The sequence below is a fragment of the Bacillus cereus group sp. BfR-BA-01310 genome, assembly GCF_022664325.1.
GTDB classification, from domain to species: Bacteria; Bacillota; Bacilli; order Bacillales; family Bacillaceae_G; genus Bacillus_A; species Bacillus_A paramycoides.
The window spans coordinates 1-115,343 of the sequence record NZ_JAKUHD010000007.1 but is presented as its reverse complement, the minus strand read 5'-3'; the positions used below and the strand labels follow the sequence as shown (position 1 = coordinate 115,343).

Genomic DNA, 115,343 nt, shown 5'->3' with positions numbered 1-115,343 from the left:
ATGGCTACAAACGTTTGTAATGATTAACGTTGCATTAAAAACAATACAAAAAATACGACAAGATATTTTTGAGAAAATCCAAACACTTTCGCTACGATTCTTTGATATTCGTTCTCAAGGTGATTTAATGAGTCGAGTGACAAACGATATTGATAATTTAAATCAAGCTTTGACACAAAGTGTTGTACAGATTATTTCATCAGCGTTAACATTTATAGGTGTAACGATTGCGATGTTTTCATTAGATTGGATTTTAGCAATTGTAACTTTAATTACAGTGCCAATTATGTTTTTCGTTACAAAAAAACTAGTTGCATATAGTGGTAAAAACTTTGCGAAGCGTCAAAAAGATTTAGGTGAATTAAACGGATTTATCGAGGAAGCTATTACAGGTGCAGACGTTACAACATTGTACGGAAAAGAAAAAGAAACAGTACAGAATTTTAATAAGATAAATGAACAGCTAAGAATTTCAGCTACAAAATCTGATACGTTTTCAGCTTTTATTTTTCCAAGCATGAACTTTATTAATAACTTAGGAATGGGGCTTGTAATTGGTGCTGGATCCGTTATGGTTTTAAATGGTATGACAACAGTAGGTGTTATTGCGGCTTTTATTAACTATTCTCGTCAATTTTCAAGACCTCTTAGTCAATTTGCAACTTTAATGAATACGATTCAAGCTGCAGTTGCTGGAGGAGAACGCGTCTTTGAAATTATGGATGAAGTACCAGAAATTCAAAATAAAAAAGATGCATTAGTTGTACAAAAATTGCAAGGAAATGTAGTGCTTGAGAAAGTTTCATTTGGGTATGCGGAAAATAAAACGATTTTAAAAGATGTGAGTCTTGAGGCAAAACCTGGTGAGACAATCGCTTTAGTTGGTCCAACTGGATCAGGAAAAACAACAATTATTAATTTGTTAACTCGCTTTTATGATATTCAAAAAGGACAAATTAACATTGATGGAAAAGATATAAAGAATTATGATATTAATTCTTTGCGAAGTAAAATAGGGGTTGTTTTACAAGATACGTATTTATTTGCAGGAACAATAATGGATAACATTCGTTATGGACGTTTAAATGCAAGTGATGAAGAAGTAATTGCAGCAGCTAAAGCAGCTTCAGCTCATTCTTTTATTAAGCATTTGCCAAGTCAATATGAAACAGAAATTGCTTCAGAAGGATCGAATTTAAGTCAAGGACAAAAACAACTCCTTGCAATTGCGAGAGCGATTTTAGCCGATGCAGATATATTAATTCTCGATGAAGCAACATCTAATATTGATACGAGAACAGAATTGCAAATTCAAGCAGGATTAAATAATTTAATGAGAGGGAGAACAAGTTTTGTAATCGCTCATCGACTTAAAACCATTGAAAAAGCAGATCAAATACTCGTTATTAAAGATGGTAGTATTTTTGAAAGAGGGAATCATGAATCTCTAATGGAAGATAGAGGATTTTACTTCGATTTGTATACGAGTCAGTTTAAAATTTAAGCAAATATTGATGTAATGCGGTTTCTCGTAAAAGAGAAACCGCATTTTTAATTATATAGGTATGGATTTCTAATCTTTTGGTAGTATTAATTGTTAGGAAAACATAAATCGGAAAATACAGTTTGGTATTCTGGATTAATCGAAGATCAGTAGTTAAGGTTGCATAGTATTTATAGTTTTTTTCTAATTTTTCAAGTGTTGTCAAATAAATATTCTTCATTATAAAAATGAGAAATCAAAGTAGTCTTAATGAAACCCTCCTCCTTATATAAAACTCTTCTTATTTAGTATGATATGGTGGGGATTTTGTTGCTAGAAGGCGCCCACCTTACGACTTCAAAAGTAAAAAGGATAGGTGAGAGGATCTACAGTTAAAAATTAGCGTAGCTATGGACCTAGTTGATAATAATTGAAATAGCACTAAAAACTAATAAAATTGCCATAATGATGTTAAATAGTTGGTTATGTTTTAATAAAAGTTTTTGGAATAGCGAACCGAATAGGCACCAACTAAACGTACTCATTAAACCGACTACACCTAAAAATAATGAAAAAAGAAGGTAACTAGAATATGAATTGTAGTAAGGGAGAATAAAAGTTGATACTACAGTCAGTCCGAATAAAATTCCTTTTGGGTTAACGAATTGAAGTGCAATTCCTACTAAAAATAAACTTTTATAACTTTTTTTCTTTGTATCTATGTTGTTTTTACTAGTGAGTATTTTAAAAGCTAAATACAGCATATAAGCTACACCTAAAAATTTTAAAGGGAATTCAATTATTGGCAAAATGTTTATAAGTACGATATTAAAGAAACTACATAAAGAAGTGATGATGAAAAAACCGAAAGCCACTCCTAAACAAAATTTAATGCTTCTTTTTAACCCATGTTGGTTGGCGTATGTCATAGCTAAAAAATTGTTAGGGCCTGGTGTGAAGCTGCTAATAAAGACGAATATTAAAAAAGAAAATATAGACATTTCAAAACCTCCCTGTAATTTGTATGTTATAATGACCGAAAAGAACAATATAACGTGTGCTTTTTATTATACATAACGGACGTTATATTGTATATGATATAGGGGTGTTTTTTTATGGAGGAAATTCAACTTATCCTTGCAAAAAATTTAAAAGCAATTCGAGAGAAAGAAAAGCTGAGTTTAGAAAAAGTTTCACAATTAAGTGGTGTAAGTAAAACGATGATCGGACAAATTGAAAGGGGAGAATCTAGTCCGACACTTACAACGATTTGGAAAATTGCTAATGGACTGAAAGTGTCTTTTACTTCTTTAATCAATAATCCACAGCCAGATACGAAAGTTATTTTACGAAATGATGTTCAAGTATTATCTGAAGGCAATGGGAGATATAAAGTTTATCCATCATTTCCTTTCCAAGATGATAGACATTTTGAAATCTATACTGTTGAAATTGACACTGAAGGAAAGTTAAGTTCTGAAGCGCATAAAGAAGGAACTGAAGAATTTATTACGGTGTTTGATGGTGAATTGACAATTGAAGTAAATGATTTCCAATATAAATTAAATAGTGGAGATTCAATTAGGTTTAAAGCGGATAGACAACATAGTTATTATAATTCAGGAGACATTCTAACGCGGTTGAGTATGACAATATATTATCCAGTTTCATAAAATGGTATTTACATAAAAATTATAATGAGATTCGTAAGTATAAAACCATCTATATAAGGTGGTTTTTATTTTGTGACAAATTATAAAAAAAGACACTCGTTTGAGTGTCAACACAGTATTGCTCTCGCGTATAGGATTGGAGAATGTTTCTCGAATACAAATTGAGAGATGATTAGTAAAAGAGAAACTGTCTTCACATTTAATGTAACATCGGTAAGGGATGGAGTAAATTGATAATGTTTATACGGAATATTTAGTATAGATAGTTTCTACTATTGTTATAAGGGAATCTTTTGTTGGTAGGGGAAAGTATATTATTAATTTTTTTAATAATTAATGCGGATAATGAAATTGAGAAATTATTGGATATAGAAGAAAAATTAAAATTTGGATTTTTACTATACATTTGAATTTATTTATCATTATTATAGGCTGTGTTAAAAAAGATTGTTGATAACGGCAAACACACTCCCAATTGGTTATACTATATTTATATAAACCAATTGGGAGTGTGTTTGTAATCATGAAAGCCTTTCGTAATTTACTAAATCACATCAATAAAATTGACTCTCGTCAGCAAGAACAATTATTTTGGACATTGAGAAATAAACTCTTTCCAATTATTCAATCAGGTTCTGTTGTGAACGACATGAGAGAAACTCGTTTTGCTGAGGGGTTCGTTTGTCCGCATTGCACAAGCCAATTTGTTGTCCGATTTGGTAAATACAAAGGTCGGCAACGTTATCGTTGTAAGGCTTGCCGTAAAACATTTAATGACTTAACCAATACTCATATGCATGGCACTCGTTATCCGAAATTTTGGGCAGAGTTCATTAAATTGATGTTTGAAGGTCTATCTCTTCGTAAATGCGAACAAATATTAGGAATCAAATGGGTTACACTCTTTTATTGGCGACACAAAATATTAAATGCACTAAAAGAAATCGAGATTGAAGGATTCGAAGGTATCGTCGAAGTGGACGAGACCTATTTCTTATACTCTGAAAAGGGAAAGAGGGGTATCGTTGGTCGTAAAGCTCGTAAACGTGGCGGTGTATCAAAATATCGTGGCATCAGTCGTGAACAAGTTTGTGTATTGGTAGCTCGTGACCGCAACAAACAAACGGTGTCGAAAGTAACTTGTATGGGACGAATTGTGAAATCAAAAGTAGAAGAAACAATTGGTCATTTATTAGATGTGGGTACTATTCTTTGTACAGATGCTTGGAGAGCATACATGACGTACGCAAAAGAAAAAGGCATGGAACATTATCGTATTAATACATCAAAAACGGGTCATGTCATTAAAGGAATTTATCACATCCAAAATGTGAATGGCTATCATGCTCGCTTAAGTCAATGGATGAATCGTTTTAAAGGGGTCGCAACAAAATATTTTGATCATTATTTGGCATGGTTTCAATTCCTTGAAATGAAGGGGTTTGATGCTACCACATCGAATATAAAAGAGGTCTTCGTACGCACAAGTCTTTGCGAACATCATTTGAAAAATGAAGATATTCGTCAATTAAATTTAACCATCTAAAAAACCGAAGTTAAAGGAACGAAGGTGAGTAATGTATGTATGGAGTTATTGCAAAATTTGATGAAAAGACAGAACAAATTATTAAAGATATATGGAGAGAATTACGAGAAAAATCAATATCGTTTTATGCAGATGAAGTAGTGAACAGAGTACCACATATTACATTAGCAAGTTACAATGAAATAGACAAAAATGAATTTATTGAACAGATCGATAAATTTTATGATGATAAGGTAGGTTTTGAAATAACCTTTAATTCGATCGGGTCATTTTTAAATTCAGGAACGCTCTTTTTATCACCCACCATTAATAGACAATTGTTAGAATTTCACTCTAATCATCACAAAAATTTTATAAAGTACAATGACAATCCTAATTCATTATACTTACCTGACAAATGGCTACCACATTGTACCTTAGCAAATAGATTGACTCCAGAAAAATTATCAGAAGCATTTACATATTGTTTAAAAAGGAATGATACTATAAAAGGTATGATTGAAGAAATTGCAATCTTAGAAATAGTTTGCAAAAATAATGTTCCCATAATTTTCTCGAAACGATTAAATAACAATTAAATGTATCAATTTATTAATGAGTTTGGATAAAAAATAACGAATGTCTAATTAGACATTCGTTATTTTTTATCTTTTATCAACATTTTACTTTAACAGAGCCTTATTATAAAAAAGATGAATCCTGTTCCCTACAGAATTCATCTTTTGAAAAATTATACTATTTATCAGGAAAGTCTTTCATTTAAGGGATGCGATAAAGTCGGTTTATATAAGCTATATACTATTTGTTTTTATTACAATTACACCCTTTTTTCTTTACATAGCCTTGTTGAGCTAAATCTTTTTGCGATTGGGAATTGGAAGATTGAGAATTCGAAGTTTGAGAGGATGCTGAAGAGCTATTAGTTTTATTATGAGAGTAGTTTTTTCGATAGTTATTATTACTCATAGCACTTTCACCTCCAATATAATATATAAATATTATATGTATGTACTCTATTAATTGTTACGTTAAAGAATAAGAAAAGAAGATATACAATAAAAATCTCCTAGGTATTTTCCGAGGAGATACATGGTATTTTTTTGAAAATGTATAAATTAATATCCCCAGTAAAGAGGGAAATAATATGAATCTTGGTAATATAAATTTTGTTGTTGAGTAGGGGGGGTGATTGGTTTATCATACCTCGGTTTTGATTACAGTTTGCGGGAGGTCCAATTACTGTAGTGGATTGAATAGGCGATATTGCTTGTTTCCATTGCTGTTCATCGAGACAATAAGTATGAGCCATCATATTAGCTGGGGTTAATCTTAAAATATCAGATCCAAAAATAACTTCAGGGGTAGGGGCATCAAAAATAGCTAATAAATGTGTGTTATCAGTTGTTGCGATCTCATAATGCCACCAAGCTTGCGGGACATTTGCAACTTGCCCTGGTTTTATAGGTAAGTTTAAAATTTGATTCGTAAACGGATTAATTAACGAAACGACAGCGGACCCTGAAATACAATACACGAGTTCAGCTGCATTTTGATGAATGTGTGGTTGTACAACATTACCTGTACTTAAATATCTAACAAAGAAGTGTTTTCTAATGTATTTAACTGTTTAATGCTAAGTACGTTTATATAATTTTGAGCATCTTTTTTAAAAAAATTACTTTTACTTAAATCATGAGTGAAATTGGTTGATGGGGAAGTGTAGTCGACATTAGAAGTCAATTGTATTACCTGCCTTTCTATTTGAAAGTCATTGTACAAAATTAGGATATGAGTCTAGTTTTTGGAGTGTGCATTTGTAGTTATCACAATGAATTTTCAATAATTTATCAACAAATGAAATCAAACATTAAATTAATTTGCAATAAAAAATCAATACATTTGCAAAAAATAAAAATAATGTTAACATAGTTCATTTTATATTCACATAATATGGTTTTAATTGCTTTATCTAAAAAGAATTTCTCTCGTGCAAAATAGTGTCCCGATACGTAAGTTATCCTATTAAATACGGTATTAGACAAAAAGATTTTCTATATGAACTAAAGGGAATAAGGGCGTATAAGAAAATATTGAAAAAGGATGTGAAGAGTGGTTTTATGATTGAGGATGAACCTAGATGAGTTGAAATGCTGTTAAAAGCCAAGCTTCAAGAGAAATATATATCAATTGTGAAATGAGGTTGATTATAATGGCATGGATGATGATACTAGCACTTACGATATCTTCAAGCATTGATAATTTTGGTGTAGGTATTTCATATGGAATACGTGGTATTCGAATAAATGCCTTCTCAAACTTTATTATTTCCGTCATTTGCTTTCTTTTTAGTGCAGCAGGAATTTATTTTGGTGTCTGGCTATCTAAAGTATTGCCAGGAATATTTCCGGTGATCGTTGGTTCATTACTTTTAGTGATTATTGGTATTCGTATTATGTTACTCGCCATGCCACGAAAAAATAAAGAAGTGGCATCTATAAGAGAAGTAGAGGGAGAAACTTCAAATAAAGATGGGGTCTCCGGAAGTCTGAAAACAATTATGAAAGATCCAACGAAGGCAGATATTGATAAGTCTGGAAGTATTGGGTTTGTTGAATCTCTTTTCCTTGGTGTCGCTCTTTCAGCAAATGCTCTTACAAATGGATTAGGTGCTGGTTTATTAGGATTATCACCTATTGCAATTTGTTTAGCTGCATCAATAGCTAGCTTTATAACTGTGTGGGCAGGCGTAGTACTAGGAGAAAAAGTAGCAAATGTAAGAATTGGAAAGTTCACGATTGGACAGTTTGGGACGCTTATTAGTGGTGTTTTATTAGTTATTATTGCTTTTACTGCATTTTTAGATTAGTAGGATAAAAAACTAGCAATTTTACTATAACGGTTTCGGATTTGAAGTGCAAAATTAAAAACAGCCATAAAAAAAGCAACGCTTCCTTTATTAGAGGGCATTGCTTTTTTCTTTACGATAATTTCTGTTCAATCATTAATTGAGCTTTAGCTGTATGAACATAATTTAGCCAGTCTATTGATACGTTTTGTTTTGTATTGAAATAGCTTTCAACTACATCTAAATGAGATAATTCCGTATTAATTGAAACGGGATTACCGTTTAATTTAGTACTGTACATATAATGTGCTTTTTCAGGAAAAGCAGCAAATGTAAAATCAATAATTGTAGAACCTTTAGGCAAATAAATGGGCCTTAAGTTAGTGGTATAAGTAGTAATAGTATTTTCAAACAGCTCATATGAGACTAGGTCATGAAAGATGAAAGGATCTTTCGTTAATAAATGGTTATTAAAAATTGTATCATCAAGTATGCTATATGAAATCTTTTTGATATCATTATCGAAATTATTTAATAAATAAAAAACGCCACTATTATTTATCCTCTTTGCCAATCGTGTTTGAATAATAATTACTTGTTCAACATCATTAATAGTAATTTTAGTTTTTAAGTTAGAGTTGAAATGGTTATTTTCAAGCGCTATATTATCTTCGAAAGATTTTATATTAGGCTTATATAATTGATGAATCATTCCAAGGATTGTATAGCAATCAAGCACACTTGAAGTTGTGATATATATTTGAGAAACTTTCGATATGTCTTGTGCCTCTTGAAGTTGCGAGTAAGCAGAATAAATGGGGGTGAAATTATAATGTAATTCAAATGAAAGGTTAGTATCATAAAAGTTATTAATACCTCTATTTAATTCGATTATATTTTGTTGAATTTGTTTTACGTAGCCATTTAAAAAGTTTCGCATGTTTTCATATCGCTCTTTATGGAGATGTTTGAAAGCTAGATTTTCCAATTCATGCTGGATATCGTATAAACCTAATCGCTTTGCAAGTGGTGCAAATAATGTTATTGTTTCATTTGCATAAGCTACTTGTTTCGCTGGTTTTTTTATACCCAAAGTTTTTATGTTATGAAGACGATCTATAACTTTAATAATGCTAACACGTATGTCTTGTTGAGAAGCTAGTAATAACTTTTTAAAATTAGTTGCTTCGTATAATGCTTTCTCTGGATTTTGTTGTTTATTTACTTTGGTTAACCCATCTACAATATATCGAATGGTCGTACCAAAATGCGACTCCACTTCTTCTAAAGAATGATCGGTGTCTTCTACGACATCATGTAATAACGCAGCAATCAAAGTTGTAGCATCAGCTTTATAATGTAATAAAATTTCTGTAATAGCAAAAGGGTGAATAATATATGATTCTCCTGTTTGACGGTATTGTCCATCATGTGCTTGCTTGGCAAATTGTATAGCTTTTTTCATTAGCCTTAATTCTTCAGGTTGTAGATAATTTGCCTTTTGTAATAAAACCTCATTCATATAAATCCATCCCTTAAAGTTATTTCTAATAATAATTCTATATAATATGATAAAGACCTTTGAAAATGGCAATGAAATTATAAAATAATGTAATTCTTTAAAAGTAAAAGAAGATACTTTGTTTACTATTAAGTTATTTCAAAAACAATATAACCGGATTATAAATAAAGTGGATAATATAAAAATGCATTTTTATGTCACATCCTTCCATCATCGTTCGTCTTGTAAGTAGAACGAGAAGGAGGGATTTTTTATGAATAAATTTGATATAGCAATTGTTGGCGGGGGGCTTGCTGGGTTAACGGCATCTATATATTTAGCGAAAAAAGGAAGAAAAGTTGTTGTATTAGAAAAATCTAGCCGTTTTGGTGGCAGAGCGATGACAATAAATAAAAATGGCATCTATATGAATCTTGGAGCACATGCTTTATACCGAGGAGGAGAAGCGTTCTTAACATTTAACGAGCTTGGTATGAATCTTTCGGGAGGAATACCGTCCACGAAAGCACACGGAATATGGAAAGATGAGGTATATACAATCCCAACTGATTTCCGTACCATTTTATCAACGCCATTACTTTCATGGTCAGCTAAAATACAATTTTCTCGTCTTATGATTCATTTAGGGAAATTGGATATAAGTGTGATTCCAAAAATGAGTCTTTCTGTATGGGCAGAAAAAGAAATACAGGATCCTATGGTACGAAATATATTTTATGCGTTATGTCGAACAACGACATACACATTTGCTCCTACCATCCAATTAGCATCGTCTGTATTAAAACAAATACAACGTTCGATGAAAGAAGGAGTTTTTTATGTAGATGGTGGTTGGGAGACAATTATAACAAAATTAAAAGATATAGCTATAAATGCTGGTGTTAAATTTCAGGAAAGTAAGCATGTTTTGGAAATAGAACATTGTGAAGATATACAAAAAATACGCTGTTTAGACGATGATATATTCGAAACTGATGCTGTTATCGTGACGATTCCAGTGAAAGAAGCTTGTAAAATAATAAAAGGTGCAGAAAAAACTAGTTTGCACGTATGGAGTGAACAATCGTTACAAGTGACAGCAGCTGCATTAGATTTGGGTTTGAAACGATTACCTAGTCCTACACATCAATTTGCATTAGGGTTAGATCAACCTGTATTTTTTACGAACCAATCGAGATCAGCTAAGTTAAGTGAAGATGGATCGATAGTTGTAAGCTTGATTAAGTATCATAATCCTATGGAAGAGATAAATAGTATTAATAATGATAAAGAACAGTTAGAAAAAACGATGGAGCTATTACATCCTAATTGGAAACGAGAAGTTGTTGTTAAGCAATATTTACCTAAAATAACTGTTGTTCATGATTTTCCGCATATTGGCCGAGGAGAAAATCCGGGGCCTGCAATTCCTGAAATGCCAGGCGTATACGTAGCAGGAGATTGGGCTGGGCACAATGAAGTATTAGCTGATGCAGCAGTAGCAAGCGGGAAACGAGCGGCATTACACATTTTAAAGCAATTAGAAAGAGAGGCTATTCAGCATGGAAACGGAGCAATTATATGAAGCGCATAAACCTTTATTATTTTCTTTAGCTTATCGAATACTGGGGAGTGTTATGGACGCTGAAGATATAGTCCATGACGTATTCATTTCATTAAATAACATGGATGATAGTCAGTCTGTTGAAAATATAAAAGCTTATTTATGTAAAATGGTAACTAATCGTTCAATTGATAAATTACGTTCCGCGGCACATAAGCGGAACGTATATATTGGAATGTGGTTACCTGAGCCGCTTGTGGAAGAAAATGATAACCCGTTTGAGTCATTCGTAATGAAGGAATCTCTTTCTACAGCATATCTTTTACTTTTACAACAGTTATCTGAAGTAGAAAGGGTTGTATTCATATTAAGAGAAGTTTTTGGTTATGATTATGAAGAAATAGCCTTAATAGTTGGTAAGAGTAGTGTGAATTGCCGGAAGGTATTTCAGCGTGCACGAAAGAGTATTTTGGATAAACCGAAGCATCAGAAATTAAGTACGAAACTAATGGCCACTTATGTTGAAAAATTTGTAGCATCATTACAACGAGGAGATGCACAAGGGATGTTAGAAGTTTTAAAAACAGATGCGATATTCAAAGCAGATGGTGGCGGGAAAGTTACTACTGCTATAAATCCGATTTATTCTGCAGATAGAATTATACGTTTGTTCTTTGGAATTGCAAAAAGGTTACCAGGTGAGTATGCTGTTGATTTCAAAATGGTAAATGGTGCACCGGGTGTCATTGTAAAAATAAATAATAAGGTGACTTATGTGCTTTCATTTGCATTTCATGATGGGAAAATTTCAAACATTTATATGATGGTTAATCCAGAAAAACTTATGCATTTAAATAAAAATAAATAAAGACGTACTTCATTTGAAGCGCGTCTTTATTCATTCACTGCATTATTTGTGAGAAAAATGACTCCAGCCTCAAAACTTGGTGAAAGTAAAAAGGCTAGGTAGACAAAGCTTTACTTTATTTCTCTAACATTTCAAGAGGTACATCTTTTTCGCCAGCTACCTCAAATTTAATTTCCCCGTCTTCTTCATAAATGCGTTTAATAATCGGTATAGTTATCATTAGTTTTTTATGCTGTTTACGTCTTCTAGCAGCATCTAAGTTAATCACGTTCATGTGTAAGCATCCTTTCTCACAGAAATATATAAACAAAAGAAAATGCGTCCGAAAAGGGCGCTTAGTTGAATTAGAAATACCGATTCATTTAAATGGGGCATAGATTATTTTATAATTGCAATTTGATTGTAAAATAATGTAACGAAATAATTACACGTAGAAATTAACTTTACCAAAAAACGAAACAATATGCTATAAAAAATTTAATTATTTGTCATATAACAGGAAAAAGGTTTACATTTCGCATATAATGAAAAGTAGACGTGCATCATGAACTTTTTCATCATATTGCTTGGAAAGGCGATGGAGAAAATGAATACTCTAGATTCATTATTATTGCAACTTGAACAATATGGAGAAGAGCATGATCGACATAAAGAAAAACGAGAAGAAAAATTACGAAATATTTCTCGCGAAATGGGACAGTTTTTATCAGTTTTAGTAAAGGGGTGCAATGCAAAAAACATTTTAGAAATTGGAACTTCAAATGGTTATTCTACATTGTGGCTAGCAAATGCGGTAGATGAAACAAATGGAAATGTTACAACTGTAGAACTTTCTTCAGAACGGGTTGGAGAGGCACTTGAAAATTTTGAAAAGGCAAATCTTACACAGCGAATCGATATTCATAATCAAGAGGCTGGGGCATTTTTAGATTCTCAAGTAGATCGTTCATTTGATTTTATTTTCCTAGATTCAGAGCGCACGCAATACATGTGGTGGTGGGAACATATAAAACGTATGTTAGAACCAAAAGGTTTTCTTGTTATTGATAATGCAACTTCTCATGCGGAGGAACTAGCAGAATTTATAAAGATGATTGAAGAAGATGATACGTTTGAAACGGTGTTATTAGCTTTTCAAAAGGGAGCATTTGTGGCGCGAAAGAATAATTAGAAGTGAGTTTAATATTATTATCACATTGAAAGATAACATATGTCAAAAAATAGAGTACTGTATGATTTTAAGGAAGTTGATAAATGGAATTAATAAAGGTAATCCATGAAGAATCGGCCTTTAGCATGTTGCTCTCTAGGTCTTAAGTCTGAGGAAAATAATGTTGAGAACAGGTATACTTATACTAAGAAACAGGGAATGACTGCATAAGCAGGTATTTCTTGAAAAATCGATTTCAAACAAGAAAAATGTATATGAAATACGATATATTAGACGAAATATAGTGCACATAAATTCGCACATATAAATAAAGGAGCGATTTTGTTGACTGAACTCGAGAAAAAGGAACCTGTATCGATTGTAAAAGATAATAATGTAGAAGTAGTGGTTGATACAGTAATAAAAGATGCAGAACTTGAAGAATTGAATAAAGAAGCGGATCTTTATGTACAAAAGTTAAATAGCGAGCAAAATACAGATTTATCAAAAGTATTGTCCCAGCTTGGAGACTTGGGAGATAAAGAGCAACAAGCGGCAGGACAAACGCTATCGGCATTAAAACGTCCTGTAACAGCGATGATGAATGGAAAGAATGAAGAAATTCCAAATACATTGTTAGAATTGCGAAAAGTGGTATCTGAACTTGATCCGAACTCATTAAAGGCAACTGGTATGAAGAAACTTATGTTTAAAGTGTTCAAGAAAAATCCACTTGAAAATTACGTGCATAAATATCAATCTATAGATAAGCAAATCGAGGAGATTATTAGATCACTTCTAATTGGCCGTGATAACTTGCAAGAGGATACTGTTGGTCTTGAAATGTTAAAAGAACAATCACATGATAAAATTCACGCTCTTGATAAACAAGTATACTTAGGTAGAAAACTTGCTGGAATGCTTGAGGCTGAGAAACAAAATCCAGAGCGTCAAAGGGATATTCCATTAATAAACGATGCATTAGAAAAGATACTTGTACGTACACGTAATATGCAACAAGCAAAAAGTGTGTTATTACAATCTATCGCATCTGTAGATATTATTAAGAAAAATAATGAAAAGTTAACAGAGGCAATTCGTAATGCGATTACGATGACACAAAATGTAGTAACGGTTTCAGCTGCAATACAGCTTGCATTAACAAATCAACGTAAAACAATCGATGCAGTTAATGCGACAAATGAAGCGATCGAATCAATGGTACTAAGCAATTCTCGAGCATTGAAACAAAATACAGAAGAAACAACAAAACTTCTGGAAAATCCTGCTATTAGCATGGATAAATTACGTGAATCATTCCAAAATGTATTCGCTGCTATTGAAGCATCTGAGAAATCGTCAGAACGTATTATCGAGTCTAGTAAGAAGTTTGTAATTGAACTTGACACATTTAATGATGAGATGAAGCAGAAACTCATACAACATCCAAAGAAATAACAGATCATTAGAGGAGGTGAAAAAATGAGTTTCATTCAAGGAGTATTATTACTATTAGGTTCATTACTATTAATAGCATTTTCTGTCGTTGTTTTAGTTGTATACTTCGGACGTAAACTTTATTTTTCATGGACGAAACCATATAAGAGAGCGCAAGATTCTATTGAGAAGTTATCGAATAAATCAACACCGTTTTTACAAGAATTTACGCAGCACCCACTCTTTTATCGCTGGGTTCGGACTGAAGGAACGAAAGAACAAAATACTTTAAATACACTTTTCTGTACATCGGGCCAACGTACGAGAGAGCAAGTATTCTCAATGTTACCGAAAGAGAAACAGAAAAAAGTACATGTGATGGCAAAAACAACGAAAAAGCTTACAAATGAAGATATCGATATCGCAACGATGAAAGTGAAAAATTTCTTGAGACAAGAAACACAGCAAACTGTTAAACCGACAGACCTATCGTTTTATAAATTGTATTTTTATGATCGATACCCTGATGCATTAAATACAATTCAAGCGTACAAACGATCGATTAATCCTTCATTACAAAGAACGGTTGATGACATTACAATTTCAGTATTGAATGCACTTCCATACTATCAAGAACAACGTATGTTTGAACAACAACATAAACTTGAAACGTTTTTAATGAAAGACTTAACAGCGATGTTATCATTAGTGGTACAACTACCACCATCACAACGTCCTGAAAAAGAAGAAGAATTAAAAATTTACTTGCAAAATTTCCAAAAAGAAATGGAAGCAGTAGAACGTGATATTCGCGACTCCATTGATCATGATTTGAATGTGAAAATGAGAGCAGCGACTGAGAAATTTAAGAATAAATAGAAGAGACCGCCCTAAAAGCTAAGTAATTCGGCTTTAAGGCGGTTTTTTTAATAAGGGATTTATAATCATTATACCCTTTCGTATCCACTCACGTGTATTAACGTATATATCATAATAGCTTCTTTGTCCAGCGGTTGTGTTAGCGTTGTTGGGATCATCAACAATATTTCTCCATACACTAGATGGACTTATGTGAAACTGTATATATGATCTTTTTGTTTAATAGCCATATTTAATCCTTTTACAAGCGCATTTACATTTAAATGCTGCCTTTTTTATTCTATTACCTAAAATACTATAACATGGTGAAATAGGAGAGCTACAATTGAGAAAGTTTCATATTGAAACTTCAAATTAATAGAAATAGTATTTTTGCTGAAATTTTCTTTCAATATAACTAAACTGTATATATCCTTCATATGCTTGTTAGTAACGTGAAACTTCCTTTCACTGATTGTTACACAATTTTTGAACAAGATGGAAATGAAATTACAAGTATAGGAGGATATTAAAATGAAAGTGTTATTTGTGTGTTCTGGAGGAATGTCCAGCGCAATTGTTGTAAACGCTTTAAAAAAAGAAGCGGAGAAAAAAGGTGTCGATATGGAAGTGCATGCGATTGGAACAAATGAGATTGTGGAAGAAGTCAAGAATGGCTGGGATGTTGTAATGGTTGCTCCTCAAGTACGCCACCGCTTTGATTCCGTAAAAAAGCTTGCAGAACTGGTATCTGTTCCGTGTGGTATTATTCCGCCCCAAGCATATACCCCACTAGGTGGACCGACGTTATTAAAAGCTGTAAATGAATTAATTCGTTAGGAGGTAGTGTTATGAATAAGTTTGTCTCGTTTCTTGAGAATAACTTATCTGGACCAATGGCAAGGCTGTCCGAGCAAAGGCATTTACAGGCAATTCGTGATGGGGTAATTTCGGCATTACCATTTATTATCGTAGGGAGCTTCTTTTTAATTGTAGCATTTCCGCCACTTCCGAAAGATAGTTTCATTTCGCTTTGGGCAGCGAAACATCAGGCGAGCATTTTAATACCATATCGTCTAACTATGTTTATTATGTCATTATATATAGCATTTGGTATAGGATACAATTTAGCGAAAAGTTATAAGTTAGATGCTTTATCAGGAGCACAGCTTGCAGTATGTTCACTTCTTTTAACATTAACGCCTGAATTAATCGATAAAAAAGGATTTATGCTTCCGATGACAAATCTCGGAGGACACGGATTATTCGTTACGATGATCGTATCAATTTTATCCGTTGAGATTTTAAGGTTTTGTAAGAAGAGAAATGTAATGATTAAAATGCCAGAACAAGTACCGCCGTCTGTATCACGTTCTTTTGAAGCACTTATACCTGCTGCGTTCGTTATTATTATTATGAGTCTAGTTACTGTCGTTTTTAGTATTGATTTACATCATGTTGTTGATAAATTAGCGGCACCGTTAGTAAAAGCTGGTGATAGTTACTTCGGTGTGATCATTCCAGTATTTTTAATTACATTTTTTTGGTCGTTCGGTATACATGGTGTGTCGGTTGTTGGCACTGTTGCCCGTCCATTATGGGAAGTATACTTAGGAAAAAATGGTGAAGCAGTTGCTAGCGGGGCAGATCAGTTGCCATTCATTGCACCAGAACCATTATATCAATGGTTTATATGGATTGGTGGTTCTGGTGCAACGTTAGGGCTTGTATTAGCTATGATTGTATTTGGTCGATCAAAATATTCGAAAGCATTATCAAGAACTTGTATTGTACCTGGTATTTTTAATATTAATGAACCTGTTATTTTCGGATTGCCGATTGTACTAAATCCCATTTTAATTATCCCATTTATCATTACACCACTAGTAACAGCAACTGTTGCATACTCAGCAACTGCGATGGGACTTGTTACACCGACACATATAATGCCTCCGTGGACATTGCCCGCTCCAATTGGTGCGTATTTAGCAACAGGTGGGGATTGGCGAGCGATTGTACTCGTATTTATAAACATAACAATTTCATTTCTTATTTATCTTCCATTCTTTAAAATGTATGACAAAAACATGCTTGAAATTGAGAAGAATGGTGATGAAGAATCTGTGAATGCATAACGCATATACAGTAAATTATTAGTGATAGACAATTTGTCTATCACTTCTTTCATATAGAATTGAGAGAAGGTGAAAAGGAATGTATATAAAATTTAGTTATAAAGGAGTATTTTTACTACTATTTGGGGTGATTTGTTCGAATTTAATTTTTGTACCTTTATTAAGAATGCTAAATCTATCACAAATGCATAGTATATGGTTGATTACAAGCATTGCGACAAGTGTTTTGCTTACGATAGTTGTTTCTTTCATTGATGGAACATTTGTATCGAAAGCTCAGTTTTTTTTTAGATTTATATTGTTTTCAGTAGGATGTACGTTGTTTACTTATATGATTGTTTTTTAGCAAACGAAACGTATCATCGTAATTCGAGTAATGTGCCGAGCGCAACAGGTGCTAAGGAATCTGTTGTTTTAGGGAATATAACATTCCCTCCAATAAGAAGAGGAAAATGAGGCGAGAAAATGAGGTACATGATTGGAGTAGACGGTGGGGGAACGAAGACCGAATCAATTGCTTTTGATCGAGACGGAAACGAGTTTGCAAGAGGTACGGGTGGGTTTGGAAATATATTAATAGATTTTGAAGAAGCACTTTTGCATATTATGGAAGCGATTGATCAATGCCAGAAAAATGTAGTGAATGGACACTGCGTTTGTATTTGCTTAGGATTAGCGGGTATAAGTGGAGTAAATGCAAATGAATTAACATTACGATTAATAAAGAAGTATGGAATAAAAGTTGAAGTTTTTAATGACGCAATGATTGCACATGCAGCTGGCTTAAAAGGTAAGGATGGAATTTTAACTATAGGTGGTACAGGTGCAATTTGTATAGGAAAGAAAGGCGAAGTGTACGAATATAGCGGTGGATGGGGACATATTTTAGGAGATGAGGGAAGTGGATATTGGATTGGATTACAAGCTTTAAAGAAAATGGCATTACAATTTGATCAAGGAGTTAGACTTTGTTCATTAAGCTTAAACATTCAAAATCAGTTTCAACTTTTAACACCATCTCATATAAAAAGTCTAGTATATACTTCTTCAAAAGATAAGGTTGCAGCAATCACACCATTAATTATTGAGGAAGCGAGAAATGGGAATGATAACGCACATGAAATTATGATGCAAGCTGGTAAGGAATTAGCGAGAATTACGGTAGATGTTTATAAAAAGATGCAATTTGATTTACCTGCTTCAATTGCAGTAAGTGGCAGCATATTACGTTTAGTTCCTGAAGTATATGCTACATTTAAGAAGTGCTGTGAGGAAAGTATTGGAGAAGTTACATTTGTATCTCAATCAGAAATGGCAGCGAAAGGAACATACTATTTATTGAAGGATAAATATTTTGCGTTGTAAATGGTTAAATGAGAATTTTTGTATGATTTGTAAAAATGTGATGTTAAAATATATAAAGGGATGTAGAGTAAGAAAAGTACAATATACGTAGCAATTGAATACTTTATATGTATTCCCATAAAGAAAGTGAATGATTACATGATTAATAGCATGCAGTTTTTGTATGTAGTGGCTTCTTATTTATTTGGAAACATATTGACCGCTTATATATTAACAAAATGGAGACATAACGTTGATATTCGTGAAGAAGGAAGTGGAAATCCGGGCGCAAGAAATATGGGGCGAGTATATGGAAAGTGGTATTTCGTCACTACATTTTTAGGTGATGCAATCAAAGGTGCAATAGTAGTTTATATTGCAAAATATCTTTTTGAAGATTCTACATTCATAATGTTAACATTATTGGCCGTTATAATCGGACATATTTACCCAATTTTGTTTAAAGGCAAGGGTGGAAAAGGCATTTCAACATTTATTGGAGGATTAATCGCATTTGATTATTTGATAGCGCTTACCCTCTTGGGTATTTTTATTATATTTTATTTAATATTCAAAGGATTTACGAAGCCGGGGTTAATTACAATCGCTTGTTTACCACTTTGCATGATTTTTTATTCTTACTCTATTGTTACGACTATTTTAAGTGCACTTATTATTGTACTTATTTTATATGTAAATCGAGAATAAAGTGAACCTTTAATAAGTGGGGGAATCTCCACTTATGATTTTTATGATTTAGATAGTGAGGGATAAATAGAGATAAAGGAGATAGGACATGGGGTTAATTTATAAGGTTGCTGATCAAGCTTGGGAATTTGAAAGTATACATAAATTGAATTATAAAACATTTGTAGAAGAGATTCCGCAACATGAAGAAACAAAAGAACGTTTTCGTATAGATCGATTTCATGAAGAAAATACATATTTAATTTGTTTAGATGGGAATAAGTTAGTAGGTATGGTCGCGGTGCGGGGAAAACGACCATTTTCGTTAGATTATAAAATTTCAAATTTAGATTTTTATTTGCAAGAGCATGGAGAAAAAGTATATGAAATTCGTTTACTCTCAGTAGAACGTGAATATCGAAATGGAAGAGCGCTGTTAGGCTTAATTCGCTTTTTACATCGTTATTTGCTTCTAAATGGATATGAATTAGCACTCATTTCAGCAACAACACGTGAACTTGCATTATATAAGCAAATGGGATTCAAACCTTTCCATACATTAGTTGGAACAGAAGAAGCAGCTTTCCAGCCAATGTATGTTACACCTGCTATGTTTGAAGAGTCGAGTACTGGAAGTATTATGAAGAAAGAATATACGTATTTACCTGGCCCAGTAGACATTGAAGAGAATGTTCAGAAGGCATTTTCTACTAAGCCTATTTCCCATCGTTCTAAGTCGTTTCAAGTAACGATGGAAAATGTAAAAAAACGATTACTTCAAATGACGAAAGTAAAACGTGTACAACTCATGTTAGGAACGGGGACGTTAGCGAATGATGCCATTGCTTTACAGTTACGTTCTTTAAAAGGCAAAGGGATAGTTTTAGCGAATGGGGAGTTTGGTAATAGATTAATTGGCCAGGCAAAACGTGTACATTTAAATTTTGATACGTATAAAAAAGAAATGGGAGAGCCGTTTATTTATACCGAATTAGAAAAAATAATGATAACTGGAAATTATGAATGGCTTTGGTTTGTTCACCATGAAACATCAACTGGAATGTTAAATAATTTAGAAGAACTAAATACTCTTTGTAAAAAGTATCAAATGAAACTATGTGTAGATTGTATAAGCTCAATTGGGGCAATACCAATAGATTTGAAAGATGTATATTTTGCAAGTGGTGTAAGCGGAAAAGCGATTAAATCATTTACAGGATTATCTTTCGTTTTTCATAATCACATTATAGAGAAAAATGAAGCAATACCCGCGTATATGGACATTGGTATGTATGAAATAAATGATAGCATTCCATACTCCCATTCATGGAATTTAATTTATGCATTGCAAGAAGCATTGAAGAGATTTGAAGATGAAAAGACATTTGTAAAAATAAAAGAGACGTATGCTTATATTGAACAAGCTATTACTACTATGGGTTTAAAGCTTGTTTCACCTAAAGAACATGCCGCGTCAATTATTCTTACTGTTCAATTAAACGAAGGGCAGTCTTCTAAAGCAGTAGGCGATGCATTAGCATTACAAGGATATATTATCCATTATGAATCAGCATATTTACAAAATAATAACTGGATTCAAATAGCATGCCTTAATCACTATAAAGAACGTGATATGAAGAGGATGTTGAATTGTTTGCAGATGTGCGTATTAAAGTAGGGCGTGCATATATAATGAATGTTTCATAACATAGTTGGTTGCGTATAAAGGAGTTATTACTTAATAAAACGTAGGAGACTAGGATTAGATTATAAACAATTAGAAGGGGTGTTAGTATGATAACTAGAAAACTACCATTACATATAGAGGATATTAAAAAGGCTCAAAAAATTTTGGATAGAAATGCTCGTAAAACACCATTAGTTAAATCATTTTATTTGACTAGTAAAACGGGTGGAGAAATTCACTTGAAATTAGAGAATATGCAATTAACGGGTTCTTTTAAATTCCGAGGTGCATTTAATAAAATGTCGCAGCTTACAGATCAAGAAAAAGAGAGAGGAGTTATTGCATGTTCGGCAGGTAATCATGCACAAGGGATTGCTTTATCTGCTCATTTACTTGGTATTAAGAGTAAAATTGTGATGCCAGTTTCTGCACCTCAAGCGAAAGTTGAGGCTACTCGAGGATATGGATCAGAAGTTGTTTTATATGGTGAAACTTTTGATGATGCAAAGGCAAAATGTGAGGAAATTATAAGAGAAACGGGAGAAACATACTTACATCCATATGACGATGTAGAGGTAATGGCTGGTCAAGGTACAATTGGTTTAGATATCCTTGATGATATGTGGGATGTTGATACTGTAATAGTTCCTATTGGCGGAGGAGGGATTATTTCTGGTATTGCAGTTGCATTAAAATCTTTTAATCCATCAATTAATATTATTGGTGTACAAGCGGAAAATGTGCATGGAATGAAAGCTTCTTATGATGTTGGAGAAATTGTGGAACATTACGATGCACCTACTATAGCAGATGGTTGTGCAGTTAAAATACCAGGGGATTTAACATTTGAAGTTGTAAAAGAATTAGTAAATGATATTGTAACAGTATCAGAAGAAGAGTTGGAAGTAGCAATGAAAGATTTATTACAACGCGGAAAAGCTGTCGTAGAAGGGGCTGGTGCTTTAGCTACCGCCGCTCTGCTTGCAGGTAAAGTTGATCAATATATTAAAGGGAAAAAAGTAGTAGCGGTTATATCTGGTGGGAATGTAGACTTACAGCGCATATCGAGTGTATGTGAGCACTTTTTTGTAGCTAATGAAGTAAAATGATATTTTAAATAAATTAGCAATATGAAAGAAGAGCTAAGAGAAAACATCTTAGCTCCTTTTTATTATGCCTGTACTGAAGTAAATAATGACTCCATTTTTAGTTTACTCTTTTCTCTAATTTCAGCATCCGCATGACGCATAACATATTTATGAGCTACAGCAATTGCTAAAACATCATCTAATAAGCCAATGCCAATAATAGCAGCTATATCTGGAATGAAATCGATTGTTAATACGTAATAGGATAAAGCGGCTAATATTATGAGTTTGGCTTTAGTAGGTAACTCCTTCTTTTTCATTGTGTAGAATAAAATAATACTTTCATATACGCTTGATTTACCGAGGTTTGCCGAGCTTTTTTTGAACTTTTTCCACAGCGTCTGTTTCTCCATATAAACACTCCTTTTACAAAAACATAGATTTTTAAAAGGATTGACAAAGAAGTGAGGGAATAATCAATTTTATTGTTTTTCTTACTGTATATTTCCATAAGAATAGGAAATTACCTGTTCAAAAAAATATAATGTTTGTTATGCAACGACTCACAGTATTGCGTTACATAGTTTGTATAGTAAAATATATGTGGATGATTCAGTTATTATTAAACATTTAATAAGCTGTATGGGGGAAGGGAAATGAAAATAATAGAACTGCCAATTGAATTTGAATTTAACGGAAAAAAACAATGTATTTATCCGAGCTTAATTATATTAAACAATGAATTAACTTTAGTAGATACAGGTTATAGAAACTTTTTACCTTTAATTGAAAAGGCAATAGTAAAGCATGGGTATGAGATGAAAAACTTGAAAAATATAATAATTACTCACTATGATGATGATCATATAGGCTCTTTACACGACTTTAAAGTGAAATATCCTCAAATTAATGTTATTTCTAGTGAAATTGAATCTAACTATATTAGTGGTAATATAAAATCCGAGCGATTGGTTCAAGCTGAAGAAATGCTAGAACGTATGCCAAATGAAGAAAAAGAATTTGGTGAATGGTTTATACAGCAGTTGAAAAATGTAAGACATATTTCTGTTGATAAAAAGGTATATGATGGTCAAATGATTTTGAATAATGAATGTCAAATAGTGGCGACGCCAGGACATACTTCGGGGCATATTTCATTATATTTCCCAAATTTGGACTGTGTAATTACGGGAGACGCAGCTGTTCAAGATAATCGAGAATTAGTAATTGCGAATCCGAACTTTTGTTTAGATATAGAAAAAGCGGAACAGTCTTTAAAGAAGATTAAAGATCTTAAAGCGGAAAGTTATTATTGCTATCACGGAGGGAAACTTACCATATTAAATTAGTGTTCACTTTTATCACCTTGTAACTATATTTCCGGACATTTGTAATATATATGTATGGGAACTTATATGTTTAAAAAAAGTTATAGGGGGGAGAATATGAGCTCTTTCTTTGATGTGATAGCAGATATAGTTTTATTTTATCCTATAAATGACATGAAATTAAAACATCATATTGCGAAGTTAAGCGAATTTGAGTGGTTTCGAAATCTACATGAAGATACGAAGTATACAAGTTTAATTTGGAGTAATAGAAAGATTAAGAAGTACATTTTATCTACTGCTCACATGGAAGAATTAATTAAATCCGAGCAAAAACAAAAGGAATTTGCCTATCTTGTACACGATGAAAATAAAAAAAGAAGATAAGAATTTTTTTATTTTTCATATTTGGCGAAACAAATGGTACAATGAAAGCTAATGTGAAAAATAAGGAAAAGAAGTGGTCTATTTGAAAAACTTTTTAGAATTAGGAATTAGTGAAACTTTTAATCATACATTACGTGAAAATGGAATTGCGGAAGCAACACCGATTCAGGAGAAAGCGATTCCGGTTATACTGTCTGGTAAAGATATTATTGGTCAAGCAAAAACTGGAACAGGTAAAACACTTGCGTTCGTTTTACCGATTTTAGAAAAAATCGATCCAGAGTCTAGTGATGTTCAGGCTTTAATTGTTGCACCAACAAGAGAACTAGCACTGCAAATTACAGCTGAAATTAAAAAAATGCTTGTTCAAAGAGAAGATATTAATGTATTAGCGATTTATGGCGGACAAGATGTAGCGCAACAATTGAGAAAATTAAAAGGTAATACACATATTGTTGTTGCGACACCAGGACGATTATTAGATCATATACGACGTGAAACAATTGATTTAAGTAATCTTTCAATGATTGTACTAGATGAAGCGGATCAAATGCTTTATTTCGGTTTCTTATATGATATTGAAGATATTTTAGATGAGACACCTGACAGTAAACAAACGATGCTATTCTCAGCAACGATGCCAAAAGATATTAAAAAATTGGCGAAACGTTATATGGAAGAGCCGCAAATGATTCAAGTGCAAAGTGAAGAAGTAACGGTAAATACAATAGAGCAGCGTGTCATTGAAACGACAGACCGCGCAAAGCAAGATGCACTTCGTTTTGTTATGGATCGTGATCAGCCATTTTTAGCAGTTATTTTCTGTCGTACAAAGGTTAGAGCAAGTAAGCTTTATGATGATTTAAAGGGATTTGGTTATAATTGTGCTGAACTTCATGGTGATATACCTCAAGGGAAACGTGAAAGAGTCATGAAGAGTTTCCGCGAAGCTAAAATTCAGTACTTAATTGCGACTGATGTAGCAGCTCGTGGACTGGATGTAGATGGTGTGACTCACGTATTTAACTATGATATTCCTGAAGATGTAGAAAGTTATATTCACCGTATTGGCCGAACAGGACGTGCTGGTGGTTCAGGTCTTGCAATTACGTTTGTTGCAGCGAAAGATGAAAGATTTTTAGAAGAGATTGAAAAAGTACTAGGTGCACCGTTGCAAAGACAAGTAATTGAACAACCGAAGATAAAACATGTAGATGAAAATGGAAAGCCGATACAAAAGCCGGCTCAAAAACCGAAGAAAACAGGTCAATATCGTCAAAGAGATAGCCGTGAAGGTTCAAGAAATAGCTCAAGAAATGATACAAGAAATAGTTCGAGAAATGATAACAACCGATCGTTTAATAAGCCAAGCAATAAGAAAAGTAGTACAAAGCAAGGTCAGCAAAGACGTGGCCGTTAAATATTTATAATTTTAAAAGAGTCGCAAAAAATTGCGGCTCTTTTTTGTTTTTTTATAACGAAGTCGATATAAGTACAAGGGTGATTTTAATGAGCAAATTTAAAAATTTCATTCACCGTATTAAAAATAAATTTTAAAATTCATAAAGGAAATATAAAGTAGGGTGTCGTATATGTGCTGTAAGAGGAAACTTTTTACCAACTAAGCATATAATTCAATTAGACCGACAGTCGGTCAATTAAGAAGGAGAACATGAATGAGAATTGTAAAGGAGTATGAAGAGCGTAGAAATGAGATTTTAGAAACAGCTGAAAAATTATTCGTTACAAAAGGCTATACGAAAACAACAGTAAATGACATTTTAAAAGAAATCGGTATAGCGAAAGGAACATTCTATCACTATTTTAAGTCGAAAGAAGAAGTGATGGATGAAATCATAATGAGGATTATTAAAGCGGATGTTGCTAAAGCGAAAGCAATCGTCTCTAATCCCAATATTCCAGTTTTAGATAAGTTATTTCGAATTTTAATGGAACAATCACCAAAATCAGGGGATATAAAAGAGAAAATGATTGAACAATTTCATCAACCAAATAATGCGGAAATGCATCAAAAAAGTTTGGTGCAATCAATTATATACTTATCTCCCGTGTTAACAGAGGTTTTAAAGCAAGGAATCGAAGAGGGGATATTTTCTACCCCATATCCTCAAGAAACGATTGAATTATTAATTTCCTCAGCGCAAGTCATATTTGATGATGGATTATTTCAGTGGAAGCCTGAAGAAATGATGAGGAGAGCTATAGCTTATATTAAAATGATGGAAGCATCTGTTGGAGCGAAGGAAGGATCTTTTGATTATATGTTGGAGGTTTTAATCAAACAGAAATAGTAATTTTCTGTTTGATTACTATAGACCGACAGTCGGTCTAAATTGAATGAAAGGTGTGGGTATGATGTCAATTAGCACAAAATCTTCTATGAAAGATTTTCATTTAATGGTTACCGGGCAAATTATAACAATTTTAGGGTCGATGCTCTTGCGCTTTGCTTTGTCTTTATATGTGCTAGATATTACAGGGCGTGCAGATATATTTGCGGGATTATATGCAATAACGAGTATTCCATTTTTGTTGGCACCTCTCGGCGGGGCAATTGCAGATCGCTTTAATCGTCGTAATTTAATGGTTATCTTTGATTTTATAAACGCTGCGATTGTATTAGGTTTTATTGCTTTATTATTTAATGGCACTGTATCTATTATGTGGATTGGAATTGTTATGTTTCTATTAGCGGTTGTTAGTGCGATGTACGCCCCAGTTGTAATGGCAAGTATTCCGCAATTAGTACCAGAAAAAAAGCTAGAGCAATCGAACGGTATCGTAAATGGTGTGCAAGCATTATCAAATATTGTTGCACCCGTATTAGGAGGAGTATTATATGGCATAATTGGTTTGAAAGTGCTTGTCTTAATAAGTGGCCTTGCATTTTTTCTATCAGCAATATTAGAAATGTTTATTAAAATACCATTTATAAAAAGAATACAAGAAGATCATATCGTACCGACAATTGTAAAAGATATGAAAGAGGGATTTCTTTACGTTTTAAAGCAACCTTTTATTTTGAAGGCTATGTTACTTGCAGCTCTACTAAACTTAATTTTGACACCATTATTTGTTATTGGGGGACCGATTATATTACGAGTAACTATGCAAAGTAGTGATACGATGTACGGAATTGGGATGGGATTAATCGATTTTGCTACAATTTTAGGTGCATTGTCAATCGGTTTCTTTGCTAAAAAGCTGCAGATGAAAACACTGTATTATTGGATGTTCGTTATTGCTTTATTAGTTCTACCAATGGCGTTATCAGTTACACCATTTATCCTTAGTATGGGACATTATCCACCATTTATCCTCTTTATACTTTGTTCTATTTTTATCGCAATGATTATGACAATCGTCTCCATTTATGTAATTACCGTTGTACAAAAGAAAACACCGAATGAAAATTTAGGGAAAGTAATGGCAATCATAACAGCAGTGTCTCAATGTATGGCACCAATTGGGCAAATTGTATATGGTTTTATGTTTGAAGGGTTTAGTTTGAAAATTTATTTACCTATATTATGTATTAGTTTCATATTGATAATATTAGCTTTTGTAACTAAGAAAATATTACGGAATGAGGGGAACTAGTTTGATATGATTAGGCGAATGTTAAAAAGGGATTTCTCTCAAAATAAAATGATTTTTGTTATTTTATTTACGTTTATAATACTATCGTCTCTTTTAATGGCTAGTGCTTCAAGTATGGTTGTAAACCTGTTCAGTTCAATGGATCAGTTATTTAAACAATCAAATGCACCTCACTTCGTACAAATGCACGCTGGAGAAATAAATCAAAAATCAATTGATTCTTTTGTTGCGAAAACACCATTTGTAAAAGAACAGCAAACGGCTGAAACAATCCTAGTGAATGGATCTAATGTTTTCATAAAAAGTAAAGAGCATGCAGAACAAAATAGTGTAATGGATATAAGTTTCGTTAAACAAAACACTTCTTTTGATTTTCTATTAGATTTAAATAACAAAGTAATAGATGTTTCAAAAGGTGAAATTGGTGTGCCGATTTATTATATGCAAAAGTATGATTTGCATATTGGAGATAGAATATGGATTGTAAAAAATAATATTGAACTGGAATTTACAATTTCAACATTTGTTCGTGATGCTCAAATGAACCCATCAATTGTTAGTTCGAAACGATTCGTAATAAGTGATGAAGACTTAGAAAGAGTAAAAAGAAATGTTGGAGAAAGTGAATATCTTATTGAATTTCAGCTAACAGATTTAAATAAAATAAACGAATTTGAAAATATATACCAGTCATCGAACTTACCTCAAAAAGGACCCTCTATTACTTATTCTCTCTTTAAAACTCTCAATTCGTTAACTGATGGAATAATAGCAGCAGTACTTATGTTAATAAGTGCATTATTAATGCTAATCGCAATTTTATGTATTAGATTTACGATTATTATGTCTATGGAAGAAGATTATCGTGAAATAGGTGTTATGAAAGCGATCGGGATTCAAAATAAAGATATTCAAAAACTGTATGTAACTAAATATGTTGTTATTTCAGCTAGCGGCTGCATATGTGGATATATTCTTTCATTATTTGCTACAAAAGTCTTTACCACTAATATCGTACTTTATATGGGTGCGACAGATAAAGGTATTTTACATTATATCGTGCCCATGATGGCTACATTATTAATGTTAGTAGCTGTTATACTGTTCTGCCGACTTATTTTGCGGAATTTCAGGAGGATTACAGCGATGGATGCTTTAAGAATTAGAGATAGGATAGGAATAACAAAGTATAGTAAATCTTTTTCGCTCTATCAAACTAACATTTCAAATGTAAATATATTTCTTGGTATACAAGATGTAGTGAAGCGATTTAAGTTATATCGAGTATTAAGTGTTGTTTTAATAATAGCGGTGTTTATGATTATTGTTCCAGTTAACTTTTTGTATACAATTAAGTCACCGCAGTTTGTGAATTATATGGGGACAGGAAAAAGTGATATACGAATAGATTTACAGCAATCAGAAGATATAGAGAAACGATTTAAAGACGTATTATCGTATATACGAAACGATGATGATGTGAAAAAATACGCAGCATTTGTGACGAGTGCATTTAAATTGGTGAACGATGAGGGGGCATATGAAAATATAAATGTAGAAGTTGGAGATTTTACTAAATTTCCACTAGAGTATGTTGAAGGTATGGAACCAAAAAATGAAAATGAGATTGCTCTTTCTTATATGAACGCAAATGAATTAAAAAAGAATGTAGGTGATGAGTTAGTTCTAATGGTAGAAGGAAAAGAAAAAGAGCTAACTGTAAGTGGGATATATCAAGATGTGACGAATGGTGGAAAAACAGCTAAGGCGAACTTACCATATAACAAGGAAAATATATTATGGTTTATTGTAAATATAGATATAAAGCCTACAGTGAATATGCAAGATAAAATGAAAGAATATAAACAAAATTTTAATTCCGCGAAAATAACAGATACGGATGAATATTTGTCTCAAACTTTAGGAGAGACAATAAAACAATTACAACTTGTGACTCAAGTTGCAATTATGATTGCTATAACGATATCTATTTTAATTACTGCAATGTTTTTTAAAATGTTATTGGCAAAAGACTCCTCACAAATTTTAATTATGAGAAGTATCGGGTTTTCTTACAAAGATATTCGTATGCAATATGTAACTCGTTCTATTGCCATTGTATTAATTGGTATCGTAACAGGAACATTTATAGCTGCTACGTTTGGAGAAATGCTAGTAAGTTTGTTAGGTTCCTTTATGGAAGCTGCTCACATAAAGTTTGTAGTCAATCCGGTCGTTTCTTATGTAATATGTCCAGCTATTCTGTTTATAGCAGTATCCGCAACAACACTTTTCAGTAGTTTTACTGTGAAACAAACAAATGATTTAAAAGTAAATGGAGAATAGGAGGTGTGTAAATTGAAAAAAATTTAGAAGTAAAACAATTAAATAAAATATATTCAATAGATGGAAATAGATTTTGCCACGTGCTTAAAAATATAGATTTAGAGATTAATGAAGGAGAGTTTGTATCGGTCATGGGACCTTCTGGTTCTGGAAAATCGACGTTACTTTATAATATTAGTGGTATGGATCGGATGACTTCAGGAAGTGTGAAAGTTGCTAGTAAAGATATATCATTTATGAATGGGGAATCGTTAGCAAAATTACGGCTCAGCGAAATGGGATTTATTTTTCAGCAGAGCAATCTTCTTAGAAATTTGAATCTTTTTGATAATATAGTTTTGCCTGCGTATTTAGCAAAAGTTGAGAGTAGGAAAATAATAAATAAACGTGCACTTGAGTTGATGAAGAAAACGGGAATTAGTCAAATTGCAACTAATAATATAACTGAAGCATCAGGAGGACAATTACAAAGGGTATCTATTTGTAGAGCGCTCATAAATAAACCTAATATTATTTTTGCTGACGAACCAACGGGTGCTTTGAATTTAAAAGCGACAGAAGAGGTAATGAATATTTTAGCAAATATAAATCGTACGAGAACTACAATTATGCTAGTTACTCATGATGTAAAGGTAGCAGCTAAAACAGAAAGAGTTCTTTTTATGGTGGACGGAGAAATTGTTAGCGAAATAAGAATGGGTAAGTATAGGAACAATGATTTGAAAGAGCGAGAAGAGAAGCTGTTAAAATGGTTGACAGAAATGGGATTTTAATAATCTTTTAGTATGAATTTAAAAGAATATGTATCATTAGCTCCTATTGTAATTAGGAGTTTTTTCTTTGTCTAAATGTCTAAAATTAGATATAATAATTTTCTGAATATTTAAAAGGAGTGGTTTTAATGAAAAATGAAACGTTACGCACACAAGAAGATATTTTAAAAATGTTGGATTCATTATTAAGACCTGCAGAACCGTTTTGGAATGAATTTTATGCGAATAGAGAAAAGGATGTTCCGTTTTTTGAGAATGTTCCAGATGAGAACCTAGTTTCGTATATACAAAAAGAATGGGTTTCCAAGGGGAAAGTGTTGGAGCTTGGATGTGGTCCAGGAAGAAATGCGATTTATTTAGCGACTGAGGGATTTGATGTAACAGCGGTGGATTTGTCTAAAGAAGGCATTAGTTAGGCGAAAGAGAGGGCATTAGAAAAAGGAATAGAAATTCACTTTATTTGTGATTCAATTTTTAATTTAGATGCTCAAAATGAATTTGATTTTGTATACGATTCGGGTTGTTTGCATCACATTCCGCCGCATAGAAGAATGAATTATGTGGATTTAATTAAGAACTCATTAAAATCGGGTGGTTATTTCGGATTAACATGTTTTGCAACAGGTGATTTAGATGAGCGAAATGGATCAGAAATAACTGATTGGGACGTATATAGAGGTTGGAGTTTACAAGGTGGACTTACATATTCAGAAGAAAAATTAAGAGAGATATTTAAAGAATTTGAAGTAATTGAAATACGAAAGATGAAACAAATTGAACAGCCGAATGAACTGTTTGGAGAATCATTTCTTTGGACAGCATTATTTAAAAAGAAATAAAAAGATAATTGACAAACTCATCGTTTTTATAGACAATACACTTATAAGAATATATGTTCGGTTTTGTTATCCGATGTATGTTTTGCATAAATACATAACAAGGGGATGTCTCTAAATGAGTAACACAAATCAAAAAATCACTACATTTTTAATGTTTGAGGGCAATGCTGAGGACGCGATGAATTTTTACACGTCGCTATTCGATCAATCAGAAATTGTAAGTATCTCTCGTTACGATGCAAATGGACCTGGTAAAGAGGGAACTGTAATTCATGCAACTTTTACGTTAAATGGACAAGAGTTCATGTGTATTGATAGTTTTGTAAAGCATGATTTTACATTCACTCCAGCTATGTCTCTTTATGTAACTTGTGAAACGGAAGAAGAAATTGAAACGGTTTTTAATAAGTTAGCACAAGATGGAGCAATTCTTATGCCTTTAGGTTCCTATCCATTTAGTAAAAAGTTTGGCTGGTTAAATGATAAATATGGTGTGTCTTGGCAGTTAACTCTTTCTGAATAAAATAGAAAAAGTGTAGCTTATTTATTTAATAGGTTCAGTTAAGAGGTTGAAAATTAAAATAACATTAAAAAAGGCGTTCCAACTGTCAACAGGTATGGAACGCTTTTTTGTTGGTATATCAATCTTTTTTTGAAATTGGCAATTAAATATCGCTAATGTGTTTCTAAAGGTCAATGACTGTTGCACAAATGCCTTTATGTAGCAAGACTGTCCATTAGGGAAAAGTTACATTTATGAAAACTTTACCCCAAGGTATGCCTATTAAACCTTGACCAACCTTCGGATATATTACAATTTTTGCATGACCTATAAAACCAAGAATGGTCAAAAATTGACTCCCGAACAACGGATTGGTTGACTGATAAGAAGTTTTCCGTGAAAGAGATCGTTTATTTTAAATGAATTGAATAGTTGTTGAATTTTGTGTCTATTTAGAATTTTTTTATAGTTACTTTCATTTATCTGTTAAAATAAATATAGACAACTATATATTTACTATCTGGTAGGTTAATAGAAAAAGGGAATGTATAAACAGTTAATAATCTTACACTTAAATTGCAACTAGATCGTTAGGAGGAATAATCATAATAGATACTACACAACAAAATAGTAACGCATGGGATAAGAAGGTTGAAGAAGGCTCTAGATACACTCAGCCTGTAAGTAGCGAGGTTATTGAAAGAAGTAAATCAGGTGAATGGGAAATCACGGTCACCACGGAAAAATCAGTTCCTAGAGATTGGTTTCCAAAGTCATTAGAGGGATTAAAGATACTTTGTTTAGCATCAAGGTGGAGGGCAACAAGCACCAGTTCTGGCTGCTGCTGGAGCAGATGTAACAGTTACTGATATATCTAAGAAGCAATTGGAGCAAGGTGAAAAGGTAGCAAAACGGGATGGTTTGACTTTAAAAACAGTACAAGGAGATATGTCAGACCTTAGTGATTTTGAAGATGAATATTTTGATATTGTCGTAAATCCTGTTTCTAATTTGTTAGTAAAAGATGTTCATCTTGTATGGAATGAAGTTTCAAGGGTTTTAAAGAATAAAGGTATTCTTATTTCTGGATTTACAAACCCTTTACTATGGATTTTTGATGACAACAAAGAACGAAAAGGTATTCTCGATGTTAAACATTCAATACCTTCATCAACATTGGATTATTTACCAGAGGGTGAGGTTCAAGATTACATCAATTCAAATCAAACAATAGAATACGCACATACTCTAGAAGACCAAATCCAAGGTCAAATTGAAGCTGGCTTTGTTATAACGGGCCTTTATGAGGATGATTTTGGTGGAACAAGGATATTAGATAAGCATATTAAAACTTTTATTGCTACAAAAGCTATAAAGTTAAAGGTTGATTAAGAATTTTGGCTTGTTACACGGGGCTTTAGCCAAAGAAGGGTCTTAAAAACAGTAAAAGTTCAATATATGTCAAAAAGGATGGCACTTGCCATCCTTTTTCGTGAGTATTTTGAGTGTCAAAACAAGTTGTATCCCTCTTAACTGAAGCCGTAATATAAATAGGCCACGCTTTTTTATATTAAGAATTTTGCTTGCCGAATCTTTTTCCAAGTTTAGCTAACAGCTCAGGTTGATCCCCTTGGCTCATTACAACTTCAATAAAGATAAGTCGATCCATATTAAAAGTTATTTTAGATAAGACTTCTACCAACTCTGTTTCATTTTTTACTTTAAATGTGAGACTTTTTTCTTCTGATCCGAATACGTTTGGAAATTTATCATAATCCCACATTTGTATATCATTATACGGTTGATTTGGGCCGTGAATCGCACGTTCAACAGTATATCCATTATTATTGATTAAAAATATAATTGGTTTTAAATTGTGATGTAGTATAGTAGATAGCTCTTGAACAGTTAACTGAAAAGAGCCATCACCAATAATTAAAATGTTCCGTCGTGATAAATCAGCGAGCTGTGTTCCAAGTAGAGCAGGTAATGTATAACCGATGGATCCCCATAATGGTTGCCCTACGTATGTAGTGTTGTTTGGTAAAGGGATAGAGGCGCTACCAAAGAAAGGTGTTCCTTGTTCTGCAATTAAGACATCGTTTTCTTTTAAAAAATGATACATTTGTTGCCAAAAACGTTTTTGCGTAACCATTTGTACTTTTGGATTGAAATCTTCAGTTATAGATGACGATTCTGAGATAAATGGCTTAATTTCAAGATTTTCTTCATTACGATGCTCGATTGAATCGCTTAAATGTTGTAAAACATCTTGCATAAGAACAGGCCCGTATTTTTTATCTATAATTTTCACAGTATAGGGATGTATTTCAATAACTTGCTCTTTCGTAAAACCCTGTGTAAATCCGCCAGTAATAGTATCAGTCAATTTCACACCGATACTAATGATACAGTCAGATTCATCAATTCTGTTTCGTAAGTAGGCTGAGCTAACATCACCACTATAAATCCCTATAAATTGAGGGTGTTTTTCAGGGAATATACCTTTTCCCATACTTAACGTTGCGATAGGAAACCCCGTTTTTTCTACGAAATGCTGTAAATCTTCTTCAGCATGAAATCGGGTCACTTCAAAATCTGCTAAAATAACAGGTTTTTTTGCACTATTTATTTTTGAAGTGGCATGTAGAAGCATTTTATCCAATGCTTCTTTATTACTTAAAATGGGTTTGTTTAAAATTGGTTCCGTAGGTTTATTAATTGGCTTATTATATACATCAATCGGTAAATTAATATGAACTGGACGTTTTTCATTCCAACATGCACGAAGTACACGGTCAATTTCCTCAGCGGCATGTTCAGGGGTTAAATTTGTTTGTGCTACTGTGATCTCACGATACATATTTGAAAAGTGATCGAACTTTCCATCACCTAAAGTATGATGCACGAGTTCTCCATTTTCCATTACCTTTGTTGTTGGCGTACCAGTTATTTTTATAACAGGAACGTTTTCTGCATATGAACCAGCAATGCCGTTAATTGCGCTTAATTCTCCAACACCAAAAGTGGTAATAAGAGCAGCTATGCCTTTTATACGAGAATATCCATCTGCTGCATATGCAGCATTTAATTCATTGCAATTTCCAATCCATTCTAAATTTTTATGTGCAATCACATCATCTAAAAAGGCAAGATTATAATCACCAGGAACACCAAATATATGCTCAATTCCTAATTCGTGTAGTCGATCTAATAAATATGTACTTACAGTGTATTGCATTTTCATGTGAATCATCTCCTAGTTATTTTAGGTTATTGTAATTAACTATTAAACACACTCAAAAAGGTTAAGTGCCTTGATTAAAATATTCATTACTGAATTGTGGTATAATTTACATGTAGGGGGAAAGTAGATGACACAACATAAAGAAGAACAGATGAATGAAGCATTAGCATTATTTTACTTTGCATATAAAACTTTCACAGAAAAACCAGATGAAATTATAAAAGAATACGGTATACAGCGTGTACATCATAGAATACTGTTTTTTATTGCTCGTTTTCCAGGGATTAGTGTAAATGAGCTGCTATCGCTGTTAGAAATAAGTAAACAAGCTCTTCACGGACCATTACGCCAACTGTTAGAAAAGGGACTGATTGAGAGTAATGAAGCTACACATGATCGTCGTGTGAAACAGCTATCTTTAACAGAAAATGGTGCAGATTTAGAGAGAAAGCTGAGCGATGTTCAAAGACAGCAAATGGGAGCTATTTTTTCAAAGTTCGGCGGAGCTTGTGAAGACAATTGGCATCAAGTTATGAATGAAATGGCGAATAGTCGTTCAGGTTTTGATGCATGGATGTCGAAAAGGGAAATACCAGGCGATCAAAAATAACGAGAAAAAATATCTGTTTTTATAGTGTGAAAAAGAACAAATTTTATCCATGCATTTGGCAAATATGGATAAATCATAGTATGTATGGATAAAAAAATTACATTGCCAAAAACTTTATATGTGTACGTATTGGAACATTAAAAATTCATATTTCCGAGAGGGGAATTATAATGATAAAACTTGTACTTATTCGTCACGGACAAAGTTTATGGAATTTAGAAAATCGATTTACAGGATGGACAGATGTAGATTTATCAGAGAATGGGTTAAGTGAAGCAAGAGAAGCAGGGGCAATATTAAAGGAAAACGGATATACTTTCGATGTTGCTTATACATCTGTGTTAAAACGAGCAATCCGGACTTTATGGATTGTTCTGCATGAAATGGATCTTACTTGGGTGCCTATACATAAATCATGGAAATTAAACGAAAGGCATTATGGAGCACTACAAGGATTAAATAAAGAAGAAACTGCAAAGAAATATGGAGAAGAACAAGTTCATATATGGAGAAGAAGTGTTGATGTGAGACCACCTGCTCTTACTGAAGATGATCCTCGATATGAGGCGGATGACCCAAGATATAAAACACTCAAAAAAGGTGAATTTCCATTAACTGAATGTTTAGAGGATACGGAAAAAAGAGTACTTGATTATTGGCATTCAGAAATTGCGCCGTCATTAAAAAATGGTGAAAAAGTAATTATTTCATCACACGGTAATACAATTCGTTCGCTAGTAAAATACTTAGATAATCTTTCAAGTAATGGAGTAGTATCATTAAATATTCCGACTAGCATTCCGCTCGTTTATGAACTAAACGAAAATTTACGTCCGATTCGTCATTATTACTTAAGTATGGACGGAGAAGTACCTGAAGGGGAAATTCCGAAACATATTTCTTTTTAACATGAAAATTTGAAACGCATGCTTGTCTACATATACAATGTAGATTCATGATAAAAGACGTGGCCTCTTTCTAATGTATATGCGATGTAGCTAATTTTAGAAGGTTGTCCACGTCTTTTGTCATAAAGAGAGCTGCTTGCGCATGTAATGATATCGTGAGTAGTTTTTGAATGGAGGGTGATGTGATTGACGATCTCTAACATTCGAATCGGCTTATTTATTCTAGCAATCGTCTTTGTCGTTCTTATTTTCTTTTATTGGAAAAATGAAGAATTGTATGAGGAGAAGAAACAACGAATTCGAAAAACTTGGTATGGATTATTCATAACATCAGTCACAGTTTATTTCATGATAAAAGGAATCGATTTAACCCTCTGGAAAAACTTATTAATGTTCACCGCGATGGTAATTTTCGTTGATATTGCATTCATTTTGACACCTAACATTTCAGAAATATGGGGTGCGAAATTTAGCGATATCGGAAAGACGGTCCAATCAATTAAACGGTCATTAATTGCTTCAAAAGCGAGGGGAGAAATATACACGACAATTATTCAAAATGTAAATCCAGCAGTATTCGGTACAATGGAATGGCATACGGAAGAGGCATATACAAAAAGTCTAAACGAATTTTTAGATTCATATGGGGAAAAAGTTGGAGCGAAAATTGTTGTATTTGAAGCAGCGAATGAATTAAATACGAATTTCCGTGGTATTCGCTCTCAATTTAGTATTACAATACCTTTAGAATATATAGAGCAATTGAATGAACAAAAAGCAGTTCAAGTAGAGAACGTTGGGATTATACCAGCAAAAATAGTTAGTGATGTTTTCATTGTTATTGATGGGAAGAAGAATAATCTACAAGATCGAGATTTTGAAAATGTATATAATTTAACAATACATCATAGTTATTTTAGTAAATAAGGACAGAATCGTTTTCTGTCCTTTTCTTCTATACATAAATTCCGAACAAAATCCGACAAAGTTGAATAAAATGGGACAATCATTCCTACACTAGCACGTAGAGGTGATTGTAGTGATAAAAGATTATGACAATGATTTTTTTAAAGAAGAAAATGAAGATACAACAGATTTTTCTTTAATAAAAGGAGATACTTTACAACAAGTAGAAGAGTTAGAAGAAGAATTAAAAAGAAAATCATAAGTGTACACTCTGTCTGCATTTGCTATATAATATAAATACAAGGTTGTATCTTTTTATAAAGGGGGAGAAGAGATGGCAGAATTAAATGTACAAAAATCTTCGTTTTTTAAAGAAAAAAAAGAAGAAGCTAATACAGATTTCTCTCTTGTGAAAGGTGCATTAACGGAAAATATAAATCGGTTAGAAAAGCTTATGAATAATAATAGTTCGAAATATATACAAGTGAAAAAAATAAAAGAAAATGCATAGAGCATTTTCTTTTATTTTTTATTCCGTTATTTGTGGATTAGTTTCAATTTAGTTAACATTAAACTTTCCTTTTACTTTTTTAGGTAAATCTGCTTCCTGAATTTCCTCATAGGATTTCACTTCAATAGATGATATTTCATTCTTATCTTTATCCTCTTGATCTACATAAAGGCGTAAAAACGCGTTTTCATTTAATTTATGGTCGTTTTCTTTTTTTGTACTTCTAAATGTAATTTGTTTTTTCACTCCGTCTTCATCATATGCGGGCAACGTGTAGTTCCGTAAGCTTCTACCTTCTACTTTTTCGATAGCGCCTTCGCCTTTTATCTGCACGTAATATACATCTTTACCAATTCTATTCAGTGATGCTCTCTCACAGCCGATAGTAAAACTAGTAAATAATAAACATAGTGTAAGAATAGCTGAAAACTTTTTCATTTTCTTTATCTCCTTCAATTTGTTTCTTTGAAAAGTATACGACTATTTTCTTATTAGAAAAATTGATTTTGATTACAACACCCTTACAATGTTGTAAGAGTATAAGGTATAGAATGAAGAAGGATTAAATTGAACCGTTCATAACAAATTTTAAAACGTTTAAAGAAAGGTAAAATAATGAATCATGGTATAATAATAAAGGACTTACATAATATTTTTTTATTTTGAGAGGAGCTTGAAAAATGTATTCTACTTTAGAACAATTAACAAAGCACCCTGTATTTTATCATTTTGCAGAAATTTCAAAGATTCCTAGAGGGTCAGGTAATGAAAAGGAAATTAGTGATTATTTAGTGAGTTTTGCGAAAGAGCGTAACTTAGAAGTGATTCAAGATGAAGCATTAAATGTCATTATTAAAAAAGAAGCAACTGCTGGCTATGAAAATGTTCCAGCTATTATCATTCAGGGGCATTCTGATATGGTATGCGAAAAAAACCAGGCAACAGTTCATGATTTTGAGAAAGATCCGATTGAACTAAGAATTATTGGAGATATGTTATATGCAAACGAAACAACTTTAGGTGCTGATAACGGTATCGCAGTTGCATATGCATTAGCTTTATTAGATTCAACAGAAATTCCGCATCCAGCTTTAGAAGTTGTCATTACAACGGAAGAAGAAACGACAATGGGTGGAGCTTTCGCTGTTGATCCAAATCATTTTGACGGAAAGATTTTTATTAATATCGATTCTGAAGAAGACCATAAATTACTTGTAAGTAGCGCAGGTGGTGCGAAAGCGGTTGAAACAATTTCGGTAATTTGGGATGAGGCACCAATGGATATGGACGCATACCGTCTATATGTCGGAGGACTTAAGGGCGGACATTCTGGTATGGAAATTGATAAACAACGCGGAAATGCGAACAAAGTACTAGGACGAGTTTTACGTGATTTATCAACTAACATTCAATTTAATATAAGTGAGGTTCACGGCGGTCTAAAAACAAACGCAATTCCGCGTGAAAGTGTAGCTACAATTGTATTACGTCCAGAAGATGTAGAGAAAGTAGAAGAAAAGCTAGAATCATGGACACGAGTGTTACAAGAAGAAATGCGTGCTGTTGATCCAGATGTTCATGTTACACTTACAAAATTGGATGAGAAAATAGAAAAAGTATTTGCTAAAGAAACACAAAAGCAGCTTATTTCATCATTATTCTTAATTCCAAATGGTATTCAAAGTATGAGCATGGATATTAAAGGTCTTGTAGAAAGTTCAACAAATTTAGGAGTAATTGAAACATTGCAAGATGAAATTAAATTACGAAACGAAGTAAGAAGTTCTGTAAGTAGTTTAAAACAACATATTGCAGATGAAATTAAATATATTGCCGAATTAGTTGGTGCAAGATTTGAAAAAGAGTCAGAGTATCCAGAATGGCCATACAATCCAAACTCGCAGATTCGCAATTTATTTGAAAAAGTGCATAAAGAGAAATACAACAAAGATGCTGAAATCTTCGCTGTACATGCAGGAATTGAATGTAGTGTATTCGTTCAAAAAATGCCTGAATTAGATGCGATTTCATTTGGACCGGATATTTTCAATGTCCATACTCCAGATGAACATATTAGTATTTCTTCTGTTGTGAATAACTGGGGATTCTTCGTTGATGTAATGAAGGGGACGAAAGAGTTAGCTAAGTAATAAACGATGAAATGAAAAGCAGACTATAAAAAATGAACTAATTCCATAACGTTAGACTGCGTATTTCATTCGCCATCCTTTAGGGCATGAGTTCGGTATTCAACCGACTCATGCCTTTTAATTTTGACTTAACCCGATTGTGATAATAATGGATACATTTTTCAAACTCTTGTTTAAAGTGTTCTATACTCTCAAACGCTGTTAAATAAACAATAATTAGATTGAATAATACCAAAGAAATATTCAAGCTTTCTCTATCTGTATTTAACCTAGAATACAAAATTCTTTCATTTTTATTACCGGCTATATTTGAAAAAATAGTATGTTTTTTATCTCAAATTAATTATATCTATAAATTTAAGAAAAATTCTGTTATAAGATGCATCAGTGCAAGTTATTAAATTCTTTATCGGATTTATGTCAGTTACAGTCATATATCTAGTAAGCAAATGACCATCTCTATAATAAGTAATCAATATCTTCTCTTCAGAAAGAAATGAACATAATAACTTGTTTTCAATAATTTCTTGTTCGTCTTGGGTTAATGTAGGGCGCTCCACTTTTGTTTGTTTTTTAACAATCTTACCAATACCGATGAATTTCTTCGGTACCGAAGCGAATGGAGTCCGCTTAACCATTTCTTTTCCTTTTGGCATATTTGTATCGTTCATGCTATATATCTCCCTAATTGCTATTAATAACTGTATCATTATATCAAATTTTGGAGATGTTGGGATTGTTTATGTAATTATAAAATAAACATTTTATATTTCGCCATTTATTTTGCAACCTTTTCGAATAAACGACTGTCTTTATTTGAAAATAAAGGTGCATCTATAAACCCATAATGATAAACTAAAATACCTAATTCCACTCTAGAATTAATATGCCATTTCTCTTTAATATGATTAATAATCGTTGAAATTCTTCTAGGGCTAACATATATTTTACTGGAAATTTCTGCATCCGTTAATCCTTGTGCTACATAAATAGCCACTTCTAACTCTCTTTCGGTTAACATTTTGTTCATAAAATAAGCTCCTCCGAAATGATTAAAATAAAAATCAAAAGAAACTATTATTTGAAATAAAGCTAAAAATCATATTCAATACCCTTTATTCCTTTTAAGTGTAATAATTTCTCTCATTGCGATACAAGTTTGTAAAAGAAACTATAAATCAATATAATTAGTAATTGCAACTATACTAATTTTACATTACATTAAAAGTTAGAAAATATTCTTATACTCATAAATTGTTAAATTTGAGGGGGAGAAATGGAATTCTACAATCTCGGTAGTGTTATTAAAGAACTTAGAAAGAAAAGAAATATATCACAATCTGAATTATGTCATGGAATATGTTCACAAAGTCAAATTAGTAAGATAGAAAAAGGTATTATTTATCCATCTAGCATATTGTTGTATCAATTATCTGAAAGACTTGGTATTGATCCGAATTATATATTTGCGCTAACTCAAAACAAAAAATTAAAATATGTAGAAAATGTAAAATGTGTAATAAGAGATTGCATAAAGCAAAAACAATATAAAGAACTTTATGAAATAGTGAAAAAAGAGAAAAACGAAAATAATTTCCAGTCAAAAGAAGATAAACAATTTCTAATATGGCATGAAGCAATTGCTATATTTAGGGTGAATAGATCAACAAAAACTGCTTTAAATCTTTTAAATAATGCATTACAACTAACTTTAACCAATGCTGATTTTTTATCAGAAAGAGAAATAGATATTATGCAGACATTGTCTATATTTCATGGGGAAAACAAAGAATACGAAAAAAGTATTAATATATCAAGAAAATGTTTAACTAATTTTAATAAGTTAGATTTTCCTAGAGATAAAGAAATTAAATTAAAAATCATTTTTAATTTAGCAAAAACTTTAGGCCAGACAAATCAACATGAAGAAGCAATAAAATACAGTGATATTGGTATCAAATTAGCTATTAATCTAAATACTTTCTACCTATTAGGTGAATTATACTATGGAAAAGCTTGGAATTTATTGCGACTTAAACAACCTAATGAAGAAGATGTTGCTAATAACATGAAAAAAGCATTATTTATATTTGAACTAACAGAAAAAGAACATTATATAAAAATGATTAGAGAAAAATATATTGAAAAACAAGAATAAAAAAGAGACAACTTTGATATGAACTATCCTTTATTGTAATTTATTTTTCGAAAAAATTGCTGTAATACGAACTATTCCGTATTGAGGTTTACTGTTAAACTAATTGCTGTAATAGTAGATAAAAATAAAGGGTGGCATTTTATGAAATCAAGAGGGATTACTCGTAAAGCAGATAGCATGGGGCGTATTGTTATTCCAATGGAAATAAGACGGAGTTTAGGAATTGTAGAAAAAGATGCTCTAGAAATGTTTGTGGAAGAGGATCAGATTATTTTGCGGAAATATCAATCTTCACAAGCTTGTGCAATCACAGGTGATATTTCAGACAGGAATATATCGTTAGCGAATGGGAAGATTGTTGTAAGTCCAGAGGGAACAGAACTGTTAATAAAGAAGTTACAGCAATATCTTTTAAAATAAAAGATAAGTAAGAACTTTAAAATAAAATATACTTGTAAAGAAAGTCCTCTATCATTCAGGGGACTTTTTTTATTATAAACACACGTTGTTTAATTGTTACAAATAGAGGGAACCAACCAAAAAATTTAAAATAAGAAAAGTCACCTTAAATAAGATACGAGGTTATTAAATCGAGAAAGAAATTAGTTTTAAAGCTTTAAAATAAAAGGAAAATGTTGAACAGTTTATTATTTTATACATAAATATTAATTTAAGGATTATGAAATTTTGTATAGGTACTCATAAATCTCCTAATCAATTGATTAGGGGATTTATGTAAAGCTTAATCGTTTTAATGCTCATATTTCGGTATAATACTATTTAGTTTGAGTACATAATTTTACAATTTGACTTATGTAATTTATCACGTTAAGATGCTTTTATTATAAAAGAAAGGCTTGAAGTTAATGATTCGTCGTTTGAGAAAGCTAAAAAATGTCGCTGTCGTATTAAGCTTCTAAGTGAATTGCAAAAATCTATAATACTTAGAAGCGAGGAATATAGTTATGAAGCATCCATTATTTAATCATTGGTCTGAAACAAAGTATTTAAAAGATATAGTAACAAATCCACTTATTGAAGTAGGAGAGTACTCCTGTTATTCAGGATATTATGGACATCAAAATTTTGAAGATGGTTGTGTAAGATATTTATGGGGCGATGCTAAGTCCCAAGCACTTTTCAATCCAATTGAACAGATGGGTTGGCATCTTGATAAACTCATAATTGGAAATTATGTTTGTATTGCAAGTGGAGTTATCATTTTAATGGGTGGGAATCATAATCATCACTCAGAATGGATTACAGTTTATCCATTCGCTGAGCAAATAGAACAATCATATGAACCAAAGGGCGACACAGTCATTAAAAGCGATGCTTGGATTGGAATGAATGCTATAATAATGCCTGGCGTTACAATCGGTGAAGGTGCAATCGTTGCAGCAGGATCTGTCGTATGTAAAGATGTTCCGCCGTATACAATAGTTGGTGGAAATCCTGCTAAGGAAATAAAGAAACGGTTCACTGATACAGAAATGAATATGCTAATGGAAATGCGTTGGTTTGATTGGGATAGAGAATTGATTGAGAATGCAATTCCTCTTTTATCTAGTCCGACCATTGAACCATTATTTGCTTTTTATAAAAATGAAGTGAAAAATAAATAAATCAGTTAGAAAAACTACATTCAATATAGGATGTAGTTTTTTTATTACAAAAAACTAATAGTCTAGAGAATGAAAGTGCATGTATTGATTCTTTCAAAGATGATTGTTTTTAAGGACACGAATAAGTGGATTTGATTTTTTAGTAATAATAAAAAAATCAGATCCACTTTTGAAATTATAACCAACATCTAATTTTACACTCTTGTTTTTCTAGGTCTAACATGTGTCTAAACGTACAATTTCCCGATGGGGACAGGTATATGACTGGTATTCTTTGCATTGGCAAATCGAAATTTTATTTAAAACGTGGAAGCCATTCTTTCAAATTTGGGTCCCCCATGCCCTTAAAGTTAAGAAAAGCAAATACCTCCAAAACGGAAATTTTGTGCATTTTGCTCTTTTTTATTATTTTGGGGTAACTAGTTCTTTTAGCTTGATGGGCAAGGGGGCACCATATCCAAAAAGAAATGTGTACGCTTAGACACAAATAAACATGTTTTCTGTACGTTAAGTATGCAACTTTTTGTTGGGAAAATACGCTTAATATCCAAGAAGTAAGGCCTACGCTTACGTTTTAACAAACCACTCTTACTAGTTTTCAAAAAATAAATTCCTCTCAAAAAAAGATTTTATATAAGCTTCGTTTGCTAAGGGTGAGGCGGGATCCCTGGTTGAAATCTATTCTTTTTTTAGGGAATAGAGACGATGTTTATTACTTAAAAAAGTTAAAGTAAGTTCATTCATCAATTATTTAGAGTAGACCTTATTAAGGTTCTATATACTTTTTAAAAATAGATGTGATTTTTTAAATAGGAAATTTCTTATATAGAAATTTCCTATATCTTTATAAAAACTTTAATTTATCTTTCTTTTAATTTAAATAATCTACTTTAAACTCAAGGAGAATTATGAAAAAAGGGCTGACAAAGAATTTATTAAAAAGATTAAGCAATGCGAACAAATCATTGCATAAACATAGATTCTTTTAGGCGTATTAAATTTACGGAGGTAATAAAATGAAACAGAAAGTATTCGTACTATATGGAGGTAAATCTGCTGAACATGAGGTCTCATTAGAATCAGCTTTAAATGTATTAAACGAATTAAATAAAAATAAATATGATGTATTTGCTGTATATATTACGCCAGAAGGAAATTGGAGCAAACCAAGGCTAACATGTAATGGGGAAATATTGAAATCTCAATTAATCGTAGATACAAAGGACAACTTGGGACAATCAATGTGCGAATTTTTACAGGAAATAGACGAAAATAGCATTGTGTTCCCAGTGTTACACGGTACCTATGGAGAAGATGGGAAGTTGCAAGGAATGTTAGAAATTTTAAACATCGCATATGTTGGAAACGATGTATTAACATCTGCTGTTGGAATGGACAAAGTTTGGTCTAAAAAAGTATTTGCTCAACATTTGATTCCACAAACACCTTACGTATATTTCAATACAGAACAATATAATCACAATAAAAAAAATTGTATAAAGGATGTTGTTACGCAGGTTGGATTGCCATGCTATGTAAAGCCTTCAAACATGGGTTCTAGTATAGGGATTAGCTATTGTAAAACTGAAGAAGAATTAGTACAAGCTATTGAAGTAGCCTTTTTATATGACAATAAAATTCTTATTGAAAAAGAAATAGTAGGTAAAGAAGTAATTGTTGGTGTAATAGGAAATGAGAAGCCACATTGCTCTTTAGCAGGAGAATGGAAAAGAGAACAAACTTTCTTTAATTTTGAGGATAAGTATGAAGATGAGCATTTAACACCACAAATTCCAGCACTTATTCCGGATACAACATATGTAGAATTGTGTAAATATGCAAAAGAAGCCTATACAGCTTTAGAAGGTTCAGGACTGATGAGAATAGATTTCTTTGTTACGGAGAGTAATACTATTTATTTAAATGAAGTTAATACACTTCCGGGATTTACAAAACATAGCATGTTCCCTCTGTTATTTGATAAAACTGATGGCATGAAATATTCCGAGTTGTTAGACCACTTAATTCAATTGGGTTTATTAAAACACAGTAATAAAAATAATATTCAATTTAGGAGAGCAGAATTATGATTACAAGAACCATATCAGAAGTTACTAATATGATCAAAGAAAGTTATTTCACGGGTAAAAATGTTGTAATTAAAGGAGTTTCAATTGATTCGCGGAATCTGGTAGAAGGTTCTTTATTTATCCCAATTATTGGTCCAAATAGTAACGGGCATCATTTTATTCAAGGAGCTATTAAAAACGGAGCTGCAGCAACATTATGGAAAAAGGGGGAACCTAATTATCCTACTAATATTCCTGTCCTTTTTGTAGATGATACAACAGTAGCGCTACAGCAATTAGCAGCTTCTTATCGTCAACAGCTAAAAGCTACTTTTATTGGTATAACGGGTAGTAATGGAAAAACATCTACAAAAGATATTCTGCATAGCATTTTATCTACTAGTTATAAAACCCAGAAAACTCAAGGGAATTACAATAATGAAATTGGTGTTCCATTAACCTTGCTGAAGTTAAAAGAAGATGTAGAAATGGCGGTAATTGAGATGGGGATGGGGCGTATAGGCGATATTACATTTCTAAGTAAAATGGTCCAACCAAATATCGGTATTATCACGAATATTGGTCATGCACATCTAAGTAATCTTGGATCACTAAAGAACATTGCATCAGAAAAAATGGAAATGATGATTGGACTAGATCCAGAAGGCATACTTTTTTTCAATGGTGATCATTCTTTACTAGTTGATGAGGCGAAAAATTATCCGCATAAAAAATGTACTTTTGGGGTAGGCGAGATCAATGACATCTATCTAACTTCATGTAGGACATTCTCATCTTCCATAGCATTTACAGCTTCACATAGTAGTGCACAGTATCGTTTACCTCTTATAGGAGAACATCAAGCAGTTAATAGTTTAGTAGCCATTAGTGTAGCGAAATATCTTAATATGCTGGATAAATGGATTCAACAGGGGTTAGATAATGTAATTTTATCTTCACAACGTAATGAAGTAATTCAAATTGGTAACATAACAATTATTAATGATACGTATAAATCCAATCCAGAAAGTGTAAGAGTAGCTATAGATACCCTTGCTTCATTAGATGTTGGCTCTAGAAAACTTTTTGTAATGGGTGATATGTTAGATATGGGAAGTCAAGACAGAATGCTACATGAACAAGTTGGTGAGTATGTAAAAAGAGCGAAGCTAGATACAATTTTTGGATATGGTGAATTAACATTTCACACGATTGTTAGGGTACAAAAGGAATTTCTACCAAACAAAGCCATACATTTTAAAGAAGAAACAGAATTAATTGAGGGTATTATTGAGTATACAAAAGAACCATGTACTATTTTATTTAAAGCTTCTAGAAATTTACGATTTGAAAAATTAATTGAACTGTTAGAGCAGCGGGTGACCCTATGAAGCCTCAATTACAAATAGATATAAATAAAGTAAAGAAAAATGTATCAGAATTGGTAAAAAAAGCACACCAGTATAATATCTCTATCGTAGGTATTACGAAAGGCGTTTGCGGTAATGAAGATTTTGCTAAAGCACTAATGGAAGCTGGAGTCGATTGGTTAGCTGATTCTCGAATTGAAAATTTGAAAAAGATTAGTCACTTGCCAATTGAAAAAATGCTATTAAGATCACCAAAATATAGTGAAATTGATGAGGTTATACAGTATGCTCATTGCAGTTTAAACTCTGAGCTGAAAATAATAGAAAAGCTTTCAGAAGTAGCAGAACAACAGAACAAAAAACACGATGTTATCCTCATGATTGATGTCGGTGACCTTAGAGAAGGGATATGGTATGAAGATGAAAAAAAGATTCATGATACCATATCAAAAGTTTTACAAATGAAAGGGATTAATCTAACTGGAATTGGGACGAATTTAACTTGTTTTGGTGGAATTATTCCGACAGAAGAAAATTATAGCTTCATAGCGGATCTAGCACAAAAAATTCGTGATAAATACAATATACCATTACCAATTGTATCAGGTGGAAATTCTAGTAGTTTACAAATGCTAAATGATGGAATGGTCCCAAAAGGTATTAATAATTTACGAATTAACCAATCTGTATTTTTAGGGAGAGAAATAGCGTACGGCCAAAAGTTAGATAATTGGGAAACAGATGTCATCCAACTTCGCGCAGAAATTATCGAACTTCAAACTAAGCCATCATTACCTCGAGGAGAACGAGCTTATATGAATGCATTTGGAAAGCCTATTTCTATAAGTGATAAAGGTCTACGTAAAAGAGCAATTGTTGCTATGGGAAAGCAAGATATAGATATCAATGGTTTAAAAGCTATTGATGAAAATATTACTGTTGAGGGTGGAAGTAGTGATCATTGCATTATAGATGTTACAAATAGCTTACAAAACTTTGTTGTTGGCGATTGGGTGGATTTTAAAATAATTACGTATAGTGGTGTTTTATCAGGAATGGCTTCTAACTATATAGAAAAGGTCTGCATAAATGAAACAGTATGTTGCCATTGATATAACACGAGTTATTGCAGCAATTTTAGTAATTACTGTTCACACAGATCCACTTTTCCACTATTCACAGGACGGTAATTATTTTTTAGTTTCAGTATTAGCGCGTATAGCTGTTCCATTTTTCTTTGTAACATCTGGATTTTTCTTTGCCTCAAAGGTCCGTATAAACTATTCATTTAAAGAAGATTTACCACAAGTAATACCAGTGATAAGTAGGCTCATAAAGCTTTATGTTATATGGACACTGATATACTTCCCATTGCAAATGTACATTTGGGTTAAAGGTGGCGAGTCATGGAGGTATTGGTTAGTATATTTACAAAAAGCATTCTTTGAAGGTAGTTACTATACACTTTGGTATCTATCTGCCCTAATTTTTGCAATGGCTTTTTCATTTGTATTGTTTAAATTATGTAAACCTAAGATAGTGTTAGGAATTACTCTTATGCTTTTTATTTGTGGTACTTTTCTGCAATCCTATTTCGATATATTCCGATCAAGAGAGCTGCTTTCTTGGTACTACACTCTATTTTTAACAACAAGAAATGGCTTGCTGTTTGGTAGCTTTTTTGTAAGCTTAGGAATGTATATTTCTTACTTTAAAAAGACCCGTTCGCAAAAATATAATATAGGATTTTTATTTCTATCATTTGTGTTACTGACATTTGAAGCATTTAATGTGCAACATTTAGCCTTTACGAAAGGAAATGGCATGTGGTTTATGCTAGTACCAACTGTTTATTTTCTATTTATGACATTATTGAATGTGAATTTAGAAAATCATTCGAGTTACCACATTTTACGACCATTGAGTTTTCTCATGTATGTGTCACACGGATTATTTTTAATCCTTTTCTCAAAATTGTATCGTATAGATTCTTTGTTGTATTTTATAGTCATATTATTGGAAACATGCATTTTTTCAGTAGTATTATTGTTTGTTAGTAAAAAAATACCGTGTTTTAAAAAATTATATTAAATAAAAATTTCTTGTTATACAACGAAAGGATATATGAAAACAGCATGCGATAGAACGAGCAGAATTTCCTTATTCACCCAACTTCAAATCTGTTCTAATTATGAAAGGAATCTACTAGAAAGGTAGGTTCCTTTTTAATAGATAAGTGATTAGAATTCTATTGCAAATCTAGTTTAAATGAATTTCATGATGAAAAACCATTCATTATTCTATCAAGGGGTCTCACTACATGCCCGTCAAGCTAATACATGGGTATTCTAAATCAATTTGTACAGTTGAATTTTAATAAAATTTCTTGTGCCATTTGTTATATAAAAGACATTAATTCAATCATATTCTAATAAAATTATCATTCTCTGTGAACCTATACCTTTTCTTTTATCAATCTTTATAAAATCTTTATTTTATCTTTCTTTCCTATTAAATATTTTATTTTAAATTAATTATATAAAGAAATGGAGGCTAGAAAATGAAATTTTTTAAAAAATTTAAGTACCTTTTTATTGCGCTTATCCCTATGTATATAGTTATTCTTTATTTTCAATCGAATAAAAGAAAGCTAGGTATTCGAGAAAAAAGTGCGCTTTTAATGGATGTATCATATGGAGAAAACTCTCCCTTACAACAGTAAATGCGCCAAAAGTGATAAAAGCGGACGTTATATAGAAAAGAACTTCGAATATTTACAATACAAACCGCTACTTAATATGATAACAATGGCATTTTTTCATTGCCACCTTTGTAAATTTTAATTTATATATATTGCATATAAAACTAATGGAGAGAGAAATAATGAAACTATTAAAAAATAATAAAAAGAGAATATTTAAGGCCGTACTATCATTAGGAATTCTTTTAACAACAGCATTTTTAGTGTACTTTACAATAGGTAAATTCAATTCTCCTTCTGCAAAAGCGGGAGTTAAAGAAAATAGTAAACGAGCTATAGAACAAGCAAAAGAAAAAATAGAGCATACAAAAAAGAAAAAATCTGATGGAAAGCCCGAAGGGAAAGTAGTGTATTTAACATTCGATGATGGGCCGAGTACATTGACTGGTCAATTTTTAGATGTATTAAAAGAGCAAGAAGTCAAAGCAACATTTTTTATGATAGGAAAAAACCTACAAAATACGGGATTCCAAGAAAATGTTAAACGAGCAATAAAAGAAGGTCATTATATCGGTGGACATAGTATGACACATGATAGTAAGAAGTTATACACTAATGGACAATTTGTACCAGAGATGAAAGAAGCATTAGCGCTTATCCGTAATATTACAGGAACAAATCCTACGCTGGTTCGCCCTCCATATGGTTCAGCACCTGGATTGAAAGGCCAACAGGTTCGGGACCAAATTGCAGAAGCTGGTATTAAAGTTTGGGATTGGACAATTGATTCTCATGATTGGGAGCTAAAAGATAATCCTAACCAAATTGTAGAAAATATTAAAAAGGGAACAACAGATGACATGGAGGTCATTCTTATGCATGAAAAGCCACAAACATTACAAGCACTTCCAGAAATCATCAAATTTTATAAAGAAAAAGGATATGAGTTTGGTGTTTATCAGGATGCTGACCATTTTCACCTGAATTTCCAAAAAGACGCACGCTTGTAAGCTAAAAATAATATAAAAAACCTTATACTAAAAAGATTCTCTTTTTCTTTGATGAAGGTGATTACAAAAAATTCAAAAGAAATAATAATGTAGAACCGGCTGAAGGGATATCAGTAATTAATGAAAAAGAGGATCATCAAATGATTAACGATTATGAGTTAATATCCCCAAAAAATATGAATATTAGTGACAATATTTGATACGAACAAGCGAGGTGATCTGGATGAGAAGAACATTAATAAAAATTGGAGTATTTATTTTGGTTTTAACAGTAGGGATATACATTTTTAAATACGCATATGAACAACATACCAATCTAGCTAAAGTAAGAACCACTATTAAACAAATATCAATGGAATATGGTATACCATCATGGATTCCCCTATCTATTGCATTTCATGAAAGTAAGTTTGATCCAAATGTAGTCGGAGATCAGGACACATCATTTGGACTATTTCAACTCCATCGAGGTGGATTAGCACCTGAAGATTTAACGGACGAAGAGTTAAAAAATGCAGAAACCAATACACGAATTGCGATATCTAATATGACAAATGCATATAACCGTGGTTTACAGCAAAAATTAAAAGGACTAGAGCTATTAAAACATGTTGCTAATACCTCAGGTTGGCCTGGGAATAAGGGTGTTCAATGGACAGAGAAACAGACAGACTATAACAAGGGATTAGAAAACAGTTTTAAAATGTTTTCTAAACGAATACACGATTTTATAGATTGAACAACCCCCACTTAACACTCGTACGAGATGTTTGAAGTGGGGGATTCCTGCGAACACGGATGTGTCCACCAAGTTATCTTAGCAGGCACTGCCCGTAGTTCCTACGGTGAGAACTGAAGTGTCTTATACATTGACTCACCACGCTCCCTACTTTTGCTTGGTTTTCTCAACCTCGGCAAGCGTGGGATGATAGAAGGATAAAATTTTTCAGTAGAAGTAACTTTAACATGATTTAGGATTATAAACTTTTAACAATTTATATTAAACAAAACTGTAGGAAGGGTGTAATTGTATGAAGACGAAAATTTTAATTGTTGATGATGAAGCTGATATTGTACAGTTAATCGATTTATACCTCCGAAATGAAGGGTATACGATTCATACGGCTTCTAATGGTATAGAAGCATTAGATATCATGAAACACGAACAAATTGATTTAATGATACTAGATATTATGATGCCACATATCGATGGCATAGAAGTATGTAAACAAATAAGAAAATTTAGTGATGTTCCTATTCTTATGTTAAGTGCAAAAGCTGAAGATATGGATAAAATAATAGGATTAATGACAGGGGCTGATGACTATATGATCAAGCCTTTTAATCCTTTAGAATTAGTTGCTCGAGTAAAAGCTTTATTAAGAAGATCTTTTTTGAAAAATACTTCCAATCAAAATGTTAAAAAAAATATTATACAAATTCGATCACTTGTAATTAATAAGGAAAATCATATTGTTACAATTGGAAATACTATCATAAAATTAACGCCTATTGAATTTGAAATTTTATATGTATTAGCATCTACGCCTGGAAAAGTCTATAGTTCCGAAGAGATTTTTGAGCGGGTTTGGAAAAATGTAGCGTGTGATTCAAATAAAACCGTTATGGTTCATATTAGTAATATCAGAGAGAAATTAGAAAATGTTTTAGAAGGGGAAAGGATAATACAAAATGTATGGGGAGTGGGATATAAAATTGAAAAATAGTTCTTTACAAATTCTTAAATCCATTCCTATATGGAAAATATGTATATATGTTTCTCTTGCAATATGTCTATCCTATGGAACCCTTTATATTATAAATGTGATTTATTGGGGCTTAGATGCTACGTCAAGTACGTTTCATACGGTGCGTAGAGAAATTTCACAGGCTTATGGACCTAGGCATTTAGAACAGCTGTATGCTAATCTTTACTATCTCTTAAATTTTGTATTTATTCTATTTTATATTTCACTATGTTATGTGTATGAAAAGAGAAAATATTTCAAAAAATATTTCAATCAAATTTTAAATGAAATCAAGCATATTGGAAACATCAATTTTGAACATGAAATTATCATTATACCTGATACTCCACTAGGGGAATTGGCAAAAGAAATTAATAACATAGTAAAGCAATTAAAAACATCTATTGAAGAAGAACGTTTAATAGAGCAGACAAAAAAAGATTTGATTACAAATGTTTCACATGATTTACGGACACCGTTGACCTCAATTGTTGGATATTTAGCTTATATTCAGCAAGATAAATATAGGGATGAAATAGAATTACGTTATTATATAGAGATTGTATATGATAAGGTTTTAAGATTAACTACTCTAATAAATGATCTATTCGAATATACACGTTTTCAAAATAAAGGGACACACTTAGAAAAAACTAAAATCGATATCACTGAAATGCTTGAACAATTAGTAGTGCAATTTCGGTTTGAAATAAAGCAGGCCAACATGAATGTTCGGCTATCTATATTATCAAAAAAATTAAGTGTGCTTGCAGATGGTGACAAATTAGTAAGGGTGTTTGAAAATCTAATTACAAATGCAATTAGATATGGAAGCGATGGGAAATATATAGATATTGTAGCACGTGAAGAGAATAAATTAGTTGTGATAGATATTATAAATTACGGTAGTTCTATACCAACTACAGAATTACCTTATATATTTGAACGTTTTTATCGAGTTGAAAAATCTCGGTCTCTTCAGACAGGTGGTTCTGGGCTGGGTTTAGCAATCGTCAAAAGTATTGTGGAATTGCATGATGGAACAATTGAAGTACACAGTGATATAGAAAAAACAACTTTCACAGTAAAGTTACATGTATTTTCAGAGGAAACTTCTTTATAAGAAGCTTCCTCTTTCTTTATTAAATCTTTATTTTTTCTTTTCTTCCAATTAAATATTTTATTCTAAACTAATTTTACACAAGAAAAAAGGAGATTAGAAAATGAAGATTTTAAAGAAACAGATTTATATTCCTATACTATGTATCTCAGCAATTATATTCCTCTATTTTTTTCAAACACATAATAATGAGCTGAATATTCAAGCAAAGGCTGCGATTCTAATGGATGCCGAATCAGGAAAAATTATCTATAAAAAAAATGAGGATATACCTTTTGCACCAGCGAGTATGTCGAAAATGATGACAGAGTATATCGTATTAGAGCAAATCGAAATTGGCAGCTTAAAATGGGATGATTCTGTTACGATTAGCTCAAATGCTGTGAATAGCGAGGGTGTAAAAATTAATGTAAAAGATGGAGATCGTTTAACTGTTAGAGAACTATTTCATGCGATGGTAATATCATCAGCAAATAATGCTGCAATTGCATTAGCTGAACATATTTCTAAGAGTGAAAAGGATTTTACACTGCTTATGAATGAAAAAGCAAAGCAATTACAATTATCAGATCAGACGCGCTTTGTTAATGCAACCGGCCTTGCTAATGAAAAAAATGAAGAATCCCAAATGACTGCATTAGATGCAGCAAAATTAGCACAACATTTGATAAAAAACTATCCGAATATATTAGAAATAGCCAAACTTACATCATTTAACTTATGTGGAACCACTGTAAATACAACCAATAAAATGCTCTATCCATCTAATAGAAGATTATATTTTCAAGGAGCGGATGGATTAAAAACTGGATTTACAGATGCAGCAGGATACTGTTTTACAGGAACAGCAAAACAAGATGGTAAAAGGATGATTTCTGTTGTAATGGGGACTAGTAATGGTTCTCAGCGTTTTATAGAAACCAAGAAACTATTCTCATATGGATTTGATAAACTTTATATACCTTTTCTTTAATAGGGTACCACCATATGCGGTGCACACTGGTTTGATTTTTTTTGTAAATGTGGAACAAATGTATTACTTAGATTGTCTATTAAGTGTAATTCTAAAAAATATGAAAGTACGGATTATATCGAAAAATACAAAGATATTAAAAATAGGGATGTGAGTGGAAATACTGAGTGTTAGTCTTACAAGTGTAAAACTTTTTACAGGTGAAAACCATTGCAGGTAAACGCAAAAAAGCTGAGAAAACTAACCTTGCAAATCATGCGATTCATCGAGAATTCGCTCAATTCAAGAAAAAGTTTGACGCTAGACTGGGTGCCTATACTATTGATACCGATACCGTACAAATCGGTAAGTGACTGTCCGATTTAATGAGCACTTTCACCTATATGGTTTTGGCTGCAGGAGTAGTACTAAAGTAAAATTCAATTGACAAACTTGATGAATCTATAACCTTCACGAAATATGACTTAGTTGAATATTCACTAACCATAAAAAGTACGTGGATATCGGTATGACTCTTGAAGAATTTGCAGGGACCGCTATTCGTTAAGGTGATAAAACTGCAGGAGACTAACTGATTCGTGTTAGCTCCTAAAAGATTGAGATGAGATGGTCTATTTAAAAACGATCCTAATGTCTTATATGTATATAGGATTTGATAACACTGTCTATTTTTTGGCGAATTATGTTAGAATAACGGTTTTTTGAGTACAAAGATATTGGAGGTAACAGAAGTGAAAGGTATGTTTTGCAAGAGATTCATTGCAATAGTAACAGTGCTTACACTATTTTGTAGCATGTTTGTTACATATGGAAGTGTATCAGCAGAAAAAGGATCTGCTTTAAATATTGAAGCAGGTGCAGCAATATTAGTAGAAGCAGATTCCGGGAAAATTTTGTATCAAAAAAATGCGGATGAACTATTAGCGATTGCTAGTATGACAAAAATGATGAGTGAGTACTTAGTTAGTGAAGCTATAGCTAAAGGGAAACTTAAGTGGGATCAGAAAATTAAAGTTTCTGAATACGCACACGAAATTTCACAAGATCGCTCATTATCAAATGTGCCTCTAGAAAACGGTGGTTATTATACGGTAAGAGAGCTATACGAGGCAATGGCAATTTGCTCTGCCAATGGTGCAACAATTGCTTTAGCTGAAGCAATTGCTGGAAAAGAAGTCGATTTTGTAAAAATGATGAACGATAAGTCGAAAGAGTTTGGATTGAAAAATTATAAATTTGTAAACTCTACAGGCTTAACAAACAATGATTTAAAAGGACAGCATCCTGAAGGGACAACTCCAGACGAGAAAAATAAAATGTCTGCAAGAGATTGTGCGATTTTAGCACAACGTCTTATTCAAGATTTCCCGAAAATATTAGATACAGCAAAAATCTCGAAAAAAACATTCCAAAAGGGCGGCAAGTATCCAATTGATATGGCGAACTCGAACTGGATGTTAAAAGGGTTAATTAAGCAATATGAAGGTGTAGATGGCTTGAAAACAGGAACAACTCCAGAAGCTGGGGATTGTTTCACTGGCACAGTAGAAAGAAACGGTATGCGTCTAATCTCTGTAGTGATTAAAGCAAACTCTCATACAGCACGTTTTGATGCAACAAAGAAATTATATGATTATGGATTTGCGAATTTTGAAGTGAAGAAGGCCTATGAAAAAGATTCAGCAGTAAAAGGGCATGAAACAGTGCGGGTAGAAAATGCAAAAGATAAAGATGTAGCAGTTCAAACGAAGCAAGCTGTTGCACTTCCAATGCCAAAGGGCAGCAAAGACGTTTATAAAAAAGAATTTAAAGTATTGAATAAAGAACAAGAAGCGCCTATTAAAAAAGGTGTAACAATTAGTCAAATGATTATATCGCCTATAGATAATAACGATCCTGGGTTCTTATCAGGTAAATCATTACAAGTAGACCTTGTAGCAAAATCTGATGTAGGACAAGCTAATTGGTTTACACGTTTTATGCGTGAAATCGGTTCTTTCTTTAGCGGCGAATAGCGCGGCTGATATAGTTAAAGGTTAGTTTTAAGAGCTCCCGAGAATTCTTTCTTACTATCTATATCCATAGGATAAAACTAAATATTTGCTTGAAACAAAAGGTTTCAAAGTATTATAGATTCTTATGTGTATGGTTTGGAATTGAAGATTGCATTAATTCTCAAATTTGGTTAACGTGTGTTTTTTCCATTTTGCGTTCTGTACCCCAGATAGCATTCCAGAAGAAGATTTACCCCATTCTTTTAGTATGTTTTATACAGATGGTAAAACAAGAAAAGAGAAATAAGCCGGTATAGGATTTGAATTATTTATTACTTAAAATATTGTTGAGCAGCATAATGGGGGGATTTCTGCTGAAAGTAATGTGATAAGAACAATATTTGAAGTAAGGTTACCAAAAGAAGAGAGTTCAAAAATTTAATGAAATTTTAAAGTTTACCCTACTTTTTATTTTAATAGTTCCTTCTATCCTATACGTATATATGTACAATTCTCCCACTACACTAGTATAGTGGCCTTTATTAACAGCAAAATCTACAATTTACAAGGAGAACATTTTATGAGTAAGAGAATAAAAGAATTAGATTCTATACGAGGGTTAGCGGCACTTACAGTGGTATTTGGACATTTTTGTTTAATGCTACCATCGTTGCCTAATTCTATTAAATTTTCCCCGCTTAGGTTTTTATGGGCGGGTGGAGAAGCTGTAATCGTTTTTTATGTACTAAGTGGTTTTGTGTTATCTATGGCACTTTATCATTCAAAAACAAATTATTGGGGATATTTAATTAAGCGATTTGTACGAATTTATATCCCTTATTATTTTTGGATAGTCATTACCTTTGCTTTATTTATTTTGTTTTCGTCGTATGAAGTGGCAGGACTACGGGATTGGTTCTATGATAGGTGGCAAGGGTCTATAACAAAAATAGATATTATAAACCACATTGTGCTTCTTAATAACTTTTTTACGGAAAATTATAATCCAGTTATTTGGTCATTGGCTCAAGAAATGCGTATATCTATTGTGTTTCCTTTGTTATTCCTTCTTTTTTATAAAATGAATTGGAAGAAAACGATACTATTTGCTTTGAGCTTTTCTTTAATTAGTGTTTTCCTTAATATGTTGCATATTGGGAAAGCAGAGGGATTTTATAATGGTTATGCCGATACACTGCATTTCACATCTATGTTTATGGTTGGAATGTTACTTTTTAAGTATCAGGAAAAACTTATTTACTTATATCAAAATATGAAAAAATTTAAAAAAGGATTTCTTATTGCATTAGGGATTATTCTATATTTATATTCCATTTTAATTTATGGTTTTTCACGTAATGATACTACTTTCTTATTAAAAGATTGGGGTGTCGTAATTGGTGTTAGCATATTTATTATCATGGCCATGAGTAACCTAAAAGTAAAAGCATTTTTAAATAAGAGTGTATTTGTATACTTAGGGGAAATTTCATACAGTATCTATTTGTGTCATTTTCCAATCATGATGGTACTATTTAAACTTTTGTATACAAAGATACCTATCTTCTTCCTTCTTACTTTATGTATGACAATGACAATACTTTTTTCTATAGTATCGTATCATTTAATTGAAAAGAAATGTATCAATTGGGCAAAACAAAGAACAACAAAGTTTCAAAAAAAGTATAATGCTTAGAGGAATCTTATTTCTTTAGTAAATATACGAATATTACCGGTTCCTAAGTATATTAGGAATCGGTCAATTTTGGATTCTATATGAACATAATGAAATTGACCGAATTATTAATTTTATACTTAACTCCAAAAATCCTCTTACTAAAGAGAATCTTCGTAACGTTTATCCAAACATAGCCGAAAATACAATTAGTAAAACGCTAGTTTCCTTGCAGCCGCGTGGTCATATAAAGTTAGTTTCAAGAGGAAGAAATGCTCAATGTATGCAGGTTAAATTCTGTATTAATAATTATTAGGGGTAACAACACATGGCTATCTATATCTAGAATGTTATATAAAACTATTGAATATTTTATTCGTAAAAACAGAGGTGTAAAATGAACTTTATTTCCGAACTACTTGTTACCGTTGCAATTCCTACGATACAACTCACATTCTTGTTACTACTCATATTTGTTTTTAGCTACTTTGTAGTATACAAAAAGGTATGTAAAGGTGGGGGGGAATTTACCGTACAACAAGTTATATTATTCATATTAATAATAGGATATTATTCTCTTGCATTATCAGCTACTTCATTTGGTCGTCCAGTTGATATAACTTTTGCAAGAACAATTGACTTTGATGTACTTAGTATTTATAAAAAAGCATGGAATACCTTTTCATTTTCTTCTTTTTTCCATATCATTGTAAATATAGGGATGCTTTTTCCGTTAGGAATTTTATTGCCTTTATTTAGTAATGTTTTTCAAAAAACAAAATGGATGTTAATCGGTTCAATTATAGCAAGTTTATTGATTGAAATCCTTGAATTTACAATGCAACGTGGAAGTATGGAACTAGCCGATTTACTTCATAATACTTTAGGAATGATGCTAGGATATTCTATGTTAAATATAGTTCTTATATTGTTGAAGAAAAAAGAAACGGATGCACAAATAATCAAATATGTATTCCTTCCTATTACAGTAAGTTTCGTTGCACTTGGAATAATTATTTCGTATCAAATGAAGGAATTTGGGAATACGCCTATTGATCCCATTACAAAAACAGATATGTCTGATGTCACTATAAAAACATCAATAGAGTTAAAAGACGAGGGTAAAAAAATGCCTGTTTACAAAGAGCAAATTACAAAAATGCCTGATGACAATGAGTTAGTTACAAAAAAATTACATATTCGAGATGTCGAAATTCTGTCTCCCAAAGAAGCATTTCAAAAACTAAAACAAGGAGACTTTGATCCTATAATATCTTTCAAAGCAGGTGATACATTAGTTATTACAGATTATAATATAGGTTATTACGCTGATACAAAAGGCTTTTCTCAACCTATATATGTTTTTCAAGTACGCTTAAATGATAATGACAAAGATAGTTGGTCTCAACCTATTTCCGCGAGAAAATAACGTGAATTTTCTTATATTACGCTGTGGGCTATTGTATAGTGTAGATATGAATAATAAAAAAGGGGGACTAGATATGTGGAAGCGATTTGTAGCGATTGGTGATAGTTTTACAGAGGGGATAGGGGATGAAGTTGAGGGAATAGCATTAAAAAGCTGGGTAGATCATTTTGTTCAACTGTGTGTAAACGATTTAAAGTATGCTAATTTTGCAAAACGTGGGTTAGTAACTAAAGAAATTCGCTCGCAGCAATTGGGAAAGGCATTAACTTTTAATCCAGATTTGGTTAGTCTAATTGCAGGTGCAAACGATGTTTTAAAAGGACGTTGGAATCATCATGCATATAAGAACGATATGGAATTTATGATAGATACATTGAGTAAAACAGGTGCTGATATTATTATAGCAAACCTTCCAGATTTTACAGTTAGGCTTCCTTTTTCTTCTGAAAAAAAACAAGTATTAAGAGAACAATTATTAGAGGCAAATGAAGTAATACTTTCACTGAGTAGAGAGTATGAGATTCATCATGTTGACTTTTGGAATCATCATTTAGTTAATGACAATACGCTTTGGTCTACGGATTTAATTCATCCAAACTCAAAAGGATATGTAAAAGTTGCTGAATTGATTTTGAGTAGTTTGCCAGTACATGACTCTTCTAAATAAGCTGTAGAATGAACTACCCCCCTGTCGCATACAGCGCAGGGGGTTTTGATGCGAAAAAGAAGGATATAGAGTGCCTATAAATTATACTTTAAGTAATTCTTTTTATTGTTTATATTTTTGTTATTTTATGTTGCAGGATCCTTAGTATTAGGATTCTTTTTTTGTATCAAATATCCACAAAAAAAAGATGAGAGCAGCGAACCCGAACTAAAGGGTATTTTAAATGAAATTGTTAAAACAACACTAATAATGATAACGTTCGCTAAATATATTCGCTTCTTTTGTTTGTAAGAATCTTAAAATCTTCCCCTTCGAATGCAACTTAACCATAAATTTAATTTTTTTGTAAATGTGGAACAATTTCATTACTTACACTGTCTATTAAGCGTTAAAACATTTTTTATTTAATAAATTAAGAAAGGAATAATCATTTATAACTAAGGGAGAAGATTGAATTGAAAAAAATATGGATGCTGCTTTTCTTTTGTTTCGGAATTATGTTGGTAGGATGTAATAAAAACGAACCGCCAAAACAAGCATTTGAAGAATATATCAATTTATGGAATGATAAAAAATTTACAAATATGTATGATCGTTTATCAGAACATGCAAAAAAAACGATTTCTAACAAGGATTTCACAGAGAAATATCAAAAAATCTATGAGGGTATTGGAGTTAAGAATTTAAAAATTAAAATGAAGGGAGAGAATGCTAAAGATAAAGAACTTTTTCTTTTTGAAGTTAATATGGATACGGATGGAGGAACGGTTTCATTCATCCATGAAGCAAAACTCGTGAAAGAAAAGGAATCTTGGAAAATAGATTGGACACCAGACTTCATTTTCCCAGGTATGAAAAAAGATTACAAAGTACGTATGCAAACAGAGCAAGGAAAACGCGGAGAAATATATGATCGAAATGGGAAAGGGCTTGCAACGAATGGTAAAGCGTCTGAGGTTGGAATTATTCCAGAGAAACTAGGTGAAACGGCAGCGCAAACGAAAGAAACAGTAGCACAATTACTTGATATGTCTACAGAAGAGGTCGATCAGAAGCTCGCAGCGAAATGGATAAAACCAGACTCCTTTGTACCAATTGGTATTTTAAAAGAGGGAACCAGACAGAATGATTATATTGAATTAGAAGGAGTTTCATCTCGCCCAGTAAATATTCGTACGTATCCATTAGGAGAAGCAGCGGCACACTTAACTGGATATATAGGAAAGGTGAATGCAGAGGAGTTAAAATCGCTTCAAAAAAAAGGTTATCAAGCAGATGATTTAGTAGGTAAGACAGGTTTAGAGAAAGTATTAGAGAATAAATTGCGTGGTGAAAAGGGTGGACGCGTATTTATGGAAGATGAGAATGGGAAAGAGATTAAAAACGTAGCAAAAAAAGAAGCAAAAGAAGGGGAAAATGTTACGTTAACAATTGATGCTGCAATTCAAGAAAAAATCTTTAATGAAATGAAAAATGAAGCAGGATCTAGTGCAGCGGTCAATCCTAAAACGGGTGAAACAATCGCACTTGTAAGTAGCCCTGCTTATAATCCAAATATAATAGTTAGAGGAGCATCAAAAGCCCAACGTGAAGCATGGAATAACGACTCGAAACTGCCAATGATGAATCGCTTCACACAAGCATTTGTACCAGGTTCCGTATTTAAAACGATTACAGGTGCAATTGGTTTGGAAACGAAAACAATAAATCCTAAGGAAGAATTTAAAATCCAAGGATTAAAGTGGACAAAAGATTCATCGTGGGGAAATTATTATGTAACACGTGTGAAGGATGCTAGTCCAATTGATTTTGATAAGGCAATGAAGTACTCTGATAATATTTATTTTGCTCAACAAGCTTTGAAAATGGGAAAAGATAAGTATGTAAGTGAATTTAAGAAGTACGGATTTCATGAAAAATTACCAATCGAATACGAATTTCCTATTTCAATAATTGCAAAAGATGGGATAAAAAATGATATTCAACTAGCAGACACGGGATATGGACAAGGACAAGTATTAATGACACCACTTCATTTAGCATTAACATATGCCCCGATTGTGAATGAAGGGAATATTCCGTCGCCTCATCTTTTAAAAGAAGCAAAAGTAGCGGGGAATTGGAAAGAAAATGTGGTTTCTAAAAAGAATCAAGAGATATTAAAGAGTGCATTAATAAAAGTCATTAATGACCCTGATGGCGCGGGGAGAATTGCTAAGGTTGATGGTGTAACTCTTGCTGGCAAAACGGGTACAGCAGAACTGAAAGAGTCGAAAGAAGCAGACGGAAAGGAACTTGGATGGTTTGCAGCTTTTGATGCAGATGCGCCAGACATGATTGTTACCATGATGATCGAAGATGTAAAAGGAAGAGGAGGGAGCAATGTTCCAGGCGAAAAAGTAAAACATGTTTTTCAGAAATAATACTTAATTAGAAGGTGAAATTTACTTCTTTAGTAAATATACAAACCTTACCGATTCAAGATTTATAAAGCAATTATAAAGTTATTGAATTTTGTTATGAAATATATATAAGCCTTGCACATTTTATTGTAGCGTTGGTTTAGATTTATGATTTTAATAATCGTATTTAATTACGTGTTTTTTACACAATTAAATACGATTATTTTTTATTTGAAAATTATAAAACAAAAAGTTTAAAATGTTAAATTAAATAATTGAAATTTAAAAAATAAGAGCTATTATGTTTAACTTTATTTTCAGAAACATTACAAAGCTGTTAGTTTGAAGTAAGGTTATTCAATATAAGTAAGAGGAAAATTTTTTTATACTAAAAGATAAAAGTATATTTTATATTCTTACAGATAATAAACATATACTTTAACTAGTCCCACTTAACGACCTTGCGGCGTGTTTGAAGAGGGCGATTCCTGCGGACACCGATGTAACCGTGGATTGATTGAACGTTGAAGCTTTTACAATTTCAACGATTTTTCTGCAACCAGCCTCATATCTTCAGTTTTCAAAGAGCAATTTGTACAAGTATATCGTAGCAAACATTTTGGCTACGCCAACCGGCATTCATCTCCCACCTATGTGCTGGTGCTATCATACCTTCACCCAAATTGAGGAGGGAGTCTTCTATCGGAAATAGATAAATAAAAGGAGCTTATTATATGTATAAAATTATGATTGTAGAAGACGACCAAAAAATTTCTAAATTACTTCAATCCCATATTAACAAGTACGGATATGAAGGGAATATTACAGAGGATTTTGAAAATGTTTTAGATAACTTTGTGAAAATTCAACCTGATTTAGTTTTATTAGATGTAAATTTGCCTAGTTTTGATGGTTTTTACTGGTGCCGACAAATTAGAACGCTCTCAACTTGTCCCATTATATTTATATCAGCGCGTAATGGAGAGATGGAGCAAGTTATGGCACTTGAACATGGTGCCGACGATTATATCACTAAACCGTTTCATTATGAAGTTGTAATGGCAAAAATCCGAAGTCATCTTCGAAGAATTTACGGAGAATATGCACCTAAAGCTGAAGAAAGAGTTGTTCAGCAATCTGGTTTAATACTTTATCCAGAAAAAATGGAATTAAAGCTAAATGATAGCATGTGTATTCTATCTAAAAAAGAAACTGTTTTACTAGAAACTCTCTTACGACAATCTCCTAGTATTGTTAGCCGAGAGAAAATCTTAGAAAAACTTTGGGATGACTATACGTATGTGGATGATAATACTTTAAGTGTAAATGTTACACGTGTCCGAAAAAAATTAGAAGAAATCGGAATAAAAAATGCATTAGAAACAGTTCGTGGTGCTGGATATCGTTTGAAAATAACTTGGAAGAATGATGAGGTATAATAATGAATTTATTTTTACGTGAACATATCCCTTTCATCTGTTTCTCAATTATTCAGCTATTTGTCGTTTTAACTGTTTATTGGCTGGATGGATATAATCACTTATCTACTGCATTATATAGTGTGTTTTTAGGAGGATGCTTTTTAATTGGGTATTTAGTTTATCGCTATTATAGCCATCGTAGATTTTATAAAAAATTATCCACTCCTTCAGAAACATTAGAGGAATCCTTAGAAGAACTGGATTCTACTCCATTATCAGTTGCACTTCAGCGAGTATTGAAAACACAATATAGTCAATATCATCAACAGTTAAAGACTTGGGAGTATAAACAAAAAGAACACCTTACATTTATTAATCAATGGGTGCATCAGATGAAAACGCCTTTATCAGTTATTGAACTGATCACACAAGAAGAGAATGGGGAGGTTTTTGAAAGTATTGTAGAAGAAGTAGATCAAATGCAGTATGGATTAGAAATGGTCTTATATATGGCGCGATTACAAACGTTTGAACAAGATTTTTATGTGGAAAGAGTTTTGTTACAGGAAATCGTTCAAGAAGTAATCCGTGAAAATAAACGACTGTTTATCCGTAGCTATGTATATCCAGAAGTAAAAGTAAAACAAACTATTATGGTAGAAACCGATAGAAAGTGGCTTCGGTTTGTTATTCATCAAGTTATATCCAATGCCATTAAGTATTCAGCAGGAAGTAGAAAAAACGTTACTATTACTACATTAGAAAAAGAGCGCTCTGTAATCCTTGAAATACAAGATCATGGTGTGGGAATTCCAAAAGAAGACCTTCCGAGAGTGTTCCGCCCATTTTATACGGGAATAAACGGTCGGAAATTTAAGGAATCTACTGGGATGGGATTATATCTTGTGAAAAATATTATAAAAAGATTGGAACATAATATTGAAATAAATTCGGAAGTAGGAAAAGGAACAACAATCCGTATCATTTTCCCTTATGCAAATCGTTAGAAAGTCATTTGTTTTGACTTTTCAGAAACCTTACAGACCTGTTAGATACATGAAAGGTTAATCGATATGAGAAGAAGGGAACCTTAGATAAACTTAGGTTATCAAAAGATAATAAGGAGCAAAATGATATGGAAATATTAAAAGTTTGTGAACTGAGTAAAATCTATACAGGAAAGGTATCTTATGAAGCACTCTCCGACATTAATTTGAGTGTAAAAAAAGGGGAGTTTGTAGGAATAATGGGACCATCAGGAAGTGGGAAAACTACTTTGTTGAACATGGTTTCTACTATTGATTCTCCCACATCAGGAGAAATATTGATTAATGGAGAAAATCCATATCAATTATCTCAAAATGAACTGGCATTATTTCGAAGACGTGCATTAGGTTTTGTGTTTCAAGCATTCAATCTTCTTACAACATTAACTGTAAAAGAAAATATTGTTCTTCCTCTGACGTTAGATGGCACAAATGTTGAGGATATGAATCAGCGTGTAGAAGGTATTGCAGAAAAATTAGGCATTCAAGATATATTAAATAAAAGAACATATGAAATATCGGGCGGACAAGCACAAAGAACAGCCATTGCACGTGCTCTGATTCATAAACCAAAATTACTACTTGCAGATGAGCCGACGGGAAACTTAGATTCAAAAGCGGCTAATGATGTAATGGAATTATTAAAACGATTAAATAAAGAACAAGATGCAACAATGATGCTTGTTACGCACGATCCAGTAGCTGCAAGTTATTGTGATCGCGTTGTATTTATTAAAGACGGAAAATTGTATAACGAAATTTATAACGGAGAAAACCAACAAATGTTTTATCAAAAAATTATAGATGTACTTGCATTACTAGGAGGTCGTAAGCATGACTTTTCAAAGATTCGCTTTTAATAATATTATTCGAAATAAGCGGACTTATGCTGCGCACTTTCTAAGTAGCTCATTTTCAGTTATGGTTTTTTTCACATATTCACTCTTACTTTTTCATGCTGATTTACAAGGAGAACTAGTCTCTACGAGTAAAACAATGAGTCTTTTAGGAACAATGGGGATGCGAATATCCCAATATCTCATTTTTGTATTTTCATTCTTCTTTCTTTTATATTCGGTAAGTTCTTTTTTAAAAACCAGAAAAAAAGAATTTGGAATTTTAATCATGCATGGTATGTCACCGTCGCAGTTAAATAAATTAATTTTTTTAGAAAATATGTTAATTGGAATCGCATCTATTACATTTGGTATCTTAATTGGTTTGATATTTGCAAAGCTCAATTTATTAGCAAGTGAAAATATATTAGCGATTGATAAGGGGCTTCCTTTTTACGTTCCTATAAAAGCTGTCTTTATGACAACTGGCGCATTTTTGATTCTGTTCCTAGTCATTTCGTTGTTTACTTCTAAGATGGTAAAAGGAAACAAGTTGATTGAACTGATGCAATCAGAAGAAAAGCCAAAACCAGAGCCAAAGGCCTCAAAAGGATTAGCATTCCTTTCCGTAATCTTCATTGGATTAGGGTATGGATGTGTATTCTATTTCGTACTAGAAAGAAACTTCATTATGCCTTACTTACTTGGAGGGGTAGTCCTTGTAGTGATAGGGACGTATTTTCTATTTTCTCAGTTGAGCGTGTATGTAATACGCGCCTTAAAGAAAAAAGACAAAGTGTTTTTTAATAAAACAAACCTTCTTACTATATCTGAATTGGCCTATCGTATGAAGGATAATGCAACTATGTTCTTTATGCTAGCGACCGTTTCCGCTGTGGCCTTCACAGGGATTGGTACATGCCTAGCAATGGGAAATAAGGGATTAACTGAAATGACCAACCCATTTGCATTTACCTATACCTCGTTAGGAGAGAATCCACAAGAAGAAGAGCACATTTTAGAAATAAAAAAACAACTCACTCGCTCAAATTTCTCTTATCAGGTAGGGGTTACGAATCCTAAATTTACGGAAAATAATTTAGTGCTAATCAAAGTATCAGAGTATAATAAGTTTGCAAAAATTTTCGGGTATGAAATGGAAAAGATTGATAATGATCAAGAAGCGATCATAGTACCATCAATCGTTTCGCAAAAAGAAAAGTATGCAAGAGGAAAAGATATTCCTGAGAAAATAGATGTAGTACAGGGAAATATGGAGATGTCCCTTCGGGTCAAAAAGGCAGTCCCTTATATAGTTCTCCCAAATACAATTGGAGCTATTATTGTTGTTTCGGATTCTTTGTACGAAAAAATCCCTAACAGAAAGACGGAAGATGATTCTTACGTAATGAAAAGTCAATATGGATTTGTGGTGGAAAATTGGGAAAAATCAAGAGCGGTTACCAAAAAATTAGAAGCAACAATGGGTAATAATAATTTGGTGGAAGCACATCATTATTTTGAAGCATTGTATTCTGAATGGATTTCTTCGAAACAAAAGAATGGTATTTTACTTATCGTCAGTGTATTAGTAGGTATCGTATTCTTTACGTTTGCAGCCAGCCTATTATATTTCCGACTATATGCAGATTTAGAAAGGGAACAACAACAATATGAAATGATTGCGAAGGTCGGTCTAAGTAGAAGAGAGCTAAAGAAAATCGTAACGCGTCAGCTTATGTTAATGTTCTTCTTGCCTTTAATTATAGCGATTATTCATAGTGGTGTCGCTTTTATAGCCTTGCAACAGCTAATTGACTTCTCTGTTTTAAAGATATCCATTTTAATTATACTAGCCTTTATATCCATTCAAAGTGTGTACTTTTTCACTGTCCGTTGGCGTTATTTACAACGGTTATATAAAAAAATCATATAGCGTATTGATAAAACAAGCAAAGAGGAGAAAAAGAAATGAAAAAAGTAATGAAAGTGTGTATGGCAGGAATTGTATCTATTTCTATGTTAGGAGCTTGTTCTTTTGGAAAGAAAGAAGAACCAAGGAATGCCGCTTTATTGATTGGGGAAGAGCAATCATTAAAAGAAATAGTAAATCAACATAAAAGTGAAATTAAGACCAACGCTTTATATAAAGTGAAAAAAGCAGAAAGTGGTGGCAGACAAGTATTAATGATGGATCAAAAAACTGCGGAGAAAATGGTTGAGATAGGTGTGTTGAGAGAATCAGATAATGATAATGAAGTATGGAGTTCAGACCCAATTAAGTCAGTACCTTCAGTTCCAAAAGGTAAAGCTGTATTACTAGCTAGTAAGAAAAATAAAAAAATTAAGGAATTAACAATTAATGAAAAGAAAATAGATGTGCAGTATGCTAGCGATACTTGGTTTGGTCACTATCGTAATTCAAATTATGAGGAACTGATTGTAATTGTAGACAAAGCTACATTCAATCAAATTCCTGTAAATGAAACATCAATGGAGATTCTTCATTTTAATAAATCGTATGGTGAAGATAGACCATACAACGAAGATGATGTTAAGGCTGTACAAGCAGAAACGGAATGGAAAAAACTCACTAAAACTATGGGGAGTCAAGTAGATGTATTAGATCCAGTCTCTATTATAAAAAAATAATGAAAACATATTTAATACAGAAAAACCAGGGTGATTTTAAGAATTTATCCTGGTTTTTTTCATTATATCTCCCATCTTTACATTTTTTAAGAAAGAGTTTTCTATCGAAAAAAGATAATTAATGGAACAAATGAAACTTGCATCATGTCTATATATTGAAACCATAATAAAAGTGAGGGCAGTTTTATGTTTATTCAAATAAGTTTGAGGTGTGGAAATGGAGCAGAAGTTTATTGAAAAATGTAATCATGATGAGCTTGACTATGTTATAAAAGACTATTGGCAAGATGTATGGAATTATTCCTTTATTATTACGAAAGATCCACACTTATCAGATGACATCACGCAAGATGTATTTATAAAGGTTTTTAAACATTGGCATTCATTTCGAAAAGAATCATCTATAAAAACGTGGATATTAAAAATTACAAGAAATACTGCAATAAACTATTTGAAATCCTCCTATTTTAAAAGGATATCTTTAATAGGATTTTTTAGTGACGATAAGCAATCTTTGTCGGCGGAACAAGAATTTTTTAAGCAAGAGGAAATGAATGATGTGTGGGAGGTTGTATTAAAACTACCTAAAAAACACCGTGAAATACTAATATTGGACGCAAGATATGAATTATCTTATGAAGAAATGGCTGAAACATTAGGAGTGTCAATTGGAACTGTAAAATCTAGATTAAGCCGAGCGAGAAGTAAGGTTTCAAAATTAATAGGGGAGGGTAGAAGTGATGAACAGTAAAAAAAATCCTGACTGGTATAGCAAATTAAAAAATGGACCAATGGAGGATCGTAAAGATGAAGAAGAATTTATTTATAAAATAAAGCAATCGATATACCAAAATAGTGAAGTAGATTCTGTAACACACAAGAGACCATTTCGTAAAAAAGCATTACCTATTGTAGTTGTTTTGGCTTGTACAATGTTATTTTTTATTATTCAACAACCTTGGCTTAATGATAATAAATCACCGGTACAAAGTAGTACTCAAATTAAGCCTAAAACAAAAGATGAGTCTGCTCAGGATCCATCATTAAAACAATTTATGAATGATATATATCGAAGTGTAAATTTAAAAAATGAAAATGACCTGTATAGAGCGTTAAATGATGAAGTTCTATTTAAAGGGAAGATTTATAAGAAGGATGAATTGAAGTTTGATGAGGATATTTTTCATGAGTTGCAAGTCGCTCTTACAATGGGGGGAGAATTTGTAAATGATACAAAGAAAGTGTACAAAGTGCCAAGTGGATTGACAGAAAGTAATCAATCAAAGCAAGAACATTTTATATATGCAACTGTTACTGGAAATAAAACAAAAATTTTAGCTGAACCAAAACGAGAATCACAAGTTTTATATGAAGTATCTAATGAAATGGTAAAAGCTTGGATTCCAGGAAAAGTGCAGAATGATGGATATATAAAAATATCGACAATTAACGGTCATACTGGATATGTACAAAAAGAATATGTTTTAACTGATATTAAATATTCTTTCATGTTCGAGAAGAGCGATGAAGGTAAATGGAAAATAACGAATATAGATTCTATATGGTAAAAGAGGAAGGTTCACTTTAATGAACCTTCCTCTTTATCTTTATCCTCTTTTTGAAGAGAATTCCAGGACTTTAAGATTTCTGATGTAACGAGAGCTGCACTATTTTTTTCTGTCTTACCACCTGGAATAACGACAGAAATTGCGATTTGAGGATCTTTTGCAGGAGCATATGCAATGAAAAGAGAATGATTAATCACTCTTTCTTGTTCATTTGGAGAACCTGTTATGCCTGTTTTACCTGCGACGTCAAAGGGCAGCCTTTTAATTTCCTCTATATTTTGACTCATCCCACTTTGCACGACACTCCAAAATTTCATCGGATATCGATTAGAACTTTCTAAGATTGGTTTAAACTTTTTTGAATCATTACCGTCATGATCAATAATAGCACTTACGATTTGAGGTTTATATTTATCACCTTTACTTGCTAAAGTTGCTGCATATTGAGCAAGTTGAAGAGGGGTGTGTATTTCATTTCCTCCCCAAGAGGCATTTAATAAAGCAGAGATTCCATTTTCAAACTTACTAGATGGATGAAGTTGATATTGTCCGTCTTCTTCAAAGGGTAAATCAATCCCAGTTTTAGAACGAAGGCCGAATTGCATTAAATAATTTGTCCATATATTTGCCACCTTTTTTATATTCCCATTATTTTGGTTGAATAAGGGTAGAGCTACTTTTGCTGTCATAAATGTATTAGATGAATTAATGATAGCCTGACTCGGTGTAATCTCACCTGTTGGCGTTCCAGGTGCATTCGTAATGTTATTTTGATTATCATACTGAAAGCTACCTTTATCTAAATAAGTATCTTCAGGTTGAAAAAGCTTTTCGTTTAATCCAATTAAAATAGTAAGTGGCTTTATAGTAGAGGCCATATTTACATAAGATTCACCATACTTTAATTTTTGAATTGCTTTATTTTGCGAAAGTGATTTGATGTTTTCTTTTTTAGATGATACATGTGTATGTAATGTATTTGGATCAAAAACTGCCGAGTTGGCCATAGTTAAAATTGCGCCAGTTTTTACATCGGTTACTACAACATAGCCAGCATTAGCATCAGGTATTTTCTTAATTTGAGATCTTAATGCTTCTTCTGTTTTTTGCTGCAACTTAGAGTCTAAAGCCAGCTGGACATCTTTTCCTTTTTGTACTTTTTGAATGTTCCATAAGAACTTTTTATTATTCATTTTAAAAATCAGAGTTTTTCCTGGTTTTCCTTTTAAATCATTTTCATATTGAAGCTCAACGCCACTTTTCCCAACAGGTCCATACTTAGAATTAAGGTCATTTTCTACATACCCAATTACCTGTGAACCAATTTCGTGTTTGGGATAATATCGAATCAATTCATCATTGATTATTACATTATTGGGTTTGTTCTTGTTTATGAATGCAAGTTCATTCTCATTTATGTCAGAGTATAACGGTATATCATTCATAGTCTGCTTTTTACAAGATTGTTGTAATTGCGATTTTATGTCCTCTGCAGAAATGTCATGTTGAAACTCGCTTGAAAATTGATTGAAAAAAGCTAATGTATTTGCTGTATCTTGATTCGATAGCTTTTCATCATTAGAAGTGCAATATAGAGATTTAACTTTCTTATTTGTAGCTAGTATTACACCATTTTGATCAAGAATTTTTCCTCTTTCAGCTGAAGAAGTAGCGATAGTAATTGAAATGAAATTGATTTTTAATAAAATTATTAAAATCAAACCTACAATAGAAAGAACCGCTAAAGATCTCCATCTTTTTATTTTTGTATGTAACATAAAACCCTCCCTTTTTTAGCTTATTTCATCTTATAGTTAATTATTTTTTTTGTAAATGTGGAACAACTTTATTATTTAGGTTGTCTATTAAGTATTACAGCATGAAGAAAGGAACAATCAGTATGAAAAGTTACTAGCAAGTCTATGTGTAAGTTTAACATGAGTCATTATACAGTTTAGCATTTCTAATGCAAGCGACAAAAAAATAGAGAGAAAAACAGGAAAGGAGATTTATCAATTACGCGGCTAAACGAAAAGGAATTGACGCTTACAAGGATTTAGAAAAAAAGATAAGACACTATTTATAACTGAATGGTGGTTTCTAATATATAGGGAACGTATTTAGTATATTTATTTACTAAGTATTAGTGAAGAGTTCCGGAAGAATTATATGGAGGATTTATGAAAAAACAAAAAGAAAAGAAGCAGAAGACATATATATCTATTCGATTAAATATAATGTTCCTTTGCATATTTGTACTCTTCTCAGCTATTATTATGCAGCTAGGAAAAGTACAAATCGTTGAGGGAGAGGCTTATAAGAACCAAGTGGAAAACAGTCAAAATGAAACAACTAGTATACCAGTTCCACGTGGACAAATTCTAGATCGAGAAGGGAAAACAGTCGTTAATAATAAATCTCTTCGCACAATTACGTATACAAGGGTGAAGGGGATTACGAGTGAAGATATTTTAAAAACAGCAAAAGACTTGGCGAAAGTACTTGAAATGCCCGAACAAGATATAAATAAATTAACCGATATCGATAAAAAAGATTTCTGGATGCAGTTGAATACGAAACGTGCGGAGACAAAGATTACTAAAAAAGATATAGAAAAGTTTAAAGAAAAGGGAATAGAGGGAAAAGAGTTAGATAAAAAAATTGAAGACTTAAGACGAAGTCGCGTTACAGAAGTAGAATTGGCAGAATTAACAGCACAAGATTTAAAGGTGTTAGCTATTAAAAGTAAAATGAGTTCGGGTTATCAACTGACACCACAAATTATTAAAAAAGATGTAACAGATGAAGAGTATGCGCGGATAAGTGAAAGGCTTGCGGAGTTCCCGGGAGTAGATGCAACGGTTGATTGGGAACGTAATTATGTAAATGGTAATTTATTTCGTTCTGTGTTAGGTAATATTACAAGCAGTGAAGAAGGATTACCGAAAGAAAACTTAGATTCTTATTTGGTACGTGGATATAACCGTAATGATCGTGTAGGAAAAAGTTATATTGAACAACGATATGAAGATGTATTACACGGTACAAAAGAAGAAGTGAAAAACATTACTGATAAATCAGGAAACATTATAAACACAGAAATAATCTCTAAAGGAAAAAGTGGTAATAGTTTAACATTAACGATTGATATGGAATTACAAAAGAAAGTGGAAGAAAGTATAGAGAAAAATTTGAGAGCTTTTAAGAGTTCAGAGCCATTGATGGACCGAGCTTTTGTCGTCATGATGAATCCAAATAATGGGCAGATTTTATCTATGGCAGGCAAAAAGATTGTAGAAAAAGAAGGGAAAGTAGAGATTGAGGATCTGGCATTAGGTAACATGACAACTTCGTATGAACTAGGATCAGCTGTAAAAGGCGCTACTTTATTAACTGGATACGAGACAGGGGCAATACAGCCAGGAGATCAATTTTATGACGCACCGATGAAATTTAAAGGTACACAAGCTAAGAAATCATGGAATGTATCCGGATTTGGTAATATTAACGATTTACGAGCTTTACAAGTATCTTCGAATGTATATATGTTCCAGACAGCATTAAAAATTGCGGGGGTTAATTACGTACCAAATGGTTCATTGGATATTAAACAAGAAGCATTTGATAAAATGCGCTATTATTTTAAACAATTCGGTTTAGGTGTCCCAACAGGTATTGATTTACCGAATGAAATAACTGGACAAACTAGAAAAGTAGATAGTCAGCCTGGGTTTTTACTAGATTTCTCTATCGGTCAGTATGATACGTATACGCCGTTGCAATTGGCACAATATATTTCAACTATTGCAAACGGTGGATATAGAATGCAACCCAAAATTGTACAAGAAATACGAGAGCAATCAATAAAAGAAGAGGAAATTGGTAAAGTTTTACGCTCTATAGAGCCTGTCGTATTAAATCGAGTTGATATGAAGAAAGAACATGTTGATCGAGTAAAAGAGGGCTTTAGATGGGTATTTCAAGAAGGTGATGGAACTGGCGTGAAATATTTCAAAAATGCTCCATACAAGCCAGCAGGAAAGACGGGGACAGCTCAAACTGTATATGGTGGAGATGATCCAATTGGCAGAAATGCAAAAGGTGAACGTATGGAATGTTATAACTTAACATTAGTTGGATATGCTCCATATGATAATCCAGAAGTAGCATTTTCTGTAGTAGTCCCATGGCTTCATAATGATAAAAGTGGAATTAATTCTGTAATTGGAAAGGAAGTTTTAGATGTATACTTTGATTTAAAAAAGCAACGTATACATGGTGAAGCTACTAGTACAGATAGCCCTAATCAAAAGCAGTAAAATTTGTGCACTTTTCTTAAGGGGAGAGCCCCTGTTTATATAAAAGTCTTTCTAAGTTAGAGAAAAAGTTAGATTTGAAATGAGAAATAGCAGCTATCATAGTTGCTATTTCTTATTGTTGTTAATACCTCTGCTACTATTTAAAAAGTTTTTTGAATGAATGGAACAAACTTGTTACTTAGGGTGTCTATTATGTGTACGTATAAAAACAGGTGTTCAAATGGGATACAGTGTATTGAATTTAATATTTGTTTTCAGTATTAAAAATTTGAAAGGAATGATATTTTTGAAAAACAAGAGGATGCTAAAAATAGGGATTTGTGCTGGCATATTAGGCTTAGGTCTTTCAAGCTTAGAAATTTTTACAGGAGGGTCATTGCAAGTTGAAGCGAAAGAAAAGCCAGGACAAGTTAAACATAAAAATCATGCGACTTATAAAGAATTCTCTCAACTTGAGAAAAAATTTGATGCTCGATTAGGCGTGTATGCTATTGATACTGGTACAAATCGAACAATTGCTTATCGACCTAATGAGCGGTTTGCCTATGCATCAACCTACAAGGCGCTAGCTGCAGGAGTATTGCTACAGCAAAACTCAATTAATAAATTAAATGAAGTCATCACCTATACGAAAGAAGACTTAGTGGAATATTCACCCATTACAGAGAAACATGTAGATACAGGCATGAAACTTGGGGAAATAGCAGAGGCTGCTGTTCGTTCCAGTGATAATACTGCAGGGAACCTTTTGTTTAATAAAATAGGTGGACCTAAAGGATATGAAAAAGCGCTTAGACAGATCGGTGATCGAGTTACAATGGCTGAACGCTTTGAGACAGAGTTAAACGAGGCTACTCCAGGAGACATTCGTGATACAAGTACAGCCAAAACACTTGCTACCAACCTTAAGGATTTTACGGTCGGAAATGCGCTTCCAGCTGACAAACGAAAAATTCTTACAGATTGGATGAAAGGAAATGCTACAGGAGACAAACTTATCCGTGCTGGTGTACCAACCGACTGGGAAGTTGGAGATAAATCTGGAGCTGGAAGTTATGGGACACGAAATGACATTGCTATCGTTTGGCCGCCGAATAGAGCACCTATTATCATCGCAATTCTATCCAGTAGAGATGAGAAAGAGGCTACCTATAATAATGAACTAATTGCGCAGGCTGCTGAAGTTGTAACCAATGCTCTTAGGTAATAAACTCTCAGTTTTTTCATTTCATTACCCAATGTAATCAAAAGCATAAAATTAGAAAACCGACTCTTTTTCGTGTGAAATGAATCGGTTTTTGTATTTAGGCAGAATCTTATGAGGGAAATAAGTGGGGAAGACTAGAGGTAAAAAAAGACATGTAATTAGGAAGGTGTAAAATTATTTAAGAATAATAAAAAATGAAACGGACAATCTCAAGTAAGTATGAATTTGTCCGTTTTATTTACTACTGATAATAAGGGATTATCTAAAGCAAATGTGAATATGGTCTACAACTATTTCAAGGTATACACAATTGTGCAATTTTATCTTAATTGTTTTCCGTTAAACTAGATAATTCAGCAGATTTTTGAGTACAACGTTTCATAGCTGAAATGATGGCTGTTCTCAAGCCTTTTTCTTCTAATGTTGCTACAGCCTCTATTGTCGTTCCACCTGGAGAACAAACCATATCTTTCAATGCACCTGGGTGTATTCCTGTCTCTAGTACCATTTTTGCAGAACCTAATACAGCCTGGGCTGCGAATTTATATGCTTGATTTCTTGGCATACCATCCAGTACAGCAGCATCTGCCATGGCTTCTATAAACATATATACATAGGCTGGCGAAGACCCACTTACAGAAGTTACAACATCCATTAATTTTTCATTTACTATCTCTGTCTGGCCAAAACTATTAAAAATGTTTAGTATATCTTCTAAATCTTTTTCTTTAACCATTTCATTAGGACATAATGCAGACATTCCTTCGCCAACAAGAGCTGGTGTATTAGGCATTACTCTTACAATCCTTAACTTTCTACCAAAAGCATTCTCAGTACTCATAATGCTTTTTCCTGCAGCGATAGTTACGACTATTACATCGTTTTTTATTTGCTCTTTTATTTCGTTAATGACTGATAAATATAGGTCTGGCTTGATTGACAAAACTAAGATGTCAGCATTTTTAGCTACCTCATTGTTGTCAGTAGTTATAGTTATGCCATATTTTTCACTAGCTTTCTTTAAATTAGTAACGTTTAAATCTGAACAAATTATTTTATCTGAAGACACTATATTTTTGTTTATCATCCCGCCAATCATAGCCATCCCCATATTTCCGCATCCGATGAATCCAATTTGTTTGTCCATAATAACTCGATCTTGCTCCTTTTATAATCAATTTTATCGGTTTGAAATTATTATTCTGAAAAAATTAAATAATATCCCATACAATATAAAGAAACATTTTAAGAGAGTATATTCCTTTTTGCAATACCAAAAATAAAGAAATTAATTTTATTTGAAACTATATAAGTATATGCAGTATAATTTAATATTTTGTATTATCTACCACCGGATAACATTAAAAATCATGTTGGATAATAGCAATATATTCTACTATTTACATAAAGAATTAAGAGAAGTTGTAGGATTTGTGACATGACTTGCTCTATTTGTTGCATGCTAAGAGATGTTTAGAAGGCTTTATGTTGATGAATAATCAATAAGGTATAGTTATATCAACGTTCTCTAGATATGATGATGTTCATACAGTCTGTACATAATTTCATACTAAAATCTTGTCGCTCTATTAATTTTTCGAAATATCTCTTGACACAAAAACAAACTATATCGCATAATATATAAAAATTAAATTGAAAATCGTTGAAGGGAACTAGTACATATGTCTTCTTGCGAAAGAGAGTGGAATTCACCGGCTGAAAGATTCCTCGTATAGAAAGTATCGAACCTATCCCTGAGTCTTAAATGAAAGTTTAGGCGTACGCCTGCGTTATAGGCGCCAAGTGGATATCTATGTATATCAATTAAGGTGGTACCGCGGAACAATGACCGTTTCGTCCTTTTTATTAAGGGCGAAGCGGTCATTTTTATTTTGCTCTTAATTTCTATAGGCGTAGCATTGATAAGAGGAAATATTGCTGCAAACTGTATGTATATAAGTACAATTTATAAAAACTTTGATTTTAGACTAGGGGGTACAAAAGTGAAAAAACAACGAATTGTTGTAAAGATTGGGAGCAGTTCCTTGGCGACTAATCATGGAGGCATCTCTGCGGAACAACTTTCAGATCACGTTGCAGCTTTGGCGAGATTGAAACAGGAAGGACATGAAGTTTTGCTAATTACATCTGGGGCCGTCGCTGCAGGTTTTTCTGCTCTAGGGTACCCTAACCGACCTGTAACAATTAAAGGTAAACAGGCTGCCGCTGCTGTCGGACAAAGTTTGTTAATGCAGGCATACACGGAGGAATTCCGTAAATATGATATCGTTACCGCGCAACTTTTACTAACGAGAAGTGATTTTTCTAGAAAAGAACAATACAGTAATGCTTATGCTACTTTAGGGGAGCTACTAAACCGTTCCGCTCTTCCTATAATCAATGAAAATGATTCTATTTCTTTAGAGGAGTTGACTTTTGGTGATAACGATATGCTGTCAGCTTTAGTAAGTGGGCTTGCTTCGGCGGATATGCTCATGATTTTTACGGATGTGAACGGTTTATATGACCAGAATCCCCAGAAAAATGCGGATGCGAAAAAATATTATTTCCTCCCTGAGGTTACGAAAGAAATCGCTTCTCTTGCTGGTGATGCTGGCTCAAAACTGGGAACTGGCGGTATGAAATCGAAAATCGATGCTGCAAAGACGGCAATTTCTCTTGGGGTGAGTGTATTTATCGGGACAGGTCGTGGACATGAGAAGTTTTTAGATGTTTTGAAGGGGAAAGGTGATGGAACGTATATCGGTAATGCTCCTCAAAAAGTGATTAAGATGAATAAGCAGTGGATCGCGTTACATTCGCTTGTCGGCGGACAAATCGAAGTGGATGCTGGAGCAGCCGCTGCCATCATTCAGCATGGAAAGAGTCTTCTTCCTGCTGGTGTTACTAGTGTGTCTGGGTTCTTCCAAGCAGGCGAAGTTGTGGAGGTCGTAACGCAACAAGGGCGCGTAATAGGGAAAGGGCAATGCAGATATAGTGCAGAGGAACTAAGGGATATAAAAGGTATGCAGAGCCAAGACATTAAAGCGCGATGTGAAAGGCATAGCTATGAAGTCATCCATAGAGATAATTGGATTTCATTTTAAGAATAGAGTGGACTCATCCAAGTGTAGAGCGTAGAGTTGACCGTTATAAATCTGACTCTAAATCTTCAATAAATTCAACGCATATCTAGGCAGGAAAGGCTTAGATGATAGTGCTTTGCTGGAGTTAAATGGGTCTCAAATGTTACCTATTAATCTTTAAAAAGGAGGAAATGAAAATGAATGAAGTGTTGGCAAAAGGACAAAAAGCAAAGAAGATTGCTAGAGAACTTGTGCTCAAATCTACAAATCAAAAAAACGAAGCACTTGCCGCGATTGCTGATCAATTGATAATAGAAACAGCTTATATTTTAGAGGAGAACAAACGGGATATTGAAGGAGGTAAGACAAAAGGATTTTCTGCTTCTCTCCTTGATCGCCTTATGCTGAATGAACAGCGTATTATTGATATGACAGAGGGTATCAAGCAACTAATTGATTTGCGTGATCCTGTTGGAGAATGTGTAAGTGCATGGGAAAGGGACAATGGATTATCTATTCAGGAGGTGCGCGTGCCACTAGGTGTTGTCGGGATGATATACGAGGCACGGCCAAATGTTACGGTAGATGCGGCCACAATTTGCTTGAAAACAGGAAATGCAGTGATCTTGCGTGGTAGTTCTTCCGCTACGTATTCTAACAAAGCCATCGTGGCTGTTATTCACCGAGCGCTCAAAAAAACGAGCTTACCTCCAGAAAGTGTACAGCTCATAGAAGATACGTCACGAGATAGCGCAAAGCAGCTGTTTACATTAAACGAGTACTTGGATGTTCTAATCCCAAGAGGTGGCAAACAGTTAATAGATACTGTAGTGAGAGAAGCGTCTGTTCCAGTACTAGAAACAGGTGCGGGAAATTGTCACGTTTTCATTGATGGAACAGCAGATAAACAAATGGCATTTGATATTATCATAAACGCCAAAACGCAGCGTCCATCTGTATGTAATGCAATTGAAACGATTATACTTCATGAAAATTGGGCGCAGCGATTTGGTAGCGAACTGTTTTCTTCCTTGAGGGAAAGAGGAGTAGAACTACGTGGAGATAATAAAGTATTGACAATTGATTCTTCTATTATACCGGCTTCAGAAGAAGACTGGGGAACAGAATTTTTATCTCTCACGCTGGCAGTCAAAGTGGTTTCCTCTACCGAAGAAGCAATTAATCACATAAATACTTATGGATCCATGCATTCTGAAGCGATTATTACAGAGGATGAGGAAAACGTCAGCAAATTTTTTACATCCGTCGATGCCGCGGCACTCTACCATAATGCTTCGACCCGTTTTACTGATGGTTTTGAATTTGGTTTCGGCGCAGAAATCGGCATCAGTACGCAAAAGCTACACGTAAGGGGACCAATGGGGCTTCCTGCATTGACTTCCACAAAATATGTGATTCGTGGAAATGGACAGATCCGGAGATAATAAATATAGGGGAAGAAAAAAGCTACATGCCTACTAAACTAACAAGATAGGTTGAGTCTAAAGCAAAATGCGTATGCTGAAGGTTTTTAAATTGATAATCTATAAATAGAAAGAGGACTGGAATACGGTCCTTTTTTGTTTCTTATCGAAGCATTATGCTCGTGAAAATCTTTTAATAAAAGGGCATGTTAATTATTAAGTAAAGATACTTTTACTTTAGTACAAGTTTCTATTACAAATTTGTTAAAATTTTTCCACGCTACATAAAGTAACAAAATTTGACCTAATGAGTTTGTTATAGTGTAAATAATCAAAAAACTCAAAAATTAGTCGAGTTAAAATGGTTATTATTAAACGATATTAAAAATATAAAGGGGTGTACACATGCATAAAGAATTTGAAATTGAAGAATATACGGCAATTGAGGAACAAATTCATTATTATTGTAAATGTTTATTGGTAAGTCATCCTGAACAAATTGTAAAATATTTAGAAAAAAGATTAGAAAAGTATACGGAAACATTACAATATGCACATTTATATCCTGAAACGGTTATTTTACCAATACAGCAATTAATTATCGAATATTCTTTAGATGTAGCTAGAATTAGAAAATATATGAATTTAAAAACATAGATAAAAAATTTATGGTTCAAAATGAAACAGAGTCGGCTTTAAGAAAAAATATTCTAATGTCGACTCTGTTTCATTGTATAGTTGTTGGCCCAAAATAAATAGTAATGAATTAAGTTTGACATATAACAACTCGAGAGTAAAATAAAAGTGAGTACTCACTCATTTTATGGAAAAGGGGGATTTTGAGTGCAGCAACCTTCAATTATTTTACGAGATGTATCAAAGAAATTTGGAAAAAAAGAAGTTTTGCACAATCTTTCGTTGCAAGTAGAAAAAGCGGAAATTTTTGGCTTGGTTGGACCTTCCGGATCAGGGAAAACGACGCTTATTAAAATGATTGCAGGTATTAATGAGTCAACTACAGGGGATGTAATTGTTTTCAATACAAACATGCCTAATTTAAATGAAATGAAAAGAATTGGTTATATGGCTCAGGCTGATGCTTTATACGAAGAACTATCAGCATATGAAAATGCAGATTTTATTGCAACGATGTATGGATTGAAAGGTAAGCGTAAAAAAGAGAGAATTGAAGAAGTTTTTGAACTTGTACAATTGTCACAGCATCTGAAAAAGCAAGTGCAGCATTTTTCAGGTGGAATGAAAAAGCGTTTATCATTGGCGATAGCACTCCTTCATGAACCAGAAATATTAATTTTAGATGAGCCAACAGTTGGAATAGATCCGCTTCTTCGAAAATCGATTTGGGAGAAGTTTTATGATCTTAAAAAGAAAGGTACAACTATTATTGTAACAACACACATTATGGATGAAGCTGAGTTTTGCGAACGACTAGGGTTAATTAGAGAAGGGAATTTAGTTGCGATTGGCACACCCGAGGAATTGAAAAAACAAACATCATCTGGACGAATTGAGGATGTCTTTTTGTTAGAAGGAGTGATTGAATCATGAGAGTTAATGGTGTAATTATCCGTATCATTCGTCAATTTTTTCGAGATAAGCGTTCTTTAGCGATGATGTTTGGGGCACCTATGTTATTGCTTTGGTTATTGTCTCTAGTATTTACACAAAAAGATTATATACCGCATATTGCTGTAGTAGATGTGCCTGCTCCTATAGTAAAAGCGATGAAAAATCAAGAAGCATCAATTTATGAATATAGCAAAGAAAAAGCAATTTCGGAGTTAGAAAAGCAAAAGGTAGATGCAGTAATTCATTTAGAAAATGGAAAAATGAATCTTCTATTAGAAGGCAGTGATTCATCAAAAAATCGTGCTGTACTTCAAGTATTGCAAAAAAGCACAGAGAAAAATGATGTATCAATTATGAAGCCTGAAGTTAATTATTTACATGGATCTAAAGACTTTACGATGTTTGATGGGCTTGGTCCCATATTAATCGGTTTCTTTACATTTTTCTTTGTATTCATATTGTCAGGAGTATCTTTTGTAAGAGAACGTTTAAGTGGTACATTAGAGAGATTATTGTCCACACCTGTGAGAAGATGGGAAATAGTTGTAGGATATATTATTGGTTTTGGAATCTTTGCATTTATACAATCTATCATTATCGTAAGTTTTTCGGTTTATATTTTAGACTTGTATGTAGCAGGCTCCATCTGGTTGACTTTACTTATTACATGTATGCTTTCTTTAACTGCCCTAACATTAGGTACATTTCTATCGGCATACGCAAATAATGAATTTCAAATGATCCAGTTTATACCGCTTGTTATCGTACCGCAAGTTTTCTTTTCTGGGTTGTTTCCAATTGAATCCATGAATAAGTGGTTACAAATGTTAGGGAAATTATTTCCCCTCACATATGGTGCTGACGCAATGAGACAAGTGATGATTCGAAATCAAGGATTTAAAGAGATTGCAGTAGATCTTACTGTTTTACTTCTTTTTTCACTATTATTTGCAGTAGGAAATGTATTTGCTTTAAAGAAACATCGTAAAATATAATGATGACAAAAAGGAGCTTTATAAATGAGGAAGGATTGGCTTGAAGAACTAGTTGCTGCAACAAATACTGATAAACGAAATGAACGTCAAATGCGTATATTAGAGGCAGCTGTTGATATGTTTGGGGAAAAAGGGTACGCTGCAACTTCAACAAATGAAATTGCAAAGCGAGCGGGTGTAGCGGAAGGAACGATCTTCCGCTACTATAAAACGAAAAAAGATTTATTGTTAGCGGTCGTAATGCCAACTTTAACAAAGTTCGCTGCACCATTTTTCGTACAAGCTTTTGCAAAAGAAATATTTAAAACTAATTATGAATCATATGAAGGATTTTTAAGAGTAGTAATTAATAATAGATTTGAATTTGCCAAAAAGCACTTTCCAATGATAAAAATATTAATTCAAGAAGTACCATTTCAACCAGAACTAAAAAGTGAAATACAGCAATTAGTGGAAACAGAACTACTTTCACATTTTAAAAAGTTAATTGTGAAGTTTCAAGAAGATGGGAAAATTATTGAAATACCACCATCTTCCGTATTACGTCTTACTTTATCAGCTGTACTAGGATTACTCTTAACTCGATTTTTATTATTGCCTGAAGAGAAATGGGACGATGAAGTGGAAATTGAAAATACGATTCAATTTATATTATACGGATTAATACCGCGGAGTTAATAAAATAAATCATGCAAAATCCTCCGATTGTTCAAGTTGCTCAAAGGAATGAATTACTATCAGGGCCGGTTAATACACACCTACCTTTAATTCTTCTAGGAAATTTAAAATCAAGCAATAGTAGAACGTTAACGGCTCTATGGCTATCTGATTACACTGGAGTAGTCTAATAAGGACTTTCAATTGAACATTATAATATGGTATAAGAACTACAAAAGAAACACAAAATTTAAGGCGATCGATTTAAAATCGATTGCCTTTTTTTTATTTCAGAATAGAGGCGTAACGTAATATTGGCTAAGCTAAACAAGTTAAAACAATAAATCACAACAATAGACTACAGGATGAATTAACATAAGAACTCAGTGTTAATCGGAGAACGTTCTATGGGTGCTGTAAAAAATAGCGGGCTTTATCGCTTTCAAAAGCGAAAGCATTGATAGTTTTCTAGCAGAAGAGCAGAAGTAAGTATGCGCACAGTTTATGAATTTAAGTGGATTAACTTTAAGGTAATATACGGAGTAATAAAGGTTCTTTTACACGACATGAAATGAAATCGAAAAAAATCGATTAAATTAAAAGTTAAAATAGGTGATTAAGAAAATAGATTGTCGAATTTTATTACTCGTGAACATTTGTATAAATGTCTATTAACAATCGCGCATTTTAAAACGTTAAAAATTAATTGAAATATGAATGTCATTTTAATTTTAAACCTGATTAAAGATTTATATTTATGACATATAACAAAGTGAAGGATTAAGAATTAGGATGTAATGTTGCTAATGCAGAAGGTAGTGTTTAAAAATTATAGGAAGAATTTTCATTAGTTATTAATGCATACGCCGCGCCATTTATCAAATTGAAATGTATGCGAGCTTATTTTTAGGTATGATAAAACACAGCTTTAAAATGTATGAGCATATGCTAGAAGAACTTTATAAATATGCAGAGAAGCGAAAAACAGTTAGCAGTTTGATTACCATATTAAAATCGTAGGCAATACGGTTTGATGAAAAGTATTTATTAAAATAAACATATTTCGAATCACATCCTGAGGTGTTAGTGAAAATCTTTGATTCGGAAAAAAATAGAGATTATTAAACATAAAAATACATAATTCGACATGAAACTACCTATGTTGTTGTAGAACAATGTAGGAATTTTTTTGTGCATTAGTACAGAATCTGTTTTAAAATTGATTTATGACAGAATTGTAGCAATTGTCTAACTAATTTTTTTGTCTTTTAAGTAGTAATGTTTGTAGTACAAACTCGCACGCTGTCGAAACTCAATATTCGATAAGGGGTGTGTAGCGGAATGGAATTTACTCTAACTCGCGAAAAACAAATGATTAAAGAAATGGTACGTGACTTTGCTGAAAAGGAAATCGCACCGAAGGCTGTATATTATGACAAAACTGCGGAATTTCCATATGAAACATTTCAAAAAATGGGCGAACTAGGATTATTAGGCATCCCATTCCCAGAAGAGTATGGAGGTTCAGGTGGCGATACAGTATCGTACGCGTTAGCAGTTGAAGAAATTGGTCGTGCTTGTGGTGGGACAGGTTTAAGCTACGCTGCAACAATTTCATTAGGAGCTTCTCCAATTTATTATTTCGGTACAGAAGAACAAAAGCAAAAGTATTTAGTTCCAATGGCATCAGGTAAAACATTAGGTGCTTTCGGATTAACGGAGCCAAACGCTGGATCTGATGCAGGAGGCACACAGACGAAAGCAATTTTAGATGGCGATGAATATGTAATTAGTGGCGAAAAGTGTTGGATTACAAATGCAGAGTATGCAAATACAATCATTGTAACCGCTATCAATGGTGTTGAAGAGAATGGTAAAAAACGTATTTCTGCATTCATTGTACCGACTACTAGTGAAGGATTAACGATTTCAAGTCCTTACGATAAGATGGGCGTTCGCGCTTCTAATACTTGTGAAATCGTACTTGATGGTGTGCGTGTACCGAAAGAAAATATACTTGGTGATGTAAACAAAGGATTTAAACAATTCTTATATACACTTGATGGAGGGCGTATTTCAATTGCAGCATTAGCAGTAGGTATTGCACAATCAGCATTTGAACGTGCACTGCAATATGCGAAAGAACGTCAACAATTTGGAAAAACAATTTCTAATTTCCAAGCGATTCAATTTAAATTGGCTGATATGGCGACTGAAGTGGAATTAGCGCGTAATTTAGTACATAAAGCAGCTTGGTTAAAAGATAATGATAAACCTTTCGGTAAAGAAGCGGCTATGGCAAAACTGTTTGCCTCTGAAGCAGCAAGTCGTATAGCGAATCAAGCAGTACAGATTCATGGTGGATATGGTTATATGCGTGAATATGAAGTTGAACGTCATATTCGTGATGCAAAACTATTAGAAATTGGTGAAGGAACTTCTGAAATTCAACGTCTCGTAATCGCTAGACATTTAGGATGTAGATAAAAAGGAGGGATCACTATGTTTCAAAAAATATTAATTGCTAATCGCGGGGAAATCGCAGTTCGTATTATGAAAACTTGTCAAAAACTTGGGATTCGTACCGTTGCTATTTATTCTGAGGCAGATGAAAATGCCCTTCATGTGAAAATGGCAAATGAGGCTTACTTAGTAGGTGGGCCACGTGTCCAAGAAAGCTATTTAAATCTTGAAAAAATTATTGAAATAGCTAAGAAGACAAATGCTGAAGCAATCCATCCAGGATACGGATTATTATCAGAGAATCCATCTTTTCCGATTCGCTGTAAAGAAGAAGGAATCGTATTTATCGGTCCTTCAGAAGAAATCATTACGAAGATGGGAAGTAAAATTGAATCACGTATAGCAATGCAAGCAGCAGATGTACCAGTAGTTCCAGGTATTACTACAAATATTGAAACTGCTGAAGAAGCAATTGAAATTGCAAAACAAATTGGTTATCCATTAATGCTTAAGGCATCCGCGGGCGGCGGAGGCATTGGAATGCAGTTGATGGAAACTGAGCAAACGCTCACCAAAGCATTTGAAAGTAATAAAACAAGAGCACAAAACTTCTTTGGTAACGGAGAAATGTATTTAGAGCGCTATATAGCAGATGCACACCATATTGAAATTCAGCTTTTAGCGGATACTCATGGTAATACAGTGTATTTATGGGAACGCGAATGTTCAGTACAGCGCCGAAATCAAAAAGTAATTGAAGAAGCACCTTCACCATTTTTAGATGAAGGTACACGAAAAGCTATGGGAGAAGTTGCTGTACAAGCTGCTAAAGCACTTGGTTATACAAATGCAGGTACAGTTGAGTTTCTTGTAGATGATCAGAAAAACTTCTATTTCTTAGAGATGAATACGAGATTACAAGTAGAACATCCAGTTACGGAAGAAATTACTGGTTTAGACCTTGTTGAACAACAACTCCTTATTGCATGTGGTGAAAAGCTATCATTTACACAAGCTGATGTAAAACGTAGTGGTCATGCCATTGAGGCCCGTATTTATGCAGAAGATCCGAAAACATTCTTCCCATCACCAGGAAAAATTACAGATTTAACGCTACCGACAAGTGTACGTATTGATCACTTTTTAGAGAATAATGTAACAATTACACCTTTCTATGATCCAATGATTGCAAAAGTCATTGCTCATGGTGAAACTCGTGAAGAGGCAATTTCAAAATTAGAAAATGCTCTAGAAGAGTTAAAAGTAGAAGGTATTAAAACAAATACACCAATGCTACTGCAAGTATTGGAAGACGATGTGTTCAAAAGTGGTATTTATACAACGGGTTTTGTAACGAAACAACTTGTTAAAAAATAAGGTTTATGAATATTAAGGGGGAAAAAATGATGACGAAAGTATATGCATCGATGGCAGGAAATGTTTGGAAGATAGTTGTAGGAGTAGGAGATACAGTAGAGGAAGAGCAGGATGTCGTCATTTTGGAATCTATGAAAATGGAAATTCCAATCATTTCAGAAGACGCTGGAACGGTTATGAAAATAAACGTGCAAGAAGGCGATTTTGTAAATGAAGGAGATGTATTACTAGAAATTGAATAGGGAGATATGGGGGGAAGCGAATTGAAACTACCTAATTTTGCTGTCATTAAAGAAGTAGGGCCACGTGATGGCTTACAGAATGAAAAAAAAATTGTTGGCACAAAAGATAAAGTAAAATGGATTCAACTACTTACAGAAGCGGGATTGTCGTACGTTGAAGTTTCCTCATTCGTTCACCCTAAATGGATTCCTGCATTAGCAGATGCAAGTGATGTATTTTCTGAGCTAAAAAGGGATCCAAATGTTACATATGCAGCGCTTGTTCCAAATCAAAATGGTTTGGAACGAGCTTTTTTGCAAAATGTAGATGAGGTGAATGTTTTTTTATCAGCAAGTGAATCTCATAATAAAAGTAATATTAATAAATCAATCAAGGAAGCATTAGCTGTGATCGAAGATTTAACAAAACAAGCAATGTTTGAAGGGAAAAAAGTAAGAGGATATGTTTCTACTGTGTTTGGCTGTCCTTATGAAGGGGATATAAGTGTAGAAGCTGTTGATGAATTATGTAATCAACTATTTTCATATGGCATTTATGAAATCTCTCTTGGTGACACGATTGGTGTAGCAAATCCGTTACAAGTAGAGCAAGTATTAGATCATTTATTAAAGAAGTATGATGCTGCACAGTTTGCAATGCATTTTCATAATACGTATGGAATGGCACTTGCAAATGTAGTTAAGTCTTTAGAATATGGTATTACAACGTTTGATAGTTCTTGTGGTGGACTTGGAGGCTGTCCTTATGCACCAGGAGCGTCGGGTAATGTTGCAACTGATGACTTAGTACATATGCTTCATAAGTTAGGGGTCCAAACAAATATAGATGAAGAAAAGTTATTGAGGGCTAGTCAATTTATTCAAAGTAAATTAAACATCCAATTACCGAGTCATGTGTATAGAGCGCTTCAACATAAAACGATAAGTAGGTGATAAGATGCTACAATTACAAAACATATCAGTTGACTATGTTACACCGCACGTTGTAAAGATTTCGTTAAATCGTGAAAGACAAGCAAACTCATTATCTTTAGCATTATTAGACGAATTACAAACTATATTAACTCAAATAAACGAAGAAGCGGATACACGCGTAGTTATTTTAACAGGGGCTGGTGAAAAAGCGTTTTGTGCTGGTGCTGATTTAAAAGAACGCGCTGGCATGAATGAAGAACAAGTTCGCCATGCTGTTGGTATGATTCGTTCTACTATGGAGATGGTTGAACAATTACCACAGCCTGTAATTGCCGCTATAAATGGAATCGCTCTTGGTGGTGGTACTGAATTAAGCTTAGCTTGTGATTTTAGAATGGCTTCTGACTCCGCAAGCCTTGGTCTTACTGAAACTTCACTTGCAATTATACCAGGAGCAGGTGGTACGCAGCGCTTGCCAAGATTAATAGGGGTAGGTAGAGCGAAAGAGTTAATTTATACAGGAAGACGTATTTCGGCGCAAGAAGCGAAAGAATATGGTTTAGTAGAATTCGTCGTACCAGCTGATTTACTAGAGGAGAAAGCAATTGAAATTGCAGAGCGAATTGCTAGTAATGGTCCAATTGCTGTTCGATTAGCAAAAGAGGCAATTTCAAATGGTATTCAAGTAGATTTACATACCGGATTACAAATGGAAAAACAAGCGTATGAGGGTGTAATCCATTCGAAAGATAGATTAGAAGGATTACAGGCATTTAAGGAAAAACGCAAGCCTATGTATAAGGGGGAGTAAATATGTTAGACCAAAAACAACAATCTAATTCATTTGAGGAACGAGTTGAAACAATTAAGCAAGGCGGAGCACCGAAATATCATGAACAAAACAAAGCAAAGGGAAAACTTTTTGTTCGCGATCGTTTAGCTCTTTTATTTGATAATGGCGAATATGTGGAAGATGCATTATTTGCAAATTGTGAACAAACAGGACTACCAGCTGATGGTGTTGTAACTGCGACTGGTAAAATACATGGTCGTACTGCGTGTGTAATGGCAAATGATTCAACAGTTAAGGCCGGATCATGGGGATCACGTACAGTTGAAAAGATTTTACGTATTCAAGAAACGGCTGAGAAGTTACGCGTGCCGTTATTTTATTTAGTTGACTCTGCTGGGGCACGTATTACAGATCAAGTTGAAATGTTCCCTGGACGCCGCGGTGCAGGAAGAATCTTTTATAATCAAGTGAAATTATCAGGTAAAGTTCCACAAATTTGCTTACTATTTGGACCTTCAGCAGCTGGTGGTGCGTATATTCCAGCATTTTGTGATGTTGTTATGATGGTTGAAGGAAATGCATCTATGTATTTAGGGTCTCCTCGTATGGCTGAAATGGTTATCGGTGAGAAGGTAACTTTAGAAGAAATGGGCGGAGCACGTATGCATTGCTCAGTATCAGGATGCGGAGATGTTTTATGTAAAACAGAAGAAGATGCAATTACTCAAGCAAGACAATATATTTCATATTTTCCAAGTAACTATTTAGAAAAGACTCCTTTGATTACACCTCAAGAACCGAAACAGTTTGATAAAACGTTAGAAGAAATCATTCCAGAAAATCAAAATGCTCCTTTCAATATGAAAGATCTTATTAATAGAATTATTGATGAAGGCTCTTTCTTTGAAGTGAAAAAATTATTCGCTCAAGAACTAATTACAGGTTTAGCACGCATCGATGGTAAGCCTATCGGCATTATTGCAAATCAACCGCGTATGAAGGGCGGCGTTTTATTCCACGATTCCGCTGATAAAGCAGCGAAGTTTATTAATTTATGTGATGCATATCATATTCCATTATTATTCCTTGCAGATGTACCTGGATTTATGATTGGTACAAAAGTAGAACGTGCTGGTATTATTCGTCACGGTGCAAAAATGATTTCTGCAATGAGTGAAGCAACTGTACCGAAAATTTCTATCGTTGTTCGTAAAGCATATGGCGCTGGTTTATATGCAATGGCAGGTCCAGCCTTTGAACCAGATTGCTGCTTAGCATTACCGACAGCTTCTATTGCAGTAATGGGCCCAGAAGCAGCGGTCAATGCTGTATATGCAAATAAAATTGCAGCTTTACCAGAAGAAGAACGTGCAAGCTTCATTGCTGAAAAACGTGAAGAGTATAAGAAAGATATTGATATTTATCATTTAGCATCAGAGATGGTGATTGATGGTATTGTTCATCCAAACAATTTACGTGAAGAGTTAAAAGGACGATTCGAAATGTATATGAGTAAATATCAAGTGTTCACGGATCGCAAACATCCTGTATATCCAGTTTAAAAGCCCTATTTAGGGCTTTCTTGCTCAAAAAGTCAAGGAGGGGAAAACATTGAAACAAGCAGTTTGGTTTCCAACAGAAGAATATAAAGAAAAAACGCGTCTATTTAGTTGGATGAAATCATTAGGCTATGAAGATTACGAAGCTTTTTATAATAAGTCGATTGAAGAAACAGCGTGGTTTTGGGGAGAAGCTGAGAAAGCGGTTGGCTATCAGTGGATGAAACAATATACAGAAGTATTAGATTTAGAAAATGGTACACCTTTTGCACAGTGGTATAATGGGGGAACTTGTAATGTAGTAGAATCTGCTTTATCTCGCTGGCTTGCTGACGATGAAACGAAAACACAGCCAGCACTTATGTATGAAGGAGAAAATGGAACAACGAAGTCATTTACGTATGAAGAGCTTGATAGCTGGGTAAGCCGTGTTGCAAATGGCTTAAAACATGCAGGTATTGAGAAAGGCGATCGTGTAACAATTTATATGCCGATGATTCCTGAAACAGTTGTTGCTATGCTAGCTGTAATGAAAATTGGAGCGATTATTTCGCCAATATTTTCAGGATTTGCTGCTGATGCAGTTATGACTCGCGTACAAGCAGCTGGTTCAAAAATGATTATTACTGCAGATGGATTTTCACGTCGTGGGAAAATTGTTTCTTTAAAAGAAGAAGTAGATAAAGCTTGTGAACATTGCCCAACAGTTGAAAAGGTTGTAATTGTTCGTCATGCAGGAAATGATTTTACACCGCATAACTATGATTTTTCATGGAGTACGTTAGAAAAAGAAAAACCATTCACGCATGCTGAAGAAATGCATAGTGATGATCCGTTAATGCTCATTTATACATCAGGAACGACTGGAAAACCGAAAGGAACGGTACACACGCATGCTGGTTTCCCACTAAAATCTGCATTTGATGCGGGATTTGGTATGAATATAAAACAAGGCGACCGGGTATTATGGGTAACCGATATGGGCTGGATGATGGGGCCATTTTTATTATTCGGTTCTCTTATTAATGGAGCAACGATGGTTATGTACGAAGGCGTTCCAGATTTCCCAGAAGCAGACCGCTTATGGGAGACAGTCGATAAATATAAAATTACTCATCTCGGTATTTCACCAACATTAATCCGTGCGTTAATGTCAAAAGGTGATGAGTATGTAAATAAACACTCGTTAAAGAGTTTAGAAGTATTCGCATCAACAGGAGAGCCTTGGAATCCAGATCCATGGATGTGGCTATTTGAAACGGTTGGAAAAGGGAAAGTACCAATTTGTAACTATTCAGGAGGAACAGAAATTTCTGGTGGGATTTTCGGGAATGTCCTTATTAAGCCGATTGCACCAATTAGTTTTAACGCATCTTTACCAGGAATGGCAGCGGTTGTACTCGATGACCAAGGTAAACCGATTCGTGATGAAGTTGGAGAATTATGTTTAGAAAAACCTTGGGTGGGTATGACGAAAAGTTTCTGGGAAGATGATGAGCGTTATGTAAACACATATTGGTCACGTTTTGAAAATAAATGGGTGCATGGTGACTGGGTCATTTATGACGGTGAACAATATATCATAACAGGACGTTCAGATGATACGCTAAATATTGCTGGAAAACGTATTGGACCTGCTGAATATGAATCTATTCTTGTGAAACATAATGATGTAATAGAAGCAGCAGCAATTGGTGTCCCTGACGAAGTAAAAGGTGAGGTCTGTCATTGTTTCGTAGTATTGCGAGACGGTGTAATCTTCTCGGGAGAATTAAAGAAAGAATTAATGAGCTTAGTAAACTCTCATATTGGAAAAGCATTATGCCCTAAAGATATTCACGTTGTAGAAGATTTACCAAAAACTCGTAATTCCAAAGTTATGAGACGTGTCATTAAAGCTGCATACTTAGGAAAAGAATTAGGAGACTTATCGTCACTTGTAAATCCTGAAGTGGTTCAGCTTATTCAGGGGTTACAGTCTAGTAAATTATAAAATTAGAATACCTAGGATGTAAACTGACCTCCAATTGTTAGAGGTCAGTTTTTATATTTTTCTCGCTTTGCAATTAATACAGAAGGACGTACTTATGTAGGTACTGTTTCTTCGGTAACTTGTGATGTCGTGAAGCTTGCTGCTATTCCTGGTTCAGTTGCAGCAATTATATCTGTATGTAAAATTGAAGCAATTATACCACCTGTTACAACTGTTACTGCTGAGTTTGATTTAAATGGTGTTGACGTAGCAAATAAAGCATAATTATGCTTTATTTGTGTAAAGCCATTCTTGTGAATGGCTTTTTATTTTGTGCAAAAGGGAATATATTTTTCATATAGAAATAAGTTTGAGGGTATATAAAAGAGTGTACGAAAGGAGAATAGGAATGATTAAACTAGAAAACTTTACAAGAAATGATTTTAAGCAATTAATAAATTGGATCGATTCCAAAGAATTTTTAATACAATGGTCAGGAAATGCATTTACATATCCATTAAATGAACAGCAATTAGAAAGATATATCGAAAGTGCTAATTGTGAGAATTCAAATACGTTCGTTTTTAAAGTAATAGATGAAGAAACTAAAAACGTTATTGGGCACATTTCGCTTGGACAAATAGACAATGTAAATAAGTCTGCCAGAATTGGAAAAGTATTGGTTGGTGATACAAATATGAGAGGACGTTCTATAGGGAAGCAAATGATGAGAGCTGTACTATATATTGCATTTAATGAATTAAAACTGCATCGAGTTACACTTGGTGTTTTTGATTTTAATACTTCAGCCATTACATGTTATGAAAAAATAGGGTTTGTAAAAGAAGGATTATTAAGAGATGCGAGAAAAGTAGGAGATACGTATTGGAATTTATGGGAAATGAGTATGTTAGAATATGAATGGAACAATAATCAATAATAGTATTTTATAATTATATTATGTTAACAACAATGAAAAGGATATGGTGTGAAAATTATGAATGAGAAAACAAAGGTAATTACAATTGCAGCTGTTTCAGGGGGTGGGAAAACAACAATTACAGAAAGATTAACTCAGGAGTTAAAAAATTCAAAAGCTCTATATTTTGATAGTTATAAGTTTAATAACTGCCCGGCTGACATTTGTAAATGGATAGATGATGGGGCCGATTATGATGAATGGGTACTAACACCATTGATTACTGATATTCAGCAACTCCTAGAAAATAGTAATATAGACTATCTTATTGTAGATTATCCGTTTGCCTACTTAAATAGTAGCATGCGGGATTTAATTGATGTAACTATTTATGTTGACACTCCTTTAGATATTGCGATGGCTAGACGGATTATAAGGGACTTTAAAGATGAACCAATTATTGAACTGCATAAAGATTTGAAGCATTATATAACGCATGCGAGAAAAGCTTATTTAGAGGCAAGTAATACTGTTAAGCCAAATTCGGATATCGTTTTAGATGGTTCATTATCTGTAAGTGAAATAATTGATCGAATAGTAGAGGAACTTAATCGAAGAGAAGTGATTGTGAATGGTTAAATGTATAGAGGAATATGTAAAAGTTGATGACTTTAAAATATATACGAAAATATTCCAAGGAGAGAAGCTGCAGCCTGTTATTATAATGGAAGCAGGTTATGGTGATTATTCAAAGGCATGGGATCATATTGCGGAAGGGCTGACTGAATATGGGACGGTACTTACATATGATCGAGCTGGATTAGGGAAAAGTGGGAAGAGTTCCAAGCAACGTATTAGTTCTGAAATGGTAAAAGAATTAAGAGATTACTTAAAGCAATCACAACTTAAGCCACCCTATATTTTTGTAGGACATTCCTTTGGGGGGATAAATGTACGTTTATTTACGGCTTTTTATCCTGAAGATACGATGGGAGTAGTTTTAGTTGATTCGACACCAGAAAATTATAAAGAGGATTTTTTGCCAATAATGTCTTCTGAATTTCAAGAAGCTTACTATAAGCAATTTATATATGAAAGCCCATACGAAGAGTTCATGTATAGTTTAGGTGAAGCAGGTAAACATTGTAAGTCAATGAGAGATATTCCACTTGTCGTGTTAGCTGCTGGTAAAAAAGCTTTTTATTCGCAAGATGCACAAATGAAATGGTTACAATTGCAAGAAGAATTATTACAATTATCAACCAATAATAAATTTATAATTGCAGAAAATAGTGGTCACCATATTCAAAAAGATGAGCCACATTATGTAATAGATGCTGTAAAGTGGATAATAGATATGGAGAGTGATAAATGTGCTAGTTTTATTTCGGTATAACTGGCAAGTAAGAGAGGATTGGTTTAAGTGGTGTGAGCAACTTACTGAGGAAGAATTGCTTCGCAAACGTGTTGGTGGTGTAGGGAGTATTTTAGAAACAATATTTCATATTGTAGATGTAGAGTATAGCTGGATTAGTGCTCTTCAAGGAAATGAAGATAGAGCATCACAGTTTAAAGATTATCAATCAATCCAAAAAGTGAAAGCGTTATCTGATTTATATCGACGAGAATTAGAAGAGTTTTGGCAAGTATGGTCTGTTGATTTAGAAAGTAAAACATTAAAAGCTTCATGGACGGACAAAACATATACATACGGAGAAGTTTTACGACATGTAATTGTACATGAGATTCATCATATAGGGCAAATATCTGTATGGGCAAGAGAGTTAAACATTCAGCCCGTTTCAGCGAATTTAATTGGAAGGGGATTATAGATTTAGAAACCGACTTGCTAAATGCAAGTCGGCTTTTTATATAAAAGAGAACTTTTAGTTAAAATCCTCTGATTTTTTTTGACGTATATGTAAAAACATTAAAATTGTAATGATGAAAAAGATCATAATCGTTTGTATAATTAAATTTTTAAACTGAAGCAATATTGTCCAAGATGTAACAGCGTCTTTGAAAGCTTGTAGTGCAGAATAGGAGGAAGGTTCAAAACCGTATTGAAGTAGTTTTTTTGTTTCAACAAAAGCCGTGTTTTCTTGATTAGCGTCTAAAACTACAGAAATAAACCTTGTATCTCCTTGTTTTGCTGTGCCGACAAAACTATAATTACCGTTAGTTGAAAAACTTGTTTGTAAGCCATCAACACCTTTGAATTTAATGTTTTCATCAAGGGAATAAATCATTTTATTTGTGTTGAAAACTTGGAAATCTTTGAAGGTAAATTGGTAAGAGGTTAGTTTAGTAATATTTAATACATCAGGATAATCTTTTATTAATTGCGCTGTTATTTCAGCTGCGTCTATTGCTGTTGTAATCGATTGTTTATTATTCTCGTTATTTATTCCAGTAGAATTTAAAAATGGAGATTGTTGTGATAACTTTAGCTGTTTTGCTTTTTCATTCATTAACGTTGTAAAATTATCCTCATTTCCAGCAATGTGTTCTGCTAGTGCAAGTGCAGAACGATTATTTCCTGTTAAAAGCAATGCATGAAGTAAGTCACGAACAGTTGTGTTATCCTCCGATGTTATTTGTAGTGGACTCGTTTCTGTGTGAAAAACTTCGTTACTTATTTTCACAGATTCATCTAATTGTATTTTGCCATCATGAAGTTGTTCCAATACGATATACTCTGTCATTAATTTAGTTAAAGTGGGTGATTGAATAGGAGTTCTTTCATTTTTTTTATAAACAACTTCACCTGAATTAGCATCTATTAAAATGGCTGATTTAGCCTGGATAATTGGACCATTAACATATAAATAAAAATATAAAACAATAATTACTGTGATAAGAAAAGATAAAAATAATATTGCTATTTTCTTAAAGAATTGCATACGCGATCCTCCTTCAATTACATTAGTAACATTATTGTAAAAAGGAATGCTTAAATAGGAAGAAAGAAAAGGTAAAGAATTTCTAAAGAATTTTAAGGAATTATTAAATTTTGGATATTGATGGAAAATAAAAGGTTCAATTTCTTATCATATAAGAAATTGAACCTTAAAAGATGTAATATTAATTTTTATATGGAAGTAATTTTACAGTGAAAGTTGTCTTTTTATCATCACTATATACTTCAATTGTTCCTTTATGCAGTTCGACAATACTTTTCGCAATTGCTAAGCCGAGCCCAGATCCGCCTGTGTTTGTTGAGCGTGATTTCTCTACGCGATAAAAACGTTCAAAAATATGAGGTAAATCAGTACTTGGAATAGGTTGCCCGTAATTTGTAATATCAATTGCAATCATATTATTGCTTTCATAAGTTGTAATGTCTATGTGATCTCCATCATTTCCATAAGTTATAGCGTTTATGATTAGATTTTCAAACACACGCACTAATTTATCGCCATCAGCTTGTACCATTAGCTTTTGCGATGGGAAAGATGGGCGACATTCAATATTTGCTTCTTGGAGCTGTATCCGGAATTGGACAGTTAATTGCCCAAGCAGTTCTACAATATCAATGGGAACAGAATTTAAACTTAACTCTTTATTTTGAACACGTGTATATTCAAACAAATCATTCATTAATGTGTTTAGACGAGTAACTTTATCGTAAATGACTTGTATATAATGACGCAATTCCACTTCGTCTCTATAATTATCATGATGGATTAAATTCACATATCCAACTATAGATGTAAGGGGAGTCCGTAAGTCATGTGATACATTTGTAATAAGTTCGCTTTTTGCTTGTTCCGCCTGTCTTTCTTCATCAATTGACACTTTTAACTGTTCAACAATGTGATTGACTCCAGTAGCTAACTCTTCTAAATAATTATGATGTACAATCGATACTTTATGATTAAAGTGTCCGCTCGCAATATAACGAATTTCCTCAATCATTTTTTTTATACAAGCTTCATAGTAAAGCTTCTTTTCGTGGCGATAAAAAATGTAAAGGTAGGATGAGAAAATGGAAAATAAAAACAAATAAGAAACGGTCATCATCCATAAAGATTCCTTTAATCCTTTATATTTTTCATACCCAAAGATTCTAATAAATTCTTTGCCAAGTTCACTTAGAGTAAGTGAACTTTCAATTACACTTGTAACGAGACGATATATAATTAATTCGGTAATAGGTGTTAGTGTAATAGCCAATGAGAGCCAAAAAATTATTTTCCATTTTGGAATATCTTTCAGAATATCAAATGCTTCATTTCTCAATTTTATAGCCTACTCCCCAAACAGTATGAATAAATTTATCTCCATTCATTACAGTTTCAAGTTTATCTCGTAAATTACTAATGTGTACCATTACTGTTTTATTAGAACCATAACCATCTTCATTCCAAACGCGTTCAAATATTTCTTCAGAACTAAATACTCTTCCTGTATTACTTGCAAGTAAATATAAAATATCAAATTCAATAGATGTGAGCTTAATATATTCACCATTTACCTTAACAGTATGATTATGTTTATGTATTTCAACTGTGCGAATACGAATGTTGCCGTCTTCTTTCCTTTGTGTAGAAGCGTTTTGGAAAGAGGATCTTCGTAACAAGGCTTTCACTCTAGCGACTAATTCTAGTGGATTAAACGGTTTGATCATATAGTCATCTGCACCGGTCATTAGGCCTAATATTTTATCCATATCTTCAGCTTTGGCACTAAGCATAAGAATAGGTACAGTATTATTTTCTCTTACCTCCTGGCAAACTTCTAATCCGTTTCGTTTTGGCATCATAATATCCAAAATCATAAGGTCAACTTCATATGTAGAGACCATTTGTAATGCTTCATCACCATCATAAGCTTTATAGATGTTGTAACCTTCATTTCGCAAATAAACTGCAAGCAATTCTACAATTTCTTTATCGTCATCAATTATTAATATGTTCTTATTCATTATATGGTTAATTCCTTTCCTTACAATTAATCAACATTACTATAATATCAAACATTCATGTATTTTGTAGTAAAGATTACATATAAAATTTCATGTAACGTATTAAAAAGGTATAAAAACATTTATAACGAATATAAAATAGAAGGATTATTTAAATTTCACATTATATTGAAAAATAGTAATCAGGAGGATATTAACGTGCTATATAATGAAATATATACATTTACTCCAACTGGAAAAATAGAAAATGATATAAATTCATTTCTATTAAAATACAATAAAGAAATTACATATAAACACTCTATTCGTGTAGCAAATGAAGCACGAAAAATCGCAAAATTGTTTCATGAAAACGAAGAAAAAGTAGCTATAGCAGCATATTTACATGACATTAGCGCAATCTTTCCGAATGAGGAGCGGATAGCAGTTGCTGAATAATTTGGAATAGAAATTTTACAAGAAGAACGAAAATTCCCGATGATCATTCATCAAAAACTATCGAGAGTAATTGCGAAAGAGGTATTTAAAGTGGAAGACGAAGAAGTATTGAATGCAATTAGTTGTCACACTACTTTACGTAAAAATGCAACGAAGATGGATTTAGTACTGTTTATTGCGGATAAAATTGAATGGGTTCAAAAAGGAACGCCACCATACATATTAAAAGCGAAAAATGGACTGGAAAAATCATTGGAACATGCTGCTTTCGCATATATCTCATATTTATGGGAAAGAAAAGATACACTGAAAGTTATACACCCATGGCTAGAAGAAGCATATTGGCATTTAAAAGAAATTGTAGTTTAGAAAGGATATGAAAATGCAATTAAAAGAATATATGAGTCACACATTTCCAGGAGTAACATTAGTACCATATATATACTCTCAATGGGAAAACCATCTTCATTTTGATTTTGGGAAAGACATATATCAAAACATTGAAGGCTCCGATGATTTAAATATGGAATACTTCTCTCAACTATATACATATAATAAATATTTATTTGAAGATATATTTTCAAAAGGAGACACAGTTTTTATAGTTACAAATGTTTATAGATATAAAAAGGAAAATATAAAAAATCCGCAGAAAATAAATGTATACAACCGATTTATTAAGAATATGGATTTGAAGTTTCATATAAGACAAGAAACATTACCTTTTCTATTTGAAGATGAAGAAGCTGACTTGTATTGTACATATCAATTTTCTTTAAAATGCCTTGCGGAGGATATAAAACCTGTACCACTAATTAAAGCTGCTAATCATGAAGATTTTCCAGGGCTTTATCCGCGTTTTGGACGTAAGAAAGAAATTTCTTATCCGGATGTATTTCTCATAAACAAAACGAAAGATATTGTCATGTTTATTTATGATGATAGAGGATGTGAAGTAATCGCGAAGAATAAAGAAATGATACGGGATTTATATAAAAAATATAAAGAGTGGATTCCAGATTATGAACGAGAAAGTATAGATGACTTATTTAGACGAAAATAGGAGGAAGTGAAGTATGTAATGAAACGTATTGCAATTGTATCTGCATGGGAACCAGAACTTACGTATTTGCATCAACATTATCCAAGTGAGCGTGTAGAAAAGAGAGCGGCTTGGGAATTTCATTTTCATTTTATTAATGAATTAGAAGTGATTTCAGTCGTAACTGGCGTCGGTAAAGTAAGTTGTGCTAGTTGTGTGCAACTATTAATAAGTGAATTCCAACCAGATCAGTTATTTATGACAGGAATTTGCGGGAGCTTATCAGATAAAGTGAAAAATGGGCACATCGTTGTAGCTCTTAATACTTTACAGCACGATGTTACTGCGGCTGGGTCAGGAGAAGATATTTTTAATCTATATAATGGTAGAACAGCACCGATTGAAACAACTAAATCACTCGTAAAACGAATGAAAAAATTGCGTTCGTATGACCCAGTTCATTTTGGTACCTTTTTGTCAGGGGATCAGCGTATTCGTAGTTCAGAAATGAGATATTTACTGCATACTGTATACGGAGCTTTAGCCGTTGATCAAGAAGTGGCGGCATTCGCTTATGTGTGTCATGTAAATAATAAACCATTTTTATGTTTAAAGGCTGCTTCAGATCAAGCGAATGATAAAACGAAAGAAGAACAAAAGATTTTTAAAATGTTAGCCTGTGAACGAGCATGTGAGCATTTAATTGCTTTTTTACGTGTTTATGAAATTACTGTAGTAAACAATGGATAATAAGAGGAGTATAGTGATGGAAGCTACAAATAAGATAGCGATTCTTGGTGCGAATGGAAAAGTCGGAAAATTCCTCATAAATCAAGCGTTAGAAAAGGGCTATCAAGTACGAATATTAACGAGAAATTCTAAAAATATGAGGATAACTAATGAAAATATAGAGACTATCAGTGGAGATGCCCGTGATTTCTCAGTTATACAGGAATTACTTCAAGGGTGTAAAGCAGTGATTAATGCGGTAGGTCAGCCTAAAAATGAATCTTATATTTTTAGTACAGTTACGAAGCATATTTTAAAAGTAATGAAGGAATATGAAATGAAGCGCTATATTCTTATTTCTGGAGGCTCCTTAAATGTAAAGGGAGATAAGAAGAGAATTGTAAATAAGATAGGGGCTAATTTGTTTCAATTATTTCTTCCAAAGATGATGCAGGATAAATATAAAGAATTGCAAATTATACAAAGAAGTGATGTAGATTGGACAATTGTTAGATTACCATTTGTCATAGAGGGAAATGGTATTGGAAATATAAAAGAAAGTTTAGTAGATATGCCAGGAATTAAAATTAAGAATGGAGATATTGCACCGTTTGTTATAAAACAAATAAATAGTGAGACATATGTAGGGAAATGTCCACTTATTTCAAATTAAGAGGTGAATTACAAGTGCTTACGTATTATGGTGAACTTTGTACAAAGATTTATGAAAGTGACAAATCAATTGCGAGTGGAAAAGAATTGGATTTTTATCTTTCTTTTGCAAAAGACAAAAACATGACAGTGTTAGAACCGATGTGCGGAAATGGTAGAATGTTAATTCCTTTTATGCAAAATGGTGTGAATATAGAAGGATTTGATATTTCGAAAGATATGCTTAAGGTGTGCAAAGATAAAGCAGAAAAACTAAACTTAAAACCAGTTGTGTCACAAGGAAGAATAGAAAAATTCCATAGTGACAACAAATTCGATCTTATTATGATTCCTATTGGATCATTCTCCCTTTTACCAGATAATTTAGTAGATATTAGTCTTCAAAATATGAAAAATAACTTGAAAGAAAATGGAAAATTACTTCTTACTGTTGTACAAGGTGGAAGTGAAACAGAACAAATTCTAGATTGGATAGAGACAAATAGAAAAGAAATTAACAATGAATTAATTGTTGAGTATAGAAAAGTATCATATGATGAGACGAAAAAGCTCTTAAATATTATACTGAAATATGAAGTTAATCATGATGAGAAAATAGTAGAAACTGAGATCATGGATTTTCCTATAAGACTATATGATTTAAAAGAATTTGAAAACATACTTATTACTAATGGATTTAGTCAAATTGTTATTCATGAAATAAAGGATGGATATGGTGAAGGGAATTCATTTCATGTGTTTGAATGTAGTATATAACAAGTCATAGCGGAGGATTATACTTATATGATTCAATACAAAAGATGTAGTGAAGTAAGTATAGATTTAGTATATGAAGCTTTTAAGGACGGATTTTCAGATTATATTATTAAAATGGATGTTTCAAAAGAAGATTTTATAAAAAGGTTTTTTGGACCAGAAGGGAATTCACTGGAGCACTCCTTTCTTGCATTAGATGATGATAAATCTGTTGGTGTAATACTTGGTGGTATAAAGATTTACGAAAGTATAAAAACAATGCGCTGCGGAACGTTAGCTGTGCATCCAAATTATCGCCGCGTTGGTATTAGTCAAAAGTTATTTGAACTTCATAAAGAAGAGGCGATTCAAAATGAATGTAAGCAACTTTTTCTTGAAGTCATTGTAGGTAACGATCGAGCAATTAATTTTTATAATAAATTAGGTTATGAAAAAGTGTATGACCTTTCTTATTATAGTTTAAATGATTTTACTATAATAACTAATAAAGACTTTAAAAATATTGAAATAAAACAATTAAAATTTCAAAAATTTAAAGTTGAAATTCAGAAATGGCTTAACTTCCATATAAATTGGCAAAATGATATTGATTATATCGAAAAAACAAATAATACATATTACAGTGCATATGTTGATAATGATTTAAAAGGTACTGTATGTATAAATGAACAAGGTAAAATTAGCTTTATATTCGTAGCCAAGGAATATAGAAATATTGGTATAGCGACGAGATTATTACAAGTCGTACGTGAAGAATTGAAATTATCAAGTTTATCAATTGGGTTTCCTAATAATAGCTCACTTCAGGGGTATTTGAAGAAATGTGGATTTGAAAAAAACTCTTTAGCACAATATGAAATGTACCATTTATTATAAAAGCAGAAGAATAATTCTTACTGCTTTTTATTTTGTCAGGAGGAGAATATATTATGGAATCTGTAAAACAAGTAGCATTAACATGTATTACCCATGATCCATCAGGGGGCTTGTTACCTACTATAAAAGAACTAAAAGAGGAATTGCTAAATTTAAATTATGACCAAAAATATATAACAATCAGTAATGTAACTCCAAGGGAGATTGTAAAAGAACTAGAGGAATGTAATTTTCATATAAATATAGTCGAAAAATCAGGAGTAGGGAATGCCCGAAGAGATTCTCTAGGATTTGTTGGTAACTATGATCATGATTACTATCACTATTGTGATTTTGATCGTTTACTAACTTGGATTACAGAATATCCAGAGGAGCATAATGCTTTCATCCAGAATATAGTGGATGTAGATTATTTAATCATCGGAAGAACGGAGGCAGCTTTTCATACCCACCCTGAGGAATGGCAAGTTACAGAAACAGTATCAAATAAAATTATGTCATTACAATTAGGTAAAGAAGTAGATATTACGGCTGGTTCATGTGTGCTATCAAAACGAGCAATAGATTACATAATAAAACATTCTAAATGCAGAATGACTGATGGAGAATGGCCGATGATTATAAACACTTTTACAGATTTTAATATTGATTACGTAGCAGTGGACGGTTTAAAATATGTGAACAAACTTAATCAAGACAATATTATTGATCCAATAAAATCATGGTCAATTAGATTAGAGCTCTCGTATATAATAAGTCAATCAATTTTGGAGCTAACAAAAACTTCTTAAATTAATTGAAGTGTAATAGAGATTTCTTTTTCAAATGAAATCATGTAAAATAAACACAGAACGTACATTCGTTTTGGTGAAAAGGAGGTTAATTAATAATGTTAGCTGTAATAAATAAACAAAGTAATGAATACGTAGTACAATTTGATCGTCATTTTCCATATACGATAGAAGAAGTTTGGTCTGTATTAACAGATAATAATAAGTTAAAAAAGTGGATGTCTAATTTGCAAATAGAAGACCTTTGTACAGGTGGAATTATAAAGTTTGATATGATGGATGGCACATTTATAAACATTGATATTTTAGAATGTCAAATAAATTTAGTACTAGAATTCACATGGGGTAAAGATCGTGTCCGATTTGAAATACATAAAAAAGAAAATGGATGCCTTTTACTACTTAAAGAATTTATTCATGAATTAACAGATCATACACCGAAAGATATAGCAGGATGGCATATTTGTTTAGACCTTTTTTCTTCTGTTTTAGAAGGGGAAGAAAAAGAGTTTTCAAAAGATGAGTGGGAATATTGGTTTAACAAATATAAGGTGAAGATCGATGAATTGAAAGGGTATTGATTATGCAACTCGAATTTATTGTGTAATTATTATCTTATAAAAGCGGTTTTTAAAAACGATAGGAATAGAGGTTAATATGAAAATAAATCAATTAATTGCGAACAATATAAACAAATTAGACGCAGAAATACCAGTAAATAAATCGTTTGGAATTGCTGGTTTATCTGGATCTGGTAAAACAACTTTTTGTCAAACAATTGGTGAAGAATCCAAGAAGCGTCTTGTTTCGTTATTGCCAAAAGCTGAATATCAGTATTTATTTCCTAATATTATGGAAACAAATTTTAGTGCTATTAAAATGGAAGAAATGCCTTTAGTACTTTTTCTAGGTAAATCATCGATTTCTTCCAATCCACGTTCTACAATTGGTACCCATACGGGCGTATTTAAAGAGATTCGTGAGAGGCTTGCTGGAAAATTTGATCTTTCTCCAGAGGTCTTTTCATTTAATAATCCGTTAGGTTGGTGTCCTGGTTGTAAAGGACGCGGTACTACTAAAAATATTGAGTGTAAAAAATGTGAGGGCAAACGATATAGTCAAGAGGTTGAACAATATACAATTGAATTGTTTGATAATCCACATACTATTTCCGATATTAATGATCTAAGTATTGAATCTATTCTTTCGTTAGCAGAGGTTTTAAATATTAGTGAAGCGAAACAACATATTCTTCAAAACATTATCAATATGAATATTGGCTACTTAACATTAAATCGAATAATGGGCACACTGTCAGGTGGAGAATTAACACGACTTTACTTGGCTGAATTTATGGCAGTAAGTGAAAATACAGTAATAATTATTGATGAAATCTCAGTAGGGCTTGATCATCAAACACTATTGAAGATATTAGAAGAGATTAAACAATTAGGATGTAAGAATCAAATTTGGCTCATTGATCATTCAGATACAGTGCTTGATACAACTGATGAACAATTGTTCTTTGGACCAGGTAGCGGGAAATATGGCGGGAAAATTGTTGAAGAATCACCAAGGTCAGAGCCAATACATTGGGAACGTAATCAGGAAATGCCAACAGAATATTATACATTCCATGATTTATATTGCCGTAATATTCAAATGGCTGAGTTTCGGATTCCTAAAAATAGGCTTGTAACTGTTTCGGGAGAATCAGGATGTGGTAAATCTACACTTGTCAATGAATGTATAGCTAAAGATTTCTTGAAACGATATCCAAAAGATAAATTAGTTATGGTAGGTCAAGATCGAAACCAATCAATTACAAGTCGATCAACTGTTGCAACTTTTCTTGATATTAAAAAGAAACTTACAAAATATAGTGACGATATAGATGATATTTTTGAGCGGTCGATTGAAGAGATCATTGATGACCTTCCAAATGAAGATATCGCTTATAAACGCTTGAGCCTATTAATCAAACTTGGACTTGGTTATTTGACATTAGAGAGAAAAACACAAACATTATCAACTGGTGAGTTTCAATGTGTTCATTTAGTTTCGGAGTTATTTGCAAACTCAAGAAACCCACATACACTATTTATTTTTGACGAGCCTTCAAAAGGTTTATCACAAAATATTTTAAATCAATTTATTGATAGTGTCAGGGGTATTTTGCAAGATGATTCAGTTTCAATCGTAATGATTGAACATAATGCTTATATGCTAAAAAGCTCTGACTTTATCGTTGATTTTGGTAAAAGACAGCTTGAATCTGTAGAATACCTTGATGTTGTGAGCCATGATGAGTATTATTGTCAAAAAAATGTTGTAGATAAAGTTGCTCCATTGCAAATTTCTTCTACTCTTAATCAACAAAATGGAATTAATTATTTAGAAAAAAATCATATTGCTTATTTTAAAAATGCAGAAAAAATCTATAAGGGTGGCATTTTAAAAAGCTTATCTTCAATGGCACGATTAATTTACGGTGAATACGAATCTGATACAATTGCCCCTGTAGTCGCTATTGATCTGGAAAGACATTTGTATAGTCAGTATAGCTTCCTGTATGAAATTGGTGGATTAATTAATCATATTGTGGCCGCACATCCGACTAATAAAGATACGAGAAGCTTCGATTTCTATTCCCAAGATAATCATTGTCCATCATGCTCCGGACGACTTGAAATTGAGATCTTTGATAAAGAGATTGTAATCCAAGATAAAAACGTTCCATTTTGGGATGGTTTATTCTATCCAGAAATAATGAAAGTATTAAAATTTTATCAATATGAAAAAATAGAATTTCTATTTGAAGAAATTAAAAATGAGCTTGGTCATGATTTGACGAAAAGTTATAATGATATGTCTGATGAAGAAAAACATACATTTTGGTATGGTTATTTTGAAAAATCATTTTATGATAAGAAAGGAAAAACACGAAGAACATGGGTAGGATTTAATACGATTATTGGTGGATATATTGTTATTTCAAAAGCACCTATTAAAGAAGATATTAAGGCTTCTAAAGAAATGATCATATGTCCAATTTGTGATGGGACGGTTTTAAACCACCATAAACAGCTTAAATTTGAAAATGTAGATATCCGTGAAATTATCAATCAGCCACTTAACAAAGTATTAAAAATAGTAGGCGATTTACCTGCACTCGTTAAATTGAAATCCATTGTAGGTGACGATATGGTTCTAACCGAAGATATTTCGTTACTATCTAGAAAAACGCAAGTTGCACTGAAAATGTTTGAACTAGAACAAGCAAGTTTCTCAAACTATGAAATGGTGTTACAAAATGTCTTACCATTCTGGGGCGAAATTAAATATAATATCGAATCAATCAGCGATAAAAATAGAGTAACTATATGTGATTTCCAAAATATCAATGAAACAAAAGAAGATATTATAGAAAAATATTTCACAAATGGGAAATATAAAAAGCTAACATATGTCTATGAAGCTTTTGGATACAAAAAATTAATTACGCAAATTAATAAAATAAAAAAAAGCAACCCATGTCCATTTTGTAAAGGTAAGAAAGTAATAACAGAAGATAATCTACATGACGGTGTGTTTAAATTAACAATTCCATGTGTAACTTGTTATGAAAGTGGTATCAATGATGAAGGGCTTAAAGAAATTGTTGATGGCATAGACGTGCAAACATGGTTAACTGGTAAAGTAAGTGATGTTGTGGATGAAAGCTTACGAACGGAGGATGTTGCAGGTATTCTAATATTTAATCGAATTCGTGAGTTGAATAAACGAGAAATGATGGCGGTTTATGAATGTCTTGAACAAAATAATTAGTTTGAAATTATTAAATCAAGTTCTAATAAAAAGCTAGCTGTCAGTTAAGGATAGAAAACTCATTTGCAATAATCTGCAAATGAGTTTTTATTTTGAATAAGAGCTTGTTGGTTTAAAAATGTTTATCCAGATAGATAAAAGATTAGGGAAAATATACTTGTATCACTTAAATAAATTATTCGCAAATTAACAAATTATAAGCTGAAGGAAACAACAAATTGGCATATATGATTAGATCTGTTCTTTCTAAGTTTTATTAAATCCTATATCGGTGAGATGAAGTGTTAATCTTTTAATAATAATTATTTATTATATAATTATTATTGTATAATAATGATTTTTTCGTGATGTTAAATTATAATTTAGGATAAATGGATGGGTAAAAAGAATATGATTTTTTGGAGTAAAGCAACATTATTAAATGTGCTATTTTCTTAGTAATCGCTTCTATTTTTCTGAATTTTAAAATTTAACAGAAATATATACTTGAATGAAGTATATATTTCTGTTAAATTTATCCTATGGATAGAACAAGTTTAATTAAAGGTCATTTGGAAATGTGTGTATTGTCTATTTTGTCTAAAAAGAAAAGTTATGGTTATGAAATTATGAAAGAGCTTGAAGTACACAATTTAAAATTGAAAGGAGTAGGAAGTATTTATCCAATTTTAACTAAGCTGAAAAATCAAAAGTGGGTTAATACTTTTCAAGAAATAACAGACAGCGGCAAAGTTAGGATTTATTACGAAATTAATGAAAATGGAAAAATACATCTTGAGAAGAAAATTAATGAGTGGTTAGAGTTGCAATCTGATATTAAAACTTTATTAAAAAGTGGTTTGAAAGGAGACCTTTTGAAATGAGGAATGAAATAACCGCTAAGGAAAAGCAATTTTTAACTGAAGTACTTGAGGAATTGAAGCGATACGATATAAGTTTAGAAGAAAGGAAAAATATTAAACAACAAATATTAGAGCATATTCAAGAATGTCGTGAACATGGTGAGGAAAGTATAGATGATCTAGGAACGCCTCAATTATTTGTTCAAGATTATTTTGAAATAAATAAAATCGATTTGCGTGTAAAAATGGAACAACTTCAAAATGTAAATAAAAAATCTATTACATTGATTTTAAGTGGTATATTCATCGCAGTTATTACTTACTTCATCTCACAAACTACACTTTCAATATTTTTAACTGAATCATTTTATACAACTCATAGTGAAAATTCATTTAATTTTAATCTTTTATATCGAATAGCAGAGAATCAATGGTGGAATTCTATACTAATAATGATTAGTTTATCGCTTTCTTTATTAATATCTATAATCTTAGTAGTTTATAAAAAAAGAAAGTTATCTGAAGTAAGTTAAAATGAAGATGTTGAAACATAAATTGTATTTAATTTGTATAGTTTGTAATATATTAATGTTATGTATTGCGCATCCGAAAGCTTACGCTCAGCAAAATATTAAAGTTGCTTTAGATAATTATATTGAAAAGTTTTTAAAGGAACAGAACATTCCAGGGGCTTCCGTTGCAATTGTACATAAGAACGATGTATTTTATACAAAATCATGGGGGAATACTGGAGAATCTGAAAAAAAAGTAACTAGTAAAACACCATTCTCAATCGGATCGATAAGCAAATCTATAACAGGTTTAGCAATAGTGAAATTAATAGAAGATAAAAAGATAAAATTAGAGGATTCAGTTCAGCAACATCTTCCTTGGTTTAAGGTAAAAGATACTCAATTTTCCTCATATATAACAATCCAACACTTACTAACTCATACAAGTGGAATAAGCACATATGAAGGCTTTGCATTATCAGATAAGCAATCAAAGAGTTCTACAGCATTAAAAGAGAATGTAATGAAACTTTCAAATGTAAAATTAACTGCTCAGCCAGGGGAAAAGTATCAATATAGTAATGCGAATTATATGGTTCTTGGTGCACTTATTGAGGAAGTCACAAAAGAAAAATATTCCTCATATATGGAAAAACATGTTTTTCAACCTTTAAAGATGAATGGTGCAGCGGCAAATAATGATAGCGCATATGAAAAAGGATATTTAAAAGGTTACCAATCATGGTTTGGCATACCAAGAAAAAGTGCAGTGTCCTATGATAACTCTGGTGCACCATATGGCTACATTACTGCGAATTTAGAGGATATGATTCAATTTATTATGCTTTTGAATCGTCAAGAGCACACCCAATTTTTAAAGAAAGAAAACTTCGATCTTTATCTATCACCACTTTATAAGATAGATAAAGAAAAAAATTATGGATTTGGATTAAGAAGAACAAATTTATATGGAAATGAAACGATGGTTTGGCATTCAGGATCAACGCCCGATGCGCATGCAGAGATGTTTATTTTAAATAAAAGCGGTTGGGGCGGTGTGATTTTAACGAATAAAAATCACGTATTAGAAGAATCAGCACTACCGGTATTAAAAAGAGGGATTATTAGTATTTTGAAAGGGGAAAAACCTGTTGATACCCCGAAAAATATACCATTTACACAATATGTTATGACAATTATCATACTTGCACTTTTCATTACTTCAATATGGTTAATGAAAACGTATAAACGTAAGAAAAGTTGTAACAAACAGACTTGGATATTTGTTGGGGTATTGTTTTTAATATTATCTACTATTATAATTCCATTACTTATTTATAGTACAAGTTCACCATGGAAAACAATTAAAATGTTTGCAGCAGATATAGCTTTACTCATTAGAATCATAGTTACTTTACTAGCCTTTAACGGGCTGATATCAATGTTTATTGCGTTAAGGAGTAAGAAAGTATAAGTGTAGATAATTAAAATAATATAATTTAAGCTGTTATAAGTAGTTGACTCTCACACTATGTCATTGTTTAAACTATAGTTGAGCTTCGAAGTTGATGTAATTTATCTCGCATTAACTGCCGTAAACATCCGATTGGTTCAACTAATAATCAGTGAGGGATGAAGAAAACCCCCACTGATTATAGTTTCACTTTATAGGAGGATATTATGTTTAAAATAGGGGATTTTTCGAAACTTTCTTCCATTAGTATACGTATGTTGAGACATTACGATAAAGTGGAATTATTACAACCTGAAAAAGTAGATGAACAAAGTGGCTATCGCTATTATTCCGCTGCACAATTAAAGAAAGTGAATCAAATTCAAACATTAAAAGATATGGGATTTAATATTGCCACTATAAAAGAAATAGTAGAGAGTGAAAATATCGAATTAATAAAATCGCAACTTGTAAATCGTAGTGCGCAAATAAAGGGAGATATGAACAATCTCGAAAAACAATTACGTCTCCTCGAAGATTCAATGAAAACGATGAGAGAGGGTGTTATAGAGATGAATTATCATGTTTCATTAAAAGAAATTCCAGAAAGAAAAGTAGCAAGTGTTCGAAAAATTATTCCGTCTTATAATTGTGAAGGAGATTTATGGAGTATTTTAATGCATGAAATCAACGCAGAAAATATTAGTATAGCCAATCAAAGTTATAGCATTGCTATCTTCCATGATCATGAATACAAAGAAAATGATGTAGATATAGAAATACAGCTAAATATTTTAGGGAATCACGAAAATACAAAAAATGTTAAGTTTAAAAATGTGGAGTCAACCAATGTAGCTTCTATAACAGTTAATGGAAGTTACGAGCAAATGACAGCTGTAAATGAAGCAGCAGCAAAATGGATTGAAACGGAAGGTTATGAATTAGCGGGACCAATGTTTAATATTTATCACGTTAGTCCAGCGATGGAATCAGATCCTTCTAAGTGGGTTACTGAGGTTTGTTATCCAATTAAAAAATGATAAAGAAAAAAGGCATAATTTATATGCCTTTTTTTATCTAAACTTAACCGTAAATATCAAAATTGGCTCTTCTATTTCAATTAACCTATCATACATAAGTATAACTTCCTTCCATCATAGTTTTCGTATCGGACTACATAATGCAATAAAAACTTCAAGTAGCTTGGTGAAAGCGGCTAAAGCAAATACAAATACTGGATTATAAGCTGAAATAATGCCTCCTACTAATGCTCCGAGTGGCATAGCTAATCGTGTAAGTACACGTGAAAATCCTAATACTCTTCCTTGCATATTTGATGGGACAGTTTCCTGACGAATCGATGCAATAATTGTATTCCATGCAATATTGCAAGTCATTGCAATACCGAAAGCGATGCCAGGTGCTATCCAATATGTACTCCATAGTGCAATAGTTAAGCCAAGTGCCCCAAAAAATAGGAGTAAAGGAATAAGAACGCCGCGCCGGAACCTCTTTTCTAAAGGAACTGCAATCAAGCTTCCTAAAAGACCACCTATTCCAATTAAAGTATAATTAAATCCACTTTGCTCGGAAGAAAGGTGCAATGTGGATAATAAATAATAAATGAGTACACCTAAAACCGCACTTGCTCCAAAGTTTCCTACCATAGCTTGAAGAGATAAAGCTATATTTAAGCGATCATTTTTGAGCCATTTAAACCCATCAAACAAATCAGCTAGTACATTTTGAAGTGTGTTCTTATCATTATTTTTACTGTTTAAAGTTTTAATTGATGGTAATAACATCACAGCAACTAATGTTGCGATAAATGAAAGAACATTAATCCAAAGCACTTGAAAACCGCCAATAAAAGAAATGAAAAGCCCGGCTAACATAGGTCCAAAAAGACTAGATAGTTGATTTACCATTTGATATAAAGAATTGGCCTTTGTTAATGATGCTCCAGCAATGTGCGGAATAACTGTAACCGTTGTTACATCAAAAAGCATAGACATAACAGCTAAAATAAAAGTAATTACGTATAAGTGCCATATTTCTAATAGATGTAATGAATGTAGAATTGGTACGAGACTTACTAAAATAATACTGATTGCATCTGCAATCCATAGTAATCTTCTCTGATCGTATCGATCTACAATAACGCCAACTATAGGACCAAATAAAACGATTGGTAATACGTTAATAGCAAATAAAGAACTCATGATAACTGCCGAACCAGTTAATTGATAGGCAATCCAAGGCAATGCGAAGGTATATAGCGAATCCCCAATCCTTGAAATAAGTAAACCGAAAATAAAAATCTTGTACTCTTTAGAAAAAGTTGTGCTTACAGTCATACTTCTTTCTTGTTTCAATTTCACAATTGTATGTACCACCTTTTTATAGAGGAATTTGAAAATACTTCGTTTAATACTTATAAAATATAGAATTCTGTAAGGATTTGTTGAATCCTACTTTTATAAGCTTAATTTTGTATATAATAGGAGGGGATAGAAATGAGGGCAGTTTTTATTGACTGAGATGGAACGAAACGGTTTGGGGAATTAAAGCGACTAATACCAGGCATATCTCAAGGGACATTAGCGAAACAACTTCGAGAATTAGAACAAGATCAATTAATAAAACGTGAAATTTATCAAGAAATTCCACCTAAAGTGGAATACAGCTTATCAGAACATGGAAAAACAGTAAGCGTTGTTTTGGATAGTATGTGTGGTTGGGGAAGAGGGCATTTAAAATATATCGATAATAATAAACTATAAAATTATTATGTAAACAAAGTGAGGTGTGTGGAATTTATTGTTTTGAAAATGTATATTTTATAATATACATTTAAGCAGTGTTATAGATTAATAAATATATAATCTTCCCAATGAGGTGAAATTGATGAAATGCCGTATTGTTCGAAGTAACTAGTTATTCTGGGCTGAAAAATGCGTACCAAATATCAAAAGGAACGTAAGCCCCTTTATGAAAATATCACCGTTGAGTCTATTTCGGGAATTATCAAAATTAGATATTTAATGCTTTTCTGCAAAGGGGAAATAATAAAATGAATGAATTAGAGTATAAGAATTTTTATAATAAAGTGGGACGAGCAAACGGGTGGGACTTCAGTAAGCTGAAATGTGAAACTGTAGGTGACACTTGGGATTTTTATGGCGAAGTGAAAGAAAGATGCAAACAATCAGATATTCTACTTGATGTTGGTACAGGTGGAGGAGAAAATGTACTGAAAATGGCATCTTCAGCTGCATTACTAATTGGAATAGATAATTCTAACGGAATGATTGAAACAGCACATTCCAACTTAAAAAAAGTAGGTGTACAAAACGTTGAGTTTCTCCAAATGGATTCTGAAGCTTTAACGTTTCCAAATTCTTATTTTGATATTGCTTCAAGTTGTCATGCACCGTTTGAAGCATCTGAATTGGCAAAAGTAATGAAAAGAGGTGCTTTTTTCTTATCACAACAAGTTAGCGAACATGATAAATTAAATCTTAAAGAAGCATTTGGAAGAGGACAATGCTTAGGTGAAAGAGATGGAACTTTAAAAGAAAAATATATGAGTGAACTTATTAGTGCAGGATTTGAGCTCGTGCAAGTACGGGAATATGATGTTACCGATTATTACAGTACACCTGAAGACCTTATTTTCTTATTAAAACATACGCCTATTATTCCTAGATTTGGAGAAGAGGAAGAGGATTTCGATATTTTACAAAAGTTCATTGATACTAATCGTACTGAAAAAGGTATTCGTACGAATTCAAAAAGATTTATGATTTTTGCGGTTAAATCTTAATTTATTTAGTGTAAAAGCTTATTTTCTGTAAACGAAAATAAGCTTTTTGTGTGAAAAAGAATGCAGGGAAAACTTGAAAATAATAGAAATAAGTAGAGTGTTAATCTGAAAATCGAAATATGGAGGATAATTGTTGTGGAACGTTACTTTATTAATAACGAAGGGATAAACGTACATATTACCGAATGGGGAAATCAGAACAAGCGCTCCTCATGAAGAAAAAACGAGAGCTTAGTGAGTATAAAGCCATATATATGATTAAAGACTATTTTCTTCTTCTGTTCCAAACTATACAAAAAAAACACCCAAGAGCTATCAAAGGTTTTACTTCGTCTGTTCAATCTCCTACAGCAAAACGGGCGGAAATCTCATTGATATGAGGAAAAATGGTCTTTGATATATTAGGTGTCGTTTACAATTGTACCCTGTCTTATAATCAAGCCGCTTAATTCAAAAAGTGAAACCCGCTAGGGTTTATTTCATATGCAAATCTTTCAATCAACTACACTTGCCCTTTAGAAAAAAGAAACAATCTCGTTTAAAATTGACTTTGCATAAGCTTAGCTTGATAGCGATGTGGCGGGACCCCACATCCATCAACTTAAGGATTCAGACTATTCTTGAAGTTGAAAGTACGTTACTATTCTCTTATGTTAATGAGAAAGGGTGACGTGC

The 115,343-nt window shown here is 32.7% G+C and carries 101 protein-coding genes, 11 pseudogenes and 1 other annotated feature (1 of these 113 running past the window's edge); of the genes and pseudogenes, 95 read left to right on the top strand and 17 right to left on the bottom strand.

All coding sequences use genetic code 11. The annotated features are described in order from the left end of the window. On the top strand, nucleotides 1-1,504 hold the 3' portion of the coding sequence (locus MR109_RS16245; protein ID WP_242273024.1) for an ABC transporter ATP-binding protein. The gene continues 293 nt to the left of window position 1, outside the view; the window shows 1,504 of its 1,797 coding nt (coding positions 294-1,797); its start codon lies off the left edge, out of view; its stop codon occupies nucleotides 1,502-1,504. An 86-nt stretch (nucleotides 1,505-1,590) separates the two neighbouring features. Here the strand turns inward: MR109_RS16245 and MR109_RS16240 are convergent. Together MR109_RS16240 and MR109_RS16235 are read right to left on the bottom strand one after the other, a co-directional pair. Further along, nucleotides 1,591-1,712, bottom strand: a pseudogene (locus MR109_RS16240) (glycosyltransferase family 2 protein); the annotation flags it as partial. Between the two features lie 187 nt (nucleotides 1,713-1,899). Next, complete coding sequence (locus tag MR109_RS16235) at nucleotides 1,900-2,484, bottom strand: LysE family transporter (RefSeq protein ID WP_242273020.1); 585 nt, start codon at nucleotides 2,482-2,484, stop codon at nucleotides 1,900-1,902. A gap of 114 nt (nucleotides 2,485-2,598) precedes the next feature. On the opposite strand from MR109_RS16235, the gene MR109_RS16230 reads away from it, so the two are divergent. From MR109_RS16230 to MR109_RS16220, 3 genes are all read left to right on the top strand, one after another. After that, the gene (locus MR109_RS16230) at nucleotides 2,599-3,156 is read left to right on the top strand and encodes a helix-turn-helix domain-containing protein (RefSeq protein WP_242273017.1); all 558 of its coding nucleotides are present in this window, start codon (nucleotides 2,599-2,601) and stop codon (nucleotides 3,154-3,156) included. Between the two features lie 520 nt (nucleotides 3,157-3,676). Beyond that, the gene (locus MR109_RS16225) at nucleotides 3,677-4,702 is read left to right on the top strand and encodes an IS1595 family transposase (protein WP_242273173.1); all 1,026 of its coding nucleotides are present in this window, start codon (nucleotides 3,677-3,679) and stop codon (nucleotides 4,700-4,702) included. 35 nt (nucleotides 4,703-4,737) lie between these two features. Next, nucleotides 4,738-5,280 carry a 2'-5' RNA ligase family protein gene (locus MR109_RS16220; RefSeq protein WP_071719774.1) on the top strand — a complete coding sequence of 181 codons (543 nt, stop codon included), beginning with the start codon at nucleotides 4,738-4,740 and terminating at the stop codon, nucleotides 5,278-5,280. A gap of 537 nt (nucleotides 5,281-5,817) precedes the next feature. Here the strand turns inward: MR109_RS16220 and MR109_RS16215 are convergent. After that, a pseudogene (locus MR109_RS16215) lies at nucleotides 5,818-6,442 on the bottom strand (cupin domain-containing protein). Nucleotides 6,443-6,908: 466 nt separating this feature from the next. Between MR109_RS16215 and ytaF the strand changes: the two are divergent. Further along, on the top strand, nucleotides 6,909-7,568 hold the full coding sequence (ytaF, locus tag MR109_RS16210) for a sporulation membrane protein YtaF (RefSeq protein WP_197088219.1): 660 nt from the start codon (nucleotides 6,909-6,911) through the stop codon (nucleotides 7,566-7,568). Between the two features lie 112 nt (nucleotides 7,569-7,680). On the opposite strand, the gene MR109_RS16205 is transcribed toward ytaF, so the two are convergent. Beyond that, on the bottom strand, nucleotides 7,681-9,069 hold the full coding sequence (locus MR109_RS16205; RefSeq protein WP_242273014.1) for an HD domain-containing protein: 1,389 nt from the start codon (nucleotides 9,067-9,069) through the stop codon (nucleotides 7,681-7,683). Nucleotides 9,070-9,322: 253 nt separating this feature from the next. Here MR109_RS16205 and MR109_RS16200 point away from each other — a divergent pair, with 253 nt between their 5' ends. Next, nucleotides 9,323-10,633 (top strand): phytoene desaturase family protein, encoded by a 1,311-nt coding sequence (locus tag MR109_RS16200; protein WP_242273012.1) that lies wholly within the window; start codon nucleotides 9,323-9,325, stop codon nucleotides 10,631-10,633. Further along, complete coding sequence (locus tag MR109_RS16195; RefSeq protein ID WP_071719771.1) at nucleotides 10,611-11,480, top strand: sigma-70 family RNA polymerase sigma factor; 870 nt, start codon at nucleotides 10,611-10,613, stop codon at nucleotides 11,478-11,480. Before MR109_RS16200 ends, MR109_RS16195 begins: the two co-directional genes overlap by 23 nt. A 115-nt stretch (nucleotides 11,481-11,595) precedes the next feature. On the opposite strand, the gene MR109_RS16190 is transcribed toward MR109_RS16195, so the two are convergent. Beyond that, nucleotides 11,596-11,754: a hypothetical protein gene (locus tag MR109_RS16190; RefSeq protein ID WP_002085567.1), complete on the bottom strand. Its 159-nt coding sequence runs from the start codon at nucleotides 11,752-11,754 to the stop codon at nucleotides 11,596-11,598. Nucleotides 11,755-12,057: 303 nt separating this feature from the next. Here MR109_RS16190 and MR109_RS16185 point away from each other — a divergent pair, with 303 nt between their 5' ends. The 3 genes from MR109_RS16185 to MR109_RS16175 all read left to right on the top strand — a co-directional run bounded on the left by MR109_RS16185 (nucleotide 12,058) and on the right by MR109_RS16175 (nucleotide 14,946). Beyond that, nucleotides 12,058-12,651 (top strand): O-methyltransferase, encoded by a 594-nt coding sequence (locus MR109_RS16185; RefSeq protein ID WP_098475295.1) that lies wholly within the window; start codon nucleotides 12,058-12,060, stop codon nucleotides 12,649-12,651. 324 nt (nucleotides 12,652-12,975) lie between these two features. Continuing rightward, the gene (locus MR109_RS16180; protein ID WP_242273009.1) at nucleotides 12,976-14,088 is read left to right on the top strand and encodes a toxic anion resistance protein; all 1,113 of its coding nucleotides are present in this window, start codon (nucleotides 12,976-12,978) and stop codon (nucleotides 14,086-14,088) included. 24 nt (nucleotides 14,089-14,112) lie between these two features. Next, entirely contained in the window at nucleotides 14,113-14,946 is an 834-nt protein-coding gene (locus MR109_RS16175) for a DUF3974 domain-containing protein (protein ID WP_242273007.1), read from the top strand. A gap of 72 nt (nucleotides 14,947-15,018) precedes the next feature. Here the strand turns inward: MR109_RS16175 and MR109_RS16170 are convergent. Then, nucleotides 15,019-15,206, bottom strand: a pseudogene (locus tag MR109_RS16170) (family 10 glycosylhydrolase); the annotation flags it as partial. A gap of 253 nt (nucleotides 15,207-15,459) precedes the next feature. Between MR109_RS16170 and MR109_RS16165 the strand changes: the two are divergent. The 7 genes from MR109_RS16165 (at nucleotide 15,460) to tdcB (ending at nucleotide 21,887) form a co-directional block, all read left to right on the top strand. After that, the gene (locus MR109_RS16165; protein WP_242273005.1) at nucleotides 15,460-15,765 is read left to right on the top strand and encodes a PTS sugar transporter subunit IIB; all 306 of its coding nucleotides are present in this window, start codon (nucleotides 15,460-15,462) and stop codon (nucleotides 15,763-15,765) included. Between the two features lie 11 nt (nucleotides 15,766-15,776). Next, nucleotides 15,777-17,060, top strand: coding sequence for a PTS sugar transporter subunit IIC (locus MR109_RS16160; RefSeq protein WP_242273002.1), 1,284 nt, complete (start codon nucleotides 15,777-15,779; stop codon nucleotides 17,058-17,060). 79 nt (nucleotides 17,061-17,139) lie between these two features. Beyond that, a complete protein-coding gene (locus MR109_RS16155; protein ID WP_242273000.1) occupies nucleotides 17,140-17,406 on the top strand; it encodes a hypothetical protein in 267 nt (88 codons plus the stop codon). A gap of 119 nt (nucleotides 17,407-17,525) precedes the next feature. After that, nucleotides 17,526-18,425, top strand: a complete 900-nt coding sequence (locus MR109_RS16150) for a BadF/BadG/BcrA/BcrD ATPase family protein (protein ID WP_242272999.1) — start codon at nucleotides 17,526-17,528, stop codon at nucleotides 18,423-18,425. Between the two features lie 138 nt (nucleotides 18,426-18,563). Further along, the gene (gene plsY, locus MR109_RS16145) at nucleotides 18,564-19,112 is read left to right on the top strand and encodes a glycerol-3-phosphate 1-O-acyltransferase PlsY (RefSeq protein WP_071719769.1); all 549 of its coding nucleotides are present in this window, start codon (nucleotides 18,564-18,566) and stop codon (nucleotides 19,110-19,112) included. Between the two features lie 88 nt (nucleotides 19,113-19,200). Then, nucleotides 19,201-20,769: an aminotransferase class V-fold PLP-dependent enzyme gene (locus MR109_RS16140; RefSeq protein WP_071719768.1), complete on the top strand. Its 1,569-nt coding sequence runs from the start codon at nucleotides 19,201-19,203 to the stop codon at nucleotides 20,767-20,769. A gap of 116 nt (nucleotides 20,770-20,885) precedes the next feature. Beyond that, entirely contained in the window at nucleotides 20,886-21,887 is a 1,002-nt protein-coding gene (gene tdcB, locus MR109_RS16135; protein WP_098308043.1) for a bifunctional threonine ammonia-lyase/L-serine ammonia-lyase TdcB, read from the top strand. Between the two features lie 62 nt (nucleotides 21,888-21,949). On the opposite strand, the gene MR109_RS16130 is transcribed toward tdcB, so the two are convergent. After that, a complete protein-coding gene (locus tag MR109_RS16130; RefSeq protein ID WP_071719766.1) occupies nucleotides 21,950-22,279 on the bottom strand; it encodes a YkvA family protein in 330 nt (109 codons plus the stop codon). A gap of 243 nt (nucleotides 22,280-22,522) precedes the next feature. On the opposite strand from MR109_RS16130, the gene MR109_RS16125 reads away from it, so the two are divergent. From MR109_RS16125 to MR109_RS16080, 10 genes and pseudogenes are all read left to right on the top strand, one after another. Beyond that, nucleotides 22,523-23,215, top strand: a complete 693-nt coding sequence (locus MR109_RS16125) for an MBL fold metallo-hydrolase (RefSeq protein WP_242272997.1) — start codon at nucleotides 22,523-22,525, stop codon at nucleotides 23,213-23,215. Nucleotides 23,216-23,311: 96 nt separating this feature from the next. Continuing rightward, nucleotides 23,312-23,581: a hypothetical protein gene (locus MR109_RS16120; RefSeq protein ID WP_242272995.1), complete on the top strand. Its 270-nt coding sequence runs from the start codon at nucleotides 23,312-23,314 to the stop codon at nucleotides 23,579-23,581. A 73-nt stretch (nucleotides 23,582-23,654) separates the two neighbouring features. After that, nucleotides 23,655-25,001 carry a DEAD/DEAH box helicase gene (locus tag MR109_RS16115; RefSeq protein WP_193412293.1) on the top strand — a complete coding sequence of 449 codons (1,347 nt, stop codon included), beginning with the start codon at nucleotides 23,655-23,657 and terminating at the stop codon, nucleotides 24,999-25,001. Nucleotides 25,002-25,257: 256 nt separating this feature from the next. Next, nucleotides 25,258-25,893 carry a TetR/AcrR family transcriptional regulator gene (locus MR109_RS16110; protein ID WP_048374524.1) on the top strand — a complete coding sequence of 212 codons (636 nt, stop codon included), beginning with the start codon at nucleotides 25,258-25,260 and terminating at the stop codon, nucleotides 25,891-25,893. Nucleotides 25,894-25,954: 61 nt separating this feature from the next. Further along, entirely contained in the window at nucleotides 25,955-27,202 is a 1,248-nt protein-coding gene (locus MR109_RS16105; protein WP_277931040.1) for an MFS transporter, read from the top strand. Between the two features lie 6 nt (nucleotides 27,203-27,208). After that, complete coding sequence (locus tag MR109_RS16100; RefSeq protein ID WP_242272993.1) at nucleotides 27,209-29,548, top strand: ABC transporter permease; 2,340 nt, start codon at nucleotides 27,209-27,211, stop codon at nucleotides 29,546-29,548. Between the two features lie 11 nt (nucleotides 29,549-29,559). Beyond that, nucleotides 29,560-30,321, top strand: a complete 762-nt coding sequence (locus tag MR109_RS16095) for an ABC transporter ATP-binding protein (RefSeq protein ID WP_242273168.1) — start codon at nucleotides 29,560-29,562, stop codon at nucleotides 30,319-30,321. Between the two features lie 128 nt (nucleotides 30,322-30,449). Continuing rightward, nucleotides 30,450-31,160: pseudogene (locus MR109_RS16090) on the top strand (class I SAM-dependent methyltransferase). Nucleotides 31,161-31,275: 115 nt separating this feature from the next. Then, the gene (locus MR109_RS16085) at nucleotides 31,276-31,683 is read left to right on the top strand and encodes a VOC family protein (protein WP_178939947.1); all 408 of its coding nucleotides are present in this window, start codon (nucleotides 31,276-31,278) and stop codon (nucleotides 31,681-31,683) included. Nucleotides 31,684-32,270: 587 nt separating this feature from the next. Then, nucleotides 32,271-33,054 (top strand): annotated as a pseudogene (locus MR109_RS16080) (class I SAM-dependent methyltransferase). Between the two features lie 178 nt (nucleotides 33,055-33,232). Here the strand turns inward: MR109_RS16080 and MR109_RS16075 are convergent. After that, the gene (locus MR109_RS16075; protein WP_242272989.1) at nucleotides 33,233-34,909 is read right to left on the bottom strand and encodes an alpha-keto acid decarboxylase family protein; all 1,677 of its coding nucleotides are present in this window, start codon (nucleotides 34,907-34,909) and stop codon (nucleotides 33,233-33,235) included. 127 nt (nucleotides 34,910-35,036) lie between these two features. Here MR109_RS16075 and MR109_RS16070 point away from each other — a divergent pair, with 127 nt between their 5' ends. The 5 genes from MR109_RS16070 to spoIISB all read left to right on the top strand — a co-directional run bounded on the left by MR109_RS16070 (nucleotide 35,037) and on the right by spoIISB (nucleotide 37,844). Further along, a complete protein-coding gene (locus MR109_RS16070) occupies nucleotides 35,037-35,519 on the top strand; it encodes a MarR family winged helix-turn-helix transcriptional regulator (RefSeq protein ID WP_242272987.1) in 483 nt (160 codons plus the stop codon). 170 nt (nucleotides 35,520-35,689) lie between these two features. Further along, nucleotides 35,690-36,427 (top strand): 2,3-diphosphoglycerate-dependent phosphoglycerate mutase, encoded by a 738-nt coding sequence (gene gpmA / locus MR109_RS16065; protein WP_098475290.1) that lies wholly within the window; start codon nucleotides 35,690-35,692, stop codon nucleotides 36,425-36,427. A 186-nt stretch (nucleotides 36,428-36,613) separates the two neighbouring features. Then, nucleotides 36,614-37,354 (top strand): type II toxin-antitoxin system SpoIISA family toxin, encoded by a 741-nt coding sequence (locus MR109_RS16060; protein WP_048374512.1) that lies wholly within the window; start codon nucleotides 36,614-36,616, stop codon nucleotides 37,352-37,354. 112 nt (nucleotides 37,355-37,466) lie between these two features. Then, nucleotides 37,467-37,595 (top strand): hypothetical protein, encoded by a 129-nt coding sequence (locus MR109_RS16055; RefSeq protein WP_002171984.1) that lies wholly within the window; start codon nucleotides 37,467-37,469, stop codon nucleotides 37,593-37,595. 72 nt (nucleotides 37,596-37,667) lie between these two features. Continuing rightward, entirely contained in the window at nucleotides 37,668-37,844 is a 177-nt protein-coding gene (gene spoIISB / locus MR109_RS16050; RefSeq protein ID WP_098308070.1) for a stage II sporulation protein SB, read from the top strand. Nucleotides 37,845-37,892: 48 nt separating this feature from the next. On the opposite strand, the gene MR109_RS16045 is transcribed toward spoIISB, so the two are convergent. Then, nucleotides 37,893-38,282, bottom strand: a complete 390-nt coding sequence (locus tag MR109_RS16045; RefSeq protein ID WP_242272985.1) for a YxeA family protein — start codon at nucleotides 38,280-38,282, stop codon at nucleotides 37,893-37,895. A 242-nt stretch (nucleotides 38,283-38,524) separates the two neighbouring features. On the opposite strand from MR109_RS16045, the gene pepD reads away from it, so the two are divergent. Next, entirely contained in the window at nucleotides 38,525-39,994 is a 1,470-nt protein-coding gene (gene pepD, locus MR109_RS16040) for a beta-Ala-His dipeptidase (RefSeq protein WP_242272983.1), read from the top strand. Between the two features lie 329 nt (nucleotides 39,995-40,323). Here the strand turns inward: pepD and MR109_RS16035 are convergent, their stop codons facing one another. Both MR109_RS16035 and MR109_RS16030 read right to left on the bottom strand, forming a co-directional pair. Further along, nucleotides 40,324-40,665: a YolD-like family protein gene (locus tag MR109_RS16035; RefSeq protein ID WP_002171988.1), complete on the bottom strand. Its 342-nt coding sequence runs from the start codon at nucleotides 40,663-40,665 to the stop codon at nucleotides 40,324-40,326. Between the two features lie 107 nt (nucleotides 40,666-40,772). Next, nucleotides 40,773-41,024 (bottom strand): response regulator transcription factor, encoded by a 252-nt coding sequence (locus MR109_RS16030; RefSeq protein ID WP_098308076.1) that lies wholly within the window; start codon nucleotides 41,022-41,024, stop codon nucleotides 40,773-40,775. A 246-nt stretch (nucleotides 41,025-41,270) separates the two neighbouring features. Between MR109_RS16030 and MR109_RS16025 the strand changes: the two genes are divergently transcribed. The 26 genes and pseudogenes from MR109_RS16025 (at nucleotide 41,271) to MR109_RS15895 (ending at nucleotide 70,458) form a co-directional block, all read left to right on the top strand. Further along, the gene (locus MR109_RS16025) at nucleotides 41,271-42,152 is read left to right on the top strand and encodes a helix-turn-helix domain-containing protein (RefSeq protein ID WP_242272981.1); all 882 of its coding nucleotides are present in this window, start codon (nucleotides 41,271-41,273) and stop codon (nucleotides 42,150-42,152) included. Nucleotides 42,153-42,293: 141 nt separating this feature from the next. Further along, on the top strand, nucleotides 42,294-42,572 hold the full coding sequence (locus MR109_RS16020) for an AbrB/MazE/SpoVT family DNA-binding domain-containing protein (RefSeq protein ID WP_002171992.1): 279 nt from the start codon (nucleotides 42,294-42,296) through the stop codon (nucleotides 42,570-42,572). A 545-nt stretch (nucleotides 42,573-43,117) separates the two neighbouring features. Next, nucleotides 43,118-43,777, top strand: a complete 660-nt coding sequence (locus MR109_RS16015) for a CatB-related O-acetyltransferase (protein ID WP_242272979.1) — start codon at nucleotides 43,118-43,120, stop codon at nucleotides 43,775-43,777. Between the two features lie 1,016 nt (nucleotides 43,778-44,793). After that, nucleotides 44,794-45,867 (top strand): D-alanine--D-alanine ligase family protein, encoded by a 1,074-nt coding sequence (locus MR109_RS16005; RefSeq protein ID WP_242272977.1) that lies wholly within the window; start codon nucleotides 44,794-44,796, stop codon nucleotides 45,865-45,867. After that, nucleotides 45,864-47,237 (top strand): UDP-N-acetylmuramoyl-tripeptide--D-alanyl-D-alanine ligase, encoded by a 1,374-nt coding sequence (locus tag MR109_RS16000; protein ID WP_242272975.1) that lies wholly within the window; start codon nucleotides 45,864-45,866, stop codon nucleotides 47,235-47,237. The genes MR109_RS16005 and MR109_RS16000 overlap by 4 nt, the downstream gene beginning before the upstream one ends. Beyond that, nucleotides 47,234-48,328 carry an alanine/ornithine racemase family PLP-dependent enzyme gene (locus MR109_RS15995; protein ID WP_242272973.1) on the top strand — a complete coding sequence of 365 codons (1,095 nt, stop codon included), beginning with the start codon at nucleotides 47,234-47,236 and terminating at the stop codon, nucleotides 48,326-48,328. Before MR109_RS16000 ends, MR109_RS15995 begins: the two co-directional genes overlap by 4 nt. Next, the gene (locus MR109_RS15990; protein WP_242272970.1) at nucleotides 48,306-49,307 is read left to right on the top strand and encodes an acyltransferase family protein; all 1,002 of its coding nucleotides are present in this window, start codon (nucleotides 48,306-48,308) and stop codon (nucleotides 49,305-49,307) included. The genes MR109_RS15995 and MR109_RS15990 overlap by 23 nt, the downstream gene beginning before the upstream one ends. A 469-nt stretch (nucleotides 49,308-49,776) precedes the next feature. Then, nucleotides 49,777-49,938 (top strand): hypothetical protein, encoded by a 162-nt coding sequence (locus MR109_RS15985; RefSeq protein ID WP_242272965.1) that lies wholly within the window; start codon nucleotides 49,777-49,779, stop codon nucleotides 49,936-49,938. A 161-nt stretch (nucleotides 49,939-50,099) separates the two neighbouring features. Next, nucleotides 50,100-50,927, top strand: coding sequence for a polysaccharide deacetylase family protein (locus MR109_RS15980; protein WP_242272963.1), 828 nt, complete (start codon nucleotides 50,100-50,102; stop codon nucleotides 50,925-50,927). Between the two features lie 223 nt (nucleotides 50,928-51,150). Beyond that, nucleotides 51,151-51,666: a transglycosylase SLT domain-containing protein gene (locus MR109_RS15975; RefSeq protein ID WP_242272959.1), complete on the top strand. Its 516-nt coding sequence runs from the start codon at nucleotides 51,151-51,153 to the stop codon at nucleotides 51,664-51,666. A 292-nt stretch (nucleotides 51,667-51,958) separates the two neighbouring features. Beyond that, the gene (locus MR109_RS15970) at nucleotides 51,959-52,654 is read left to right on the top strand and encodes a response regulator transcription factor (RefSeq protein WP_002172001.1); all 696 of its coding nucleotides are present in this window, start codon (nucleotides 51,959-51,961) and stop codon (nucleotides 52,652-52,654) included. Beyond that, nucleotides 52,644-53,798, top strand: coding sequence for a sensor histidine kinase (locus tag MR109_RS15965; RefSeq protein WP_242273165.1), 1,155 nt, complete (start codon nucleotides 52,644-52,646; stop codon nucleotides 53,796-53,798). Before MR109_RS15970 ends, MR109_RS15965 begins: the two co-directional genes overlap by 11 nt. Before the next feature lie 100 nt (nucleotides 53,799-53,898). After that, on the top strand, nucleotides 53,899-54,768 hold the full coding sequence (locus tag MR109_RS15960; protein ID WP_242272957.1) for a D-alanyl-D-alanine carboxypeptidase family protein: 870 nt from the start codon (nucleotides 53,899-53,901) through the stop codon (nucleotides 54,766-54,768). 731 nt (nucleotides 54,769-55,499) lie between these two features. After that, a pseudogene (locus MR109_RS15955) lies at nucleotides 55,500-56,808 on the top strand (D-alanyl-D-alanine carboxypeptidase family protein). Nucleotides 56,809-56,991: 183 nt separating this feature from the next. Next, nucleotides 56,992-57,204: pseudogene (locus MR109_RS15950) on the top strand (ATP-binding protein); the annotation flags it as partial. 90 nt (nucleotides 57,205-57,294) lie between these two features. Beyond that, nucleotides 57,295-58,458: an acyltransferase family protein gene (locus MR109_RS15945; protein ID WP_242272955.1), complete on the top strand. Its 1,164-nt coding sequence runs from the start codon at nucleotides 57,295-57,297 to the stop codon at nucleotides 58,456-58,458. A 376-nt stretch (nucleotides 58,459-58,834) separates the two neighbouring features. Further along, nucleotides 58,835-59,866, top strand: a complete 1,032-nt coding sequence (locus tag MR109_RS15940; RefSeq protein WP_242272953.1) for a VanZ family protein — start codon at nucleotides 58,835-58,837, stop codon at nucleotides 59,864-59,866. Between the two features lie 73 nt (nucleotides 59,867-59,939). Continuing rightward, nucleotides 59,940-60,533 (top strand): SGNH/GDSL hydrolase family protein, encoded by a 594-nt coding sequence (locus MR109_RS15935; protein ID WP_242272951.1) that lies wholly within the window; start codon nucleotides 59,940-59,942, stop codon nucleotides 60,531-60,533. 455 nt (nucleotides 60,534-60,988) lie between these two features. Continuing rightward, a complete protein-coding gene (locus MR109_RS15930; RefSeq protein WP_242272948.1) occupies nucleotides 60,989-62,956 on the top strand; it encodes a penicillin-binding transpeptidase domain-containing protein in 1,968 nt (655 codons plus the stop codon). 713 nt (nucleotides 62,957-63,669) lie between these two features. Further along, a complete protein-coding gene (locus MR109_RS15925; RefSeq protein WP_000276753.1) occupies nucleotides 63,670-64,374 on the top strand; it encodes a response regulator transcription factor in 705 nt (234 codons plus the stop codon). 2 nt (nucleotides 64,375-64,376) lie between these two features. Beyond that, nucleotides 64,377-65,363 (top strand): sensor histidine kinase, encoded by a 987-nt coding sequence (locus tag MR109_RS15920; RefSeq protein WP_242272946.1) that lies wholly within the window; start codon nucleotides 64,377-64,379, stop codon nucleotides 65,361-65,363. 128 nt (nucleotides 65,364-65,491) lie between these two features. Further along, nucleotides 65,492-66,262, top strand: a complete 771-nt coding sequence (locus MR109_RS15915) for an ABC transporter ATP-binding protein (RefSeq protein ID WP_071719550.1) — start codon at nucleotides 65,492-65,494, stop codon at nucleotides 66,260-66,262. Beyond that, the gene (locus MR109_RS15910; protein ID WP_242272944.1) at nucleotides 66,237-68,174 is read left to right on the top strand and encodes an FtsX-like permease family protein; all 1,938 of its coding nucleotides are present in this window, start codon (nucleotides 66,237-66,239) and stop codon (nucleotides 68,172-68,174) included. Before MR109_RS15915 ends, MR109_RS15910 begins: the two co-directional genes overlap by 26 nt. A gap of 35 nt (nucleotides 68,175-68,209) precedes the next feature. Next, nucleotides 68,210-68,890: a lipoprotein BA_5634 family protein gene (locus MR109_RS15905; protein WP_242272942.1), complete on the top strand. Its 681-nt coding sequence runs from the start codon at nucleotides 68,210-68,212 to the stop codon at nucleotides 68,888-68,890. Between the two features lie 217 nt (nucleotides 68,891-69,107). Further along, on the top strand, nucleotides 69,108-69,641 hold the full coding sequence (locus MR109_RS15900) for an RNA polymerase sigma factor (protein WP_242272940.1): 534 nt from the start codon (nucleotides 69,108-69,110) through the stop codon (nucleotides 69,639-69,641). Next, nucleotides 69,631-70,458, top strand: a complete 828-nt coding sequence (locus MR109_RS15895) for an SH3 domain-containing protein (RefSeq protein ID WP_242272937.1) — start codon at nucleotides 69,631-69,633, stop codon at nucleotides 70,456-70,458. Before MR109_RS15900 ends, MR109_RS15895 begins: the two co-directional genes overlap by 11 nt. An 11-nt stretch (nucleotides 70,459-70,469) precedes the next feature. Here MR109_RS15895 and MR109_RS15890 read toward each other — a convergent pair whose 3' ends face one another. Beyond that, entirely contained in the window at nucleotides 70,470-72,236 is a 1,767-nt protein-coding gene (locus MR109_RS15890; RefSeq protein WP_242272935.1) for a peptidoglycan D,D-transpeptidase FtsI family protein, read from the bottom strand. 402 nt (nucleotides 72,237-72,638) lie between these two features. Here MR109_RS15890 and MR109_RS15885 point away from each other — a divergent pair, with 402 nt between their 5' ends. Both MR109_RS15885 and bla read left to right on the top strand, forming a co-directional pair. Continuing rightward, complete coding sequence (locus MR109_RS15885) at nucleotides 72,639-74,777, top strand: peptidoglycan D,D-transpeptidase FtsI family protein (protein WP_242272933.1); 2,139 nt, start codon at nucleotides 72,639-72,641, stop codon at nucleotides 74,775-74,777. Nucleotides 74,778-75,054: 277 nt separating this feature from the next. Continuing rightward, entirely contained in the window at nucleotides 75,055-75,984 is a 930-nt protein-coding gene (gene bla, locus MR109_RS15880) for a class A beta-lactamase Bla1 (RefSeq protein WP_374202576.1), read from the top strand. A 325-nt stretch (nucleotides 75,985-76,309) separates the two neighbouring features. Here bla and proC read toward each other — a convergent pair whose 3' ends face one another. Continuing rightward, entirely contained in the window at nucleotides 76,310-77,131 is an 822-nt protein-coding gene (gene proC / locus MR109_RS15875; protein WP_098308453.1) for a pyrroline-5-carboxylate reductase, read from the bottom strand. A gap of 507 nt (nucleotides 77,132-77,638) precedes the next feature. Continuing rightward, nucleotides 77,639-77,849, top strand: a binding site (T-box leader). A 138-nt stretch (nucleotides 77,850-77,987) separates the two neighbouring features. Between proC and proB the strand changes: the two genes are divergently transcribed. The 18 genes and pseudogenes from proB (at nucleotide 77,988) to MR109_RS15785 (ending at nucleotide 95,808) form a co-directional block, all read left to right on the top strand. Beyond that, a complete protein-coding gene (gene proB / locus MR109_RS15870; protein WP_242272930.1) occupies nucleotides 77,988-79,091 on the top strand; it encodes a glutamate 5-kinase in 1,104 nt (367 codons plus the stop codon). Between the two features lie 176 nt (nucleotides 79,092-79,267). Continuing rightward, complete coding sequence (locus tag MR109_RS15865; RefSeq protein ID WP_242272928.1) at nucleotides 79,268-80,515, top strand: glutamate-5-semialdehyde dehydrogenase; 1,248 nt, start codon at nucleotides 79,268-79,270, stop codon at nucleotides 80,513-80,515. Between the two features lie 384 nt (nucleotides 80,516-80,899). After that, the gene (locus MR109_RS15860) at nucleotides 80,900-81,151 is read left to right on the top strand and encodes a hypothetical protein (protein WP_002172024.1); all 252 of its coding nucleotides are present in this window, start codon (nucleotides 80,900-80,902) and stop codon (nucleotides 81,149-81,151) included. Nucleotides 81,152-81,337: 186 nt separating this feature from the next. After that, on the top strand, nucleotides 81,338-82,063 hold the full coding sequence (locus MR109_RS15855) for an ABC transporter ATP-binding protein (protein WP_242272925.1): 726 nt from the start codon (nucleotides 81,338-81,340) through the stop codon (nucleotides 82,061-82,063). Next, nucleotides 82,060-83,079, top strand: a complete 1,020-nt coding sequence (locus tag MR109_RS15850) for an ABC transporter permease (protein WP_242272922.1) — start codon at nucleotides 82,060-82,062, stop codon at nucleotides 83,077-83,079. The genes MR109_RS15855 and MR109_RS15850 overlap by 4 nt, the downstream gene beginning before the upstream one ends. Before the next feature lie 24 nt (nucleotides 83,080-83,103). Further along, nucleotides 83,104-83,757 carry a TetR/AcrR family transcriptional regulator gene (locus MR109_RS15845; protein WP_242272918.1) on the top strand — a complete coding sequence of 218 codons (654 nt, stop codon included), beginning with the start codon at nucleotides 83,104-83,106 and terminating at the stop codon, nucleotides 83,755-83,757. A gap of 1,320 nt (nucleotides 83,758-85,077) precedes the next feature. Next, nucleotides 85,078-86,223: an acyl-CoA dehydrogenase gene (locus tag MR109_RS15840; protein WP_071719535.1), complete on the top strand. Its 1,146-nt coding sequence runs from the start codon at nucleotides 85,078-85,080 to the stop codon at nucleotides 86,221-86,223. A 15-nt stretch (nucleotides 86,224-86,238) separates the two neighbouring features. Next, nucleotides 86,239-87,576: an acetyl-CoA carboxylase biotin carboxylase subunit gene (locus MR109_RS15835; RefSeq protein ID WP_071719534.1), complete on the top strand. Its 1,338-nt coding sequence runs from the start codon at nucleotides 86,239-86,241 to the stop codon at nucleotides 87,574-87,576. Between the two features lie 26 nt (nucleotides 87,577-87,602). Next, a complete protein-coding gene (locus MR109_RS15830) occupies nucleotides 87,603-87,818 on the top strand; it encodes an acetyl-CoA carboxylase biotin carboxyl carrier protein subunit (protein WP_025150553.1) in 216 nt (71 codons plus the stop codon). Between the two features lie 21 nt (nucleotides 87,819-87,839). Continuing rightward, complete coding sequence (mvaB, locus tag MR109_RS15825) at nucleotides 87,840-88,751, top strand: hydroxymethylglutaryl-CoA lyase (protein WP_071719581.1); 912 nt, start codon at nucleotides 87,840-87,842, stop codon at nucleotides 88,749-88,751. Nucleotides 88,752-88,755: 4 nt separating this feature from the next. After that, nucleotides 88,756-89,544, top strand: a complete 789-nt coding sequence (locus MR109_RS15820) for an enoyl-CoA hydratase (RefSeq protein ID WP_242272915.1) — start codon at nucleotides 88,756-88,758, stop codon at nucleotides 89,542-89,544. Nucleotides 89,545-89,546: 2 nt separating this feature from the next. Beyond that, entirely contained in the window at nucleotides 89,547-91,088 is a 1,542-nt protein-coding gene (locus MR109_RS15815) for an acyl-CoA carboxylase subunit beta (protein ID WP_002119534.1), read from the top strand. Nucleotides 91,089-91,137: 49 nt separating this feature from the next. After that, nucleotides 91,138-93,078, top strand: coding sequence for an AMP-binding protein (locus MR109_RS15810; protein WP_242272913.1), 1,941 nt, complete (start codon nucleotides 91,138-91,140; stop codon nucleotides 93,076-93,078). Between the two features lie 72 nt (nucleotides 93,079-93,150). Further along, nucleotides 93,151-93,342 (top strand): annotated as a pseudogene (locus tag MR109_RS15805) (hypothetical protein); the annotation flags it as partial. Between the two features lie 124 nt (nucleotides 93,343-93,466). Beyond that, complete coding sequence (locus MR109_RS15800; RefSeq protein ID WP_048374474.1) at nucleotides 93,467-93,997, top strand: GNAT family N-acetyltransferase; 531 nt, start codon at nucleotides 93,467-93,469, stop codon at nucleotides 93,995-93,997. Nucleotides 93,998-94,054: 57 nt separating this feature from the next. Beyond that, the gene (locus MR109_RS15795; RefSeq protein WP_033718983.1) at nucleotides 94,055-94,615 is read left to right on the top strand and encodes a nucleoside/nucleotide kinase family protein; all 561 of its coding nucleotides are present in this window, start codon (nucleotides 94,055-94,057) and stop codon (nucleotides 94,613-94,615) included. Further along, entirely contained in the window at nucleotides 94,608-95,372 is a 765-nt protein-coding gene (locus MR109_RS15790) for an alpha/beta fold hydrolase (RefSeq protein WP_242272910.1), read from the top strand. The genes MR109_RS15795 and MR109_RS15790 overlap by 8 nt, the downstream gene beginning before the upstream one ends. Next, complete coding sequence (locus tag MR109_RS15785) at nucleotides 95,350-95,808, top strand: DinB family protein (protein ID WP_242272907.1); 459 nt, start codon at nucleotides 95,350-95,352, stop codon at nucleotides 95,806-95,808. Before MR109_RS15790 ends, MR109_RS15785 begins: the two co-directional genes overlap by 23 nt. 54 nt (nucleotides 95,809-95,862) lie before the next feature. Here the strand turns inward: MR109_RS15785 and MR109_RS15780 are convergent, their stop codons facing one another. From MR109_RS15780 to MR109_RS15770, 3 genes are all read right to left on the bottom strand, one after another. Next, the gene (locus MR109_RS15780) at nucleotides 95,863-96,879 is read right to left on the bottom strand and encodes a D-alanyl-D-alanine carboxypeptidase family protein (RefSeq protein WP_242272906.1); all 1,017 of its coding nucleotides are present in this window, start codon (nucleotides 96,877-96,879) and stop codon (nucleotides 95,863-95,865) included. A 181-nt stretch (nucleotides 96,880-97,060) separates the two neighbouring features. Next, nucleotides 97,061-98,218, bottom strand: coding sequence for a sensor histidine kinase (locus MR109_RS15775; RefSeq protein ID WP_242272903.1), 1,158 nt, complete (start codon nucleotides 98,216-98,218; stop codon nucleotides 97,061-97,063). Continuing rightward, a complete protein-coding gene (locus tag MR109_RS15770; RefSeq protein ID WP_002172052.1) occupies nucleotides 98,208-98,903 on the bottom strand; it encodes a response regulator transcription factor in 696 nt (231 codons plus the stop codon). The genes MR109_RS15775 and MR109_RS15770 overlap by 11 nt, the downstream gene beginning before the upstream one ends. Nucleotides 98,904-99,101: 198 nt before the next feature. Here MR109_RS15770 and yqeK point away from each other — a divergent pair. From yqeK to MR109_RS15705, 13 genes and pseudogenes are all read left to right on the top strand, one after another. Continuing rightward, nucleotides 99,102-99,710 (top strand): annotated as a pseudogene (yqeK, locus tag MR109_RS15765) (bis(5'-nucleosyl)-tetraphosphatase (symmetrical) YqeK). Between the two features lie 13 nt (nucleotides 99,711-99,723). Next, on the top strand, nucleotides 99,724-100,404 hold the full coding sequence (locus MR109_RS15760; protein ID WP_242272902.1) for a DUF3885 domain-containing protein: 681 nt from the start codon (nucleotides 99,724-99,726) through the stop codon (nucleotides 100,402-100,404). Nucleotides 100,405-100,422: 18 nt separating this feature from the next. Continuing rightward, on the top strand, nucleotides 100,423-101,133 hold the full coding sequence (gene mtnN, locus MR109_RS15755) for a 5'-methylthioadenosine/S-adenosylhomocysteine nucleosidase (protein WP_098305128.1): 711 nt from the start codon (nucleotides 100,423-100,425) through the stop codon (nucleotides 101,131-101,133). 16 nt (nucleotides 101,134-101,149) lie between these two features. Further along, nucleotides 101,150-101,785, top strand: coding sequence for an SDR family oxidoreductase (locus MR109_RS15750; protein WP_242272901.1), 636 nt, complete (start codon nucleotides 101,150-101,152; stop codon nucleotides 101,783-101,785). Nucleotides 101,786-101,799: 14 nt separating this feature from the next. Beyond that, nucleotides 101,800-102,540 carry a class I SAM-dependent methyltransferase gene (locus MR109_RS15745; protein WP_071719523.1) on the top strand — a complete coding sequence of 247 codons (741 nt, stop codon included), beginning with the start codon at nucleotides 101,800-101,802 and terminating at the stop codon, nucleotides 102,538-102,540. Nucleotides 102,541-102,567: 27 nt separating this feature from the next. Further along, nucleotides 102,568-103,416, top strand: coding sequence for a GNAT family N-acetyltransferase (locus tag MR109_RS15740; protein ID WP_242272896.1), 849 nt, complete (start codon nucleotides 102,568-102,570; stop codon nucleotides 103,414-103,416). Nucleotides 103,417-103,469: 53 nt separating this feature from the next. Continuing rightward, on the top strand, nucleotides 103,470-104,207 hold the full coding sequence (locus MR109_RS15735; RefSeq protein WP_178939900.1) for a hypothetical protein: 738 nt from the start codon (nucleotides 103,470-103,472) through the stop codon (nucleotides 104,205-104,207). Nucleotides 104,208-104,305: 98 nt separating this feature from the next. Continuing rightward, on the top strand, nucleotides 104,306-104,788 hold the full coding sequence (locus MR109_RS15730) for an SRPBCC family protein (protein WP_242272894.1): 483 nt from the start codon (nucleotides 104,306-104,308) through the stop codon (nucleotides 104,786-104,788). Between the two features lie 76 nt (nucleotides 104,789-104,864). Then, nucleotides 104,865-108,035 carry an ATP-binding cassette domain-containing protein gene (locus MR109_RS15725; RefSeq protein ID WP_242272891.1) on the top strand — a complete coding sequence of 1,057 codons (3,171 nt, stop codon included), beginning with the start codon at nucleotides 104,865-104,867 and terminating at the stop codon, nucleotides 108,033-108,035. A 521-nt stretch (nucleotides 108,036-108,556) separates the two neighbouring features. After that, nucleotides 108,557-108,898 (top strand): PadR family transcriptional regulator, encoded by a 342-nt coding sequence (locus MR109_RS15720; RefSeq protein ID WP_098475066.1) that lies wholly within the window; start codon nucleotides 108,557-108,559, stop codon nucleotides 108,896-108,898. Further along, nucleotides 108,895-109,410, top strand: a complete 516-nt coding sequence (locus MR109_RS15715; protein WP_178939897.1) for a DUF1700 domain-containing protein — start codon at nucleotides 108,895-108,897, stop codon at nucleotides 109,408-109,410. The genes MR109_RS15720 and MR109_RS15715 overlap by 4 nt, the downstream gene beginning before the upstream one ends. 1 nt (nucleotide 109,411) lies before the next feature. Continuing rightward, complete coding sequence (locus tag MR109_RS15710; RefSeq protein ID WP_242272889.1) at nucleotides 109,412-110,863, top strand: serine hydrolase domain-containing protein; 1,452 nt, start codon at nucleotides 109,412-109,414, stop codon at nucleotides 110,861-110,863. Between the two features lie 206 nt (nucleotides 110,864-111,069). Then, nucleotides 111,070-111,882: a MerR family transcriptional regulator gene (locus tag MR109_RS15705; RefSeq protein WP_098304653.1), complete on the top strand. Its 813-nt coding sequence runs from the start codon at nucleotides 111,070-111,072 to the stop codon at nucleotides 111,880-111,882. A gap of 114 nt (nucleotides 111,883-111,996) precedes the next feature. Here MR109_RS15705 and MR109_RS15700 read toward each other — a convergent pair whose 3' ends face one another. Then, the gene (locus MR109_RS15700) at nucleotides 111,997-113,223 is read right to left on the bottom strand and encodes an MFS transporter (RefSeq protein WP_242272887.1); all 1,227 of its coding nucleotides are present in this window, start codon (nucleotides 113,221-113,223) and stop codon (nucleotides 111,997-111,999) included. Nucleotides 113,224-113,382: 159 nt separating this feature from the next. Here MR109_RS15700 and MR109_RS15695 point away from each other — a divergent pair. From MR109_RS15695 to MR109_RS15685, 3 genes and pseudogenes are all read left to right on the top strand, one after another. After that, nucleotides 113,383-113,625, top strand: a pseudogene (locus tag MR109_RS15695) (winged helix-turn-helix transcriptional regulator); the annotation flags it as partial. A gap of 290 nt (nucleotides 113,626-113,915) precedes the next feature. Then, nucleotides 113,916-114,668: a class I SAM-dependent methyltransferase gene (locus tag MR109_RS15690; protein WP_242272885.1), complete on the top strand. Its 753-nt coding sequence runs from the start codon at nucleotides 113,916-113,918 to the stop codon at nucleotides 114,666-114,668. A gap of 200 nt (nucleotides 114,669-114,868) precedes the next feature. Continuing rightward, nucleotides 114,869-115,117: pseudogene (locus tag MR109_RS15685) on the top strand (IS4 family transposase); the annotation flags it as partial. Nucleotides 115,118-115,343: the final 226 nt, after the last annotated feature.

What these genes read in the sequence shown, in the direction of transcription:
- MR109_RS16235 (WP_242273020.1), bottom strand. Translation starts at nt 2,484, where the DNA reads ATGTCTATATTTTCTTTTTTAATATTCGTCTTTATTAGCAGCTTCACA.
- MR109_RS16230 (WP_242273017.1), top strand. Translation starts at nt 2,599, where the DNA reads ATGGAGGAAATTCAACTTATCCTTGCAAAAAATTTAAAAGCAATTCGA.
- MR109_RS16220 (WP_071719774.1), top strand. Translation starts at nt 4,738, where the DNA reads ATGTATGGAGTTATTGCAAAATTTGATGAAAAGACAGAACAAATTATT.
- MR109_RS16205 (WP_242273014.1), bottom strand. Translation starts at nt 9,069, where the DNA reads ATGAATGAGGTTTTATTACAAAAGGCAAATTATCTACAACCTGAAGAA.
- MR109_RS16200 (WP_242273012.1), top strand. Translation starts at nt 9,323, where the DNA reads ATGAATAAATTTGATATAGCAATTGTTGGCGGGGGGCTTGCTGGGTTA.
- MR109_RS16195 (WP_071719771.1), top strand. Translation starts at nt 10,611, where the DNA reads ATGGAAACGGAGCAATTATATGAAGCGCATAAACCTTTATTATTTTCT.
- MR109_RS16190 (WP_002085567.1), bottom strand. Translation starts at nt 11,754, where the DNA reads ATGAACGTGATTAACTTAGATGCTGCTAGAAGACGTAAACAGCATAAA.
- MR109_RS16185 (WP_098475295.1), top strand. Translation starts at nt 12,058, where the DNA reads ATGGAGAAAATGAATACTCTAGATTCATTATTATTGCAACTTGAACAA.
- MR109_RS16175 (WP_242273007.1), top strand. Translation starts at nt 14,113, where the DNA reads ATGAGTTTCATTCAAGGAGTATTATTACTATTAGGTTCATTACTATTA.
- MR109_RS16165 (WP_242273005.1), top strand. Translation starts at nt 15,460, where the DNA reads ATGAAAGTGTTATTTGTGTGTTCTGGAGGAATGTCCAGCGCAATTGTT.
- MR109_RS16160 (WP_242273002.1), top strand. Translation starts at nt 15,777, where the DNA reads ATGAATAAGTTTGTCTCGTTTCTTGAGAATAACTTATCTGGACCAATG.
- MR109_RS16155 (WP_242273000.1), top strand. Translation starts at nt 17,140, where the DNA reads ATGTATATAAAATTTAGTTATAAAGGAGTATTTTTACTACTATTTGGG.
- MR109_RS16150 (WP_242272999.1), top strand. Translation starts at nt 17,526, where the DNA reads ATGAGGTACATGATTGGAGTAGACGGTGGGGGAACGAAGACCGAATCA.
- plsY (WP_071719769.1), top strand. Translation starts at nt 18,564, where the DNA reads ATGATTAATAGCATGCAGTTTTTGTATGTAGTGGCTTCTTATTTATTT.
- MR109_RS16140 (WP_071719768.1), top strand. Translation starts at nt 19,201, where the DNA reads ATGGGGTTAATTTATAAGGTTGCTGATCAAGCTTGGGAATTTGAAAGT.
- tdcB (WP_098308043.1), top strand. Translation starts at nt 20,886, where the DNA reads ATGATAACTAGAAAACTACCATTACATATAGAGGATATTAAAAAGGCT.
- MR109_RS16130 (WP_071719766.1), bottom strand. Translation starts at nt 22,279, where the DNA reads ATGGAGAAACAGACGCTGTGGAAAAAGTTCAAAAAAAGCTCGGCAAAC.
- MR109_RS16125 (WP_242272997.1), top strand. Translation starts at nt 22,523, where the DNA reads ATGAAAATAATAGAACTGCCAATTGAATTTGAATTTAACGGAAAAAAA.
- MR109_RS16120 (WP_242272995.1), top strand. Translation starts at nt 23,312, where the DNA reads ATGAGCTCTTTCTTTGATGTGATAGCAGATATAGTTTTATTTTATCCT.
- MR109_RS16110 (WP_048374524.1), top strand. Translation starts at nt 25,258, where the DNA reads ATGAGAATTGTAAAGGAGTATGAAGAGCGTAGAAATGAGATTTTAGAA.
- MR109_RS16105 (WP_277931040.1), top strand. Translation starts at nt 25,955, where the DNA reads ATGATGTCAATTAGCACAAAATCTTCTATGAAAGATTTTCATTTAATG.
- MR109_RS16100 (WP_242272993.1), top strand. Translation starts at nt 27,209, where the DNA reads ATGATTAGGCGAATGTTAAAAAGGGATTTCTCTCAAAATAAAATGATT.
- MR109_RS16085 (WP_178939947.1), top strand. Translation starts at nt 31,276, where the DNA reads ATGAGTAACACAAATCAAAAAATCACTACATTTTTAATGTTTGAGGGC.
- MR109_RS16075 (WP_242272989.1), bottom strand. Translation starts at nt 34,909, where the DNA reads ATGAAAATGCAATACACTGTAAGTACATATTTATTAGATCGACTACAC.
- MR109_RS16070 (WP_242272987.1), top strand. Translation starts at nt 35,037, where the DNA reads ATGACACAACATAAAGAAGAACAGATGAATGAAGCATTAGCATTATTT.
- gpmA (WP_098475290.1), top strand. Translation starts at nt 35,690, where the DNA reads ATGATAAAACTTGTACTTATTCGTCACGGACAAAGTTTATGGAATTTA.
- spoIISB (WP_098308070.1), top strand. Translation starts at nt 37,668, where the DNA reads ATGGCAGAATTAAATGTACAAAAATCTTCGTTTTTTAAAGAAAAAAAA.
- MR109_RS16045 (WP_242272985.1), bottom strand. Translation starts at nt 38,282, where the DNA reads ATGAAAAAGTTTTCAGCTATTCTTACACTATGTTTATTATTTACTAGT.
- pepD (WP_242272983.1), top strand. Translation starts at nt 38,525, where the DNA reads ATGTATTCTACTTTAGAACAATTAACAAAGCACCCTGTATTTTATCAT.
- MR109_RS16035 (WP_002171988.1), bottom strand. Translation starts at nt 40,665, where the DNA reads ATGAACGATACAAATATGCCAAAAGGAAAAGAAATGGTTAAGCGGACT.
- MR109_RS16030 (WP_098308076.1), bottom strand. Translation starts at nt 41,024, where the DNA reads ATGAACAAAATGTTAACCGAAAGAGAGTTAGAAGTGGCTATTTATGTA.
- MR109_RS16025 (WP_242272981.1), top strand. Translation starts at nt 41,271, where the DNA reads ATGGAATTCTACAATCTCGGTAGTGTTATTAAAGAACTTAGAAAGAAA.
- MR109_RS16020 (WP_002171992.1), top strand. Translation starts at nt 42,294, where the DNA reads ATGAAATCAAGAGGGATTACTCGTAAAGCAGATAGCATGGGGCGTATT.
- MR109_RS16015 (WP_242272979.1), top strand. Translation starts at nt 43,118, where the DNA reads ATGAAGCATCCATTATTTAATCATTGGTCTGAAACAAAGTATTTAAAA.
- MR109_RS16005 (WP_242272977.1), top strand. Translation starts at nt 44,794, where the DNA reads ATGAAACAGAAAGTATTCGTACTATATGGAGGTAAATCTGCTGAACAT.
- MR109_RS16000 (WP_242272975.1), top strand. Translation starts at nt 45,864, where the DNA reads ATGATTACAAGAACCATATCAGAAGTTACTAATATGATCAAAGAAAGT.
- MR109_RS15995 (WP_242272973.1), top strand. Translation starts at nt 47,234, where the DNA reads ATGAAGCCTCAATTACAAATAGATATAAATAAAGTAAAGAAAAATGTA.
- MR109_RS15990 (WP_242272970.1), top strand. Translation starts at nt 48,306, where the DNA reads ATGAAACAGTATGTTGCCATTGATATAACACGAGTTATTGCAGCAATT.
- MR109_RS15985 (WP_242272965.1), top strand. Translation starts at nt 49,777, where the DNA reads ATGAAATTTTTTAAAAAATTTAAGTACCTTTTTATTGCGCTTATCCCT.
- MR109_RS15980 (WP_242272963.1), top strand. Translation starts at nt 50,100, where the DNA reads ATGAAACTATTAAAAAATAATAAAAAGAGAATATTTAAGGCCGTACTA.
- MR109_RS15975 (WP_242272959.1), top strand. Translation starts at nt 51,151, where the DNA reads ATGAGAAGAACATTAATAAAAATTGGAGTATTTATTTTGGTTTTAACA.
- MR109_RS15970 (WP_002172001.1), top strand. Translation starts at nt 51,959, where the DNA reads ATGAAGACGAAAATTTTAATTGTTGATGATGAAGCTGATATTGTACAG.
- MR109_RS15960 (WP_242272957.1), top strand. Translation starts at nt 53,899, where the DNA reads ATGAAGATTTTAAAGAAACAGATTTATATTCCTATACTATGTATCTCA.
- MR109_RS15940 (WP_242272953.1), top strand. Translation starts at nt 58,835, where the DNA reads ATGAACTTTATTTCCGAACTACTTGTTACCGTTGCAATTCCTACGATA.
- MR109_RS15935 (WP_242272951.1), top strand. Translation starts at nt 59,940, where the DNA reads ATGTGGAAGCGATTTGTAGCGATTGGTGATAGTTTTACAGAGGGGATA.
- MR109_RS15925 (WP_000276753.1), top strand. Translation starts at nt 63,670, where the DNA reads ATGTATAAAATTATGATTGTAGAAGACGACCAAAAAATTTCTAAATTA.
- MR109_RS15920 (WP_242272946.1), top strand. Translation starts at nt 64,377, where the DNA reads ATGAATTTATTTTTACGTGAACATATCCCTTTCATCTGTTTCTCAATT.
- MR109_RS15915 (WP_071719550.1), top strand. Translation starts at nt 65,492, where the DNA reads ATGGAAATATTAAAAGTTTGTGAACTGAGTAAAATCTATACAGGAAAG.
- MR109_RS15910 (WP_242272944.1), top strand. Translation starts at nt 66,237, where the DNA reads ATGACTTTTCAAAGATTCGCTTTTAATAATATTATTCGAAATAAGCGG.
- MR109_RS15905 (WP_242272942.1), top strand. Translation starts at nt 68,210, where the DNA reads ATGAAAAAAGTAATGAAAGTGTGTATGGCAGGAATTGTATCTATTTCT.
- MR109_RS15900 (WP_242272940.1), top strand. Translation starts at nt 69,108, where the DNA reads ATGGAGCAGAAGTTTATTGAAAAATGTAATCATGATGAGCTTGACTAT.
- MR109_RS15895 (WP_242272937.1), top strand. Translation starts at nt 69,631, where the DNA reads ATGAACAGTAAAAAAAATCCTGACTGGTATAGCAAATTAAAAAATGGA.
- MR109_RS15890 (WP_242272935.1), bottom strand. Translation starts at nt 72,236, where the DNA reads ATGTTACATACAAAAATAAAAAGATGGAGATCTTTAGCGGTTCTTTCT.
- MR109_RS15885 (WP_242272933.1), top strand. Translation starts at nt 72,639, where the DNA reads ATGAAAAAACAAAAAGAAAAGAAGCAGAAGACATATATATCTATTCGA.
- bla (WP_374202576.1), top strand. Translation starts at nt 75,055, where the DNA reads ATGATATTTTTGAAAAACAAGAGGATGCTAAAAATAGGGATTTGTGCT.
- proC (WP_098308453.1), bottom strand. Translation starts at nt 77,131, where the DNA reads ATGGACAAACAAATTGGATTCATCGGATGCGGAAATATGGGGATGGCT.
- MR109_RS15865 (WP_242272928.1), top strand. Translation starts at nt 79,268, where the DNA reads ATGAATGAAGTGTTGGCAAAAGGACAAAAAGCAAAGAAGATTGCTAGA.
- MR109_RS15860 (WP_002172024.1), top strand. Translation starts at nt 80,900, where the DNA reads ATGCATAAAGAATTTGAAATTGAAGAATATACGGCAATTGAGGAACAA.
- MR109_RS15850 (WP_242272922.1), top strand. Translation starts at nt 82,060, where the DNA reads ATGAGAGTTAATGGTGTAATTATCCGTATCATTCGTCAATTTTTTCGA.
- MR109_RS15845 (WP_242272918.1), top strand. Translation starts at nt 83,104, where the DNA reads ATGAGGAAGGATTGGCTTGAAGAACTAGTTGCTGCAACAAATACTGAT.
- MR109_RS15840 (WP_071719535.1), top strand. Translation starts at nt 85,078, where the DNA reads ATGGAATTTACTCTAACTCGCGAAAAACAAATGATTAAAGAAATGGTA.
- MR109_RS15835 (WP_071719534.1), top strand. Translation starts at nt 86,239, where the DNA reads ATGTTTCAAAAAATATTAATTGCTAATCGCGGGGAAATCGCAGTTCGT.
- MR109_RS15830 (WP_025150553.1), top strand. Translation starts at nt 87,603, where the DNA reads ATGATGACGAAAGTATATGCATCGATGGCAGGAAATGTTTGGAAGATA.
- MR109_RS15820 (WP_242272915.1), top strand. Translation starts at nt 88,756, where the DNA reads ATGCTACAATTACAAAACATATCAGTTGACTATGTTACACCGCACGTT.
- MR109_RS15815 (WP_002119534.1), top strand. Translation starts at nt 89,547, where the DNA reads ATGTTAGACCAAAAACAACAATCTAATTCATTTGAGGAACGAGTTGAA.
- MR109_RS15800 (WP_048374474.1), top strand. Translation starts at nt 93,467, where the DNA reads ATGATTAAACTAGAAAACTTTACAAGAAATGATTTTAAGCAATTAATA.
- MR109_RS15795 (WP_033718983.1), top strand. Translation starts at nt 94,055, where the DNA reads ATGAATGAGAAAACAAAGGTAATTACAATTGCAGCTGTTTCAGGGGGT.
- MR109_RS15790 (WP_242272910.1), top strand. Translation starts at nt 94,608, where the DNA reads ATGGTTAAATGTATAGAGGAATATGTAAAAGTTGATGACTTTAAAATA.
- MR109_RS15780 (WP_242272906.1), bottom strand. Translation starts at nt 96,879, where the DNA reads ATGCAATTCTTTAAGAAAATAGCAATATTATTTTTATCTTTTCTTATC.
- MR109_RS15770 (WP_002172052.1), bottom strand. Translation starts at nt 98,903, where the DNA reads ATGAATAAGAACATATTAATAATTGATGACGATAAAGAAATTGTAGAA.
- MR109_RS15760 (WP_242272902.1), top strand. Translation starts at nt 99,724, where the DNA reads ATGCAATTAAAAGAATATATGAGTCACACATTTCCAGGAGTAACATTA.
- mtnN (WP_098305128.1), top strand. Translation starts at nt 100,423, where the DNA reads ATGAAACGTATTGCAATTGTATCTGCATGGGAACCAGAACTTACGTAT.
- MR109_RS15750 (WP_242272901.1), top strand. Translation starts at nt 101,150, where the DNA reads ATGGAAGCTACAAATAAGATAGCGATTCTTGGTGCGAATGGAAAAGTC.
- MR109_RS15740 (WP_242272896.1), top strand. Translation starts at nt 102,568, where the DNA reads ATGATTCAATACAAAAGATGTAGTGAAGTAAGTATAGATTTAGTATAT.
- MR109_RS15735 (WP_178939900.1), top strand. Translation starts at nt 103,470, where the DNA reads ATGGAATCTGTAAAACAAGTAGCATTAACATGTATTACCCATGATCCA.
- MR109_RS15730 (WP_242272894.1), top strand. Translation starts at nt 104,306, where the DNA reads ATGTTAGCTGTAATAAATAAACAAAGTAATGAATACGTAGTACAATTT.
- MR109_RS15725 (WP_242272891.1), top strand. Translation starts at nt 104,865, where the DNA reads ATGAAAATAAATCAATTAATTGCGAACAATATAAACAAATTAGACGCA.
- MR109_RS15720 (WP_098475066.1), top strand. Translation starts at nt 108,557, where the DNA reads ATGGATAGAACAAGTTTAATTAAAGGTCATTTGGAAATGTGTGTATTG.
- MR109_RS15715 (WP_178939897.1), top strand. Translation starts at nt 108,895, where the DNA reads ATGAGGAATGAAATAACCGCTAAGGAAAAGCAATTTTTAACTGAAGTA.
- MR109_RS15710 (WP_242272889.1), top strand. Translation starts at nt 109,412, where the DNA reads ATGAAGATGTTGAAACATAAATTGTATTTAATTTGTATAGTTTGTAAT.
- MR109_RS15705 (WP_098304653.1), top strand. Translation starts at nt 111,070, where the DNA reads ATGTTTAAAATAGGGGATTTTTCGAAACTTTCTTCCATTAGTATACGT.
- MR109_RS15690 (WP_242272885.1), top strand. Translation starts at nt 113,916, where the DNA reads ATGAATGAATTAGAGTATAAGAATTTTTATAATAAAGTGGGACGAGCA.